125 protein-coding genes and 1 tRNA gene (1 of these 126 running past the window's edge) are annotated in these 110,367 nt (G+C 54.3%); 85 read left to right on the forward strand and 41 right to left on the reverse strand.

The annotated features are described in order from the left end of the window. Positions 1 to 1,641 carry the 5' portion of an acyl-CoA dehydrogenase family protein gene (locus FHS72_RS01400; protein ID WP_183524430.1) on the reverse strand. It extends 45 nt beyond the left edge of the window, so 1,641 of the gene's 1,686 nt are visible here — the first part of the coding sequence; it begins with the start codon at positions 1,639 to 1,641; its stop codon lies beyond the left edge, outside the window. Between the two features lie 145 nt (positions 1,642 to 1,786). Between FHS72_RS01400 and FHS72_RS01405 the strand changes: the two genes are divergently transcribed. Then, a complete protein-coding gene (locus FHS72_RS01405) occupies positions 1,787 to 2,560 on the forward strand; it encodes a sulfite exporter TauE/SafE family protein (protein ID WP_183524432.1) in 774 nt (257 codons plus the stop codon). Here the strand turns inward: FHS72_RS01405 and FHS72_RS01410 are convergent. After that, entirely contained in the window at positions 2,557 to 3,186 is a 630-nt protein-coding gene (locus FHS72_RS01410; RefSeq protein ID WP_343042625.1) for a DUF3859 domain-containing protein, read from the reverse strand. The genes FHS72_RS01405 and FHS72_RS01410 overlap by 4 nt on opposite strands. Positions 3,187 to 3,245: 59 nt before the next feature. Next, the gene (locus tag FHS72_RS01415) at positions 3,246 to 4,844 is read right to left on the reverse strand and encodes a phosphoenolpyruvate carboxykinase (protein WP_183524435.1); all 1,599 of its coding nucleotides are present in this window, start codon (positions 4,842 to 4,844) and stop codon (positions 3,246 to 3,248) included. A 302-nt stretch (positions 4,845 to 5,146) separates the two neighbouring features. Between FHS72_RS01415 and FHS72_RS01420 the strand changes: the two genes are divergently transcribed. From FHS72_RS01420 to FHS72_RS01450, 7 genes are read left to right on the forward strand one after another with little or no spacing between them, the layout of a single operon-like run. After that, a complete protein-coding gene (locus FHS72_RS01420; protein WP_183524438.1) occupies positions 5,147 to 5,848 on the forward strand; it encodes a response regulator transcription factor in 702 nt (233 codons plus the stop codon). A gap of 11 nt (positions 5,849 to 5,859) precedes the next feature. Then, positions 5,860 to 7,602, forward strand: a complete 1,743-nt coding sequence (locus tag FHS72_RS01425) for a sensor histidine kinase (RefSeq protein ID WP_183524441.1) — start codon at positions 5,860 to 5,862, stop codon at positions 7,600 to 7,602. Positions 7,603 to 7,619: 17 nt separating this feature from the next. Further along, on the forward strand, positions 7,620 to 8,039 hold the full coding sequence (locus tag FHS72_RS01430) for an HPr kinase/phosphorylase (RefSeq protein WP_183524444.1): 420 nt from the start codon (positions 7,620 to 7,622) through the stop codon (positions 8,037 to 8,039). Next, on the forward strand, positions 8,036 to 8,956 hold the full coding sequence (gene rapZ, locus FHS72_RS01435) for an RNase adapter RapZ (protein WP_183524448.1): 921 nt from the start codon (positions 8,036 to 8,038) through the stop codon (positions 8,954 to 8,956). The genes FHS72_RS01430 and rapZ overlap by 4 nt, the downstream gene beginning before the upstream one ends. Continuing rightward, entirely contained in the window at positions 8,953 to 9,345 is a 393-nt protein-coding gene (locus FHS72_RS01440; RefSeq protein ID WP_183524451.1) for a PTS sugar transporter subunit IIA domain-containing protein, read from the forward strand. The genes rapZ and FHS72_RS01440 overlap by 4 nt, the downstream gene beginning before the upstream one ends. 2 nt (positions 9,346 to 9,347) lie before the next feature. Beyond that, positions 9,348 to 9,617 carry an HPr family phosphocarrier protein gene (locus FHS72_RS01445; protein WP_183524454.1) on the forward strand — a complete coding sequence of 90 codons (270 nt, stop codon included), beginning with the start codon at positions 9,348 to 9,350 and terminating at the stop codon, positions 9,615 to 9,617. 31 nt (positions 9,618 to 9,648) lie between these two features. Next, positions 9,649 to 10,527 carry a lysophospholipid acyltransferase family protein gene (locus tag FHS72_RS01450; RefSeq protein WP_183524457.1) on the forward strand — a complete coding sequence of 293 codons (879 nt, stop codon included), beginning with the start codon at positions 9,649 to 9,651 and terminating at the stop codon, positions 10,525 to 10,527. Positions 10,528 to 10,529: 2 nt separating this feature from the next. Here the strand turns inward: FHS72_RS01450 and FHS72_RS01455 are convergent, their stop codons facing one another. After that, entirely contained in the window at positions 10,530 to 11,405 is an 876-nt protein-coding gene (locus FHS72_RS01455) for a 3-hydroxybutyryl-CoA dehydrogenase (RefSeq protein ID WP_183524460.1), read from the reverse strand. 160 nt (positions 11,406 to 11,565) lie between these two features. Between FHS72_RS01455 and FHS72_RS01460 the strand changes: the two genes are divergently transcribed. Beyond that, on the forward strand, positions 11,566 to 12,420 hold the full coding sequence (locus tag FHS72_RS01460; protein WP_183524463.1) for a DUF6473 family protein: 855 nt from the start codon (positions 11,566 to 11,568) through the stop codon (positions 12,418 to 12,420). Positions 12,421 to 12,486: 66 nt separating this feature from the next. On the opposite strand, the gene FHS72_RS01465 is transcribed toward FHS72_RS01460, so the two are convergent. From FHS72_RS01465 to FHS72_RS18595, 6 genes are all read right to left on the reverse strand, one after another. After that, positions 12,487 to 13,416 (reverse strand): electron transfer flavoprotein subunit alpha/FixB family protein, encoded by a 930-nt coding sequence (locus FHS72_RS01465; protein WP_183524465.1) that lies wholly within the window; start codon positions 13,414 to 13,416, stop codon positions 12,487 to 12,489. A gap of 1 nt (position 13,417) precedes the next feature. Then, positions 13,418 to 14,176, reverse strand: coding sequence for an electron transfer flavoprotein subunit beta/FixA family protein (locus FHS72_RS01470; protein WP_183524468.1), 759 nt, complete (start codon positions 14,174 to 14,176; stop codon positions 13,418 to 13,420). Positions 14,177 to 14,322: 146 nt separating this feature from the next. Further along, the gene (locus FHS72_RS01475) at positions 14,323 to 14,895 is read right to left on the reverse strand and encodes a cob(I)yrinic acid a,c-diamide adenosyltransferase (protein WP_183524471.1); all 573 of its coding nucleotides are present in this window, start codon (positions 14,893 to 14,895) and stop codon (positions 14,323 to 14,325) included. 4 nt (positions 14,896 to 14,899) lie between these two features. Continuing rightward, positions 14,900 to 15,106, reverse strand: coding sequence for a twin transmembrane helix small protein (locus tag FHS72_RS01480; RefSeq protein ID WP_183524474.1), 207 nt, complete (start codon positions 15,104 to 15,106; stop codon positions 14,900 to 14,902). Between the two features lie 71 nt (positions 15,107 to 15,177). Next, entirely contained in the window at positions 15,178 to 16,005 is an 828-nt protein-coding gene (locus FHS72_RS01485) for an SDR family NAD(P)-dependent oxidoreductase (RefSeq protein WP_183524477.1), read from the reverse strand. Between the two features lie 45 nt (positions 16,006 to 16,050). Further along, positions 16,051 to 16,503, reverse strand: coding sequence for an SH3 domain-containing protein (locus FHS72_RS18595; RefSeq protein ID WP_183524480.1), 453 nt, complete (start codon positions 16,501 to 16,503; stop codon positions 16,051 to 16,053). Between the two features lie 138 nt (positions 16,504 to 16,641). Between FHS72_RS18595 and FHS72_RS01495 the strand changes: the two genes are divergently transcribed. Together FHS72_RS01495 and FHS72_RS01500 are read left to right on the forward strand one after the other, a co-directional pair. Beyond that, on the forward strand, positions 16,642 to 18,960 hold the full coding sequence (locus FHS72_RS01495) for a DNA topoisomerase IV subunit A (protein ID WP_183524483.1): 2,319 nt from the start codon (positions 16,642 to 16,644) through the stop codon (positions 18,958 to 18,960). A 102-nt stretch (positions 18,961 to 19,062) separates the two neighbouring features. Next, positions 19,063 to 20,958 carry a PhoX family protein gene (locus tag FHS72_RS01500; protein ID WP_183524486.1) on the forward strand — a complete coding sequence of 632 codons (1,896 nt, stop codon included), beginning with the start codon at positions 19,063 to 19,065 and terminating at the stop codon, positions 20,956 to 20,958. 39 nt (positions 20,959 to 20,997) lie between these two features. On the opposite strand, the gene FHS72_RS01505 is transcribed toward FHS72_RS01500, so the two are convergent. Then, a complete protein-coding gene (locus FHS72_RS01505) occupies positions 20,998 to 21,369 on the reverse strand; it encodes a VOC family protein (protein WP_183524489.1) in 372 nt (123 codons plus the stop codon). Between the two features lie 231 nt (positions 21,370 to 21,600). Between FHS72_RS01505 and tuf (FHS72_RS01510) the strand changes: the two genes are divergently transcribed. After that, on the forward strand, positions 21,601 to 22,776 hold the full coding sequence (tuf, locus tag FHS72_RS01510; protein ID WP_183524492.1) for an elongation factor Tu: 1,176 nt from the start codon (positions 21,601 to 21,603) through the stop codon (positions 22,774 to 22,776). A gap of 167 nt (positions 22,777 to 22,943) precedes the next feature. Then, positions 22,944 to 23,189, forward strand: coding sequence for a hypothetical protein (locus FHS72_RS01515; RefSeq protein ID WP_183524495.1), 246 nt, complete (start codon positions 22,944 to 22,946; stop codon positions 23,187 to 23,189). Between the two features lie 83 nt (positions 23,190 to 23,272). Here FHS72_RS01515 and FHS72_RS01520 read toward each other — a convergent pair whose 3' ends face one another. After that, complete coding sequence (locus FHS72_RS01520) at positions 23,273 to 23,767, reverse strand: ferritin-like domain-containing protein (protein ID WP_183524498.1); 495 nt, start codon at positions 23,765 to 23,767, stop codon at positions 23,273 to 23,275. Positions 23,768 to 23,782: 15 nt separating this feature from the next. Between FHS72_RS01520 and FHS72_RS01525 the strand changes: the two genes are divergently transcribed. From FHS72_RS01525 to FHS72_RS01535, 3 genes are read left to right on the forward strand one after another with little or no spacing between them, the layout of a single operon-like run. Further along, positions 23,783 to 24,580 (forward strand): DUF1007 family protein, encoded by a 798-nt coding sequence (locus FHS72_RS01525; RefSeq protein ID WP_246414416.1) that lies wholly within the window; start codon positions 23,783 to 23,785, stop codon positions 24,578 to 24,580. Then, positions 24,562 to 25,476, forward strand: a complete 915-nt coding sequence (locus FHS72_RS01530) for a nickel/cobalt transporter (RefSeq protein WP_183524500.1) — start codon at positions 24,562 to 24,564, stop codon at positions 25,474 to 25,476. The genes FHS72_RS01525 and FHS72_RS01530 overlap by 19 nt, the downstream gene beginning before the upstream one ends. 19 nt (positions 25,477 to 25,495) lie before the next feature. After that, positions 25,496 to 26,134 (forward strand): CatB-related O-acetyltransferase, encoded by a 639-nt coding sequence (locus tag FHS72_RS01535; RefSeq protein ID WP_183524503.1) that lies wholly within the window; start codon positions 25,496 to 25,498, stop codon positions 26,132 to 26,134. Here FHS72_RS01535 and FHS72_RS01540 read toward each other — a convergent pair. Next, positions 26,120 to 26,803, reverse strand: coding sequence for a lysophospholipid acyltransferase family protein (locus tag FHS72_RS01540; RefSeq protein ID WP_183524504.1), 684 nt, complete (start codon positions 26,801 to 26,803; stop codon positions 26,120 to 26,122). The two genes, FHS72_RS01535 and FHS72_RS01540, sit on opposite strands and share 15 nt — an antisense overlap. Before the next feature lie 113 nt (positions 26,804 to 26,916). Here FHS72_RS01540 and FHS72_RS01545 point away from each other — a divergent pair. The 13 genes from FHS72_RS01545 to FHS72_RS01605 all read left to right on the forward strand — a co-directional run bounded on the left by FHS72_RS01545 (position 26,917) and on the right by FHS72_RS01605 (position 43,736). Further along, positions 26,917 to 26,992, forward strand: a tRNA-Trp gene (locus tag FHS72_RS01545). A gap of 40 nt (positions 26,993 to 27,032) precedes the next feature. Continuing rightward, on the forward strand, positions 27,033 to 27,920 hold the full coding sequence (locus FHS72_RS01550) for a hypothetical protein (RefSeq protein WP_183524507.1): 888 nt from the start codon (positions 27,033 to 27,035) through the stop codon (positions 27,918 to 27,920). Positions 27,921 to 28,008: 88 nt separating this feature from the next. Next, entirely contained in the window at positions 28,009 to 28,203 is a 195-nt protein-coding gene (gene secE, locus FHS72_RS01555) for a preprotein translocase subunit SecE (protein WP_183524510.1), read from the forward strand. A gap of 331 nt (positions 28,204 to 28,534) precedes the next feature. Beyond that, positions 28,535 to 29,065: a transcription termination/antitermination protein NusG gene (gene nusG / locus FHS72_RS01560; protein WP_183524513.1), complete on the forward strand. Its 531-nt coding sequence runs from the start codon at positions 28,535 to 28,537 to the stop codon at positions 29,063 to 29,065. Between the two features lie 121 nt (positions 29,066 to 29,186). Further along, positions 29,187 to 29,612, forward strand: a complete 426-nt coding sequence (rplK, locus tag FHS72_RS01565) for a 50S ribosomal protein L11 (protein ID WP_183524516.1) — start codon at positions 29,187 to 29,189, stop codon at positions 29,610 to 29,612. Further along, complete coding sequence (gene rplA, locus FHS72_RS01570; protein ID WP_183524519.1) at positions 29,612 to 30,310, forward strand: 50S ribosomal protein L1; 699 nt, start codon at positions 29,612 to 29,614, stop codon at positions 30,308 to 30,310. The genes rplK and rplA overlap by 1 nt, the downstream gene beginning before the upstream one ends. Before the next feature lie 179 nt (positions 30,311 to 30,489). Continuing rightward, on the forward strand, positions 30,490 to 31,281 hold the full coding sequence (locus FHS72_RS01575) for a hypothetical protein (RefSeq protein WP_183524522.1): 792 nt from the start codon (positions 30,490 to 30,492) through the stop codon (positions 31,279 to 31,281). 336 nt (positions 31,282 to 31,617) lie between these two features. Next, complete coding sequence (rplJ, locus tag FHS72_RS01580) at positions 31,618 to 32,130, forward strand: 50S ribosomal protein L10 (protein WP_183524525.1); 513 nt, start codon at positions 31,618 to 31,620, stop codon at positions 32,128 to 32,130. Between the two features lie 69 nt (positions 32,131 to 32,199). Beyond that, positions 32,200 to 32,571 (forward strand): 50S ribosomal protein L7/L12, encoded by a 372-nt coding sequence (rplL, locus tag FHS72_RS01585; protein WP_183524528.1) that lies wholly within the window; start codon positions 32,200 to 32,202, stop codon positions 32,569 to 32,571. Positions 32,572 to 33,059: 488 nt separating this feature from the next. Then, positions 33,060 to 37,199 (forward strand): DNA-directed RNA polymerase subunit beta, encoded by a 4,140-nt coding sequence (rpoB, locus tag FHS72_RS01590; protein WP_183524531.1) that lies wholly within the window; start codon positions 33,060 to 33,062, stop codon positions 37,197 to 37,199. 89 nt (positions 37,200 to 37,288) lie between these two features. Beyond that, positions 37,289 to 41,545, forward strand: coding sequence for a DNA-directed RNA polymerase subunit beta' (rpoC, locus tag FHS72_RS01595; RefSeq protein WP_183524534.1), 4,257 nt, complete (start codon positions 37,289 to 37,291; stop codon positions 41,543 to 41,545). A 264-nt stretch (positions 41,546 to 41,809) separates the two neighbouring features. Beyond that, the gene (locus FHS72_RS01600) at positions 41,810 to 42,796 is read left to right on the forward strand and encodes a fatty acid desaturase (protein WP_183524537.1); all 987 of its coding nucleotides are present in this window, start codon (positions 41,810 to 41,812) and stop codon (positions 42,794 to 42,796) included. Between the two features lie 37 nt (positions 42,797 to 42,833). Beyond that, positions 42,834 to 43,736 carry a DMT family transporter gene (locus tag FHS72_RS01605; protein ID WP_183524540.1) on the forward strand — a complete coding sequence of 301 codons (903 nt, stop codon included), beginning with the start codon at positions 42,834 to 42,836 and terminating at the stop codon, positions 43,734 to 43,736. A 1-nt stretch (position 43,737) separates the two neighbouring features. On the opposite strand, the gene FHS72_RS01610 is transcribed toward FHS72_RS01605, so the two are convergent. Next, positions 43,738 to 44,358 (reverse strand): hypothetical protein, encoded by a 621-nt coding sequence (locus FHS72_RS01610; RefSeq protein WP_183524543.1) that lies wholly within the window; start codon positions 44,356 to 44,358, stop codon positions 43,738 to 43,740. A 136-nt stretch (positions 44,359 to 44,494) separates the two neighbouring features. After that, on the reverse strand, positions 44,495 to 45,151 hold the full coding sequence (locus FHS72_RS01615; RefSeq protein ID WP_183524545.1) for a hypothetical protein: 657 nt from the start codon (positions 45,149 to 45,151) through the stop codon (positions 44,495 to 44,497). Between the two features lie 384 nt (positions 45,152 to 45,535). Between FHS72_RS01615 and rpsL the strand changes: the two genes are divergently transcribed. From rpsL to FHS72_RS01695, 16 genes are all read left to right on the forward strand, one after another. Beyond that, a complete protein-coding gene (gene rpsL / locus FHS72_RS01620; RefSeq protein ID WP_183524548.1) occupies positions 45,536 to 45,907 on the forward strand; it encodes a 30S ribosomal protein S12 in 372 nt (123 codons plus the stop codon). Positions 45,908 to 46,003: 96 nt separating this feature from the next. Continuing rightward, positions 46,004 to 46,474, forward strand: a complete 471-nt coding sequence (gene rpsG / locus FHS72_RS01625; protein ID WP_183524551.1) for a 30S ribosomal protein S7 — start codon at positions 46,004 to 46,006, stop codon at positions 46,472 to 46,474. A 15-nt stretch (positions 46,475 to 46,489) separates the two neighbouring features. Continuing rightward, complete coding sequence (gene fusA / locus FHS72_RS01630; RefSeq protein WP_183524554.1) at positions 46,490 to 48,607, forward strand: elongation factor G; 2,118 nt, start codon at positions 46,490 to 46,492, stop codon at positions 48,605 to 48,607. Between the two features lie 78 nt (positions 48,608 to 48,685). Further along, positions 48,686 to 49,861 carry an elongation factor Tu gene (gene tuf / locus FHS72_RS01635; protein WP_183524492.1) on the forward strand — a complete coding sequence of 392 codons (1,176 nt, stop codon included), beginning with the start codon at positions 48,686 to 48,688 and terminating at the stop codon, positions 49,859 to 49,861. 218 nt (positions 49,862 to 50,079) lie between these two features. Continuing rightward, complete coding sequence (locus FHS72_RS01640) at positions 50,080 to 50,676, forward strand: hypothetical protein (protein ID WP_183524557.1); 597 nt, start codon at positions 50,080 to 50,082, stop codon at positions 50,674 to 50,676. Positions 50,677 to 51,095: 419 nt separating this feature from the next. Continuing rightward, positions 51,096 to 51,407 carry a 30S ribosomal protein S10 gene (rpsJ, locus tag FHS72_RS01645; protein ID WP_183524560.1) on the forward strand — a complete coding sequence of 104 codons (312 nt, stop codon included), beginning with the start codon at positions 51,096 to 51,098 and terminating at the stop codon, positions 51,405 to 51,407. A gap of 13 nt (positions 51,408 to 51,420) precedes the next feature. After that, positions 51,421 to 52,149 (forward strand): 50S ribosomal protein L3, encoded by a 729-nt coding sequence (gene rplC, locus FHS72_RS01650; protein ID WP_183524563.1) that lies wholly within the window; start codon positions 51,421 to 51,423, stop codon positions 52,147 to 52,149. Next, positions 52,139 to 52,759: a 50S ribosomal protein L4 gene (gene rplD / locus FHS72_RS01655; protein WP_183524566.1), complete on the forward strand. Its 621-nt coding sequence runs from the start codon at positions 52,139 to 52,141 to the stop codon at positions 52,757 to 52,759. Before rplC ends, rplD begins: the two co-directional genes overlap by 11 nt. Next, a complete protein-coding gene (locus tag FHS72_RS01660; protein ID WP_183524569.1) occupies positions 52,756 to 53,052 on the forward strand; it encodes a 50S ribosomal protein L23 in 297 nt (98 codons plus the stop codon). The genes rplD and FHS72_RS01660 overlap by 4 nt, the downstream gene beginning before the upstream one ends. 243 nt (positions 53,053 to 53,295) lie before the next feature. Beyond that, a complete protein-coding gene (locus tag FHS72_RS01665) occupies positions 53,296 to 54,225 on the forward strand; it encodes a hypothetical protein (RefSeq protein WP_183524572.1) in 930 nt (309 codons plus the stop codon). 172 nt (positions 54,226 to 54,397) lie between these two features. After that, complete coding sequence (gene rplB, locus FHS72_RS01670) at positions 54,398 to 55,240, forward strand: 50S ribosomal protein L2 (protein ID WP_183524575.1); 843 nt, start codon at positions 54,398 to 54,400, stop codon at positions 55,238 to 55,240. Positions 55,241 to 55,242: 2 nt separating this feature from the next. Next, the gene (rpsS, locus tag FHS72_RS01675) at positions 55,243 to 55,521 is read left to right on the forward strand and encodes a 30S ribosomal protein S19 (protein ID WP_183524578.1); all 279 of its coding nucleotides are present in this window, start codon (positions 55,243 to 55,245) and stop codon (positions 55,519 to 55,521) included. Between the two features lie 3 nt (positions 55,522 to 55,524). After that, on the forward strand, positions 55,525 to 55,905 hold the full coding sequence (gene rplV / locus FHS72_RS01680) for a 50S ribosomal protein L22 (protein WP_183524582.1): 381 nt from the start codon (positions 55,525 to 55,527) through the stop codon (positions 55,903 to 55,905). Next, a complete protein-coding gene (gene rpsC, locus FHS72_RS01685; RefSeq protein WP_183524585.1) occupies positions 55,905 to 56,609 on the forward strand; it encodes a 30S ribosomal protein S3 in 705 nt (234 codons plus the stop codon). The genes rplV and rpsC overlap by 1 nt, the downstream gene beginning before the upstream one ends. 13 nt (positions 56,610 to 56,622) lie before the next feature. After that, positions 56,623 to 57,036 (forward strand): 50S ribosomal protein L16, encoded by a 414-nt coding sequence (gene rplP, locus FHS72_RS01690; protein WP_183524588.1) that lies wholly within the window; start codon positions 56,623 to 56,625, stop codon positions 57,034 to 57,036. 275 nt (positions 57,037 to 57,311) lie between these two features. After that, complete coding sequence (locus FHS72_RS01695) at positions 57,312 to 57,515, forward strand: CsbD family protein (protein WP_183524591.1); 204 nt, start codon at positions 57,312 to 57,314, stop codon at positions 57,513 to 57,515. Positions 57,516 to 57,658: 143 nt separating this feature from the next. Here FHS72_RS01695 and FHS72_RS01700 read toward each other — a convergent pair whose 3' ends face one another. Next, entirely contained in the window at positions 57,659 to 58,033 is a 375-nt protein-coding gene (locus FHS72_RS01700; RefSeq protein ID WP_183524594.1) for a DUF1304 domain-containing protein, read from the reverse strand. Between the two features lie 135 nt (positions 58,034 to 58,168). On the opposite strand from FHS72_RS01700, the gene FHS72_RS01705 reads away from it, so the two are divergent. Continuing rightward, positions 58,169 to 58,348, forward strand: a complete 180-nt coding sequence (locus FHS72_RS01705; protein ID WP_183524596.1) for a hypothetical protein — start codon at positions 58,169 to 58,171, stop codon at positions 58,346 to 58,348. A 101-nt stretch (positions 58,349 to 58,449) separates the two neighbouring features. Beyond that, the gene (locus FHS72_RS01710) at positions 58,450 to 58,983 is read left to right on the forward strand and encodes a hypothetical protein (RefSeq protein WP_183524599.1); all 534 of its coding nucleotides are present in this window, start codon (positions 58,450 to 58,452) and stop codon (positions 58,981 to 58,983) included. Here the strand turns inward: FHS72_RS01710 and FHS72_RS01715 are convergent. Further along, positions 58,980 to 59,597, reverse strand: coding sequence for a TIGR02466 family protein (locus tag FHS72_RS01715; protein ID WP_183524602.1), 618 nt, complete (start codon positions 59,595 to 59,597; stop codon positions 58,980 to 58,982). The genes FHS72_RS01710 and FHS72_RS01715 overlap by 4 nt on opposite strands. A gap of 15 nt (positions 59,598 to 59,612) precedes the next feature. After that, entirely contained in the window at positions 59,613 to 60,107 is a 495-nt protein-coding gene (locus FHS72_RS01720) for a hypothetical protein (RefSeq protein WP_183524605.1), read from the reverse strand. A 259-nt stretch (positions 60,108 to 60,366) separates the two neighbouring features. Between FHS72_RS01720 and rpmC the strand changes: the two genes are divergently transcribed. The 29 genes from rpmC to FHS72_RS01865 all read left to right on the forward strand — a co-directional run bounded on the left by rpmC (position 60,367) and on the right by FHS72_RS01865 (position 80,021). Beyond that, on the forward strand, positions 60,367 to 60,573 hold the full coding sequence (rpmC, locus tag FHS72_RS01725; protein ID WP_183524608.1) for a 50S ribosomal protein L29: 207 nt from the start codon (positions 60,367 to 60,369) through the stop codon (positions 60,571 to 60,573). Positions 60,574 to 60,576: 3 nt separating this feature from the next. Further along, positions 60,577 to 60,807, forward strand: coding sequence for a 30S ribosomal protein S17 (rpsQ, locus tag FHS72_RS01730; protein ID WP_183524611.1), 231 nt, complete (start codon positions 60,577 to 60,579; stop codon positions 60,805 to 60,807). Positions 60,808 to 60,886: 79 nt separating this feature from the next. After that, positions 60,887 to 61,255 (forward strand): 50S ribosomal protein L14, encoded by a 369-nt coding sequence (gene rplN / locus FHS72_RS01735; protein WP_183524614.1) that lies wholly within the window; start codon positions 60,887 to 60,889, stop codon positions 61,253 to 61,255. 2 nt (positions 61,256 to 61,257) lie between these two features. Beyond that, entirely contained in the window at positions 61,258 to 61,563 is a 306-nt protein-coding gene (rplX, locus tag FHS72_RS01740; RefSeq protein ID WP_183524617.1) for a 50S ribosomal protein L24, read from the forward strand. Next, entirely contained in the window at positions 61,563 to 62,126 is a 564-nt protein-coding gene (gene rplE, locus FHS72_RS01745) for a 50S ribosomal protein L5 (protein ID WP_183524620.1), read from the forward strand. The genes rplX and rplE overlap by 1 nt, the downstream gene beginning before the upstream one ends. Before the next feature lie 20 nt (positions 62,127 to 62,146). Continuing rightward, positions 62,147 to 62,452, forward strand: a complete 306-nt coding sequence (rpsN, locus tag FHS72_RS01750; RefSeq protein ID WP_183524623.1) for a 30S ribosomal protein S14 — start codon at positions 62,147 to 62,149, stop codon at positions 62,450 to 62,452. A gap of 13 nt (positions 62,453 to 62,465) precedes the next feature. Continuing rightward, positions 62,466 to 62,858, forward strand: a complete 393-nt coding sequence (rpsH, locus tag FHS72_RS01755; RefSeq protein ID WP_183524626.1) for a 30S ribosomal protein S8 — start codon at positions 62,466 to 62,468, stop codon at positions 62,856 to 62,858. A 10-nt stretch (positions 62,859 to 62,868) separates the two neighbouring features. Continuing rightward, a complete protein-coding gene (gene rplF / locus FHS72_RS01760) occupies positions 62,869 to 63,402 on the forward strand; it encodes a 50S ribosomal protein L6 (protein ID WP_183524629.1) in 534 nt (177 codons plus the stop codon). An 11-nt stretch (positions 63,403 to 63,413) separates the two neighbouring features. Continuing rightward, positions 63,414 to 63,779, forward strand: a complete 366-nt coding sequence (gene rplR / locus FHS72_RS01765) for a 50S ribosomal protein L18 (RefSeq protein ID WP_183524632.1) — start codon at positions 63,414 to 63,416, stop codon at positions 63,777 to 63,779. A gap of 122 nt (positions 63,780 to 63,901) precedes the next feature. Next, positions 63,902 to 64,483: a 30S ribosomal protein S5 gene (rpsE, locus tag FHS72_RS01770; RefSeq protein WP_183524635.1), complete on the forward strand. Its 582-nt coding sequence runs from the start codon at positions 63,902 to 63,904 to the stop codon at positions 64,481 to 64,483. 3 nt (positions 64,484 to 64,486) lie between these two features. Then, positions 64,487 to 64,675, forward strand: a complete 189-nt coding sequence (gene rpmD / locus FHS72_RS01775) for a 50S ribosomal protein L30 (protein ID WP_183524638.1) — start codon at positions 64,487 to 64,489, stop codon at positions 64,673 to 64,675. Positions 64,676 to 64,871: 196 nt separating this feature from the next. Then, positions 64,872 to 65,141 (forward strand): BrnT family toxin, encoded by a 270-nt coding sequence (locus FHS72_RS01780; RefSeq protein WP_183524641.1) that lies wholly within the window; start codon positions 64,872 to 64,874, stop codon positions 65,139 to 65,141. Continuing rightward, positions 65,113 to 65,388 carry a BrnA antitoxin family protein gene (locus tag FHS72_RS01785; protein ID WP_183524643.1) on the forward strand — a complete coding sequence of 92 codons (276 nt, stop codon included), beginning with the start codon at positions 65,113 to 65,115 and terminating at the stop codon, positions 65,386 to 65,388. Before FHS72_RS01780 ends, FHS72_RS01785 begins: the two co-directional genes overlap by 29 nt. A 352-nt stretch (positions 65,389 to 65,740) precedes the next feature. After that, positions 65,741 to 66,223: a 50S ribosomal protein L15 gene (gene rplO / locus FHS72_RS01790; protein ID WP_183524646.1), complete on the forward strand. Its 483-nt coding sequence runs from the start codon at positions 65,741 to 65,743 to the stop codon at positions 66,221 to 66,223. A 125-nt stretch (positions 66,224 to 66,348) separates the two neighbouring features. Further along, the gene (gene secY / locus FHS72_RS01795) at positions 66,349 to 67,689 is read left to right on the forward strand and encodes a preprotein translocase subunit SecY (RefSeq protein ID WP_183525299.1); all 1,341 of its coding nucleotides are present in this window, start codon (positions 66,349 to 66,351) and stop codon (positions 67,687 to 67,689) included. Further along, positions 67,686 to 68,330: an adenylate kinase gene (locus tag FHS72_RS01800; protein ID WP_183524649.1), complete on the forward strand. Its 645-nt coding sequence runs from the start codon at positions 67,686 to 67,688 to the stop codon at positions 68,328 to 68,330. Before secY ends, FHS72_RS01800 begins: the two co-directional genes overlap by 4 nt. 274 nt (positions 68,331 to 68,604) lie before the next feature. Continuing rightward, positions 68,605 to 68,973, forward strand: coding sequence for a 30S ribosomal protein S13 (gene rpsM, locus FHS72_RS01805; protein WP_183524652.1), 369 nt, complete (start codon positions 68,605 to 68,607; stop codon positions 68,971 to 68,973). 15 nt (positions 68,974 to 68,988) lie between these two features. Beyond that, positions 68,989 to 69,378 carry a 30S ribosomal protein S11 gene (rpsK, locus tag FHS72_RS01810; protein ID WP_183524655.1) on the forward strand — a complete coding sequence of 130 codons (390 nt, stop codon included), beginning with the start codon at positions 68,989 to 68,991 and terminating at the stop codon, positions 69,376 to 69,378. 110 nt (positions 69,379 to 69,488) lie between these two features. After that, positions 69,489 to 70,505, forward strand: a complete 1,017-nt coding sequence (locus tag FHS72_RS01815) for a DNA-directed RNA polymerase subunit alpha (RefSeq protein ID WP_183524658.1) — start codon at positions 69,489 to 69,491, stop codon at positions 70,503 to 70,505. Positions 70,506 to 70,641: 136 nt separating this feature from the next. Further along, positions 70,642 to 71,055 (forward strand): 50S ribosomal protein L17, encoded by a 414-nt coding sequence (rplQ, locus tag FHS72_RS01820; RefSeq protein WP_183524661.1) that lies wholly within the window; start codon positions 70,642 to 70,644, stop codon positions 71,053 to 71,055. Positions 71,056 to 71,145: 90 nt separating this feature from the next. After that, complete coding sequence (locus FHS72_RS01825) at positions 71,146 to 72,456, forward strand: replication-associated recombination protein A (RefSeq protein WP_183524663.1); 1,311 nt, start codon at positions 71,146 to 71,148, stop codon at positions 72,454 to 72,456. Beyond that, positions 72,453 to 72,803, forward strand: coding sequence for a fluoride efflux transporter CrcB (gene crcB / locus FHS72_RS01830; RefSeq protein WP_183524666.1), 351 nt, complete (start codon positions 72,453 to 72,455; stop codon positions 72,801 to 72,803). Before FHS72_RS01825 ends, crcB begins: the two co-directional genes overlap by 4 nt. Continuing rightward, a complete protein-coding gene (locus tag FHS72_RS01835; protein WP_183524669.1) occupies positions 72,800 to 73,849 on the forward strand; it encodes an RluA family pseudouridine synthase in 1,050 nt (349 codons plus the stop codon). Before crcB ends, FHS72_RS01835 begins: the two co-directional genes overlap by 4 nt. After that, positions 73,849 to 74,526 carry an HAD-IA family hydrolase gene (locus FHS72_RS01840; protein ID WP_183524671.1) on the forward strand — a complete coding sequence of 226 codons (678 nt, stop codon included), beginning with the start codon at positions 73,849 to 73,851 and terminating at the stop codon, positions 74,524 to 74,526. Before FHS72_RS01835 ends, FHS72_RS01840 begins: the two co-directional genes overlap by 1 nt. Further along, the gene (locus FHS72_RS01845; RefSeq protein WP_183524674.1) at positions 74,523 to 75,233 is read left to right on the forward strand and encodes an ATP12 family chaperone protein; all 711 of its coding nucleotides are present in this window, start codon (positions 74,523 to 74,525) and stop codon (positions 75,231 to 75,233) included. Before FHS72_RS01840 ends, FHS72_RS01845 begins: the two co-directional genes overlap by 4 nt. Positions 75,234 to 75,455: 222 nt before the next feature. Further along, entirely contained in the window at positions 75,456 to 76,475 is a 1,020-nt protein-coding gene (locus FHS72_RS01850; RefSeq protein ID WP_183524677.1) for an amino acid ABC transporter substrate-binding protein, read from the forward strand. A 147-nt stretch (positions 76,476 to 76,622) separates the two neighbouring features. Further along, on the forward strand, positions 76,623 to 77,900 hold the full coding sequence (locus tag FHS72_RS01855; protein ID WP_183524680.1) for an amino acid ABC transporter permease: 1,278 nt from the start codon (positions 76,623 to 76,625) through the stop codon (positions 77,898 to 77,900). A gap of 1 nt (position 77,901) precedes the next feature. Then, entirely contained in the window at positions 77,902 to 79,218 is a 1,317-nt protein-coding gene (locus FHS72_RS01860; RefSeq protein ID WP_183524683.1) for an amino acid ABC transporter permease, read from the forward strand. Positions 79,219 to 79,229: 11 nt separating this feature from the next. Beyond that, positions 79,230 to 80,021 (forward strand): amino acid ABC transporter ATP-binding protein, encoded by a 792-nt coding sequence (locus tag FHS72_RS01865; RefSeq protein WP_183524686.1) that lies wholly within the window; start codon positions 79,230 to 79,232, stop codon positions 80,019 to 80,021. 126 nt (positions 80,022 to 80,147) lie between these two features. Here FHS72_RS01865 and FHS72_RS01870 read toward each other — a convergent pair whose 3' ends face one another. The 6 genes from FHS72_RS01870 to ttcA form a co-directional block, all read right to left on the reverse strand. Next, positions 80,148 to 80,642, reverse strand: a complete 495-nt coding sequence (locus FHS72_RS01870) for a SixA phosphatase family protein (RefSeq protein WP_183524689.1) — start codon at positions 80,640 to 80,642, stop codon at positions 80,148 to 80,150. Positions 80,643 to 80,709: 67 nt separating this feature from the next. Continuing rightward, on the reverse strand, positions 80,710 to 81,216 hold the full coding sequence (locus FHS72_RS01875) for a hypothetical protein (protein WP_221235306.1): 507 nt from the start codon (positions 81,214 to 81,216) through the stop codon (positions 80,710 to 80,712). Positions 81,217 to 81,276: 60 nt separating this feature from the next. Next, positions 81,277 to 82,128: an acetylglutamate kinase gene (argB, locus tag FHS72_RS01880; RefSeq protein WP_183524695.1), complete on the reverse strand. Its 852-nt coding sequence runs from the start codon at positions 82,126 to 82,128 to the stop codon at positions 81,277 to 81,279. A gap of 16 nt (positions 82,129 to 82,144) precedes the next feature. Next, positions 82,145 to 82,792 carry a ribosome biogenesis GTP-binding protein YihA/YsxC gene (yihA, locus tag FHS72_RS01885; RefSeq protein WP_183524698.1) on the reverse strand — a complete coding sequence of 216 codons (648 nt, stop codon included), beginning with the start codon at positions 82,790 to 82,792 and terminating at the stop codon, positions 82,145 to 82,147. A gap of 64 nt (positions 82,793 to 82,856) precedes the next feature. Continuing rightward, on the reverse strand, positions 82,857 to 84,677 hold the full coding sequence (yidC, locus tag FHS72_RS01890) for a membrane protein insertase YidC (RefSeq protein ID WP_183524701.1): 1,821 nt from the start codon (positions 84,675 to 84,677) through the stop codon (positions 82,857 to 82,859). Between the two features lie 219 nt (positions 84,678 to 84,896). Next, the gene (gene ttcA, locus FHS72_RS01895; protein ID WP_183525303.1) at positions 84,897 to 85,751 is read right to left on the reverse strand and encodes a tRNA 2-thiocytidine(32) synthetase TtcA; all 855 of its coding nucleotides are present in this window, start codon (positions 85,749 to 85,751) and stop codon (positions 84,897 to 84,899) included. 144 nt (positions 85,752 to 85,895) lie between these two features. On the opposite strand from ttcA, the gene FHS72_RS01900 reads away from it, so the two are divergent. Beyond that, the gene (locus tag FHS72_RS01900; RefSeq protein WP_183524704.1) at positions 85,896 to 86,810 is read left to right on the forward strand and encodes an alpha/beta fold hydrolase; all 915 of its coding nucleotides are present in this window, start codon (positions 85,896 to 85,898) and stop codon (positions 86,808 to 86,810) included. Here the strand turns inward: FHS72_RS01900 and yidD are convergent. From yidD to rpmH, 3 genes are read right to left on the reverse strand one after another with little or no spacing between them, the layout of a single operon-like run. After that, on the reverse strand, positions 86,807 to 87,028 hold the full coding sequence (gene yidD / locus FHS72_RS01905; protein WP_183524706.1) for a membrane protein insertion efficiency factor YidD: 222 nt from the start codon (positions 87,026 to 87,028) through the stop codon (positions 86,807 to 86,809). The genes FHS72_RS01900 and yidD overlap by 4 nt on opposite strands. Further along, entirely contained in the window at positions 87,025 to 87,420 is a 396-nt protein-coding gene (gene rnpA, locus FHS72_RS01910) for a ribonuclease P protein component (protein ID WP_183524709.1), read from the reverse strand. The genes yidD and rnpA overlap by 4 nt, the downstream gene beginning before the upstream one ends. A 43-nt stretch (positions 87,421 to 87,463) precedes the next feature. After that, entirely contained in the window at positions 87,464 to 87,598 is a 135-nt protein-coding gene (rpmH, locus tag FHS72_RS01915; RefSeq protein ID WP_008231458.1) for a 50S ribosomal protein L34, read from the reverse strand. A 313-nt stretch (positions 87,599 to 87,911) separates the two neighbouring features. On the opposite strand from rpmH, the gene FHS72_RS01920 reads away from it, so the two are divergent. The 3 genes from FHS72_RS01920 to FHS72_RS01930 are packed head-to-tail and all read left to right on the forward strand — an operon-like array spanning position 87,912 to position 91,511. Continuing rightward, positions 87,912 to 88,658 carry a TVP38/TMEM64 family protein gene (locus FHS72_RS01920; protein WP_183524711.1) on the forward strand — a complete coding sequence of 249 codons (747 nt, stop codon included), beginning with the start codon at positions 87,912 to 87,914 and terminating at the stop codon, positions 88,656 to 88,658. A 3-nt stretch (positions 88,659 to 88,661) separates the two neighbouring features. Beyond that, complete coding sequence (locus FHS72_RS01925; RefSeq protein ID WP_183524713.1) at positions 88,662 to 90,080, forward strand: dihydrolipoyl dehydrogenase family protein; 1,419 nt, start codon at positions 88,662 to 88,664, stop codon at positions 90,078 to 90,080. Between the two features lie 21 nt (positions 90,081 to 90,101). Further along, complete coding sequence (locus tag FHS72_RS01930) at positions 90,102 to 91,511, forward strand: sensor histidine kinase (protein WP_183524715.1); 1,410 nt, start codon at positions 90,102 to 90,104, stop codon at positions 91,509 to 91,511. Positions 91,512 to 91,526: 15 nt separating this feature from the next. Here FHS72_RS01930 and FHS72_RS01935 read toward each other — a convergent pair whose 3' ends face one another. The 3 genes from FHS72_RS01935 to FHS72_RS01945 all read right to left on the reverse strand — a co-directional run bounded on the left by FHS72_RS01935 (position 91,527) and on the right by FHS72_RS01945 (position 94,969). Then, positions 91,527 to 92,957, reverse strand: coding sequence for a DUF6880 family protein (locus tag FHS72_RS01935; protein ID WP_183524717.1), 1,431 nt, complete (start codon positions 92,955 to 92,957; stop codon positions 91,527 to 91,529). A 113-nt stretch (positions 92,958 to 93,070) separates the two neighbouring features. Next, positions 93,071 to 93,853: an alpha/beta fold hydrolase gene (locus FHS72_RS01940; protein ID WP_183524719.1), complete on the reverse strand. Its 783-nt coding sequence runs from the start codon at positions 93,851 to 93,853 to the stop codon at positions 93,071 to 93,073. 198 nt (positions 93,854 to 94,051) lie between these two features. Then, entirely contained in the window at positions 94,052 to 94,969 is a 918-nt protein-coding gene (locus tag FHS72_RS01945; RefSeq protein ID WP_183524721.1) for a LysR family transcriptional regulator, read from the reverse strand. Positions 94,970 to 95,110: 141 nt separating this feature from the next. Here FHS72_RS01945 and FHS72_RS01950 point away from each other — a divergent pair, with 141 nt between their 5' ends. Then, entirely contained in the window at positions 95,111 to 95,884 is a 774-nt protein-coding gene (locus tag FHS72_RS01950) for a beta-keto acid cleavage family enzyme (RefSeq protein WP_183524724.1), read from the forward strand. Between the two features lie 81 nt (positions 95,885 to 95,965). Here the strand turns inward: FHS72_RS01950 and FHS72_RS01955 are convergent, their stop codons facing one another. The 3 genes from FHS72_RS01955 to FHS72_RS01965 form a co-directional block, all read right to left on the reverse strand. Beyond that, positions 95,966 to 96,901, reverse strand: a complete 936-nt coding sequence (locus tag FHS72_RS01955) for a p-hydroxyphenylacetate 3-hydroxylase reductase component (RefSeq protein ID WP_183524727.1) — start codon at positions 96,899 to 96,901, stop codon at positions 95,966 to 95,968. A 73-nt stretch (positions 96,902 to 96,974) separates the two neighbouring features. After that, a complete protein-coding gene (locus FHS72_RS01960; RefSeq protein WP_183524729.1) occupies positions 96,975 to 98,087 on the reverse strand; it encodes an LLM class flavin-dependent oxidoreductase in 1,113 nt (370 codons plus the stop codon). Positions 98,088 to 98,276: 189 nt separating this feature from the next. After that, positions 98,277 to 98,915 (reverse strand): glutathione S-transferase family protein, encoded by a 639-nt coding sequence (locus FHS72_RS01965; RefSeq protein WP_183524732.1) that lies wholly within the window; start codon positions 98,913 to 98,915, stop codon positions 98,277 to 98,279. A gap of 252 nt (positions 98,916 to 99,167) precedes the next feature. On the opposite strand from FHS72_RS01965, the gene FHS72_RS01970 reads away from it, so the two are divergent. Genes FHS72_RS01970 through FHS72_RS01980 form a run of 3 tightly spaced genes read left to right on the forward strand, consistent with a single transcriptional unit; the run spans position 99,168 to position 101,743 of the window. After that, positions 99,168 to 100,337 carry a zinc-dependent alcohol dehydrogenase gene (locus FHS72_RS01970; RefSeq protein WP_183524735.1) on the forward strand — a complete coding sequence of 390 codons (1,170 nt, stop codon included), beginning with the start codon at positions 99,168 to 99,170 and terminating at the stop codon, positions 100,335 to 100,337. A gap of 21 nt (positions 100,338 to 100,358) precedes the next feature. Further along, the gene (locus FHS72_RS01975) at positions 100,359 to 101,285 is read left to right on the forward strand and encodes a dihydrodipicolinate synthase family protein (RefSeq protein ID WP_183524738.1); all 927 of its coding nucleotides are present in this window, start codon (positions 100,359 to 100,361) and stop codon (positions 101,283 to 101,285) included. A 2-nt stretch (positions 101,286 to 101,287) separates the two neighbouring features. Then, positions 101,288 to 101,743 carry a cupin domain-containing protein gene (locus FHS72_RS01980; protein ID WP_183524741.1) on the forward strand — a complete coding sequence of 152 codons (456 nt, stop codon included), beginning with the start codon at positions 101,288 to 101,290 and terminating at the stop codon, positions 101,741 to 101,743. Here FHS72_RS01980 and FHS72_RS01985 read toward each other — a convergent pair. From FHS72_RS01985 to FHS72_RS02000, 4 genes are all read right to left on the reverse strand, one after another. Continuing rightward, positions 101,740 to 102,600: an NAD(P)-dependent oxidoreductase gene (locus FHS72_RS01985; RefSeq protein ID WP_183524744.1), complete on the reverse strand. Its 861-nt coding sequence runs from the start codon at positions 102,598 to 102,600 to the stop codon at positions 101,740 to 101,742. The two genes, FHS72_RS01980 and FHS72_RS01985, sit on opposite strands and share 4 nt — an antisense overlap. Before the next feature lie 54 nt (positions 102,601 to 102,654). Continuing rightward, positions 102,655 to 103,737, reverse strand: a complete 1,083-nt coding sequence (locus FHS72_RS01990) for a Gfo/Idh/MocA family protein (protein ID WP_183524747.1) — start codon at positions 103,735 to 103,737, stop codon at positions 102,655 to 102,657. Between the two features lie 101 nt (positions 103,738 to 103,838). After that, a complete protein-coding gene (locus FHS72_RS01995) occupies positions 103,839 to 104,531 on the reverse strand; it encodes a FadR/GntR family transcriptional regulator (protein ID WP_183524750.1) in 693 nt (230 codons plus the stop codon). Between the two features lie 157 nt (positions 104,532 to 104,688). After that, positions 104,689 to 105,093 carry a cupin domain-containing protein gene (locus tag FHS72_RS02000; RefSeq protein WP_221235307.1) on the reverse strand — a complete coding sequence of 135 codons (405 nt, stop codon included), beginning with the start codon at positions 105,091 to 105,093 and terminating at the stop codon, positions 104,689 to 104,691. Positions 105,094 to 105,152: 59 nt separating this feature from the next. On the opposite strand from FHS72_RS02000, the gene FHS72_RS02005 reads away from it, so the two are divergent. Beyond that, complete coding sequence (locus tag FHS72_RS02005) at positions 105,153 to 106,196, forward strand: Ldh family oxidoreductase (RefSeq protein WP_183524757.1); 1,044 nt, start codon at positions 105,153 to 105,155, stop codon at positions 106,194 to 106,196. A 52-nt stretch (positions 106,197 to 106,248) separates the two neighbouring features. On the opposite strand, the gene FHS72_RS02010 is transcribed toward FHS72_RS02005, so the two are convergent. From FHS72_RS02010 to FHS72_RS02025, 4 genes are all read right to left on the reverse strand, one after another. Beyond that, positions 106,249 to 107,157, reverse strand: a complete 909-nt coding sequence (locus tag FHS72_RS02010; protein ID WP_183524759.1) for a tripartite tricarboxylate transporter substrate binding protein — start codon at positions 107,155 to 107,157, stop codon at positions 106,249 to 106,251. Positions 107,158 to 107,290: 133 nt separating this feature from the next. Further along, complete coding sequence (locus tag FHS72_RS02015) at positions 107,291 to 108,775, reverse strand: tripartite tricarboxylate transporter permease (protein ID WP_183524762.1); 1,485 nt, start codon at positions 108,773 to 108,775, stop codon at positions 107,291 to 107,293. Between the two features lie 33 nt (positions 108,776 to 108,808). Beyond that, positions 108,809 to 109,327 carry a tripartite tricarboxylate transporter TctB family protein gene (locus tag FHS72_RS02020; RefSeq protein WP_183524765.1) on the reverse strand — a complete coding sequence of 173 codons (519 nt, stop codon included), beginning with the start codon at positions 109,325 to 109,327 and terminating at the stop codon, positions 108,809 to 108,811. A gap of 92 nt (positions 109,328 to 109,419) precedes the next feature. Beyond that, positions 109,420 to 110,361: a TRAP transporter substrate-binding protein gene (locus tag FHS72_RS02025; RefSeq protein ID WP_183524768.1), complete on the reverse strand. Its 942-nt coding sequence runs from the start codon at positions 110,359 to 110,361 to the stop codon at positions 109,420 to 109,422. Between the last annotated feature and the right edge of the window lie 6 nt (positions 110,362 to 110,367).

A 110,367-nucleotide genomic window follows, 5' to 3' on the forward strand; every position in this document is an offset into this window, starting at 1 on the left:
GGCACCTTCAAAGATGTTCAGGATACGAGCGTCGCACAGGATGCGGCTGACCTTGTATTCTAGCGCGAAACCGTTGCCTCCGTGGATTTGTAGCGCGTTGTCCGCACAGGCCCATGCCACCCGCGCACCCAGTAGTTTTGCCATGCCTGCCTCTAAGTCACAGCGACGGTCAGCATCTTTTTCGGCGGCAGAAAAGTAGGTTAACTGACGCGCGATCATGATTTCGACGGCCATCATGGCGAGTTTGCCGGATACCCGTGGAAAGTCGATCAGCGCCTTGCTAAATTGTTTGCGGTCTTGTGCATATTGCATCCCGACGTCCAAGGCGGATTGTGCAACGCCGATGGCGCGGGCTGCTGTTTGGATGCGGGCGGATTCGAACGTTTGCATCAACTGTTTGAAACCGTTGCCTGTTTCGCCGCCCAACAGGTTCTCGCCTTTTACGGCAAAGCCGTCGAACGCAAGCTCATATTCTTTCATGCCACGGTAGCCGAGAACTTCGATCTCGCCGCCAGTCATGCCGGGTGTCGGGAATGGCTCGTCCACCGTGCCGGGTGTTTTTTCGGCGAGGAACATCGACAGACCTTTGTAGTTGGTCGTGTCGGGGTCGGTCCGTGCAAGCAGTGTCATGATCTGCGTGCGGGCCGCGTGGGTGATCCACGTTTTGTTGCCTGTGATTTCCCAGTCATCGCCCTTTTTCGTCGCGCGGGTGCGCAACGATCCCAGGTCGGAGCCCGTGTTTGGTTCTGTGAACACCGCTGTTGGCAGGGTTTCGGCACTGGCCAATCGCGGTAGCCACTTTTGTTTCTGCTCTTCCGTGCCGCCGCAGAGGATCAATTCGGCAGCAATTTCGGAGCGCGTACCAAGTGACCCTACGCCGATATACCCACGCGAGAGTTCTTCGGACACAACGCACATCGATGATTTCGATAGTCCAAAGCCGCCGTATTCCTCGGGGATCGTCAGGCCAAAGACGCCCATTTCGGCCAGTTCGTTGATGACTTCGATTGGGATCAATTCGTCTTTGAGGTGCCAGTCATGCGCAAAGGGCTCGACCTTCTCGACAGCATAGCGGCGAAATTGCTCGCGGATCATTTCGAGTTCTTCATCAAGGCCGGATGCCCCGACTGTCACATTGGCCGAATGTTCCTGCATCAAATCCACAAGGCGGGTGCGGGCAGACTGCGTGTTCGCACGGCGCATCAGCGCAGCAACCGCATCGGTCACAAACGCGGCCTGATCGGTGGCACCAACGCCCATGTCATTCAGGCGGACCATTTCGCCTTGGTTCATTTGGATGCCGCCATGGATCTGCGACAGGTATTCGCCAAAGGCGATCTGGTGGATCAATTGCTCAATCTCGCCGAATTTACCATCCGCGACCAACCGGTCGGCCCACGCCTGCATTTGCCGCAGGGATTGGTCATATGTCGCAAGCCAAGCAAAGCCATGCGCGGCGGTTTGGTGCGTTTCGATCAGTGCGCCCGAAATCCGGTCGCCGTCGGTGGTCAGCGCGGTCACGCTGGATTTTGCGGCGGCAACGATGGTCGCGACGGCGGGCAAGGATGCGGCAGTCAGAGCCAATAGTTCGGGCAGGATCGGTGTGACGGTCTCTGTCATGTGTTGTCCATCATGGGCCATGTGCGACTCTCCTGTTTATGCAGGTGCAGAGATAATACGTTTGCAGTCGCAGCGCAATAATCAATCTCAAATGGCGGTGTATTTGAACGAAAGTGTCGCGTTCGTTTTTGGGTGCGAGCGCTGAAAGGGCACGCTAAGAGACTGTATGGAATTGATTCTTGGCATAACGATACCGCTTGATGCGACCGCTTTGGCCTTTGCCTTGGCCGTTGGATTTATCGCAGGATTGGTCAAAGGGGTCGTGGGCTTTGGGATGCCGATGATCCTGATTTCCGGCCTGTCCAGCGTCGTGTCGCCGGAACTTGCGCTGGCTGGATTGATCTTGCCGACCTTGGCGACCAACGGCATCCAAGCGTTACGGCAGGGCTGGTCCGCTGCATGGGCCTCGACACGGCGATTCCAGCTATTTCTGATCGCTGGCTTCATATCGCTGATGATCGCCGCGCAGTTTGTGCGTGTCTTGCCGCAGTCGGTGATGTTCCTGATTATCGGCACACCGATTATCGTCTTTGTCGTGGTCCAGTTGACGGGTAGGGAATTGCGCCTGCCTGCCGCGTCACAGCGGATCGAAGTCGGCGTCGGGTTGTTCGCGGGGTTTATGGGTGGTTTGTCTGGGATTTGGGGGCCACCGACGGTCGCATATTTGACCGCGACGAACACGCCCAAAGCTGACCAAATGCGGGTGCAGGGCGTGATTTACGGGTTGGGTGCAGTCGCGCTGACCTTTGCGCATATCCAATCTGGTGTATTCCGCTGGGAAACTGCACCGCTGTCTGTCGTTATGATATTTCCTTCGTTGATCGGCATGGCGATTGGCGATGCTGTGCAGTCGCGGATCGACCAAGTGATGTTCCGCAAGGCGACTTTGTGGGTGCTGCTGATCGTCGGTCTGAACCTCGTGCGGCGCGGATTTCTTTAGGAAAACAAGTCCACGTAGCCGCAGATTTCCGCAAGCTCGGGAACCTGCTCGGCGGGTAGGACTTCGAACGTTGTCCGGTATAGAGTTTCGCCGTTTGACGATGCTTCGATCTGCCAGATGCCGGGCAAGAGTTCGTAATCAAAATCGAATTGGTAGAACGTCAGCGAAGGGTCTGTGCCACGGATCGTCGATGGAAATGTCTGCACCGTTTGCCCTGACGCGCCCATTGGTGGGTGTGTCACGGTCATTTTCACGCCTTCGATCCCGTCTAGATCGGCGGCTTGCGATTTGATCCCGAATCCGATGCCTAGCACGGCTGGCACGCGACGGGTGGCAGCGACAAAGGGCGGTTCTTCGTTGATGACATGCGTTGTGCCTGCGACGGTGCCGGGGGCGAGCCTTTCGCCAAGGCTAACGGGTGCGCAGATCACGCCAGCTTGCAAGGTGGCGATGGCGGGCGCGGTCAAATCGGGCAGCGGCGCTTGGGCAAAGGCTGCGATTGGCGCGATCAAGAGGCAGGCGAGGACGTGTTTCATGGCCAAGATGTAGCCTATGTTCAGACGTTCAGCCAAGCATTGATCCAGTAAGGTTTCGGTAATCGGCAGGGATCGGTCATTGATACCCACGAAAAAGGGCCAGACGCGTGGCCTGACCCTGATTGATCGTCTGCATATCCTGCGCAGTTTTAGCCGATAGCGGCTGCTTTGACGTCCGCGTCGATGTACGGCACGTATTTTTCAAAGTTATCGCTGAACATGCCGACAAGTTTTGTGGCCTGCGCGTCGTATGCGTCTTTGTCGGCCCATGTGTCGCGTGGGTTGAGCAAGGTTGCGTCAACACCGTCGCATGTCATTGGTACTTCAAAGCCAAAGTTGGCGTCTTTGCGGAATTGGTTTTCGACCAGTGATCCGTCAAGGGCGGCGGCGAGCAAGGCGCGTGTCGCTTTGATCGGCATCCGTGAGCCGGTGCCGTAAGCGCCGCCAGTCCAGCCTGTGTTGACCAACCAGCACGTCGCACCATGTGTTGCGATCTTTTGTTGCAGCAGTTTGCCGTAAGCTTCTGGGCGACGTGGCATGAATGGCGCGCCGAAGCAGGTCGAGAATGTTGGCTCTGGCTCTGTCACGCCGCGCTCTGTGCCGGCAACTTTGGATGTGAAACCGGACAAGAAGTGGTACATCGCTTGTGCTGGTGTCAGGCGTGAAATCGGAGGCAGGACGCCGAACGCATCACATGTTAGCATGATGATGTTTTTCGGGTGGCCACCAAGTGCCGTTTCAGATGCGTTGCCGATGTAGTTCAGCGGGTAAGCGCAGCGCATGTTTGCGGTCAGGCTGTCGTCGTTGAAATCCAGCTCTTTGGTCTCTGGATCGAACACCATGTTCTCGATAACCGTGTGCGGCATAGAACATGTGGCGTAGATTTCTGGCTCTGCTTCGGGATCAAGGCCGATGGTCTTGGCGTAGCAGCCGCCTTCAAAGTTGAATGTACCACGATCAGACCAGCCATGTTCGTCATCTCCGATCAACACGCGGGTTGGATCAGCGGACAGCGTGGTTTTGCCCGTGCCGGACAAGCCAAAGAAGACAGCCGTATCAACAGGGTTATTCGGCGCATGGTTGGCAGAGCAGTGCATCGGCATGATGCCTTTTTCTGGCAACAGGTAGTTCAGCAGTGTAAAGACGGATTTCTTGTTCTCGCCCGCGTATTCTGTACCGCCGATCAAGATGACCTTCTTTTCAAAGTTCAGCGCGATCACCGTTTCAGAACGGCAACCATGCTTTTCGGGGTCCGCTTTGAATGTCGGGCAGTTGATGATCGTGAAATCAGGCGCGAATGTCGCAAGTTCTGACGCTTCAGGGCGACGCAGCAGGTGGCGGATGAACAGCGCATGCCAGCTCAACTCGGTTATCACGCGCACGTCGAGACGGTGAGCGGGGTCGGCGCCGCCGAACAAATCCTGCACGTCAACACGGCCACCTTTCATGTGCTCCAGCATATCAGCGTAAAGCACATCAAATTTGGCAACATCCATCGGCGGGTTATTTTCCCACCAGATCGTGTCTTCAACAGACGGCGTGCGGACAACAAATTTGTCTTTCGGGGACCGACCTGTGTGCTTGCCAGTTGTGACAAGAAACGTCCCGCCTTGGCCTTCGACACCTTCGCCTGCGGCGATAGCGGCGGCCTGTAGGTCAGCCTCGTTGCGGTTGTAATACACATAACCCAGCCCAGTGATGCCTTGATCTTCAAGTTTCATCTGCGGGTTGACCGTACCTTGGTCCATGGGTTCGCTCCTTTTGGCGTTCAGGGTCATCTTGACCTAAAACTGTCATAACAGTGGATTATGCTTGGACTAGCCCCCTTGCGCTAACGTTAGCGCTACCAATTTTATGTTAGCGCAAGCACATTGCTGTTAGCGCTAACCTTCGCTCGGAGGTTAATCAGACCGTAACCGGAATTGAGGCAAATAAGGCACGACTTTGTCACTGATTCGTTGAATGGCTTGATTCGTTGGGTCAAACAGGTGAAAGATTCCTGACAGAAGTGGGCAAAACCAACAAATAGAGCAGTAAGGGGCAAATCCCAATGTCAAGAATCGCCTTGGTCGATGATGACCGTAATATCCTGACCTCCGTCTCGATGACGCTCGAAGCTGAAGGCTTTGAAGTTGAGACATACAACGACGGTCAATCCGCACTGGATGGATTTAACAAGCGTATGCCAGATATGGCTGTGCTGGATATCAAAATGCCACGCATGGACGGGATGGATCTACTCCAACGTCTGCGTCAGAAAACATCGATGCCGGTCATTTTCCTAACCTCCAAAGACGACGAAATCGACGAAGTTCTTGGCCTGCGTATGGGTGCGGATGACTACGTTAAGAAACCATTCTCGCAGCGTCTGTTGGTTGCACGTATTCGCGCGTTGTTGCGTCGTCAGGATGCAATTTCCGGCGAAGAAGTCGAGGAAACCGAAGACACCAAAGTCATGGTGCGCGGCGAATTGTCGATGGACCCGCTACGTCACGCGGTAACATGGAAGGGCCAAGACGTGTCCCTGACAGTGACCGAATTCCTGCTGCTGCAAGCACTCGCACAGCGTCCTGGTTTCGTGAAATCACGCGATCAGTTGATGGATGTAGCCTACGACGATCAGGTTTACGTGGATGACCGGACAATCGACAGCCACATCAAACGCCTGCGGAAAAAGATGCGCAACACCGATGATACGTTCTCAGCGATTGAGACGCTCTACGGTATCGGGTATCGTTACAACGAAGAATAAAGTTGTCCGTTATGACTGCGACTACCCATGAGATTGATGTCAGAGATTTAGAGTCCGTGCGCCGCGCCGCGCGGGCCCCTGATCTTGTGATTGGTGATGATTGGGTAGCACCACAAGCCATTGGCGAAAACGAATTGTCAGAACGGCGCCGTTCGCGTGGGCTTTTGACATTGCTGCGCAGCTCTCCGATTGCACGCAAGATTATCACGATCAATTTGATCGCGGTGATGATGCTGATTGCAGGGATTCTATACCTAAATTCCTCACGCGATAGTTTGATCTTCCAGCGGGTGAATAGCCTTGTGAAAGAGGCCGAACTTGTCGCGGACGTCCTAGAAGCGAACCTGCCTGATACGGGATCGGTTGATCTGACAACATCTGCGGGCACCAGCATGATTGCTGGCCTGTCGAAGGTCACATTACGCGACCGCAGTCAGGTGATGGTGTTTGACACGACCGCGAAATTCATCGCTGCCGCCGAAGGCACTGGCGATATCGCCGATACGCGCGGTCTAAACGATATTTCCGGCGATACCGTGATTTTGGACGCGCTGTCCTTTGTTTGGGATCGCATGTCCGGTTTTCTGGGCACGACTGTAAAGCCAGCCAGCACCAATGCGGAGTTGGTTCAATTTACCAGTCAGCAAGTCGCTGGCGCGTTGGCGTCCGGCACCCAGTTTCATTCTTTTGGCGCTGAAGGCAGCACGACCTTTATCGTCACAACCCCGCTTTTCCTGAATGGCCAACCGATAGGCGTCGCCGCACTCGCGTCTGCTGCGGGTGAAATCGACCGTCTGGTTGCGCAAGAGCACGAGCAGGTCTTGAGGTTGTTCATCGTTGGTATCGCGATTTCGATTGGGCTAAGCCTTGTTCTGGCGTCTACGATCGCGAACCCCTTGGCAGATCTGGCCACAGCTGCCGAACTGGGGCGTGACAAGAACGCGCGTAAAATGTCGCCTACAAAAATTCGCATTCCGGACCTCACTGCCCGCCCTGACGAGATCGGTCGCCTGTCGGGTGCGCTGCGCGGTATGGTCGAAGCCTTGTACGAACGTATCGAAGGCAATGAACAATTTGCGGCTGATGTGGCCCACGAGATCAAAAACCCACTTGCGTCACTCCGGTCCGCTGTTGGCACAATGCGCGTAGCAAAACGTGAAGATCAGCGCGAGAAAATGCTAGAGATTATCGAGCATGATGTGCGCCGCTTGGACCGTTTGGTCAGTGATATTTCGAATGCGTCCCGTCTGGATAGCGAACTGGTCAAGGAAGAAGAAGAAACCTTTGACCTGCTGCATATGCTCGGAAATTTGAACGAATTTCTTGGCAAAGAGGCCGAGGCGAAGGGCATTGATTATATCGACGATCTGCCAACGCAACCGATCATGGTGCAGGGTCTCGAAGGGCGTCTGGCGCAGGTGTTTGTGAACCTGATTACCAACGCGATTTCGTTCTGCGAAGACGGCGATGCGATCCGTGTTTGGGCGCGGCGTCGTGAAAACCGCATCTTGGTTGTCGTCGAAGACACCGGACCGGGTATCCCGAACGAAGCCATCCACAAAGTATTCCAACGGTTTTATTCGGAACGTCCCGAGGGGCAGTTCGGCAATAACTCTGGTCTCGGTCTTGCGATTTCCAAGCAGATCGTCGAGGCGCATGGCGGTGTGATCTGGGCCGAAAATATCCGCCCAACCGAGGCTGATTTGACGTCCGAACCACTGGGTGCGCGTTTTGTTGTGGGCCTGCCTGTCTAGCAAAAAAGGGTCGTGCTATGTCGTTGACCATTCATGCGACTGCGATTGCGCTAAATGGCCAAGGCGTTGTGATTATTGGTCCTTCTGGAAGCGGTAAGTCGGCACTCGCGCTGCAACTGATGGCGTTTGGAGCGCAGTTGATTGCTGACGATCAGGTGGTTTTAGCCTCAGACGGCCCCGACCTTATCGCCGCTTGCCCTAGTCACATCACCGGATTGATCGAAGCCCGCCATGTCGGCATCCTAAACGCAGACCCTGCACCGCCAACGCGTGTTGTCATTGCGGTTGACCTAGGGCAAACGGAGCCTGACCGCGTACCAGAGCACAAAACTGTGACGTGGCTTAACCATAAGGTCCCCTTGCTTTGGGGCGAAAAAAATCCAAATTTTGCTGTAGCGTTGTTGCAGATGCTAAAAGTAGGCCGGAGCCTGAGATGACAAGCGATGCCCCTCTAAACCCGCCAGCGACCCCCGTTGTCATTGTGACCGGACCATCTGGTGCGGGCCGATCAACAGCTGTGAATGCGCTAGAGGATCTTGGGTTCGAGGTGATTGACAACCTGCCGTTGTCACTGCTGCCGCGTCTGCTGGATGGGCCGCAAGGCGGGCGTCCGTTGGCCTTGGGCGTCGATGTGCGCAACCGCGACTTTGCCCCGAATGTCCTGCGCGACATTATCGAAGACTTGCATGGCCGCGACGATGTGAACGGGCAGGTTCTGTATCTGGATGCGTCTGAGGACGTGCTGGTGCGACGATATTCCGAGACACGGCGCAGGCATCCATTGTCGCCAGACGGCACGCCGTTAACTGGCATTGACCACGAAATTAAGATGCTTAGCTCGATCAGGGCTCTTGCCGACATTCTGGTCGATACGACAGATCTGTCCCCGCACGACCTAAAGGCCGACATCGAACGTCACTTTGCTGTCGATGGCGGCCCGTTTCTGGGTGTGACTTTGCATTCCTTCTCTTACAAACGCGGCTTGCCGCGCGGTCTGGATATTGTGATGGATTGCCGGTTCCTGCGAAACCCGCATTGGGACCCCGCATTGCGCGCCAAAGACGGGCGTGATGCCCAAGTTTATCAGTACGTGGCGGCCGACGACAGATTCGGCGAATTCTTTACCAAGATGCAGGATTTGGTGATGATGTTGCTGCCCGCCTACAAGGATGAAGGCAAATCGCACCTTTCCATCGGGTTTGGGTGTACCGGCGGGCAACACCGGTCGGTTGCCGTTACGGAAAAGCTTGCTGCGGCTCTTGAAATGGCTGGCTGGCCTGTATCTATACGTCACAGAGAATTGGAACGACGCGAAGGCACGTCGGTAACTTTAGCATCAAGGCACACTGCGTGATTGGAATTGTCATCGTAGCCCATGGACGTCTGGCCGAAGAATATCGGGCTGCGATGGAACATGTTGTCGGCCCCCAAACTGGGGTCCGCACGATTGCGATCGAAGCAGAAGACGACCGTAGTGACAAGCAAACCGAAATCTGTGACGCGGCTGACGCCGTTGATGCAGGGGCAGGGGTTGTTGTGGTTGTCGATATGTTTGGCGGATCGCCGTCGAACCTGTCGATCAAAGCCTGCAATCCCGAGAACCGCCGCATCATGTATGGTGCAAATTTGCCGATGTTAATCAAGTTGGCGAAGTCGCGGCACCGTCCGGTCCCAGATGCGGTTGACGCCTCGCTGACTGCTGCCCACAAGTATATAAATAGTATGAGAGTTGGGGCCTCCTGATTATGCCGACCCAGACGATGGAAATTACAAATATTAAAGGCCTGCACGCGCGGGCCTCTGCAAAGTTCGCAGAAGTTTGCGAAGCACATGACGCGACTGCCACTGTCCGCAAGGACGGGATGGATGCAGGCGGCGATAGCATCATGGGCCTTTTAATGTTGGCAGCTTCTATCGGAACCTTTATTGAGGTTGAAACCAGCGGTCCGGACGCAGATGCCCTTTTGGTGGCACTTTCCGCGCTTGTTGTTGATAAGTTTGGCGAAGGCGACTAGTCCCGCCCGGGGCTTTTTGAAGGAACCCGCTTTGACGGAAACTACCCAGAAACTGGCGCAAGATACTGGTGCGGAACCGATAGTGAAGCCTCACTATGATCGCAGCGCGCTGAGCTATGCGGGGTCGTTTGATAGCCCTGGCCAACGTGCGTTTATTCGCACAATCGAATTGTTGACCGGCAAGATCAAAATTGGCCGTCTTGTGCGCAAATTTGAACGTCAAGGCACACCGCGCGGACAAGAAGTGTTCACGCGTGTCCTTTCTACGATGGGGATCGAGCTGCAAACGCCCGAAGAAGAACTCGCGCGTATCCCGAAAACGGGTCCGGTGATCTTAGTCGCGAACCACCCGCATGGGTTGGTAGATGGGATCGTGTTTGCGGAACTTGTTGGCCGTATTCGTCCTGACTACCGCATTCTGACGCGCTCTTTGCTGACAGGCTTGGACGAAGAAGCGACGAATTACCTGATCCCCGTGCCGTTCCCGCATCAACCTGATGCGCAGGAACAGATGGTCGAGATGCGTAAAAAAGCGATGAAGTTTCTGGCCGAAGACGGGCTGGTCGCGTTGTTCCCGTCTGGTGTCGTGGCATCGTCGGACACGATGTTTGGCCCCGCTGTTGAGGCCCCGTGGAATGCGTTTACCGCGAAAATGATCCGTAAATCGGGTGCGACCGTGGTGCCGATGCATTTCCTCGGCAGCAATTCCCGCGCTTACCAAATCGCAAACCAAGTATCAGCAACGCTACGCCAAGGCCTGTTGATCCACGAAATTGCGCGATCTGTGAACAAGCCGATGTCGCCGGTTGTCGGTCACCCGATCCCTAGCGCGGAAATCGACGCACGGATCGGCGATACCCGCAACTTTATGGCGTGGTTGCGCGAGCAGACACTGGCGCTAAGCCGTTAAGCTTAGCGTGTTGGTGTCGGGACTTCCGTGGTGTAATCGTAGAAGCCGCGCTTTGTTTTGCGACCCAACCAGCCCGCTTCGACGTATTTTGTCAGCAGTGGGCACGGGCGGTATTTTGTGTCGGCCAAGCCGTCGTGCAACACGTTCATAATCGCAAGACAGGTATCCAATCCGATGAAGTCGGCCAATTCAAGCGGCCCCATCGGATGGTTCGCGCCCAATTTTAATGACGTGTCGATGGATTTCACTGATCCGACGCCCTCGTACAGCGTGTAGATCGCTTCGTTGATCATCGGCATCAGGATGCGATTCACGATAAAGGCGGGAAAATCCTCGGACGCGGTGGATGTCTTGCCAAGGTGGGCCACAACGTCTTCGCAGGCTTTGAATGTCGGTTCGTCAGTGGCGATTCCGCGAATCAATTCGACCAACTGCATGACCGGAACGGGGTTCATAAAGTGGAAGCCCATGAATTTTTCTGGCCGATCAGTACGGGCAGCAAGTCGCGTAATCGAAATCGACGACGTATTTGACGTAAGAATCGTATCCGGTTTCAGGTGCGGAACGAGATCTTCAAAGATCGCGGATTTGATGGTTTCACGCTCTGTCGCAGCCTCGATGATCAGGTCGGTTTGACCAAGGTCGGTCAGCGTCGTCGTTGTGTTGATCAAACGCAGTGCTTCGTCCTTGGCATCAGCGCTGATCGCGTCGCGGCTAACCTGGCGATCCATATTCTTATCAATGCGTTGCACGGCGGCAGTCAGGGCATCTGCATTGATGTCGTTCATCAAAACTTCGTAGCCAGCAAGCGCAAAAACATGCGCAATACCATTGCCCATCTGACCTGCACCAATAATCCCTACGCGCTGAATTGTCATACTGTCGCCTCTTACATGATTATGCACACCTTATGCCGCAGTGGCGCGTCGCTTCAAGCGGGGTCAGTAGGTAAAAAGAAGATCAATTTAGTTCTTTAGCAATTTCCCAACGTTTTTCGGCGAATCTACACGTCTATCGAAGTAACGAAGTGTGGGAACAATGAAACATGACATCATCGAAGGCGGGGGCCTATCCTACGCGCCGTGTCGGTATGGGATGTCCCGGATATTCTTCCGGGGACCCAAACGCGATCTCGAAACGCCATACCTTGCCTTTCTCGGCGGGACAGAGACGTTTGGAAAGTTTATCGACCGCCCGTTTCCAGCGCTTGTTGAACGGGAAATGGGGCGAACTTGCGTGAATTTTGGCTGCGTGAATGGTGGGGTCGATGCGTTTGTGAACGACCCCACGATTATGGCCGCGTGTCACGACGCCGATGTGACGATTGTGCAGGTTATGGGCGCGAATTACCTGTCGAACAGGTTCTATTCCGTGCATCCGCGCCGCAATGACCGTTTTCTGCGAGCATCAACCGTCCTGCAGGCGATCTATGACGAGGTCGATTTTTCCGAATTTACCTTCATTCGCCACATGCTGGGCGCATTGTACGACAGATCACCAGATCGGTTTGATATCGTGGTGTCGGAATTGCGTGCAGCGTGGTCAGCGCGTATGCGGAATATGCTAGGCCAGATCGGCAAACGGTCTATTTTATTGTGGTTCTCGCGCGAGGAATTGACCGACGAGCCTTGGCAAAGCCGCGATAAACCACTGTCGGCAGACCCGTTGTTTATCACGAGATCCATGGTTGAAGGGTTAAGCGACCTTGTTTCTAGCACCGTGATCGCGCGCCCGTCCGACATCGCGTTGTCGCAAGGCACAACAGGGATGTATTTCCCATCACTTGAAGCAAAAGCCGCCGCAGATATGTTGAGCGTTAATTCTCACATCGAAGCCAGCGCAAAACTGATCCCGAAAATCAAAGAAAGCTTCGTGTCTTCAATGATTATTTGAAACAAAGCAATAAAAACGCAAAAGGCCCGCCTGATAGCGGGCCTTTCGAAATTGTTTACTGGCGACTTAGCCCAGTTTTTCAGTCAATTCAGGGACTGCTGTGAACAAATCCGCAACCAGACCGTAGTCTGCCACTTGGAAAATTGGTGCTTCTTCGTCTTTGTTGATCGCCACGATGATCTTGGAATCTTTCATCCCAGCAAGGTGCTGGATCGCGCCGGAAATACCAACTGCGACATAAAGATCAGGTGCAACAACTTTGCCCGTTTGACCAACCTGCCAATCGTTTGGGGCATAACCGGAATCAACCGCAGCGCGGGACGCACCCACAGCAGCGTTCAATTTGTCAGCCAAGGCTTCGATCAGTTTGAAGTCATCTTCAGATCCAACACCACGACCACCAGACACAACCACACCCGCAGACGTAAGTTCTGGACGATCAGATGCTGCAACTTTGTCCTCTACCCAATCGGACAAGCCGGGGTTCGCAGTCGCCGCAATTTTTTCAACAGGAGCAGAGCCACCATCGCCAGCCGCATCAAAGCCAGCAGTCCGGATCGTCATAACCTTTTTCGCGTCAGACGATTTAACAGTCTGAATCGCGTTGCCGGCATAGATCGGACGCTCGAATGTGTCGGCATCAACGACAGCCGTCACTTCGGAAATGATCATCGCATCCAGCAACGCTGCAACGCGCGGCAGGATGTTCTTAGATGCAGCCGTAGAAGGCGCAGCGATATGATCATAATCGCCAGCCAGCGACACAATCAAATCTGCAACTGGTTCCGCCAAATCGTGACCATATGCATCATCAGACACACACAACACCTTAGAAACGCCAGCCAATTTCGCGGCTTCGTCCGCAGCACCTTCGCAACCGGAAGACGCGCACAGAACAGTCACATCGCCAAGCGATGCAACAGCAGACAATGCTTTACCCGTTGCATCAGCGTTCAATACGCCGCCCGCAACTTCAGCAATCAGAAGTACAGCCATATTACACAGCCCCCGCTTCTTTAAGTTTCTCGATCAGTTCGTCGACAGACCCGACAATGATACCCGCTTTGCGTGTTTCTGGCTCAGTCGTGCCGACGACCGCCAAACGTGGGGTCACGTCGACGCCGTAATCCGCTGGTGTTTTCTCATCCAAAGGCTTTTTCTTGGCCTTCATGATGTTTGGCAACGACGCATAACGTGGCTCGTTCAAGCGCAGATCAACGGTCACAATCGTTGGCATCTTCACTTTGATGGTTTGCAATCCGCCATCAACTTCGCGGGTGACGGTGGCATGATCGCCGTCCACATCCACCTCGGACGCGAAAGTCGCTTGGGACCAGCCGAGCAGGGCAGACAACATCTGGCCTGTCGCATTCATGTCGTTATCAATCGCTTGTTTACCAGCGAGAACCAGACCTGGCTCTTCTTCTTTCACGACAGCGGCGAGCAATTTGGCAACAGCCAAAGGTTCGATATCTGTGTGAACATCGTCGGCAGCCACGATCAGGATCGCGCGATCAGCACCCATCGCAAGTGCTGTGCGCAGCGTTTCTTGAGACTGTTTTACGCCGATCGAAACGGCCACGACTTCAGTCGCTTTACCAGCTTCGCGCAGGCGGATCGCTTCTTCGACGGCAATTTCGTCGAACGGGTTCATGGACATTTTGACGTTGGCGAGATCGACACCGGAACCGTCCGCTTTGACACGAACCTTCACGTTATAATCAATCACGCGTTTGACTGGTACAAGGACCTTCATCGGCGGTTTTCTCCCTTTAGAATCAAGCGCAATAAAATTGCTCTATGGGGTGTTACCGCGAAGAACGCGGTGAAAACAGTGTAAAATCGACGCGGTAGGGTGCTGTGACGCCATGTCTCAAACTCTTGTTCAGCTTTGCCAACGCCTTAGCGGTTCGCGCCCGGCACCCAGAGCACGTCGTCTGCGCCGTTATTGTTGGCGATGCGGCTGGCTTGAAAGAACCAATCTGACAGGCGATTCAAGTATTTCACGGCTGCTGGATTGACGGTTTCGAGACCGGATAGTTCGACAGTCAGGCGTTCTGCGCGGCGTGAAACGGTACGGCAAAGGTGCAGATGCGCGGCAAGGGGCGAACCGCCCGGCAAGATAAAGCTTTTGAGCGGTTGCACAGCTTTGGTCATCGCGTCGATTTGCGTTTCAAGCCGTTCGACTTGTGCGTCCGTGATCCGCAGTGGCGCGTATTCAGCGTCGGCGTCTTTTTCCATGTCGGGACGGCACAGGTCCGCGCCGAGATCGAACAGGTCGTTCTGGATCATCGCCAATTGGCCGTCGATGTCGCCCGTCGCGTGCAAGCGGGCCATGCCGACGGTCGCATTCGTCTCGTCCACCGTGCCGTAGGAATTCACGCGCACGGAATGTTTCGCGACGCGGTCGCCATTGCCAAGTGCCGTTTCACCCGCGTCGCCGGTGCGTGTGTAAATTTTGTTCAACGTCACCATGGTGTTACCCTCCCTGACGGCGCAAGAATACATAAAGCAAGATCAGTAGGACGGCCACAAACTGTGCCCCGATCCGGTAGCGCATGATCTTGTTGGCGTATTTGCGGTTGAATTCGCCGCCCTTGCCAAAGGTGCCAACGCCGACCAAGAGGATCGCAAGCACGATCAAAACGGCAATCACAACAAGTATAAATAGCGGATCGTTCAGCATGGTATGTCCTTTGTTTCTCACATCAGGACTTAGCAGGGCGAGCGCAGAAAGAAAGAGGCCCGATTGCCGCGTCAGCCCTTTTGGATGATCCAGTCTAGGGCGCGTGTCGGCAAAATGCGTCGCAATGCGCCCATCATATGCGTCGGCAAGGTCACGTAGTACCGTGCCTTTGGTCGTTTGCTTTCCAATGCGCGGATGATTTTTTTGGTCGTCGCAGAGGCGGGCAGTTCGAATTTATCTGGGCCGCGATCTTTGTACAGCCGCTGACGCAACTCGCCGTATTGTTCGCTGCGGGCGGAGTTTTCGTGATCGACCCATTGTTCGAAATGCGGGATCGAATTGACCCGAATTTTCGAGGTGATCGGGCCGGGTTCCAGCAGAATGATCTTAATCGGCGTGTCGGCCATTTCGAGGCGCAGAACATCCGTCAGCCCTTCAATCGCGAATTTTGTGGACACATACGCGCCGCGCCATTTCATCGCGACAAGGCCTAGCACTGACGAACAGTTGATAATCCGGCCATGCCCTTGGTTTCGCATCACCGGAATCACGCTTTGGGTCAATTCGTGAACACCAAAGACGTTCGTCTCGAATATCTCGCGCAAGGCGCCGCGCGGCAGGTCTTCGACAGCGCCGGGGCAGGCGAAAGCACCGTTGTTATATAGCGCATCCAACGTGCCGCCCGTCGCCTCTAGTACTTCGGCCAGTCCGTTGTAGATCGTGTCTGTGTCGGCGTAATCGATCAGCGGGGATTCGAACCCTTCTTCGATTAAACGTGCGCAATCATGGGCTTGGCGGCAGGACGCAAAGACGCGCCAGCCTTTTGCCCGCAAACCATGCGCTGCGTCGTAGCCAATGCCGCTAGAGCAGCCAGTTATTAGGATGGATTTTTGTGTCATAATGCCTTGTGCGGCTAAGCTGGGTGTTGCGCAAGTCCGGTTGGATCAGCCGTCGGTCAAAAGCCGCTCGGCCATCCAGCCGATTTGTCCAGTGGTCACGACTTCGACGCGGGCCCAACCTTCTGCGTTGATTTCCAACACTTGGGTTTGCGTGCCACGATCAAGCGTGTTGACGACATCAAACGACGTGCTTGGTCCTTGGCGCATGTTCACGCGGGCACCTGCAACAGCGCGAATGTCCAGCACAGCAGGGGGCGCGACGGGAATGGTCGTGGCGGGCGTTGTGCTGAGCGAAACAGGTGTCACAGTCGGGTTCAACGCGATCAAAGATGCGGCGTTGCTACGTGACACGGCCACATCCCTCGTTAATTCAACAGGCTGCACGCCCGCGGCATCCGCGACGCCAACACGGCTTTCGGGCACGAAATCAGCCCCGCCAGAAAATTCATAAAACGCAAAGCCAAGTGCAAAAAATGAAACGATAATAAATTTACCCACAATGTCCCCCAGACGAATCGATAAGCGGTATTTCGCTGGTATAACACACAAGGGCGTGAATAGTTTCATGGGGAAAACTTTTAACCTCGCGTCGTAACCCCGCTTTACGGCAAATCGGTTGGCGGCTAAACGGATCGCATGAGCAATGACACATCCGACACCGATCCAATCCCGCAATCGTCCGACGTGACAGAACCGCTGCGCCGTGCGCTAGGCGAACGGTATCTGACTTATGCGCTGTCGACGATCATGAACAGGGCGCTGCCCGATGCCCGTGACGGTTTGAAACCGGTGCACCGTCGGATCTTGTTTGCGATGCGCGAACTCAAACTGAACTCGACGGGGGGCTTCCGTAAGTCCGCCAAGATTTCAGGCGACGTGATGGGGAACTATCACCCGCATGGTGACGCCGCGATCTACGATGCGATGGCGCGTTTGGCCCAAGACTTTAACGTCCGGTATCCGCTGGTTGATGGCCAAGGGAACTTTGGTAACATCGACGGGGATAACCCCGCTGCCGCGCGATATACCGAAGCACGGATGACCGCCGCCGCCGAAGCGCTGATGGAAGGCTTGACTGAAAACGCAGTCGATTACCGTCCGAACTATGACGGCACGCTCGAAGAACCTGTTGTTTTTCCAGCCGCGTTCCCGAATTTGCTCGCCAACGGGTCCTCTGGGATTGCTGTTGGTATGGCCACGAATATCCCGCCGCATAACCTGCACGAATTGATCGACGCTTGTTTGCATCTGATCAAAACGCCTGACGCGCGTGACGAAACTTTGCTCAACTACATCCCCGGACCGGATTTTCCGACAGGTGGCGTGATCGTCGAGCCAAAGGAAAACATCGCCGAAGCATACCGGACGGGACGTGGGTCATTCCGCCTGCGCTCGAAATGGGAGATCGAAGATCTGGGTCGCGGCCAGTGGCAGATTGTTGTCACTGAAATCCCGTATCAGGTGCAGAAATCCAAGCTGATCGAAAAGTTGGCCGAGATTATTCAGATCAAAAAGGTGCCGTTGCTGGCTGATGTACGCGACGAATCTGCTGAAGACATCCGCGTTGTGCTAGAGCCACGCGCGAAAACCGTCGACCCAGAGGTCTTGATGGGCATGTTGTTCCGCAATTCGGACCTCGAGACGCGCTTTAGCTTGAACATGAACGTGTTGATCGACGGGCTCGTGCCCAAGGTCTGTTCGATCAAAGAGGTGCTGCGCGCCTTCCTTGATCACCGCCAGCAGGTTTTGATCCGCCGCACACAGCACCGCGTTGAAAAGATCGACCACCGTCTTGAGGTGCTCGATGGTTTCATTATTGCGTTCCTGCATCTGGACCGCGTGATTGATATTATTCGCTACGACGACACGCCAAAACCTGCGCTGACCACCGAAGACTGGGCACTGGATCATGTCCGCGCCACGTCTGACAAAGACTACGTATCGCCAATTGGTGTCATCACCGACGCCGAAATCGCGCTGACCGAAGTCCAAGCCGAAGCGATTCTGAACATGCGCTTGCGGTCCTTGCGCCGCCTCGAAGAGCTTGAATTGATCGCTGAACGTGACGCCCTGCGGGCCGAACGTGCTGGCTTGATCGAAATACTTGGCTCTGTTGAATTGCAGTGGGACAAGATCGCAGAGCAGTTGCGCGAGACCCGCAAACAGTTCGGTCGCAGCAGTCCTGGCGGTGCGCGTCGCACGCAGTTCGCCGAAGCTGGCGAAATCGTCGAAGTGCCGTTTGAAGCGATGATCGAAAAAGAACCGATCACTGTTGTTTGTTCCAAAATGGGCTGGGTGCGGGCCATGACAGGCCACATCGACCTGACCCGCGAATTGAAATTCAAAGACGGTGACGAAGCCCGATTTGTGTTCCACGCAGAAACCACAGACCGTCTGTTGGTCTTTGGCGCGAACGGGCGGTTCTACACTGTCACTGCTGCCAATCTGCCGGGTGGCCGCGGCATGGGCGAACCGCTGCGCCTGATGATCGACCTGCCAAACGACGTCGAAATTCTGGACATCATTATCCACAAACCGGGGATGCGTCTGCTTGTGGCATCAACCGAAGGTAACGGATTTATCGTGCCGGAAGACGACGTGCTGGCACAAACACGGACTGGTAAACAGGTGCTGAATGTCGGCTCTGCACGTGCCTTGGTTTGCAAGCGCGTGAACGGCGATAGCATGGCTGTTGTTGGTGAAAACCGTAAGGTGCTTGTGTTCTCTCTTGATGAATTGCCCGAAATGGCGCGCGGTAAAGGTGTTCGCTTGCAGCGTTACAAAGACGGTGGTTTATCGGATGCGATCACGTTCCAGCTTGCGGACGGGTTGTCGTGGCTTGATCCAGCAGGGCGGACGCGCACGCAAACCGACTTGGATGAATGGATCGGTAAACGCGCCTCTGCGGGCCGCATGGCCCCACGTGGTTTCCCGCGCGACAACAAATTCACCTGATCCGGCATCTGTCACAAAACTGCATCGCAACCGTCACATAACTGAGATTTATCGCCCCTAAGGTGCCCCCATATTGAGCCACCAATCTGGGGAGCCACGGTGATGAGCGATGACAATACTTACGATCTTTCTTGGGACGAATGGGACGAACTACAGCGCCCAGCCGCAGCGACAACTGACTTTGACGCTGTCGTTGAAACCGCAATTTCGCGTCGCGGATTTCTTAGCGGCATCGTAGCTTTCGGGTCCGGTGCGGCCGTGATGGGCGCGGGCACATTGCTGTCCAGCACATCCGTCGAAGCGCAGGCTGCTGGCCGCTTTGGGTTCGACCCGATTGCGATCCAGACTGACAACACAATCCACGTGCCAACAGGCTATTCATGGTCGCCCGTTGCGAAATGGGGCGAGCCGCTGTTTTCCGACGCCGAAGACCTGAGCCAGGATTTTGGTGTGGGCGTGGCCAGCTCTGACCGCGTGTTTGGTGAAAACACCGACGGGATGGAAACATTCGTTGTTGATGGTCGCCAAGTGATCGCCGTGAACCATGAATATGTGAACACGAAAATCAACCTGCCACAAAACGCCGATGGCGCTGTGCTAAGCGCGGACGACGTGCTGACACTGCAAAACATGCAGGGCGTGACCGTGATGGAAGTCGCGGAAAGCGCAGATGGTTGGGGTATTGTCGTGGATAGCGATTTGAACCGCCGTATCACGCAGTTGACACCAATGGCGATTTCCGGTCCTGCGGCTGGTCACGACTTGATGAAAACGGACGCTGATCCTGATGGCATGACCATCTTGGGGACGATGAATAACTGTGGTGCTGGCAAGACGCCTTGGGGCACGTATCTGACCTGTGAAGAGAACTTTAACGGGTATTTCGGCTCCACCGATGCTGATTTCGTAGCGCCAGACGGCTACGCGCGTTATGGCATCGGCGCTGAAGGCCGCTATGCCTACGAAAAGTTCGACGCCCGTTTCGACACATCCAAGAACCCGAACGAGCCGAACCGTTTCGGCTATGTCGTGGAAATCGACCCAAGCGACCCAACTGCGATGCCTGTGAAGCACACCGCCTTGGGCCGGTTTAAACACGAAAACGCAGCCGTGGTTATCGCACCTGATGGCCGTGTTGTTGTCTATCTGGGTGACGATGAGCGGGGCGAATTCCTGTACAAATACGTGTCCACCGGCGTCTACACACCGGGCGGCCCAACAGACACATTGCTCAGCGACGGGCAACTTTACGCAGCCAAGTTCGACACAAACATGACTGGCGAATGGCTCGCGTTGACGCCAGAAGCCACAGGCATGGACGCTGCTGAAATCGCGATCTTCACACGGACGGCTGCGTCGGCGGTTGGTGCCACGACGATGGATCGTCCTGAATGGGTGGCCGTGAACCCCGTTGCGGTCGAAGCTTACTGCGCCTTGACCAACAACTCGCGCCGCGGTCCTGATTTCACCAACGCGGGCGGTGATCCTGCCGTTGCAATCGAAGGGTCGCCAAACCCACGCGATGCCAACAACTATGGTCAAATCGTGCGTTGGCGTCCGGAAAACGACGATCACGCTGCGATTGATTTCACATGGGATCTCTATGTGATGGCAGGCAACCCGACTGTGCATGACGATCTGAACGCAGGCTCTGACAACATCAACGAAGGCAACTTGTTCAACTCGCCTGACGGGATGATGTTCGACAGCACGGGCATGTTGTGGATCCAAACCGATGGGGACGACAGCAACGAAGAAGGCTACGCTGGCATGGGCAACAACCAGATGCTTGCGGGTGATCCTGCAACGGGTCAGATCGAACGCTTTATGACAGGGCCAAACGGGTCCGAAGTCACGGGCCTCGCGTGGTCAGCAGACAAACGCACTATGTTCGTCGGTATCCAGCACCCATCAGCACCGTTCCCGGATGGTGACGGTATGCTGGCGCGATCTTCCATCGTGGCAATCAAGCGGGACGATAATGCGCTTGTAGGTTAACGAGTGCATGGGCGGGCCAAGCGCGGCCCGCCCACTTTCCTACCGATGCTGGTCTATCAGGATCGGGTTATCATCAGGGTCCAGCAGCATAATATGCGCAGGGCCAGTGGTGGCAGGATCGCAGGTCGCTTCCAGCTTGAAGCCCGCGTCTTGCAGGCGTTTTTGTATATCGCGCACATCCTCAAAGCCATCGGTCGGCTGCGCGTTATGATCCCAACCCGGATTAAACGTGAGCGTGTTCGCGGGGATATGCCCCTGAAAAAGCCCCAGCAGCGTGTCCCCATCCTTGAGAATCGCGTAGTTATGTTCGCTATTATCGTGGAATGTCTCGAATCCCAGCGTTTTGTAGAACGCAATAGAGGCGGCAAGGTCTTTGACGTTCAGGCTGGTTGAAAATGCACCAAGCGACATGATGGTCCTCCTGTGACGAATGTCGTGGGATCATAGCTTATGCGGGTTGAAATACAAAATCAGGCCTGCGCGACGCCCTGAAATTCCGCCGAAATCACCCGCCTTCAAAAACTTTTTTGACCATCGCCTGAAGTGACGCAACCTGACGCTTGATTTCCGGTGCGATTCCCAATAAATCGCGGGCAAAGTTGAACCGGGCCGGTTGGCCCCCGCATCAAAGGGCTTTGGCATATGGCTAAGGAAAAGTTTGAACGTAATAAACCGCACGTCAACATCGGCACAATCGGCCACGTTGACCACGGTAAAACGACACTGACAGCGGCGATCACAAAGTACTTTGGTGATTTCCAAGCGTATGACTCGATCGACGGCGCGCCAGAAGAAAAAGCACGTGGTATCACGATCTCTACTGCGCACGTTGAGTACGAGACTGAAACACGTCACTACGCGCACGTTGACTGCCCAGGTCACGCTGACTACGTCAAAAACATGATCACTGGTGCTGCCCAAATGGACGGCGCGATCTTGGTTGTGAACGCAGCAGACGGCCCAATGCCTCAGACACGCGAGCACATCCTGCTCGGCCGTCAGGTTGGCATCCCGTACATGGTTGTTTACATGAACAAAGTTGACCAAGTAGACGACGATGAGTTGCTCGAACTGGTTGAAATGGAAATCCGTGAGTTGCTGTCTTCTTACGAATATCCTGGCGACGACATCCCAGTCATCCCTGGTTCTGCTCTGGCAGCCATGGAAGGCCGCGATGACAACATCGGTGCTGACTCAATCAAAGCGCTGATGGCTGCTGTTGACGAGTACATCCCAACACCTGCACGTGCAGTTGACATGCCGTTCCTGCTGCCAGTTGAGGACGTGTTCTCGATCTCTGGTCGTGGTACAGTTGTAACTGGCCGTATCGAGCGCGGTGTTGTGAACGTGGGTGACGAATTGTCCATCGTGGGCATCAAAGACACACAGAAAACAACATGTACTGGCGTTGAAATGTTCCGCAAACTGCTTGATCGCGGTGAAGCAGGCGACAACGTAGGCGTTCTGTTGCGCGGCATCGACCGTGAAGCTGTTGAGCGTGGTCAGGTTCTGTGTAAGCCAGGTTCCGTGAACCCACACACAAAGTTCGAAGCAGAAGCCTATATTCTGACAAAAGAAGAAGGCGGTCGTCACACACCATTCTTCGCGAACTACCGTCCACAGTTCTACTTCCGTACAACTGACGTGACAGGCACTGTTGTCCTTCCAGAAGGCACAGAAATGGTCATGCCGGGCGACAACTTGAAGTTCAACGTTGAACTGATCGCACCAATCGCCATGGAAGACGGCCTCCGCTTCGCGATCCGCGAAGGCGGCCGTACTGTTGGCGCTGGTGTCGTTTCAAAGATTGTTGAGTAACAATCATTGAAACAGCGGGTGGCAGGGACTTTCCTCTTGGGGAAAGTGCCCGAGAACCCGCCTCGTTAAAGTTTATCGAAAAGGCCGCCCCAGAAATGGAGCGGCCTTTTTGTTTGCCCACGACCATGACACCATGGGGCATCCGTAAACTTTACTGTGAGACGACGATGACAAAGACCCTACCTGCAGTGTTCTTAATTCTTCTAACCGCTGCCTGCACAGGCTCAGGCAATCCCGACCGGCTGACCTCGGACCGGAATGGCAATGTCGTGACCGGTGTTGTGGGCGCGAATTGGGCCGATAACGAGCTTGATGTGACCTGTAACCCTGGCGAGACGCTCACCAACGTATCTGTCCAGCGCGATGCGTCCGGTACGGGGCCATTTTCCGGCATTTGCGCCGCTGCGTTGTAAGCCAAGCCCCCTTACACAAAAAAGCCGCACCTCGATTGAGGTACGGCTTATCGCATGGGAGTGCGAGGGGTCGTCGGGTGGTGTTATGCCGCTTCGGCATTCACGCCATTGGTAGCGATCTCGGTCATTGTCCGGTCGCCGTTGTAGGTGTGGTCAAGGCAGTCCTGCAGGATCGCAGCATCACCGTCTTCACCGATCCGGTTGGCAAACGCGACAAGGCAGCCGTAACCAGCCAGCGCATAGTGCACCATCCGCTGATATTGCGTGATGATCATCGCGTCGCGTGTGGCGGCATTGCCGAATTCTGAGTCGAGCGCATGGGCCTTCGCTTCTTTCACGAGACCTTCCATGCCTTTGCAGTGCTCACCATTTGGCTTCAAATCGTGCTTGTTGCAAAGCTCTGCAATCTTTTCGATTCCGTCGCTGACACCGTTAGCACCCGCGATCAGCGCTTCTGACAATGCTTTGTCGTCGGCGGCGCGGCCCAATTCAACGATGACATCCAAGGATTGCTTGTTCGCGCTCCAGATATCTTGCAGTTGATCGTGGTAGACGTCGTGCAGGGAATTAAGTGACATGATAATTTCCTTTCATTGCGTTTCGGTTACCCAGACAACACGGCGCGTCAGCAAACGTTCCACCTGAGTTTGAAAGAATCCCTGCGCCGCACGATCATGGGCGTCTACCTGCTGACATCAGTTGCGCTGGTCGCGCGGCTCTCATACAAAACGCCCATGCGTCATCTCATCATTCCAGCCCTTCTCGCGACTGTCCTGCCAACCACCATGGCGCAAGCACATCCGCATATTTTTGTCTCAGTCGAGGTAAGTGTTGTCTTTGAGGACGACGCACCTGCGGCTGTGAACCTTGCGTGGATTTACGACGATTACTTTTCACTGTTGATCACGGCTGATCTGGGCATTGATCTAGACGGTGATATGGTTCTGACGGAAGACGAAAAAGCCACGCTCGCCGCATCGGTCACGGAATGGCCTGCAGATTTCAAAGGTGATCTTGAGGTCATGCAGGGTACCGACGTCATCGCGCTGGCCGGGCGCACCGATCACACAATGACGTTCGAGAACGGTATCATGCGCGAAATGCACAGCCGTCCGATAGAAGCGCTGTCTGATCCCGACGCTCCGCTCACGATCCGCGTCTATGACCCGTTCTACTATGTCGCCTACGAACTGGTCGGCGATGTCACAATCGAAGGCCGCGATGATTGCAAAGCGACGGTGACGCCCGCGAATTTGGACGCGGCGTACACGATGGTCGAGGAATTGCTCTACGGACGTCCCGCGTCTGATGTGGGGCCGGACGAAGAATTCCCCGAAGTTGGCGTCGCCTTTGCAGATACGATTGAGATCACATGCGCAACATCGCGTTAATCCTGCTTTGCGCCATCGTCGCCGTGATCGTTTGGCTGTGGGGCTTTGGCGGCGCTGATGTTGTCAGCAGGTGGGCCACAACCACGCAGCGCGATGTGCAAAACAGTATGGCGGCAAGCCTGCGCGCGTTGAAAGCTGGACAACCAGGCGCGTTGCTGGGGTTGTGGGGGCTATGCTTTACCTACGGATTTGTTCATGCCGCAGGGCCGGGTCACGGCAAGCTGGTGATTGGTGGATACGGCGTCGGGGCACGGGTCGCAGCAACGCGGCTCGCGGGCTTGGCTGTGCTGTCGTCGTTGGCCCAAGCGGCATCGGCCGTTATTATGGTTTACGTGGCAATCTGGGCTTTGGGCTGGGGCCGCGAACAAATGACTGCTGCCGCCGATAAATTCTTTGCCCCGCTTAGCTACGCATTGATTGCTGCGGTTGGTGTCTGGCTGATCCTGCGCGGGGTGCGCCACTACATGCAGACCCGAAAGCAATCGCAAGGCCATGATCATCACCACCACGACCACGCCGACGACGGTGTTTGCAATCACTGCGGTCACGCGCATGGCCCCACGCCAGAGCAAGCCGCGAATGTACGCTCGATCCGCGATGCCTTGGCCGTCATTGTCTCTATCGCGATTCGTCCCTGTACGGGGGCGGTGTTCCTGCTGATCCTGACCCATGCGCTGGGCGTGTCGTGGGCTGGCATTATCGGCGCGTTTGTGATGGGCGTCGGCACCGCGCTCTTCACAGGCGTCATAGCCTTTGCGGCTGTTGGGTTGCGCGAAAGCGCGCTGGCGCAGATCGCGGGCGGCACCCGCACAGCGGTTGTTTTGGCTGCCGTGCAGATGCTCGCAGGGGCCACGATTGCGATGGTTGCGATCCAGCTGCTATTACGGGCCATCTGATCCGCTCAAGGAAAATGCCATGTCTGGACCAATCGCTGACCCACAAACGTTGCATCCTGTGATTTTACCGGACGGCACGCCGCATGAAGGCACGGTATTTCTGGCGCCGGCCGTAGCACATCACACCAAGTTCACAGTCGGCGAATACACCTACGCCAGCGCTCACACAGCGCCCGCCGATTGGGCGTTTCACCTCGCGCCATATCTCTATGATTTCTCACCAGAGGCCCTGACCATCGGCAAATTCTGCCAGATCGCGGACGGGGTCACGTTCATCACCGCCTCGGCCAATCACCGCTACGACGGCTTCTCTAGCTATCCGTTCATGATCTTTGGCGGCAGTGCGGCGTCGATGCCGAAGGCTGGTCCAGACACGACCATCGGCAATGACGTTTGGATCGGGCAGGGGGCAACGATCCTTCCGGGCGCGCAGATCGGCAATGGCGTGATTATCGCAGCGAAATCCGTGGTGCGTGGCAATATCCCAGACTACGCCATCGTCGGCGGCAATCCGGCAAAAATTTTGCGGATGCGGTTCGACGAGCCCACGATTGCCGCGCTGCTGGACATCGCGTGGTGGAATTGGCCCATCGCCAGAATCCAAGCCGCTGACGCCGCGATTGTTGGCGCTGACCTCGCCGCGTTACGTGACGCCTGACATCTGATCCGCCAGCGCGGTGACGCGGTTCAACTCTGTCGTCATCGCATTGCGTCCCGCTTCGATCTGGTCATCAGTCGCCTTGCGTGGGACCGCCACGTCAAGCCGATCAAACACAATCGCGCCGCGGGTAAAGGGCAGAGGGACTATCATACTGTCCCACGTTTTCAAAATCCGGTGCCGCTTGGTCGCAAACGCATAACCGTAAATCGGGCGCTGCATGATCCGCGCCCATTCAAGCGGCGCGTCTTTCACCGCAAACCCCGGACCCGTTGGCCCATCTGCGGTGATGCCGATACTGACACCTTCTTTGGCGCGTTTCATCACCACCCGCGACGCGGATACATTCGACCGTCTCGCGGACATCTCAATCGGTTGCAGCCCGAAATACGCCTGCAACGCACCCGCGGCCCGTCCAATCGGGGCGGTGTCATGCAAACAAGACAGCGACCCTGCGCGGCGCGGCCAATGCGGCGCGATCATCAGCAACCGACCATGCCACAGCGCACAGAGAACCGGACCATCCGCCAGTTCTTCCTCTAACGCATCAACGCCGTGCACGTCCCATTTCGACGTCGCAATACACAGCCGCAGATACCAGCCGATCAACGTCGCAATGACACGCGCCAAGGCTGGCGATTTTTCAAGACGGCGGCGGAAATTGGACATCGAGCGGCTCTGATTTGGAAAGACTTTCCTTTGATGCGCTTTTTTATCGCGCAAAGGCAAGGCGGGGCTTGAATATCAAATAAACTGCGGGTAGATCGACACTTGGTCAAAGTAGGGGCGTAGCTCAGTTGGTAGAGCGCCGGTCTCCAAAACCGAAGGTCGTGAGTTCGAGTCTCTCCGCCCCTGCCAGACCACCGATTCTGCCCGCGCAAGTGGAGGCACCATTCACATGACATCCCAAACATTGCCGACCACGATTGTGCTGCATCTTGGCGCACATAAAACGGCCAGCACGCATTTACAGCACGCGATTACGGCAGCATTGCCGATTGACGGCGTGACCTTTGCGGGACCGCAGGCATTGCGCGGGGTGGGCAAAAGCCTGCCAGAACTGTTCGGCTTTCCGTTCGATCCCGACAGTGCGACGGCCTCTGACCTGCCGCCGCAAGCGGCGTTGATGGCGCTGGCGGATGGTGCGGATCGTCTTGTGCTATCCGAAGAAACCTTTGCCGGAAAACTGCAACGCGGGTGGGGGCGCATCCCGACGCCGCTTTATTTCACAGCGCCTGGTCGTGTCGTACAACTGGCGCGTGCTTTCGCAGAGGCGGGTGGTCCAGCGATTGATCTGTGTCTCGGGATACGGAACCCGACGGGTTATCTCGGGTCGGCCTACAGCCAGATCCTAAGCGGCAACAGGGCCGTGTTGCCTGACAAATTCAAAGAGCATAATCCGTTCACCGTGGTGGATTGGGCCGACTACGTGCAGCGGTTGCGTGCGTGCAAAGGCGTGCGGTCACTGACGGTTTGGCGCTATGAGGACTACGCTGACCTGTTCCCGGCGATCTGTACTGCGATGGTAGGCACGCCTGACGTCACGCCACTCGATGAACGCATTCAACCGCGCTTGTCAGAGCAAGCCGTGGATACGATTCTACTGGCAAAGCAATGGACCGGCGCTGCGTTCAAGCGCGAAGCGGCAGAGGCGTTGCCGACTACCGCGAGCAACCCGCCCTACGACCTCTACGACGCGCAAACGCATACCGCATCGCGGGCCTTTTATGCCGATCAATGCCGCGCGATTGCAGCGATGCCCGATGTGACGTTTTTGCAGAAATAATGCCGATCAACGCAAGCGGCGCGTGACCGCTTGAAAACCCTGCACAGACTGCGTATGTGACCCGAACAGAAGTAAAGGACCGCGACCCATGGCCAATCCAGTCAGATTCATCAACGAGACCCGCGCAGAAGTTGCCAAGGTTGTCTGGCCGTCCCGTCGCGAGGTCGTCATGACCACGATTATGGTCTTCATCATGGCGACATTGACCGCGATCTTCTTCTTCCTCGTCGACCTTTTGATCCGCAGCGGCCTGCAAGGCGTGCTGAGCTACTTCGGTAGCTAAAGCCACGCATTCACGCCGTTATGAACGGGCTACGGCCCGCGCTTCGGACGTAATGACCTGTACTCACATCGACGCGCCCACCGCTGGCATCCCATTTTGACGCCCTAACGTCCGCTCCGCGTTGTAACCACGCAGCCGATATACGTCGGAAATCTCACGTCACCCCCTTGAAAACATTGGTCTGGGGCGGTACGACGCCTCAACTTTCGGGAAAGGCGTGCGGCGAATCAAGTTGCGCGCCGCTTTTTATTGACCCGCGCAAACGGTGTAACCGCTTGTGATAATTGGAACTTTGCGGCTCTGTCCGCAATCGGCAAAGGTGCTTTTTCATATGGCCAAACGTTGGTATTCTGTAAGCGTCCTCTCGAACTTTGAGAAAAAGATCGCAGAGACCATTCGCCAAAAAGCGGAAGAGCAAGGTTTGGCTGACCAAATCGAAGAAGTGCTGGTTCCCACCGAGGAAGTGATCGAAGTCCGTCGCAACAAAAAAGTGACAGCCGAACGTCGCTTTATGCCGGGCTACGTTTTGGTCCGCATGGATATGTCCGACGAGGGCTACCACCTGATCAACTCGATCAACCGCGTCACAGGTTTCTTGGGCCCGCAAGGTCGCCCGATGCCAATGCGCGATGCTGAAGTAAAAGCGATCCTTGGTCGCGTTGAAGAAGGCCAGGAGGCCCCACGCACGCTGATCAGCTTTGAGATTGGCGAGAAAGTTAAAGTTTCGGACGGTCCGTTCGAAGATTTCGACGGTATGGTGGAAGAAGTGGACGAAGAGAACCAGCGCCTCAAGGTGACTGTGTCTATCTTTGGCCGCGCGACACCCGTCGAATTGGAATACACGCAGGTTGTGAAACAATAATCTGCGCGTTCAGACGTGGGAGAAACGGTCTACGGACCACTTCGAACCACGGCAAACCGCCTCACTTAGGTGAGGCATTGTAGGGCAAGCAATCGCTTGTCGCTGAAAAAGGAGAGGCCACATGGCCAAGAAAGTAGTCGGGACGCTTAAGCTGCAAGTGCCAGCTGGTAAAGCAAACCCATCCCCACCTGTAGGCCCAGCACTGGGTCAACGCGGTATCAACATCATGGAATTCTGTAAGGCCTTCAACGCGAAGACCCAAGAGATGGAAGCTGGCGCACCTTGCCCGACTGTCATCACTTACTACGCAGACAAATCCTTCTCGATGGAAATCAAGACGCCACCAGCGTCCCATTACATCAAGAAAGCCGCTAAACTGACATCCGGTTCGAAAACACCGGGCCGCGCAGTTGCAGGTTCCATCACTGGTAAGCAGGTTCGTGAGATCGCTGAAGCCAAGATGAAAGACTTGAACGCGACGTCCATCGAAGGCGCAATGCTGATCATCGCGGGCTCTGCTCGCTCTATGGGCATCGAGGTGAAGTAATGGCTAAATTTGGTAAGCGCACAACTGCAGCGCGCGCAGCATTTGCAGGCAAAGCAGACGTCACCGTTTCCGAGGCTGTTGCCTTGATGAAGGACAACGCAAAAGCGAAGTTCGACGAAACAATCGAAATCTCCCTCCAGTTGGGTGTTGATCCACGTCACGCAGACCAAATGGTTCGCGGGACTGTATCTTTGCCAAACGGCACAGGTAAAACAGTACGCGTTGCTGTGTTTGCACGTGGCGAAAAAGCTGAAGAAGCAAAAGCAGCTGGTGCGGACATCGTTGGTGCAGAAGACCTGATGGAAACAGTTCAGGGCGGCACAATCGAATTTGATCGTTGCATCGCGACACCTGACATGATGGGCGTTGTTGGCCGTTTGGGTAAGGTCCTTGGACCACGTAACCTGATGCCAAACCCACGCGTTGGTACTGTGACTATGGACGTTAAAGCTGCTGTTGAAGCGGCTAAAGGCGGCGAAGTTCAGTTCAAAGCGGAAAAAGCCGGCGTTGTTCACGCTGGTATCGGCAAAGCGTCCTTCACAGCGGCTCAGCTTGAAGAAAACGTTAAGGCATTTGTTGACGCGGTTCAGAAGGCACGTCCTTCCGGCGCAAAAGGCACATACATGAAGAAGATCGCAGTATCTTCGACAATGGGCCCAGGCGTGACATTGTCCATCGCAAACGCGACTGGCAACTAAGCCTGCTGTAGGCTTCGTCCTACGTTTGAAATGAAGAAGCGGCCCTTCGCGTGCGAGGGGCCGTTTTTTTGTGTGGGGGGGGCTGCTGTGCGGACAAAGCTACAACACACAGTTTGCTGCATGTGAAAATTGCGCACAATAATTGCGAGCTGATTATCAGGAATTTGGGAGAGGTGAATTTGAGTGAAATTTTTGAGAAACGGTTTGTCGTCTTTATTGACATATTGGGGTTCGGGGCAATGGTCAGCGCTGCATCGAAGGATCCAGACGGCAAGATCGCGAAGCGCGTTGATCAGGCGTTATCAATCATACACAAGATGAGCCTGCTTGAAGTAGACGTTGTTGACACGACGGGCAGCATTAATGGCTTTCATAGCCACATATTCTCTGACTGTATTGTGATGTCCGTCAAGCCAGAGTCATTTGCGGTGTCAAAACTTTTCATTGAGTTGGCCAGATTGACAGTGGACTTAATGTCCATTGGTGTTTGGATCAGGGGAGGAATGTCCCATGGTTTGATTTCAAAAAGAAGATCAACACCTTGGGGGCCTTCGGTGGTCGAGGCGTATAACGTTGAAAGTCAGTTGGCGGTCAATCCTCGCATCGCGCTCAGCAAAACAGCGCATGATTTTGTTGTGACCCAGATGGACCGAAAACAAGAAGAAAGCCTCATTGTCCGTGATGAAGATGGCATCTGGTCGTTGGCTCCATTCGTTTGGGCTCTAAGGAGCAGCTACGAGCAGAATGAAATTCTTACGGAGGAAAAAGGGAACTCGATTAAGAAACACCTTGAAGTTGCGCATAGAGACACTGTCGATAATCCAAAGGTGTTCAAAAAAATCGACTGGCTTTCGTGGCAATGGGATACTCACGTTAAACCAAGGAATGGTCATCCAAGGTTTGATTGCAGAACTCACTTTGGAAAAAGTCGCGACCTTGTTGACGTATACGCGAGAGCAAGAGACAGTTAGGGCTCGAATCGGACATTAGCCGCATTTGCCTCTATGCTACGATTGTCCAAACACCACGCTGTAGCAATTCTTCCACAAACCCTTGGCAAATCCCCCACCCCCCGTTAAAGCATCCTCAGGGGCTGAACGATTGATTCGTGCAGTCCTATATTCGTCCGAGACGGTGGGTTGGCCCATAAGCCATTAATTCCTGCCTGAGACGGGATAGACCAGAATTTTCGAGGCTCAACCTCGGTCCTGATGGCTCCCCCGTATATGTGGACCTAGACTGTTGGATGGCTTGCCATTCAGCAAAATTGAGCCGGAGGGGATACCCTCCAAACTTGGAGTGAAACTGTGGATAGAGCACAAAAAGAACAGCTGGTCGATGAACTCGGCCAAGTCTTTGAAAGCTCTGGCGTTGTAGTGGTTGCCCGCTACGAAGGCATGACAGTTGCCGAAATGCAGGACCTGCGCGCACAAATGCGTGACGTTGATGGGTCCGTACGCGTTGCCAAGAACAAGCTCGCCAAAATCGCCCTCGAGGGCAAGCCATGCGCAAGCATCGGTGAATTCCTCGAAGGTATGACTGTTCTCGCCTATTCCGAAGATCCTGTCGCTGCGGCGAAGATCATGGATGGCTATGCTAAGACAAACGATAAACTCGTTATTCTTGGCGGTGCTATGGGTGAGACTGCTCTGGACGTAGCTGGTGTGAAAGCCGTTGCCGCGATGCCTTCCCGCGAGGAGCTTATTGCTTCTATCGTTGGTTGTATCGGTGCACCTGCAAGCAACATCGCTGGGGCCATTGGCGCGCCTGCTTCGAACATCGCAAGCATTCTCTCTACGATCGAAGAGAAAGCTGCATAAAGCAACTTGGATTGACTTAGGGGCATCTGCCCTGACGTTGGAACACACTATTTAGAAATGGAAAAGCAAATGGCTGATCTGAAGAAACTTGCTGAAGAGATCGTTGGTCTGACCCTTCTCGAAGCACAAGAACTGAAAACCATCCTCAAAGACGAGTATGGCATCGAACCAGCAGCCGGTGGCGCTGTTATGATGGCTGGCCCTGCTGATGGCGGTGCTGCTGCAGAAGAGAAGACTGAATTTGACGTCATTCTCAAAAATGCTGGCGCATCTAAAATCAACGTCATCAAAGAAGTTCGCGGCATCACAGGTCTTGGCCTGAAAGAAGCTAAAGACCTCGTTGAAGCTGGCGGCAAAATCAAAGAAGGCGTTCCTGCTGCTGAGGCTGAAGAAGTCAAAGCTAAGCTGGAAGCAGCTGGCGCGGAAGTTGAAGTGGCCTAAGCCATCTTCGATTGAAGTAATGAACCCGGTCTGCAGCAATGCAGGCCGGGTTTTTCTTTTGGGGCAGGGCGCATTGGTATCGGCGGACTTGTTAACCAATTGCAATTTTAGCATTGCGTAACAGGCCATCGCGGCGTCATACTGTACATCATCGCGCCGAATGCGTGATTGATCCTGAACTGACGTTGCGCCACGACTCGTTCGCCGCACATATAAAATGTGTTGATTTTTGGGATTGACCTTGAACTCTATCCGAATCTCTCTTACTTGGGCGGTTCGTTCGGCAACTATGGCATCGCTAAAAAATTAAAATCTAAACATGCTTATCTTTCAAAGCGCCACTTTAGCGCGTTTTGACAGGTAAGTTTGGTCGTTTCGGGAGAGATGTTTGGGAAACATCTCGGGTATTGAAACGGTCCTGCCGCAAATCGGACGCATTCTGGTCGCCCAGCCAAGATGCGTTCTGACATTATGGAGACCCGGCTGATATGGCTCAATCCTTCCTCGGTCAGAAGCGCCTGCGTAAATACTACGGTAAAATCCGCGAAGTTCTGGAAATGCCGAACCTTATTGAGGTTCAAAAATCGTCATACGACCTGTTCCTGCGTTCCGGCGACAGCGACACCCCGCTAGACGGCGAAGGCATCAAGGGCGTTTTTCAGTCGGTTTTCCCGATCAAAGACTTCAACGAGACTGCCGTTCTTGAATTCGTAAAATACGAGCTTGAGAAACCAAAATACGACGTCGAAGAATGCCAGCAGCGCGATATGACGTATTCAGCCCCGCTGAAAGTCACATTGCGCCTGATCGTATTTGATGTGGACGAAGATACTGGTGCGAAGTCAGTAAAAGACATCAAAGAACAAGACGTATTCATGGGCGACATGCCTTTGATGACGCCAAACGGCACTTTCGTTGTCAACGGCACAGAGCGTGTTATCGTTTCCCAGATGCACCGTTCGCCGGGCGTGTTCTTTGATCACGACAAAGGTAAAACTCACTCTTCAGGTAAGCTCTTGTTCGCATGCCGGATCATTCCTTATCGTGGTTCATGGCTCGACTTTGAATTCGACGCCAAAGACCTCGTGTTCTGCCGGATCGACCGTCGTCGTAAATTGCCTGTCACAACTTTGCTGTACGCACTTGGTTACGACCAAGAAGGCATCATGGACGCCTACTACAACACAGTTGATTACAAGCTGGATGCGAAAAGCCAGTCTTGGACAACGAAATTCTTCCCAGAGCGCGTGCGCGGCACACGTCCTGCGCATGATTTGGTTGACGCGGCAACTGGCGAAGTCATCGCTAAAGCTGGCGAAAAAGTTACACCACGGTCCGTTAAGAAACTGATCGACGAAGCTAAAGTCTCTGATCTTTTGGTTCCGTTCAACCAGATCGTTGGCAAATTCGTTGCACGTGACATCATTAACGAAGAAACCGGCGCAATCTACGTTGAAGCTGGCGACGAGCTGGTTCTCGAAATGGACAAAGCTGGCGACGTGATCGGCGGTACGCTGAAAGACCTCGTTGATGCGGGCATCACAGAGATCCCTGTTCTGGACATCGACAACATCAACGTGGGCGCATACATGCGCAACACGATGGCGGCTGATAAAAACCTGAACCGCGAAACTGCGCTGATGGATATCTACCGCGTGATGCGCCCAGGCGAGCCACCAACCGTTGATGCGGCCTCTGCGCTGTTTGACACATTGTTCTTCGATTCCGAGCGTTACGACCTGTCCGCTGTTGGTCGCGTGAAGATGAACATGCGTCTCGATCTGGATGCCGACGACACAATGCGCACACTGCGCAAGGACGACATCGTTGCTTGTATCAAAGCGCTTGTTGAACTGCGTGATGGCAAAGGCGACGTGGACGATATCGACCACCTCGGCAACCGTCGTGTGCGTTCTGTTGGCGAATTGATGGAAAACCAGTACCGTGTTGGCCTGCTTCGTATGGAGCGCGCGATCAAGGAACGTATGTCTTCTGTTGAAATCGACACAGTCATGCCACAAGACCTGATCAACGCGAAACCTGCTGCGGCAGCTGTGCGTGAATTCTTCGGGTCTTCCCAGCTGTCCCAGTTCATGGACCAAACCAACCCGCTCTCGGAAGTCACGCACAAGCGTCGTCTGTCCGCGCTTGGACCCGGTGGTTTGACACGTGAACGTGCTGGCTTTGAAGTACGTGACGTTCACCCAACACACTACGGCCGTATGTGTCCGATTGAGACACCGGAAGGGCCGAACATTGGTCTGATCAACTCACTCGCGACATTTGCGCGTGTGAACAAATACGGCTTCATCGAAACACCATACCGCAAGGTTGTAGACGGCAAGGTCACAGACGATGTGTCCTACATGTCCGCAACCGAAGAGATGCGTCACACTGTAGCTCAGGCCAACGCTGGCTTGACCGACGAAGGCGTGATCATCAACGATCTGGTGTCGACACGGAAAAACGGCGACTACACACTGAGCCCACGTGAAAATGTTGACTTGATCGACGTTTCGCCAAAGCAGTTGGTTTCTGTTGCTGCGTCCTTGATCCCATTCCTTGAAAACGACGATGCGAACCGGGCCCTGATGGGATCCAACATGCAACGTCAGGCGGTTCCATTGCTTCAGGCAGAGGCACCACTGGTCGGGACTGGTATCGAAGAAGTTGTAGCACGCGATTCCGGTGCGGCTTACATGGCGAAACGTGCGGGTATCATCGACCAAGTTGATGCGCAGCGTATCGTTATTCGTGCCACCGAAGACCTCGGTCTGGGTGATGCGGGCGTCGACATCTACCGTATGCGTAAATTCCAGCGGTCCAACCAAAACACCTGCATCAACCAGCGTCCGCTGGTGAAAGTGGGCGAAAAGGTCACCAAAGGTCAGGTTATCGCTGACGGTCCATCCACAGATATGGGTGAATTGGCTCTGGGTAAAAACGTGATCGTCGCGTTTATGCCTTGGAACGGCTACAACTACGAAGACTCCATTCTGATCTCCGAGCGTGTGACACGCGACGACGTCTTCACTTCGATCCACATCGAAGAATTTGAAGTCGCGGCACGTGACACGAAACTTGGGCCTGAAGAAATCACACGCGATATTCCAAACGTAGGTGAAGAAGCGCTGCGCAACCTTGATGAAGCCGGTATCGTGTATATCGGTGCTGAAGTTGGGCCTGCAGACATTCTGGTTGGTAAGATCACACCAAAAGGCGAAAGCCCGATGACACCGGAAGAAAAACTTCTGCGTGCCATCTTTGGTGAAAAAGCATCCGACGTGCGTGACACGTCCTTGCGTCTGCCACCGGGTGACTACGGTACGATCGTTGAAGTGCGTGTGTTTAACCGCCACGGCATCGAAAAAGACGAACGTGCGTTGCAGATCGAGCGTGAAGAAGTTGAACGCCTTGCGCGCGACCGTGACGATGAGCTGGTCATCCTTGACCGGAACATCTACGCGCGTCTGCACTCGATGATCATCGGCAAAACTGCTGTCAAAGGTCCAAAAGGGTTCAAATCGAACTCTGTTGTGACTGAAGAAGCATTGGCCGAATTTGGTCGCGGTGCGTGGTGGCAATTCGCCCTAGAGGCCGAAGGCGATGCACAAGTCGTCGAAGCCCTGAACGAGCAGTACGAAGCGCAAAAGCGCATGATGGATGCCCGTTTTGAAGACAAAGTCGAAAAAGTCCGTCGTGGTGACGATTTGCCACCGGGCGTGATGAAGATGGTCAAAGTCTTCGTTGCGGTGAAGCGTAAGCTGCAGCCGGGCGATAAGATGGCTGGTCGTCACGGCAACAAAGGTGTTATTTCCAAGGTTGTACCAATGGAAGACATGCCATTCCTCGCGGATGGGACACCTGTCGACTTCTGTCTGAACCCACTCGGCGTGCCTTCACGTATGAACGTTGGTCAGATTTTGGAAACACACATGGGCTGGGCCGCACGCGGTCTGGGTATCCAAGTGGACGAAGCATTGGGTGAATACCGCCGCTCTGGCGACATGACACCAGTGCGTGAAGCTATGCGCATCGCTTACGGCGATGATGTCTATGCGGAAGGTCTGGAAGGCATGGAGCAGGACGATTTGCTCGAAGTCGCAGGCAACGTCACACGCGGTGTTCCAATCGCCACACCAGTCTTCGATGGTGCCAAAGAAGCAGACGTCAACGACGCGCTGACACGGGCTGGTTTCAGCACGTCAGGCCAGTCGGTTCTGTTTGATGGCCGCACAGGTGAGCAGTTTAGCCGTAAGGTGACTGTGGGTGTGAAATACCTGCTGAAACTGCACCACTTGGTCGATGATAAGATCCACGCACGGTCCACAGGACCATACTCGCTCGTCACGCAACAGCCGCTGGGTGGTAAAGCCCAGTTCGGTGGTCAGCGCTTCGGTGAGATGGAAGTTTGGGCATTGGAAGCATACGGCGCGGCATACACGCTGCAAGAGATGCTCACAGTCAAGTCGGATGACGTTGCTGGCCGTACCAAAGTGTACGAGTCGATCGTCAAAGGCGAAGACAACTTTGAAGCTGGCGTGCCAGAATCCTTCAACGTGCTCGTGAAAGAAGTCCGGGGTCTCGGCCTCAACATGGAACTCCTGGATTCGGAGGATGAGGAATAAGAATTTTCCTGAAAATTCTTGGGGATCGATTTTTCTAGAAAAATCGGTTCCCGACCTCTCCCCTTCGCGCCCTATTCAAGGAATTGAAAATGAACCAGGAACTGACAAACAACCCGTTTAACCCGATCACACCGGCGAAAACGTTTGACGAAATCAAGGTCTCTTTGGCCTCACCAGAACGGATCCTGTCATGGTCCTTCGGTGAGATCAAAAAGCCGGAAACCATCAACTACCGTACCTTCAAACCAGAGCGGGACGGCCTGTTCTGTGCGCGTATCTTTGGCCCGATCAAAGATTACGAATGCCTGTGTGGTAAATATAAGCGCATGAAGTATCGCGGCGTTGTCTGCGAGAAATGTGGTGTTGAAGTTACGCTTCAAAAAGTACGTCGCGAACGTATGGGCCACATCGAACTGGCTGCACCTGTTGCGCACATCTGGTTCCTCAAGTCGCTTCCATCCCGGATCGGCCTGATGCTGGATATGACGCTGCGCGATCTTGAGCGTATTTTGTACTTTGAAAACTACGTTGTCATCGAACCGGGTCTGACAGAGCTGACCTATGGTCAGTTGATGACCGAAGAAGAATTCAACGACGCCCAAGACATCTATGGCATGGATGCGTTCCAAGCCAACATCGGTGCCGAAGCGATCCGCGAAATGCTGTCCCAGATCGACCTTGAAGGCGAAGCAGAGCAGTTGCGTGCTGACCTGAAAGAAGCCACTGGCGAATTGAAGCCGAAGAAGATCATCAAACGTTTGAAGATCGTCGAAAGCTTTATCGAATCTGGCAACCGTCCCGAGTGGATGGTTCTGACAGTGATCCCTGTGATTCCGCCAGAATTGCGCCCACTGGTGCCTCTGGATGGTGGCCGTTTTGCGACGTCCGATTTGAACGACCTTTACCGTCGTGTGATCAACCGGAACAACCGTCTGAAGCGACTGATCGAGCTGCGCGCGCCTGACATCATCGTTCGTAACGAAAAGCGGATGTTGCAGGAATCTGTCGATGCGTTGTTCGACAACGGTCGTCGTGGTCGCGTCATCACAGGTGCGAACAAACGTCCATTGAAATCCCTCAGCGATATGCTGAAGGGTAAGCAAGGTCGCTTCCGTCAAAACCTTTTGGGTAAGCGCGTCGACTTCTCTGGCCGTTCGGTCATTGTGACGGGTCCTGAATTGAAACTGCACCAGTGTGGTCTTCCCAAGAAGATGGCGCTCGAGCTGTTCAAACCGTTCATCTACTCGCGTCTTGAGGCCAAAGGTCTGTCTTCCACTGTGAAGCAAGCCAAGAAATTGGTCGAAAAAGAGCGTCCAGAAGTCTGGGATATCCTCGACGAGGTTATCCGCGAGCACCCAGTCATGCTGAACCGTGCGCCGACATTGCACCGTCTTGGCATTCAGGCGTTCGAACCAGTTCTGATCGAAGGTAAAGCCATCCAGCTTCACCCGCTTGTGTGTTCTGCGTTTAACGCTGACTTTGACGGCGACCAAATGGCGGTTCACGTCCCACTGTCCTTGGAAGCACAGCTTGAAGCACGTGTTTTGATGATGTCCACGAACAACGTTCTGTCACCGTCCAACGGTGCGCCGATTATTGTTCCGTCACAGGATATGATCTTGGGCTTGTACTACACCACAATCATGCGGAACGGCATGGTCGGTGAAGGTATGATGTTCTCTGACATCGAAGAAGTAGAGCACGCTTTGACCGCTGGTGAAGTTCACCTGCACGCCAAAATCCAAGCGCGTATGCCGCAGATCGACGACGAAGGTAACGAAGTGATGGTTCGCTTTGAAACGACACCGGGTCGTCTGCGTCTGGGTGCATTGCTGCCACTGAACACAAAGGCACCGTTTGCCCTTGTGAACCGTCTTCTGCGGAAGAAAGAAGTGCAGCAGATCATTGATACGGTCTACCGCTACTGTGGTCAGAAAGAATCCGTGATTTTCTGTGACCAGATCATGACAATGGGCTTCCGCGAAGCGTTCAAGGCAGGCATCTCGTTTGGTAAAGACGACATGGTTGTTCCTGAAACAAAGTGGCCGCTGGTTGGCGAGACACGCGATCAGGTGAAAGACTTTGAACAACAGTACATGGACGGCCTGATTACTCAGGGTGAAAAGTACAACAAAGTTGTCGATGCATGGTCAAAATGTAACGACAAAGTCACTGACGCGATGATGGCAACGATTGGTACAACACCAATCATGGAAAACGGCTCTGAAGGTGAACCAAACTCGGTTTACATGATGGCTCACTCCGGTGCCCGTGGTTCGGTTACACAGATGAAACAGCTGGGCGGGATGCGCGGCTTGATGGCTAAGCCAAACGGCGAAATCATCGAGACACCAATCATCTCGAACTTTAAAGAAGGTCTGACCGTTCTCGAGTACTTCAACTCGACACACGGTGCTCGTAAGGGTCTGTCAGATACGGCTTTGAAAACAGCGAACTCTGGTTACCTGACACGTCGTCTTGTTGACGTCGCTCAAGACTGCATCGTCCGTGAGGTCGATTGTGGAACTGAGATGGCGATTACTGCTGAACCAGCAGTGAACGATGGCGAAGTGATTGCGACACTTGCTGAACGTGTTCTTGGTCGTGTGTCCGCGGATGACGTTATCCGTCCAGGCACTGACGAAGTGATCGTTGCAGCAGGCGAGTTGATCGACGAGCGGACATCTGATCTGATCGACGTTGCGGGCATTTCCAAAATGCGCATCCGTTCACCACTGACATGTGAGGCCGACGACGGCGTCTGTGCGATGTGCTACGGTCGTGACCTTGCCCGTGGTACTCGCGTCAACATCGGTGAGGCCGTCGGCATCATCGCGGCGCAGTCCATTGGTGAGCCTGGTACACAGTTGACGATGCGGACATTCCACATCGGCGGCGTTGCACAAGGTGGTCAGCAGTCCTTCCAAGAGGCATCGCAGCCCGGTAAAATCCGTTTCGACAACGCAAGCTTGCTGGAAAATACAGCTGGTGAGAATGTCGTCATGGGCCGGAACATGGTGCTCTCGATCGAAGACAGCGAAGGCACTGAGTTGTCCAAGCACAAAGTCGGCTACGGTTCCAAAGTCTTCGTCAAAGAAGGTCAGGACATCCTGCGCGGCGACAAACTGTTCGAATGGGATCCGTTTACGCTTCCTATCATCGCTGAGAAATCAGGTACTGCGCGCCACGTTGACCTCGTCAACGGTATCGCTGTGCGTGAAGAAACCGATGACGCGACAGGCATGACACAGAAGATCGTGACTGACTGGCGTGCAGCACCAAAAGGCAATGAACTTGCACCGAAGATCATTGTTGTCGGCGCTGACGGCGAGCCTGCTCTGAAAGACGACGGTAACCCAGTATCCTACGGCATGTCCGTTGATGCGGTTCTGTCTGTCGAAGACGGTCAGGAAATCTCTGCTGGTGACGTTCTTGCGCGTATTCCGCGTGAGGGTGCCAAGACCAAGGACATTACCGGTGGTTTGCCACGGGTTGCGGAATTGTTCGAAGCACGTCGTCCAAAAGATCACGCGATCATCGCCGAAATCGATGGTTACGTGCGCTTTGGCAAAGACTACAAAAACAAGCGTCGCATCGCGATTGAATCTGCTGATGATGCAGACATCAAAGTCGAATACATGGTGCCTAAGGGTAAGCACATTCCAGTTGTGGAAGGTGACTTTGTCCAAAAGGGCGATTACATCATGGACGGCAACCCTGCTCCGCACGATATTCTTGCGGTTATGGGCGTCGAAGCTTTGGCTGACTACATGATCGACGAAGTTCAGGACGTTTACCGTCTGCAGGGCGTTAAGATCAACGATAAGCACATCGAAGTCATCGTGCGTCAGATGCTCCAGAAATGGGAAATCCAAGACAGCGGCGACACAGTTCTGCTCAAGGGCGAAACTGTCGATAAAGCTGAATTCGATGAAGCCAACGCCAAAGCGCTGAAGCGTGGCGACCGCGTTGCAACAGGCGAGCCGATCCTCTTGGGGATCACCAAAGCGTCATTGCAAACACGTTCGTTCATCTCTGCGGCGTCGTTCCAGGAAACCACGCGGGTTCTGACAGAGTCTTCTGTTCAGGGTAAGCGCGACAAACTGGTCGGCCTCAAAGAGAACGTCATCGTGGGTCGTCTGATCCCTGCGGGTACAGGTGGGGCAACCCAGCGTGTGCGCAAGATCGCGACTGATCGTGATAACGTCGTTGTTGAAGCACGCCGTGATGAGGCCGAACAAGCCGCAGCACTCGCCGCACCAACACCGTCGGACATGAACGATGATGTTGTTGGCGCAGACGTTTTCGACACAATCGTCGAGGAAACGCCGGATAGCCGCGATTAATCTGACCCGTCAGATCTAAGACTTCAAAAGGCCCCCGCAGTTCGCTGCGGGGGCCTTTTTCTTTGCCAGCACGGTCATTTTCAGTCGTGGCGCAACCGCAGTTTGCAGCGCCCAGGTCACGTGCAATCCATTGGTGTAGCACGGTTAAAGTTTAACCACTTGGTCAGGTTCTCCCGACTTGATCGGTTAATAGCGCTGCCCTAGCGTCAACTGTATGCACGCAATTTTCGTGCGTGACGACACGCCCACTGGAAAGAAATAATCATGTCCATTCGCAAACTGGCGCATCCCTTTGCTGCACCGCAAAATGGGGTGGCCGTCATTAACTTGATCGTAACGACCGTGATGTACTTTGGCGCAATCGCCATAGGGGCCGTCTATTTTGGCAACTATCCCGTCATGGCGCTCGCGATCATTGTCTTCGCTGGCGGTGGCATCCGCTTTTTCGGGGCGCAGCACGACTGTGGCCACGCCGCACATTTCAGCAATCGCAAGGTTAACACCATCGTCGGCATCGTCCTCGGCGCCTTCACTGCGCATCCGTTCTACGCGATGCGCTACAATCACAACCTGCACCACCGTCACATTGGCAACCTCGATGAACGCGAAGCCCACGAAGTCCTGACATGGACCGTCGCAGAATACCACGCAGCGGGTTTCTGGGGCAGGGCGTTCTACCGCACCTACCGCTCGATCCCCGTAATCTATTTCTTCGGGCCGATCTTCATCTTCTTCCTACGTTACCGAATCCCCAAGAACGTCAGCAAAACAGGCTGGCTGGATGTCATCATGCAAAACGGGCTGATGTTCGGACTTTGGTATGCGATCTACACCATCGGCGGCAGCACAGCCTTCGCGTTCTTCATGATCGCCAACGTCTTTGCCGCGTGTTTCGGCACCTTCATGGTCTACGCGGGCCACAACTTTGAAGAGGCGTATTGGGAACACGAAAACGCAGTCGATTTCGAAGAGGCATCGCTGCAAGGCTCTAGCGTTCTGGATTTTGGTCCGATCTTCCACTTCCTGACCTACAACTTCGCCTACCACGATCTGCACCACCTCTACGTCAAAATTCCGGCCTACCGTCTCAAGGCATGTCACGACGCATTGGCCCATGTTCTCGAACCCACAAAAATGGGCTGGGGCGAGGCAATCGCCTGCGTGAAATGGAAACTCTGGGACGAAGACAGCAAACGCATGGTTCGGTTTTCTGACGTGAAAGAACCCGTCGCCCTGCAGCTCGCCGAATAATCTGGCGCAGCCATTAGGCCGCTGCTACGGATGAGCCATGGCGATCTTGACAGACAACATGCGCGGCGCGCTCTTTATGGTGGGGGCGATGACGGCCTTCACGGTGAACGATGCGTTCATGAAAACCGTGTCAGCTGACCTGTCGCTGATGCAGTCGATTTTCCTGCGCGGCGCAATCGTGATGCCGCTGCTGTTTGCGTTGTGTAAATTGATGGGGCAGCTACGTTTCGACCTGAGCAAGCGTGACTGGATGCTCGTGGCAATCCGCACAACCGCTGAAGCAATCAGCGCGTTTTTGTTCATCACAGCCCTGTTTAACATGCCGCTCGCCAACGTCAGCGCGATCCTTCAGGCGCTTCCGCTCACGGTCAGCTTGGCTGCGGCGTTGTTTTTCAAAGAACCGCTTGGTTGGCGTCGTATCACCGCGATTATCTTCGGGTTTACGGGTGTGCTGCTGATCGTCCGTCCCGGTGGCGAAGATTTCAACGTCTTTTCACTCTACGCAATCGCCGCTGTACTGCTCGTGACCGTGCGCGATCTGGCCGCGCGGCGCATGTCCCGCAATGTGCCATCCACGCTGGCCGCCGCCATCGCCGCATCCGGTGTCACGCTCATGGCCGCACTTGGATTGCCGTTCGACACATGGGCACCGGTCGAGCTGCATCATCTCGCCCTACTTGGCGGCGCTGCGGTGTTTGTAATCGGGGGATATGTGTTTTCGGTCGCCGCGATGCGGGTCGGTGAAATCGGTTTTGTCGCACCGTTCCGCTACACAAGCCTGCTGGTCGCATTGGTGCTCGGCTACATCGTATTCGGAGAAATCCCCAAGCTGTTAACCTTCATCGGGGCAGGGATTGTGGTCGCGATGGGGATGTTCACGCTCTACCGCGAGCAACGTGTCAAAAGGCGGCTGGCCCGTCTCGCAGGCCAGCCACGATGAGTTAGTCGCGCTCTGCGTAGAAGCGACCGCCACCCTGTAACTGAATGTTGTAATCGTCGGTCGTGCCGTCGGTTCCGCCATAGATAGTACCGGTTGCAACTTCGGCGTCGTCATCGCGAAGGTTGCCTTCCAACGTCAGATCCCAGCCGTTTGAGTCGCGGCTTACGTCGTCTGAAAGTACGCCCTTAAGAACACCGTCGGCGCGTGCATCAATTTGCCCTCCAACAACGCGGCCTGATACTGTTAGATTTCCGCTAAAAGCTTGATCCTCGAAGCCCTTATCGTTGTTGTCTAGAAGGTTCACTTCTGAGATTGATCCTCGTACGTCTCCTGAACCAGCTGTGGTAGACGTATCTGAAATATCGATTGTAAGGTCGAGCAGGCCCAATACGAGATAATCGTCTTCGCCGTTCAGCGTCGCTTCGCTTCTGATGTGGCCTTCATAAGTCGCCTTACCAGTAGGAATATCGCCTGCGGGCGTTATGGAAAGCCTATCGCGTGCATACTCATCATCAGCCGCAAACGCGCGGTAATCCGCGCGGTTCAGTGTTAGGTCCTCGGGTTGTTCGCATGCCGCAAGGCCGGCAACCGCGATGAGAGTAAATGCAATTTTGTAAGTCATGGAGTCTAAGTCCTATATGTGAACAAGCAGTACTTTATAAACCACTGTTGGTGGGTACTGCGGGTATGATAGGCAATATCACTGCACGCACAATAGCCGCGGCGACGGTGCTAAAGCGGTATTCTGCCGTATCGGTTCAGTTTGCGTAAAAGCGTCCGTTTCCGGTCAACTCTACGTTGTAGTCGTCGCGACTGCCGCCTGTCGTACCGCCCGACGCGGCCCCAGTGACGGTGTCGGCGGTGGTGAAATCATCGCGGAACGATCCGTCTAGGTCAATTGCCCAGCGGGCCGTGTCGTTGGTGTTGCTGCGTGTCAAATCGCCAATCGCCGTCGCTTCGATCAATCCCGAGGTGCTATCGCCGCGAATGTCCAAACGTCCCTCAAGCGGGATCAGGCGGTTGCGCGCCTGACGGTCAATTACGGTCATATCCGTAATCGACCCCGTGATCGGGTTGCGACCGGCAAAGGTGCTGCGACTGTTGATATCTACGTCCAACGCGAGATCGCCGATCACATCATAGCCAGCTTGGTTTTCGATGATGGCACTGCTGCGCACATGGCCGTCATAGCTGGCATTGCCGTATGGGATGCGGCTGACAGATGTCTCCGGCAACCCAAAGGCGCGTTTGTCGTCCGCAACTGCCGCATTGAAATCCGCGACATTGTAGGCGGGGCTGGGCGCAGGTGGATTGTAATCGACAGGTTTGCGCGATGTCGTCTGGCCGCCACAGGCGGCGGTCGACACCAGAGCGAGGATCAGTAGGGCAGGGCGAGCGGATGGGGGACGCGACATAGGGCAGCTCCTTTAAGATGGGGTTGCGCCGATCTGGGGGATACGCCACGCGATATTCAATAACAGGCCAGTGATATCCGGTACGACCCGCCTGTTCTTACAGCGCGGGCTGGCATGTGCTGGCGGGCTGTTGACACCTTAGCCGACTCTGCATATACGCCCGTTCATCCGGGTAAGGGGCATTGCGCCTTTTGACCTGATATCAAGATAAAAGTGGTCAAGAACCGGTCTAATGCTGACTTGTTCCTCTGTAGCCCGCCGCACCAAACCTCCGGTAAGGGTTTGACTGCGGAATTTTTGTGCTGGTCTTTCGGGATTGGCTATTACCACCGAACCCGTGCCAGCAATGGTGCATAATTTGTGAATAGATGGGAACATCAAACGATGCCAACGATTCAGCAGCTGATCCGCAAGCCGCGCCAGCCAAAAGTCACTAAGTCCAAGTCACAGCACTTGGAATCGTGCCCTCAAAAACGTGGTGTTTGCACACGCGTTTATACAACGACACCAAAGAAACCAAACTCCGCGATGCGGAAAGTTGCCAAGGTTCGCCTGACCAACGGTTTCGAAGTGATTTCCTACATTGGTGGTGAATCACACAACCTTCAGGAGCACTCTGTGGTTCTGATCCGTGGCGGTCGTGTAAAAGACCTTCCGGGTGTCCGTTACCACGTCGTTCGCGGTGTGTTGGATACCCAAGGTGTTAAAGATCGTAAGCAGCGCCGCTCCAAATATGGTGCTAAGCGTCCTAAGTAATCGCGGAACGGCGGACATTATTATGTCCGCCCTACCCACCATCCGTAGGGCGGGGCTATTCCCCGCCGTTGCCCGAAACGAGAGAGAGACCGACACATGTCACGTCGTCACGCCGCTGAAAAACGCGAAGTCCTACCAGACGCCAAATATGGCGATAAGGTTCTGACAAAATTCATGAACAACCTGATGATCGACGGCAAAAAAGCCGTTGCTGAACGGATTGTTTACAACGCATTTGACCGCGTTGAAGATAAACTGAAGAAATCACCAGTGGAAGTGTTCCACGAGTGCCTCGACAACATCAAACCAAACCTCGAAGTGCGTTCGCGCCGTGTTGGTGGTGCGACGTATCAGGTGCCTGTTGAAGTACGTCCAGAGCGCCGCGAAGCGCTTGCAATCCGTTGGTTGATCGCTGCTGCTCAGAAGCGCAACGAAAACACCATGGAAGAGCGTCTTGCAGGCGAGCTGATGGATGCGATCAACGGTCGCGGCACAGCCGTTAAGAAACGTGAAGACACGCACAAAATGGCCGATGCTAACAAAGCATTCAGCCACTACCGCTGGTAATAGGAAACATCTGATATGGCACGCGAGTATCCACTCGAACTATACCGGAACTTTGGTATTATTGCGCACATTGATGCGGGTAAAACCACGGTTTCCGAACGTATCCTGTTCTATACAGGTAAGAACCACACCATGGGCGAAACCCATGATGGTGCGGGTACAATGGACTGGATGGAGCAAGAGCAGGAACGGGGTATCACTATTACTTCGGCTGCGACCACCACGTTCTGGGAACGCACTGAAACAGGCACAGAGCCTGATTCAGCGAAGCACCGCATGAACATCATCGACACACCAGGCCACGTTGACTTCACAATCGAAGTTGAGCGTTCCTTGGCTGTTCTCGATGGTGCTGTTGTTGTTCTCGACGGCAACGCCGGTGTTGAGCCACAAACAGAAACTGTTTGGCGTCAGGCTGACCGCTACAAAGTTCCGCGGATGGTTTTCGTCAACAAAATGGACAAAATCGGCGCTGACTTCTACAAATGCGTTGAGATGGTCGAAGACCGTACCGGTGCGCGTGCGATCCCTATCGCGCTGCCAATTGGTGCTGAGACAGAGCTCGAAGGTCTGATCGACCTCGTAACCATGGAAGAATGGTTGTGGCAGGGTGAAGATCTTGGTGCGTCTTGGATCAAAGCTCCGATCCGTGACAGCCTTGCTGATCAAGCTGCTGAATGGCGCGAAAAGCTGCTCGAAGCTGCTGTTGAGCAAGACGACGACGCAATGGAAGCCTACCTCGAAGGCACAGAGCCAACAGTTGCAAAACTGCGCGAAATGATCCGTAAGGCTTGTTTGAGCGTTTCTTTTGTTCCTGTTCTTGGTGGTTCTGCGTTCAAAAACATCGGCGTACAGCCGTTGCTGAACGCTGTTGTGGACTACTTGCCTAGCCCGCTCGACGTCATCGACTACATGGGCTTTAAGCCTGGCGATGAAACAGAAACACGTAACATCCCACGTCGCGCTGACGATGAGATGGCGTTCTCTGCGCTTGCGTTTAAAATCATGAACGACCCATTCGTTGGGACCCTGACATTTACACGGATCTATTCCGGTACATTGTCTAAGGGTGACAACATGCTCAACTCTACCAAGGGTAACAAAGAGCGCGTTGGTCGTATGATGATGATGCACTCCAACGACCGTGAAGAAATCAGCGAAGCATTCGCTGGTGACATCATCGCGTTGGGTGGCCTGAAGAACACGACAACAGGTGATACCATCTGTTCGCCGTCCGAACCTGTTGTTCTTGAAACAATGACGTTCCCAGATCCTGTGATCGAGATCGCTATTGAGCCAAAAACAAAAGGCGACCAAGAAAAGATGAGCCTCGCACTTCAGCGTCTGTCTGCTGAAGATCCATCCTTCCGTGTGGAAACTGACATCGAATCTGGTCAGACCATCATGAAGGGCATGGGCGAACTTCACCTCGACATCCTCGTTGACCGCATGAAGCGCGAATTCAAGGTTGAGGCGAACATCGGTGCACCTCAGGTTGCTTACCGCGAGACTATTGGTCACGCTGTTGAGCACACCTATACTCACAAGAAACAATCTGGTGGGTCTGGTCAGTTCGGCGAAGTGAAATTGTCCATCATGCCAACAGAGCCGGGCGAAGGTTACTCTTTCGACTCGAAAATTGTTGGTGGGTCTGTTCCTAAGGAATACATCCCAGGCGTCGAAAAAGGCATCCTGTCCGTTATGGACAACGGTCCTTTGGCTGGCTTCCCTGTGATCGACTTCAAAGTGGAACTGCTTGACGGTAAATTCCACGATGTTGACTCCTCAATCATGGCGTTTGAGATCGCTGCTCGTATGTGTATGCGTGAAGGCATGCGCAAAGCGGGTGCGAAATTGCTCGAGCCAATCATGAAAGTCGAAGTGATCACACCTGACGAATACACAGGTGGTATCATCGGCGATCTGACTTCCCGTCGGGGTCAGGTTCAGGGGCAGGACACACGCGGTAACGCTATTGCTATCGAAGCAATGGTGCCACTGGCGAACATGTTCGGCTACATCAACACATTGCGCTCTATGTCTTCTGGCCGTGCGCAGTTCTCGATGCAGTTCGACCACTACGAACCGGTTCCGTCGAACATCTCTGAAGAGATCCAAGCGAAGTTTGCATAAACGACGCATTTGAATAATCGGGGGCGGGCTTTCGGCCCGCCGCCATTCCAAGACAATCGACTACCTAAGGAGGCCATCATGGCTAAGGAAAAGTTTGAACGTAATAAACCGCACGTCAACATCGGCACAATCGGCCACGTTGACCACGGTAAAACGACACTGACAGCGGCGATCACAAAGTACTTTGGTGATTTCCAAGCGTATGACTCGATCGACGGCGCGCCAGAAGAAAAAGCACGTGGTATCACGATCTCTACTGCGCACGTTGAGTACGAGACTGAAACACGTCACTACGCGCACGTTGACTGCCCAGGTCACGCTGACTACGTGAAAAACATGATCACTGGTGCTGCCCAAATGGACGGCGCGATCCTGGTTGTGAACGCAGCAGACGGCCCAATGCCACAGACACGCGAGCACATCCTGCTCGGCCGTCAGGTTGGCATCCCGTACATGGTTGTTTACATGAACAAAGTTGACCAAGTAGACGACGATGAGTTGTTGGAACTGGTTGAAATGGAAATCCGTGAGTTGCTGTCTTCTTACGAATATCCTGGCGACGACATCCCAGTCATTCCTGGTTCTGCTCTGGCAGCCATGGAAGGCCGCGATGACAACATCGGTGCTGATTCAATCAAAGCACTGATGGCTGCTGTTGACGAATACATCCCAACACCTGCACGTGCGGTTGACATGCCGTTCTTGCTGCCAGTTGAGGACGTGTTCTCGATCTCTGGTCGTGGTACAGTTGTGACTGGCCGTATTGAGCGCGGTGTTGTGAACGTGGGTGACGAATTGTCCATCGTGGGCATCAAAGACACACAGAAAACAACATGTACTGGCGTTGAAATGTTCCGCAAACTGCTTGATCGCGGTGAAGCAGGCGACAACGTTGGCGTTCTGTTGCGCGGCATCGACCGTGAAGCTGTTGAGCGTGGTCAGGTTCTGTGTAAGCCAGGTTCCGTGAACCCACACACAAAGTTCGAAGCAGAAGCCTATATTCTGACAAAAGAAGAAGGCGGTCGTCACACACCATTCTTCGCGAACTACCGTCCACAGTTCTACTTCCGTACAACTGACGTGACAGGCACTGTTGTCCTTCCAGAAGGCACAGAAATGGTCATGCCGGGCGACAACTTGAAGTTCAACGTTGAACTGATCGCGCCAATCGCCATGGAAGACGGCCTCCGCTTCGCGATCCGCGAAGGCGGCCGGACTGTTGGCGCTGGTGTTGTGTCTAAGATTGTTGAGTAACTTTGCTTAGGCAAAGTTACCGGTGGGTGGCAGTGCCTTTTTGCCCTTGAGCAAAAAGGTCACGAGAACCCACTCCGGTAGCGATAATATCTAAAGAAGGCCGCCCCAGAAATGGAGCGGCCTTTTTGTTTGGGGGATATCTGGGTACTGGTATCGCTACAAAATTCAAAAAAGAAATGTGCTCGATTTGGGCGGCCTTTTAGCTGATAGGTAGGGAAATGGCAGAACGATGGTTAAGGCTAAATGAAACCGAAGATGTTTTTATTTCTTTAGAGGAGGTTGCGCGACAAATTGTGCGCACGAATGAAAATTTTGATGCATGGAAGTGGGGAACGATTGCATTGATCAGCGCCACGAGCAGTGCATTGGTGGCGAACTTGTCAGGGACAACGAATGTAGGCGCCCTTGAGAAGCAAAATGCGAAAGATGCACTCGCGGCTCTGCAGCATGACTCGCAGCATGTAATGACGGATCCATTTTTGGCCGATCCACTAGGAATGTTGAAGCTTGCTCAACGCCCTAAGGAAAACCGAAAAGAGAGAGCAGGTTCGCCTATTCAAGTGGACGATGAGTGGGTCGGCAGCTTCAAAACTTTAGTTCGTTTCAGAAATGGCTTTATGCATTTCAAGCCAATGTCGTGGTCAATCGAAGTCTCAGATTTTCCGACACATTTTTTGAATGTTCTTGGCATTGTTGAGGCGACATTTGGTGACGGTTGGTCTTACCGCCACATGAAGCCGCGACGCTATGAAGAATTGTTGAAGCTTTCGTGCGATCTAAGAAACAAGCTTGTGCACCTATATGAAATTACTTAACATTTATAGAAATGAGCTAGGTTTAGTTGTTTCGCCCGGAATCAAGCGCGTAGCGCGCCGGGCAGCGCCTGACCGCCCCATGGGCGGGCGCTTTTGCAGCGTTCGCCTCAGTCGGCACCCGCGCAGTCATGCTGCACCATAAAGTGGCACGAATATCTGCTCCGATGCCCACCCGCGGTCAGGCGCAGCCCTCTGCTGCGAGACGAATACCCAATTTCGCATGGAAAAGGTGTTGCGCGACACCCCGACTCCCCCTATAGCACCCCAATCCGACGAGGGTACGCCATGCGTGCCCTCTTTCCGTTGGATACCAAGTACCAAAAGATGAACGCATCTTTGGTACCACAAGGCGCGATGAGGGTAGTGGATGAGCCGCTGTCTTCCTCTCCGTTCTAGACCCTAATCTAGGGGTGATGAACATGGCAGCTAGCCAGAACATCCGTATTCGCCTGAAGGCGTTTGATTACCGGGTACTTGATGCAAGTACACAGGAAATCGTTTCCACTGCAAAGCGTACAGGGGCGTCCGTTCGCGGCCCGATCCCGCTTCCGAATAAAATCGAGAAGTTCACTGTTTTGCGCGGCCCGCACATCGACAAAAAATCCCGCGATCAGTTTGAGATCCGCACGCACAAGCGTCTTCTCGACATCGTAGACCCAACACCACAGACAGTAGACGCGCTGATGAAGCTCGACCTGGCTGCGGGCGTTGACGTCCAGATTTCCGTATAAGGAGTAGAATACTATGCTCCGTTCCGGAATTATCGCAAAGAAACTGGGCATGACCCGGTTGTTTATGGAAGATGGTCAGCAGATCCCTGTGACTGTGCTGTCCCTCGAAAACCTGCAAGTTGTTGCACAGCGTACTGTCGAGCGTGACGGTTACGTCGCTGTTCAGCTGGGTGCCGGCAATGCAAAAGCAAAGCGTACATCCCAAGCGATGCGCGGTCACTTCGCTGCTGCCAAAGTAGAACCAAAGCGCAAAGTTGCTGAGTTCCGCATTGCAGAAGAGAACATGATCCCAGTCGGTGAAGAAATCGCTGCAAACCACTACTTCGACGGCCAGTTCGTTGACGTATCCGGTATTTCTATCGGTAAAGGTTTTGCTGGTGCGATGAAGCGTCACAACTTTGGGGGTCTGCGGGCTACTCACGGTGTGTCTGTTTCCCACCGTTCGCACGGGTCTACAGGCCAGTGTCAAGATCCAGGTAAAGTCTTCAAAGGTAAGAAGATGGCTGGCCACATGGGCGCTGCCCGCGTGACTACACAAAACCTGCAAGTCGTGCGCACTGACGTTGATCGTGGCCTTGTCATGATCAAAGGCGCTGTTCCCGGCTCCAAAGGTGGTTGGGTGACTGTTAAGGATGCGGTTAAGAAGCCAACTCCTGAGAACACAGTATACCCTGCTGGTTTGAAATCTGCGGCTGCTCCTGCGGCTGCTGCTGAAGTGGAGGCCGAAAACAATGAAGGCTGATGCAATCAATCTTGACGGTGGTGCGGCCGGGTCTGTTGACCTGAACGAAGCCATCTTCGGTCTGGAACCACGCAAGGACATTCTCCACCGCGTCGTTCGCTGGCAGCGCAACAAGGCAATGGCAGGCACACACGACGTGTTGGGCCGGTCAGAGGTTTCCTTTTCTACAAAGAAAATCTATCGCCAAAAAGGCACCGGTGGCGCTCGTCACGGTTCCCGTGGCGCGCCGATCTTCCGCGGTGGTGGTACGTACAAAGGGCCGACACCACGGTCCCACGCACACGACCTGCCAAAGAAGTTCCGCAAGCTGGGTCTTAAGCACGCGCTGTCCGCTAAGGTCGCCGCTGGTGAACTCGTCGTTGTTGAAAACATCGACATCAAAGACGCGAAAACATCCGCTGTAGCCAAGCAAGTTGGCGCATTGGGTTGGAAACGTGCCTTGATCATCGACGGTGCAACTGTGAACGCCGCGTTCGCACAAGCTGCGCGTAACATCGAAACACTGGACATCCTGCCATCGCAGGGCGCGAACGTGTATGACATCCTGCGTTCTGATACGCTCGTCATCACCAAAGCAGGTCTTGAAGCACTGGAGGCTCGCCTATCATGAGCACTAAGGCAGAACTGTACGACGTGATCCGCAAGCCGATCATCACTGAAAAAGCCACAACTGCGTCTGAAAACAACGCAGTGGTTTTCGAAGTTGCGATCGACAGCAACAAACCACAGATCAAAGAAGCTGTTGAAGCGCTCTTTGGTGTGAAGGTCAAAGCGGTCAACACAACGATCACTAAAGGTAAAGTAAAGCGTTTCCGTGGCCAGCTTGGCACACGTAAAGACGTGAAAAAAGCCTATGTGACGCTGGTTGAAGGCAACACAATCGACGTATCCACTGGTCTGTAAAGACTAGACGTCGTTGAAATTGAGGAGGCCCTCGCAGTGATGCGGGGGCTTTTTTCATTGAGAGCAAAAATGCTCACGCGCATCTTTACAGTAATTTTATGAGGCGACTGACTATGTGCTAGCGTGTTAGGTCTGACGTTAGCATTGAAAAAATTCAGCGCCTACTTGGCACAAAATACTTGCAATTGATAACTCGTACGGATTGTTTTGCTTTATTTAAGAACAACTGTGTAGTGTGGTGGAATGACAAGTAGATTTATCAACAAGCTTCAACGCGAGATATTTGAGATGACCGGTGGCTATATTGCTACTTGGCTACCGGATTTTTCTCCCTTTCTCGGTGACTACGGTACTTTAGCAAGAGGACGATTGCTGACAGAAGGCAACTTGGAAGAGCTGGATTACGTCAGTATAGGTGATAACGCTGGGATGGCTGCAATGACTTCATTCAAATTTAGTCATGATGTCACAATCTCAGCGGACGCAGGCGCCGAAAGTTTAGGAGCAGGATTTTCGGTTGCCTTTAATAGCGAAGGTTCCTTTTTGTATCACTTTCAAAACGCAAAGATGCACAGAATAAAAAACAAAGGGCAATTCTTTCAGGAATTGGCGACCAAAATTCTAACGGGTGAAATTCCTTGGGATGACTCTTTCGTGGTCGTAGATGAAGTTGTTCTCGCAGAGCAATCGACAATCTTGGTTTCGAAAACATCAGGAAGCAACGTACGCGTTTCAGCGAGCGGCTCCTCTAACGCTAAAGTGAACTTTGCAGACCCCTCGTTAAATCTGGCCTTTGCGACGTCCAAGGGGACTATATTCGATTATTCGGGACATGTTGATAGTAGGCCGCTGTATCACGCAGTTAAACCCACGATAAAGCCGAGAGGTGCAGTTGAGTCGGACGGTCCGCCGCGACGACCAACGGGGCCAACGTTCGGCCAGATTTATAAAGGGGCCAAAAAACTCCTTAGTGGGCGAGAATTAGAACCTCATGAAATTGAAATTGAAGTTTTAGAGAAGAATCTGGTTGATGCAAAGCTGCTTTTGAATGGACGCGTTGCGAGATTCAATATCGCTTTTGAAGAAGTGACACCAAATCAGGTTCTTGCTGACTACATCAAAGATGATGAAGCGGCGCTTCCGATTGAGCAATTCCTTGTAATGGAAACTTAGGTTATCAGTTCACAAAAGCCGTCTTGCGCTTCACTTGGCCCCCTGCTACATCCCCGCTACTCAATGGCCTCGGATTCGTTCCGGGGCCGTTGTGTTATGACTATTCTGGCACCTACGGGGGCCTTCACATCAGGTCTCTTCGGGGACCGCCAAGCAAACGGAAGAAGCTAACATGGCATTAAAGTCGTATAAGCCGACGACGCCAGGCCAGCGCGGGCTGGTGCTGATCGACCGTTCGGAGCTTTGGAAAGGACGTCCAGTTAAGGCCCTCACACAGGGTTTGACTAAATCGGGCGGCCGGAACAACACCGGACGAATCACAATGCGTCGTATTGGTGGGGGTGCTAAGCGCCTTTACCGTATCGTTGATTTCAAGCGTAACAAGCTGGACATGTCCGCTGTTGTAGCTAGAATCGAATATGACCCGAACCGGACAGCATTTATTGCTCTGATCCAGTACGAAGATGGCACACAGAACTACATTCTGGCCCCTCAGCGTCTGGCAATCGGTGACAAGGTGATCGCGTCTGCAAAGGCCGACATCAAGCCAGGTAACGCTATGCCGTTCTCAGGCATGCCTATCGGTACAATCGTACACAACATCGAATTGAAAGCCGGTAAGGGCGGTCAGATCGCTCGTGCAGCTGGTACATACGCCCAATTCGTTGGTCGTGATGGTGGCTACGCGCAGATCCGTCTGTCTTCCGGTGAATTGCGCCTCGTTCGTCAAGAATGCATGGCGACAATCGGTGCCGTGTCCAACCCTGACAACTCCAACCAGAACTACGGTAAAGCCGGTCGTATGCGCCACAAAGGTGTGCGTCCGTCTGTTCGTGGTGTCGCGATGAACCCGATCGATCACCCACACGGTGGTGGTGAAGGCCGCACATCTGGTGGACGTCACCCGGTTACGCCTTGGGGCAAACCGACAAAGGGTATGCGTACACGTAACAAAAACAAAGCGTCGCAAAAGCTTATTATTCGCTCGCGTCACGCCAAGAAGAAGGGTCGTTAAGTATGGCTCGTTCCGTCTGGAAAGGCCCATTTGTGGACTCATATGTCCTCAAAAAGGCCGAAGCGACCCGCGAAAGCGGCCGCAACGAAGTGATCAAGATCTGGTCACGTCGTTCTACAATCCTGCCTCAGTTCGTTGGTCTCACCTTTGGTGTGTACAACGGCAAGAAGCACATCCCTGTGAACATCTCTGAAGACATGATTGGTCAGAAGTTCGGTGAGTATTCACCAACTCGGACCTACTACGGTCACGCAGCAGATAAAAAAGCGAAGCGGAAATAAGCCATGAGCAAGGATAAGAATCCCCGCCGCGTGGCCGACAATGAAGCACGTGCAAAACTGCGCATGTTGAAAACGTCCCCGCAGAAACTGAACCTCGTTGCTGGCCTGATCCGCGGCAAGAAAGTCGAGCGCGCTCTTACAGAGCTGACTTTCTCGAAAAAGCGGATTTCGGATGACGTGAAGAAATGCCTTCAGTCAGCCATCGCCAACGCTGAGAACAACCACAACCTTGACGTTGATGAGTTGGTTGTTGCCGAAGCTTACGTCGGCAAAAACTTGATCATGAAGCGCGGTCGTCCTCGGGCACGTGGCCGTTTCGGCAAGATCATCAAGCCGTTCTCAGAAATCACCATCGTGGTGCGTCAAGTCGAGGAGCAAGCGTAATGGGTAACAAAGTAAACCCAATCGGCATGCGTCTTCAGGTCAACCGTACCTGGGACAGCCGTTGGTATGCAGATACCAAAGACTACGGTGACCTTCTTCTTGAAGATCTCGCCATCAAGGCGTTCATCAAGAAAGAATGCGCTCAATCCGGCGTCAGCCGCGTGATCATTGAACGTCCGCACAAAAAGTGCCGCGTCACAATCCACGCTGCACGTCCTGGTGTGATCATCGGCAAGAAAGGTGCGGACATCGAAGGTCTGCGTCAGAAGCTGGCGAAACTCACTGCGTCTGAATTGCACCTCAACATCGTTGAAGTTCGCAAGCCAGAGCTCGATGCAGCACTCGTTGCTGAGAACATCGGTCAGCAGCTTGAGCGTCGTGTGTCTTTCCGTCGCGCTATGAAACGTTCTGTTCAGAACTCCATGCGTATGGGTGCCCTTGGTATCCGTATCAACCTCGCCGGTCGTCTTGGCGGTGCTGAAATCGCGCGGACTGAATGGTACCGTGAGGGCCGCGTGCCGCTTCACACATTGCGTGCAGACATCGACTATGCGCACTACGAAGCACAAACAGCTTATGGTATCATCGGTATCAAGGTGTTCATCTACAAAGGTGACATCATGGAACACGATCCATCCGCACATGACCGCAAACACGCTGAGCTCCAAGAGGGTGCTATCCCTCGTGGCGCCGGTCGTCGCTAAGGAGATATGAACAATGCTTCAGCCAAAGCGTACAAAACACCGCAAGCTTCATAAAGGCCGCATCCGCGGTGAAGCTAAAGGCGGCTCTGACATGAACTTTGGTTCGTTTGGTCTTAAGGCCATCGAACCAGAGCGCATCACAGCTCGTCAAATCGAAGCTGCACGTCGTGCAATGACGCGTCACATGAAGCGTCAAGGCCGTGTGTGGATCCGTATCTTCCCAGACACACCAGTGACGTCTAAGCCCGTCGAAGTGCGTATGGGTAAAGGTAAAGGTTCCATTGATTTTTGGGCATGCAAGGTCAAACCAGGCCGCGTTATGTTCGAAATCGATGGCGTGTCCGAAGCCGTTGCACGTGAGGCGCTTCGCCTTGCTGCAATGAAATTGCCTATCAAAACACGTACAATCGTACGCGAAGACTGGTAAATTCGACGGTCACTTCGGTGATTTACTGAAAAGAATAAAAAGCCCCCGCTGTTAATTCAGTGGGGGCTTTTTCTGTCGGAACTTGCTGTGTTGGACAGGGCATAAGCCAATAAGCGATGGATTGGAGTAGGGGAGACATTACGTGAAGTGACGTTCAAAATGACCGCACATATCCTCCCCACATCTTGAATGTTCGACAAACCAAAATATATCCTAGTCGTGGGGCGAGAGGTTTTGCCCCATTTGTACATAACGTTAACTATGAGGTTCGTTCTATGAATTGGGATATAATTGAAGGCAAATGGAGCCAGCTTACCGGTAAAGTCAAAGAAACTTGGGGTGATCTCACCGACGACGAGATTACGCAGGCCGAGGGCAAAAAAGACAAACTGGTCGGCGTCATCCAAGCCAAATATGGTATAGCTAAAGAAGAAGCCGAGAAGCGCGTTGATGAGTTCAGCGCAGCTCTTGAGGACTAAAACCTCTACCTAATCACGCCGCGAGCGCCGAGAGTTTTCTCGGCGCTTTTTTGTTGGCCTGTCGGTCTAGGCTCTGACAAATCGGATGTTGGACCCGCAAATTCGCGAACGTCCAGTTCCGGTTCGCTCACAAGTGCAACCCTCTACAGCGTTCGACGTCCCATCCAAACCAAAACCAGCGCCACGACAGCCGGCACCGTCTGAATAATCAGCGTCTTAGACGTAACGGTCGCAGCGCCAAACAGCCCAGCCACAGCGATAAAGATCAAAAAGCACGCAGCCACATTTGCCTGCCATTTCCGGTCCCGAATAAAGAACGACCAGATCAGACCTGCCGCCAAAAACGCGTTATAAATCCCTTGGTTCGCAGCCATGTTGATGGTCTGTGCAAACAGCTCTGGTGGGAAGGTCGTGAAAATACTGGGGCCGCGGCTTGTCCACGCGAAAATCTCGAACCACGCGATATACAGGTGAAGCAGGGCGATCAGCCCGATTAAGGCCAGTGATAGGCTACGCATGTGACATTCCCTTTTTGCCGCAACATTAACCGCAGCCCTACAGCGCGTCCACCGTTGGGGCGTTTTCAACTAGCGCTGTTCTTCCATGCGCCGCGCAGTTAGCATCACCGCATAATGCAGCGCGAGGCAAAGACCATGAAACACGTCCCCAAGCCCACCACCGACGACGATCTCATCAAGCAGTTCCTCGAAAACGGCGGCAAAGTCACCAAAGGCAAGACGAAACCGATGCCCGATGACCTTGGCCTGTCCAACAACGTCTGGGGTAATAAGCTGACCAAAGACGAGAAAGCGGCGAAGAACAACAAATCCTAGGCAGCCTAAATCTGATTGCCCAAATTTGACCGAACCTGCGGCGCAATTCTGTCTTGCCGTCGTCGGATACCCATCCTGTCATCTACTGCGGGAATGGGCTCATGAAATTTCACCAATCACTTTTTGTGGCTGCAATCACAATACTGCCGACCACTGCTAGCGCGTGGGAATTCGGTCGCAAGGTGCGCGGTCCTGATTACCTAGACCCATACCTCTATTTCTTTGGATTTCTAACGGCAGTGTCGTTCATCGCCGTGGCCCTGACAAAACCCGCATCCGTTCCGTTTAACCAGATGTACCGCGCCAAAGACCTGCCGATCCTGTGCAAAACCTATCACCGGATGTTCAGTCTCGTCGCACTGCCGTTTCTGGCGATATTACTGACCGGACCGGGGATTTTGATCTACGAACGCGATTTCAAAGCCCAGCCCACCGAAGAGGTCGCAGCATTACCGCCCACCACGCTGACAGGCATCGTCGCAACGTCGCTTGCCGCCCAGACACCTGAGCCCGAACCGACGCTGCCAGAGCCGCCATCAGCACCAATCGCCGCAGAAGATAGCGCCGCACCCGTCAGGACAGGTGCAAGCGGCGCAAAATTCATCTCGGCACGCAGGTTCGACGAGCAGGATTAACCCCAGCTATAGTTGAACGACACGGTTATCCGTTCTTCTTCGGCCATGTTCATCGGCACCTCGTGACGCAGCCAGCTTTCCCACAGCAGCACATCGCCGACTTCAGGCTTCACATAGACAAACTGTTTCAACCGCTCCGGTGCCGATTTCAGACGTCCGGGGGCCGCCATCATCATGGCGAGGCGCGGATCTTCGAATTTGATCGCACTCGTGCCTTCAGGCATCGCGACATAGGTCGTGCCGGAAATCACCGAATGCGGGTGGATGTGCGCGGTGTGAATGCCGCCTTCAGGTAGGATATTGATCCACAAATCTTCGAGTTTGAGTTCCTTATCCCCCAGATCAAAATGACATTCTTTCGCGAACGCGGCCACATGCTTGTCCAATGCTGCCACCAATTCCTTAAAAATTGGAAAACGCCATGGCAAATCGGTCAGCGACGCATAAGACGTGTAGCCGGGGAATTCGTTCGCCTCGCACCAATCCTGTCCAGCTTCATCATCGTTGGCGATCACATCGCAGGACGTGGCGAGTTCTGCTTGATCTATCGTGCCAAGGTCGGACAAGGCCGCGCGGTAGAGTGGGGTGGTGAACAGATTGGTGACGATGGCCATAACGGATCCTTTTGATTACAGCCCGGTCAGAGGCATGACGTCGATTGAGTAGACGATCGACAGAAACAAATACAGCGCCCCGAGCGAAATCATCAGAATTAAGATGCCGACGATAGGCGAGGTGACTTCGAACTTACCGTCCCCGAACGAAAGTTTCGATGTCGTGTCATGCGCGAGCGGTGTGGCGTCGGTCTCGTCAGCACGCTTTAGACGAACCTGTGTTTGGCGTCTCATCGTGTGCCAGAGCTGGAATCCCGCGAACAACACACCCGCGGCGGTCAGCAGCATCACCATGGTCAGGATGCGATCCGAAGTCCGAAGTTGCCATTGCAGGACGGCGATTGCGTGCATTTCTAATTCGGTGATGAATTGGTCGCTGTGATCGCCAGTTGGCGCAAAAACCACAATCGGTTCATCCGCGACGAAGTCAGTAGCCGCATGCTGATCGGCATTTGCGCTGGTAGCGAGCAAAGCAAAAATAAGTCCAAAGAGGGGGGCGAGGCGCTGCATAATGGTGTCTCCTTTAAAATCGTTTGGAAATTTAGGAAAATTATGACCCAAGCATGCAGGGGCTCGCGTATCGGTGCTAGTCTCGATAACCATACCTAACGCTGCCGGTCCCACCTTGCGAAAACCTTTAAAACAAAGGGGCTTTAGGGGTTGCGAGACTCAGGTATCCCCCCTATACGGCCAACTTCTACCCAATCCACTGGATTCGTGGTGACGCAATTTGCGCGGCCGCCCAGTGTTTGAAACAAAGGAAAATGGCATGAAAGCCAACGAGTTACGGGAAAAGACCCCGGATCAGCTCCGTGATGAGCTGTCGAATCTGAAAAAAGAATCATTCAACCTGCGCTTCCAGCAGGCCACTGGCCAAATGGAAAACACATCAGGTATCCGCGCTGCACGTCGCAACGCGGCTAAAGTAAAAACAATTCTGAACGAAAAAGCAGCAGCCGCTGCGTCGGAGGCTTAATCAATGCCTAAGCGTATCCTTACTGGGGTTGTGACAAGCAACCAGAACGAACAGACCGTAACTGTGTCTGTTGAGCGTCGTTATAAGCACCCGTTGCTTCAGAAAACTATTCGTAAGTCCAAGAAATACCGGGCCCACGATGAGCAGAATACCTTTAACGTAGGTGATCAAGTTCGCATTCAAGAATGTGCGCCTAAGTCAAAAACGAAACGCTGGGAAGTCATCGCTTCTTAAGCGGTAACCAACAGTATTAACGAAACCCTGGGCCCCCGGACGGAAATCGGGACTACGCCCATAGGTCGGAGAGAATCTAATGATCCAGATGCAAACCAACCTAGATGTGGCTGACAACAGCGGCGCCCGCCGTGTTCAGTGCATTAAGGTTCTGGGTGGTTCCCATCGTCGTTACGCGAGTGTCGGTGACATTATCGTCGTATCGGTGAAGGAAGCCATTCCACGCGGTCGCGTAAAGAAAGGTGACGTGCGTAAAGCCGTCGTCGTACGTACCGCCAAAGAAGTTCGTCGCGCAGACGGCACAGCAATCCGTTTTGATAAAAACGCTGCTGTGATCCTGAACAACAACAATGAGCCAGTAGGTACACGTATCTTTGGACCAGTTGTTCGCGAATTGCGTGCGAAAAACTTTATGAAAATCATCTCACTCGCTCCGGAGGTGCTGTAACTATGGCTGCTAAACTCCGTAAGGGTGACAGCGTCGTCGTATTGACTGGCAAAGATAAAGGGTCAAAGGGGACTATCTCCTCTATCGATCCAAAGTCTGGCAAAGCAATTGTAGACGGTGTGAACATCTCTATTCGCCACACAAAACAATCCCAGAACGCTCAGGGCGGCAAAATTGCGAAAGCAATGCCAATCCAGTTGAGCAACTTGGCTATTGTTGATGCAAATGGCAAAGCAACCCGTGTTGGCTTCCGTATGGATGGCGACAGCAAGGTGCGCTTCGCGAAAACAACAGGGGATGCGATCTAATGCTTGATACCGCAAACTACACCCCGCGCTTGAAAACAGCTTACTTCGACACCGTCCGTGCGACGATGAAAGAAGAATTCGGCTACAAAAACGACATGCAGATCCCACGTTTGGACAAAATTGTTCTGAACATCGGCTGCGGTGCAGAAGCTGTCCGTGACAGCAAGAAAGCAAAGTCGGCTCAAGAAGATCTGTCTACAATCGCCGGTCAAAAAGCGATGACAACGAAAGCCAAGAAATCCATCGCTGGTTTCCGCGTTCGTGAAGACATGCCTCTTGGTGCAAAGGTGACCCTTCGTGGTGACAAAATGTACGAATTCCTTGATCGTCTGATCACAGTTGCAATGCCACGTATCCGCGACTTCCGCGGCGTATCCGGCAAATCTTTTGACGGTCGCGGCAACTACGCCACTGGCCTGAAAGAGCACATTGTGTTCCCGGAAATCAACTTTGATAAAGTTGACGAAAACTGGGGCATGGACATCGTAATCTGCACGACCGCCGATAGCGACGCTGAAGCAAAAGCATTGTTGAAAGCTTTCAACATGCCTTTCAACAGCTAAGCGGTAGGGAGAATTTAGATATGGCTAAGAAATCCATGATCGCGCGTGAAGTAAAACGCGAGAAGCTGGTCAAGCAGTATGCTGAAAAGCGTGCCGGTTTGAAAGCAATCATCAACGACAAAGAGAAGCCAGTAGAAGAACGGTTCAAGGCAACACTTGAACTCGCGAAACTGCCACGCAACTCGTCCGCTGTTCGCCTGCACAACCGGTGCCAGCTGACAGGTCGTCCACACGCTTACTACCGTAAGCTCAAGATCAGCCGGATCGCACTGCGGAACCTTGGTTCCAATGGCGAAATTCCCGGCATGGTCAAGTCAAGCTGGTAAGGGAGCATAATAGATGAACGATCCTATCGGTGATATGCTCACACGTATCCGCAACAGCCAACTTCGTGGAAAGTCCACGGTTGAATCACCTGCTTCTAAAGCACGCGTTTCAGTCCTGAACGTTCTTGCAGATGAAGGCTACATTCGCGGCTATGAGCTGACGACTGGCAAAGATGGCCACCCGGCTATCGAGATCAGCCTGAAATACTACGAAGGCGAAGCCGTCATTCGCGAAGTGAAACGGGTTTCAAAACCTGGTCGTCGCGTTTACGTCAGCGTCAATGACATCCCATCCGTCCGTCAGGGCTTGGGTGTGTCGATTGTCTCCACCTCTAAGGGTGTGATGACGGATGCAAGCGCACGGGCGGCCAACATTGGCGGCGAAGTGCTCTGCACCGTATTCTAAGGAGAATTCGATGTCTCGTATTGGTAAGAAAGTGGTTGAACTGGCATCCGGCGTTTCGGCGTCCGTGTCTGGTCAAACCATTGAAGTAAAAGGCCCTAAGGGTACTCGTAGCTTCAAAGCAACAGACGACGTGACGATCACAGTAGACGGCCAGACCGTTTCCGTGACCCCACGTGGTAAATCCAAGCGCGCGCGCCAGCAGTGGGGCATGACCCGCACTATGGTTGCGAACTTGGCCACCGGCGTTACCGAAGGTTTCAAGAAACAACTTGAAATCAACGGTGTTGGTTATCGTGCAACAATGCAGGGCAACACCCTGAAATTGGCGCTCGGCTATAGCCACGACGTTAACTTTGAAGTGCCAGAAGGGGTCACAGTCACTGCACCTAAGCAGACTGAGATCACCGTGGAAGGTATCGACCAACAACTTGTAGGTCAGGTCGCGGCGAATATCCGCGCTTGGCGTAAGCCCGAGCCATATAAAGGCAAGGGTATCAAGTACAAGGACGAATACATCTTCCGCAAAGAAGGCAAGAAGAAGTAAGGACGTAGACAATGGCAAACTCGAAAAGAACTCTGTTCTTGAAGCGCCGCTTGCGCGTTCGGAACAAACTGCGGAAAGTTACTGCCAACCAGGGTCGTCCCCGGTTGTCCGTGCACCGCTCCAACAAGAACATCAGCGTCCAGCTGATCGACGATGTAAACGGCGTAACACTCGCGTCCGCTTCCACGCTCGAAAAGACTCTGGGCGTTGTTGGGAAAAACAACCTCGAAGCAGCGAAAATTGTGGGCGCGGCTATTGCCGAGCGTGCTAAAAAAGCTGGCGTCGAAGTCTGTTTCTTCGACCGTGGTGGTTTCCTCTTCCACGGTAAGATCAAAGCACTGGCCGATGCGGCCCGTGAAGGCGGTCTGAAGATCTAAACGAAAAGTAGGCGGCTTGGGGGTTCCTCAGGCCGCCTCGATAATCGGGGATAGGTCCGCCTATCACTGCGATTGACACTTAATTGGCGCCAAACCGCGCCACCTGAATAAGGACTGCATCTATGGCAGAACGTGATAACAACCGGGGCGGCAACCGTCGCAACCGTGAAGAGCAAGCACCTGAATTTGCTGACCGCTTGGTCGCAATCAACCGTGTGTCCAAGACCGTTAAGGGTGGTAAGCGTTTTGGCTTCGCCGCACTTGTCGTTGTTGGCGACCAAAAAGGCCGCGTCGGCTTTGGCAAAGGTAAAGCGAAGGAAGTTCCTGAAGCGATCCGTAAAGCCACTGAGCAAGCAAAGCGTCAGATGATCCGCGTTGCGCTCAAAGACGGCCGTACATTGCACCACGACACCAAAGGCCGTCACGGCGCTGGTAAAGTTGTCATGCGGACAGCGCCAGTTGGTACAGGCATCATCGCCGGTGGTCCAATGCGTGCTGTATTCGAAATGTTGGGTGTTCAGGACGTTGTGTCCAAATCCATCGGGTCGCAAAACCCTTACAACATGATCCGCGCGACCATTGATGGTCTCAAAGCAGAGCAATCCCCACGCAACGTCGCACAGCGCCGTGGCAAAAAGGTTGCCGACATCCTGCCAAAGCGTGACGACGCACCAGCGGCTGCCGCTGAAACCGAGGAGGCCTAAATCATGGCTAAAACAATCGTTGTAAAACAGATTGGTTCTCCAATCCGTCGTCCAGCTAAACAGCGTGCTACGCTGATCGGCTTGGGCTTGAACAAAATGAACCGTGTAAAAGAATTGGAAGACACACCTTCCGTTCGCGGCATGGTAAACAAGATTTCTCACATGGTAGAAATCATCGAAGAAAAAGGCTAAGGCCCAACGCTTCGATCGGGCAGGGGGACCTTGCCACCGAAATAAAGAACGCCTCGCAGCAAACTGCGGGGCGTTTTTTATTGACTTTCTCGGATGTATATACATATTGAGTGTACGCGCTATAAGCGACGGACAGTTCTACTGGGGAGGCGGTCAGATGTATTAGAGAACACCAATCTTTCGTTACGGAGAAAAGATGTTCGAATTCGATACCTACAAACGGCGCCTGAACAACGAGAAACACGGCGTTGATTTACTCTACGCGGCCCTCATCTTTGATGGGCCAGTACTTACAAGGCAAGACAATCGTCAAAGCTATGGCGAGGTTAGGTTAATCTCGCTTGGTTTAGTCGATGAGGCGCCATTCATCGTCGTCCACACCCAAAGAGGCGAAGCAACGCGTTTGATATCTGCGTGGCAAGGAGGCCGCAAAGACTATGTCCGATACAAAACGAATTTCCCTTGAAGAACTTCAGGCGCTTAAGGCCAGCGGCGATATTACTGGGCCAAAAACACATGCGGGGGGCGAAGACCTGCCTGATGACTTTTGGGATGATGCCGAACTTGTCATGCCCAAGGCAAAAACCGCGGTCAGTATGCGCGTCGACCCAGACGTCCTCGACTTCTTCAAAGAGCAAGGTAGCGGCCACCTGACCCGTATGCATGCGGTGCTGCGTGCATATGTCGATGCGCAAAAGCGTATACAGAATTAATCAGTGCCACTGCCCAACAAGCCGCCCGACGCCTTCCCAAGATCAGGGTCGCCCCTTGGGTGTCTCAGTCGCCGTACATGCAACGCACGCCCCGTTAACCACACAATCCCTGAAAGACTCGTCCAGCCCAGTGCACCTGTTGTGCACACCTTGTGCACACGAGTCACATCTCAAAAACCACCACCTCGGGCCAAATTAACCTAATTTTCACCGCAGCCCGCGCATACACTTGATCCACGCACCGCTCCCGTCTATACGCGCCCAGTCGGACCTCGTAATCCGACTCATTTGAAACGCCGTGTGCCCCATTTCCGTCGCTGGACGGGGTCCTCCGGCAATAGGAGAAGCGACAATGTTTAAGTTGAACGAACTGTCTGACAACCCAGGCGCAACAAAATCCCGCAAGCGCGTTGCACGTGGTCCAGGTTCTGGCAAAGGTAAGATGGGTGGCCGTGGTATTAAAGGTCAAAAATCCCGTTCCGGTGTAGCCATCAAAGGCTTCGAAGGCGGTCAGATGCCTATTTACCAACGTCTTCCAAAGCGTGGTTTCAACAACATCAACGCCAAGACATACTCTGTTGTGAACCTTGGTTTGATCCAGAAATTCATCGACGCTGGCAAAATCGACGCCAAAGCAGAGATCACAGAAGACGCACTGATCGCATCCGGTCTGGTACGTCGTCTCAAGGACGGTATCCGCGTTCTTGCTAAAGGTGAGTTCACTGCAAAAGCCAACATCTCTGTTCACGGGGCCTCAAAAGGCGCTGTTGAAGCAGTCGAAAAGGCTGGCGGCAAGCTGACAACAACTGCTCCTGCGAAAGTAGTAGCCGAGTAAGCCTTGTGAGCGGCCAATTGGTCGCTTACATACCAAACTCAAGTTTTCCCAAACGCCGCCACCCGGGAAACCGTTGGCGGCGTTTTTCATGAGAAGAGACCCATATGGCATCCGCAGCAGAGCAAATGGCATCCAACATGAGCTGGGGGGCGTTCGGTAAAGCAACAGAGTTGCGCCAACGTATCCTGTTCACACTTGGCCTTTTGATTGTATACCGACTTGGCACATTCATTCCCGTACCGGGGATCGATGGTGCTGCCCTTCGTAGTTTTATGGAGGACGCTCAGGCTGGGATCGGTGGCATTCTGTCGATGTTCACCGGTGGTGCGCTGTCCCGCATGGGTATTTTTGCCCTTGGGATTATGCCGTACATCTCTGCGTCCATTGTGATCCAGCTGCTGTCCACGATGTGGGAGCCGCTGAAGAACCTCAAAAAAGAGGGTGAGCAGGGGCGTCGCAAGATTAACCAATACACACGTTATTTGACGGTGATCGTGGCGACGGCACAGGCGTTTGGCCTCGCGGCATCGCTAGAGGCTGGTGGCCTTGCATCCGATCCGGGCATCTTCTTCCAAGCGTCTTGCATCATCACGATCGTTGGCGGCACCATGTTCCTGATGTGGCTTGGTGAGCAGATCACAGCACGCGGTATCGGTAACGGTATCTCCTTGATCATCTTCGTTGGTATCATCGCCGAAGTGCCATCAGCGCTCGCGCAGTTCCTGTCGCAAGGTCGGTCCGGTGCGATCAGCCCTGTGGTGATCATTGGCGTTATCCTAATGGTGATCGCTGTTCTGACGTTCGTAGTGTTCATGGAACGCAGCCTGCGGAAAATCCACATTCAGTACCCACGCCAACAGCGCGGTATGAAGGTTTACGACAGCTCGTCTTCACACCTGCCGATCAAGGTGAACCCAGCCGGTGTTATGCCCGCGATCTTCGCATCCGCATTGCTGTTGTTGCCAACAACGATCAGCACATTCTCTGGTGGGTCCACAAACCCCGTGATGTCCACGATCCTTGCGTACTTTGGCCCCGGCCAGCCGCTGTATCTGATCTTTTTCACGGCGATGATCATCTTCTTCACCTACTTCTACACCAAAGAAGTGGCGTTTAAGACCGAAGAAGTCGCAGACAACCTCAAGAACCAGAACGGTTTTGTGCCGGGCATCCGTCCAGGCAAAAAGACCGCTGATTACCTTGATTACGTTGTGAACCGCATTCTGGTGCTTGGCTCTGGCTACCTTGCCTTGGTTGCACTGATGCCGGAAATCATCCGCTCGCAACTGTCTATCCCGTTCTACTTTGGCGGCACGTCGATCCTGATTATCGTGTCCGTCGGGATGGATACGATTCAGCAAATCCAATCGCATCTGCTTGCTCATCAGTACGAAGGTCTGATTGAAAAATCGCAACTCCGTGGTAAACGCGGCGGAGCAAAACGCAAAGGACCATCTCGCCGATGAATATTATTCTGCTTGGACCGCCGGGGGCGGGTAAAGGAACACAGGCCCGTAAACTGGTCGAAGAGCGGAATATGGTTCAGCTGAGCACGGGTGACATGCTGCGCGCGGCAAAGTCATCCGGCACAGAGATGGGCAAGAAAGTCGCGGCTGTGATGGACGCAGGCAATCTTGTCACCGACGAGATCGTGATCGGATTGATCCGCGAACAGCTAGAGGCGGACAACGGGGCTGACGGCTATATTTTTGACGGCTTCCCACGCACGCTGCCGCAGGCTGATGCGCTGGGTGAATTGCTGGTAGAGATGGGCGAGACCCTAGACCGCGTGATCGAAATGCAAGTTGATGACGAAGCACTGGTTGCCCGCATCACCGCGCGTTCCACATGCGGTGGCTGCGGTGAGGTCTACAACGACAACACCAAGCCAATCCCTGCGGATGGCAAATGCAGCAACTGCGGCGCGTCCGATTTCCAACGCCGTGCGGATGATAACGAGGACAGTCTCAAGACGCGCTTGCTGGCCTACTACAAGCAGACGTCGCCGCTGGTAGGGTACTACTATGCAAAGGGCGATCTGTCCTCTGTAAACGGCTTGGCTTCGATGGACGAAGTCGCTGGCAGCATTAAAGCCGCACTCGCATAGTCTGGCCCCCTAGAATGAAGTAAAAGCCGTCTGAATAATCAGGCGGCTTTCTGCTTTTGCAGAGGGTGGAACGGGCGGCGGATAAGGGGTCTTGACCCCCCGCGCGAACACTCCTAAACACCCCCATCTCTTATGAGAATCATTTTGTGTATGTCGGGTCGCACCTGACAATCACAGCTACCTCGATATGACGCAGCCCGGCGCCTTTAGGTCCGGGCTTCCGTTGTGAAAAAAGGGTCTGGTATCACGGACCCGCAACGTAAAGGAAATGCACGTGGCACGTATTGCTGGCGTAAACATCCCAACAGGAAAGCGCGTTCCAATCGCTCTGACCTACATTACCGGTATCGGTAGTGCAAAAGCTGAAGAAATCTGCGAAGCCGTAGGCATCGAGCGGACACGTCGTGTGAACGAACTGTCTGACGCAGAAGTTCTGAAAGTTCGTGAATACATCGACGAAAACCTGATGGTTGAAGGTGACCTGCGTCGTGAGACACAGATGAACATCAAACGCCTGATGGATCTTGGTTGCTACCGTGGCCTGCGTCACCGTCGGAACCTTCCTGTGCGCGGTCAGCGTACATCAACTAACGCACGTACTCGCAAAGGCCCTGCAAAGGCCATTGCTGGTAAGAAGAAATAAGGGAGGGCTGATATCATGGCACGCGAAGCTAAACGCACCAAGAAGAAGGTCTCCAAGAACATCGCCGCTGGCGTTGCTCACGTGAACTCTTCGTTCAACAACACAAAAATCCTGATCTCTGACGTACAGGGCAACGCGATCGCATGGTCGTCTGCTGGTACGATGGGTTTCAAAGGGTCCCGGAAATCCACACCTTACGCGGCTCAGATGGCTGCAGAAGATGCTGGCAAAAAAGCACAAGACCACGGCGTGAAAACGCTTGAAGTTGAAGTGCAAGGTCCGGGTTCCGGTCGCGAGTCCGCATTGCGCGCACTTGCTGCTATCGGTTTCAACATCACATCGATCCGTGACGTGACACCAATGGCACACAACGGCTGCCGCCCACCAAAGCGTCGCCGCGTCTAAGCGAATTACCCGTGATGGGGCTGTGCAATTTGCACGGCCCCATTCCGTCATTTTGAAACCTCGGGCGTTTGCCTTTTGATCATGAAAGGCAGACTGGAATGGAGGGACACATGATCCACAAGAACTGGGCTGAATTAATTAAGCCAACACAGCTGGAAGTGAAGCCGGGTAATGACCCAGCTCGCCAAGCCACTGTAATCGCCGAACCGCTAGAGCGCGGCTTTGGTCTGACACTGGGCAACGCCCTGCGTCGTATTTTGATGTCATCGCTGCAAGGTGCTGCCATCACTGCTGTTCAGATCGACAACGTTCTGCACGAATTCAGCTCTGTGTCTGGTGTACGTGAAGACGTTACAGATATCGTTCTGAACCTCAAAGGCGTCGCTATCCGTATGGATGTCGAAGGTCCAAAGCGTTTGAGCGTGCAAGCCAAAGGTCCAGGTGTTGTTACTGCTGGTGACATCTCTGAAACCAACGGCATCGAAGTGCTGAACAAAGATCACATCATCTGTCACCTCGACGATGGCGCCGATCTTTACATGGAACTGACCGTGAATACCGGTAAGGGCTATGTCGCTGCTGAGAAAAACAAACCAGAAGACGCGCCAATCGGCATGATCTCAATCGACGCGATCTACTCGCCGGTTAAGAAAGTGTCCTATGACGTGCAGCCGACCCGTGAAGGTCAGGTTCTGGACTATGACAAACTGACGATGAAAGTCGAAACAGACGGGTCTTTGACACCTGACGATGCAGTTGCTTACGCGGCCCGCATTTTGCAGGATCAACTGTCGATCTTCGTCAACTTCGACGAGCCTGAATCAGCAACTGCTGGTGCAGACGATGACGGTCTTGAATTCAACCCGCTGCTTCTTAAGAAAGTAGACGAGTTGGAACTGTCTGTTCGTTCCGCGAACTGCCTCAAGAACGACAACATCGTGTACATCGGTGATCTGATCCAGAAAACCGAAGCTGAAATGCTGCGCACGCCTAACTTTGGCCGGAAGTCTTTGAACGAAATCAAAGAAGTCCTGTCCGGTATGGGGCTGCACCTCGGCATGGACGTTGAGGACTGGCCACCAGACAACATCGAAGATCTTGCGAAGAAATTCGAAGATCAGTTCTAAGTTTTTGGGTGGGCCTTCGGGCCCATCCGCACAAATGCCGGCGTTAGATCGGGAACATCTGGGCAATTCTGCCCCAATAGAGTGGGGGACACGCATCCCTTGCCAGACAAAGCATAAAGCACTTTAGGAGAATAAAATGCGCCACGGACATGGTTACCGTAAACTAAACCGCACACACGAGCACCGCAAAGCGATGTTCGCGAACATGGCTGGCTCTTTGATCGAGCACGAGCAGATCAAAACGACGCTGCCAAAAGCCAAAGAATTGAAGCGCGTGATCGAGAAACTCGTCACACTCGCAAAACGCGGCGACTTGCACGCACGTCGTCAAGCAAACGCACAGCTGAAGCAAGAAATGCACACAGCACGTTTGTTCGAAATCCTCGGCCCACGTTACAAAGACCGCCAAGGTGGCTACGTCCGCGTAATGAAAGCTGGCTTCCGCTACGGCGACATGGCGCCAATGGCGATCATCGAATTCGTTGACCGCGACGTAGACGCGAAAGGCGCTGCTGACAAAGTACGCCTTGCAGCGGCAGACGCAGAGTAAGCCAATCGGCTAAGTATTCGGAAGAGCCCCGTGCATCACGCGCGGGGCTTTTTCTTTGTCTCCCTCAAATTTAGCGCGTAGGTTGCGGATATGTCTGATCTTTTTGGAACCTCTGCTGCCGCTCCTGTCGCTGGTCCGCGCCCCTTGGCCGACCGTTTGCGTCCGCAGGTGTTGGGCGACGTGATCGGTCAGGAACAGGTGCTAGGCCCCGATGCGCCGCTTGGCACGATGTTGTCGTCAGGGTCGCTATCGTCGCTGATTTTCTGGGGACCGCCCGGCGTTGGTAAAACGACAATCGCACGGTTGCTGGCAAACGAATCCGACCTGCATTTCGTCCAGATTTCCGCGATTTTCACTGGCATGCCTGATCTGCGCAAAGTCTTTGATGCCGCGAAAATCCGTCGTCAAAACGGCAAGGGTACGCTGCTGTTTGTGGACGAAATCCACCGTTTCAACAAAGCGCAGCAAGATGGATTCCTGCCCTATATGGAAGACGGCACGATCCTTTTGGTTGGGGCCACGACTGAGAATCCGTCGTTCGAATTGAACGCCGCGGTGCTGTCGCGCTCTCAGGTGCTGATTCTCACGCGCTTGAACACCGATGATCTGGAACGCCTTGCGCAACGGGCCGAGGCAGAACTGGATCGCAAGCTGCCGCTTGATCCGGCCGCTCGGATCGCCTTGATCGATATGGCTGATGGTGACGGGCGCGGATTGTTGAACTTGATCGAACAGATCGCGGCTTGGAAGATTGACGGGCAGTTGGGCGTTGATGCGCTGACGAAGCGTCTGATGAAGCGCGCTGCGAAATACGACAAATCCGGCGAAGAGCACTATAACCTGATCAGCGCCTTGCATAAATCGGTGCGCGGCTCTGATCCTGACGCCGCGCTTTACTGGTTCGCGCGGATGCTGACGGGTGGCGAAGACCCGCGTTACTTGGCCCGCCGCATCACGCGGATGGCGGTTGAGGACATCGCGTTAGCTGACCCGCAAGCGCACCGCGTGTGTCTGGATGCGTGGGAAACTTATGAACGGCTTGGCTCGCCTGAAGGTGAATTGGCATTGGCGGGGGCTGTGACGTATCTTGCGCTCGCGCCAAAATCGAACGCTGTCTATGTGGCGTATAAGGCCGCAATGAATGCTGCAAAGAAGCATGGTTCAGAGCCGCCGCCCGCGCATATTCTCAACGCGCCGACGACGTTGATGAAAGAGCAGGGGTTTGGTGCGGGCTATGCCTATGACCACGATGCGGAAGACGGATTTAGCGGTCAAAACTACTTCCCCGAAACCATGAAACGTGGTGAATATTACCTGCCTGTTGATCGCGGATTTGAGCGTGATTTGAAAAAGCGGGTAGATTATTTCGCGGGCCTTCGGGCAAAAAGGAACAGGTCATGACGCTGATCTCTGTGGCCGTGGGCGGTGCGTTGGGCGCGGTTTTGCGCTACCTTGTGGGCCTTGCCGTAATGTTCCCGCTGGGCACGTTAACCGTGAATACGGTGGGGTCACTAGCCATCGGAGCGATCTGGGCATTGGTCCACGCAAAGGGGCTGCACGCATGGTTGCCGTTCCTGATGACCGGTTTTTTGGGCGGATTCACTACTTTTTCGGCTTTTTCTCTCGATACGTTACGATTGGTTGAGGCGGGAAGGCTGGCGGCGGCTGGTGGATATGTTATGGCATCCGTTCTGTTATCGCTGGCGGCCTGTGCTGTCGGCCTTTGGATTTTTAGGGGCATCGCATGAGCGGCGTACAAACACGGGTCGTTGGACCAGATGAAGGTGATCAACGGCTGGACCGCTACATGCGGCGTTTGTTCCCGCATGTGACCCAAGGGCGCATGGAAAAGATGTGCCGTAAAGGCGAGGTCCGTGTGAATGGCGGCCGCGTCAAATCAAACAGCCGTGTTGAGGTGGGCGATAAGGTCCGCATTCCGCCGCTGCCGACTGAAGCGGAAGCCGCAGAAGCGTCGAAGCTGGCGAAGCATGGTGTGACCAAGGCAGATGCAAAGCTGATCCAGTCCTGCGTGATCTACCGCGACGACCACATGATCGTGATTAACAAACCGGCAGGTCTTGCGACCCAAGGCGGCACGAACACCACGCGCCACGTTGACGGTCTGTCCGAAGCGTTGATGTTTGATTACGACGAAAAGCCACGGCTTGTGCACCGCTTGGATAAGGACACGTCGGGCGTTCTGGTTCTGGCGCGGACCCGTATGGCGGCGCGTTTGCTCACCGAGAATATGAAGCACCGTGAGACCCGTAAAATCTACTGGGCCGCGATTGCTGGCGTACCACATCCGCGTGCGGCGACGATCAAATATGGTCTCGTGAAATCCGGTGGCGGTCGAGGCGGCGAGAACGAAAAGATGCATTGCGTGCATCCTGCCGAAGTTGCCAACACCGAAGGCGCGAAACGTGCGACGTCCGACTACGCCGTGATGGATACGCTTGGATCGCGTGCGTCGTGGTGCGCACTTGTGCCAATCACAGGCCGGACCCACCAGTTGCGCGCGCATATGGCCGAGATTGGTCATCCGATTGTCGGCGACGGCAAATACGGCGGGTCCGAGCAAGAGAACCTTGGCGACGGTTGGGGCTCTGGTATGGGCAGTGAAATTGGTCGCAAGATGCACCTGCATGCCCGTAGCCTCAAGATCGAACACCCGATGACAGGCGCGATCATGGATTTCATCGCGCCATTGCCGGATCACATGCAAAAGACGTGGGATTTTGTGGGCTGGCACGTGAGCCATGCGCCTGCTGATCCGTTCAATATGCCTGACTGATGTCGGAACCGCGGCTTGTTATTTTTGACGTCGATGGGACCTTGGTTGATAGCCAAGAGATGATCGTGGCCGCGTTTTCCTATGCCTACAATGGCTTGGACCTGCCTGTGCCGCCGCGGGGTCAGCTGCTAAGCTATGTCGGGCGGTCGCTAGAACTGATCTTTCCAGAGTTGTCGCCAGAGTTGGATAGCACCACGCATCTGACGCTGACCCAAGCCTACCGCGACGCCTATGTTCACTTGCGCCAAGAGCGCGGCAGTAACGCGACATCGCCGATGTTTGATGGTGCGCGTGCGGCGTTGGATGTGCTGAAGGCGCAGGATTGGACTGTGCTGGCTGTCGCTACTGGCAAGTCGAAACGCGGTCTGGATAAGCTGATCGAAGGCTACGGGCTTGAGGGCTATTTCATGAGCCAACAGGTCGCGGATTTCCATCCGTCAAAGCCGCACCCGTCGATGGTGCAGGCGTGTTTGGCGGAAACGGGTGTTGATGCTGCGCGGACTGTGATGATTGGCGACACCACTTTTGACATTGATATGGGCCGTGCTGCTGGCGTGAAAACGATTGGCGTCTCGTGGGGGTATCACCCGGTCGAGACCTTGCAGGCCGACACAATCATCCATAATTTCGACGCCCTGATGGGGGCGATTGACGATCTGATAGGACCACACGAATGAGCGACTGGGCAGCGAAACGCTTTTGGAAATCCACAGCAGCGGTAGAAACCGAAGGTGGGTACAAGATCGAGTTGGACGGGCGTCCTGTCAAAACACCCGCCAAGGTGCTGCTGGTATTGCCAACGGCTGAAATGGCGGCGGCGGTGGCGTCTGAATGGGACGCGCAGGTCGATCTGATCGACCCGTTGACGATGCCTGTGACACGCGGCGCAAATGCGGCAGTTGACAAGGTATCCGTGCAAAAGGACGAAGTCGTCGAAATGCTGGCAGCTTACGGCGATAGCGATCTGTTGTGCTATCGGGCGGTTGGTCCAGAAGAGTTAATTGCGCGGCAAGCGGACGTCTGGGATCCGCTGCTTTCTTGGGCGAAGACGCGGTTTGACGTGACGCTCACGTCGGCTGAGGGCGTGACGCACGTCCCGCAAAATCCGGAAAATCTGGCGCGACTTCACGCTGAGCTGGACCGCATGACGCCTTATCAAATTGCAGCTGCCCACGATTTAATCAGTCTTTCCGGCTCTCTAATCATCGCTTTGGCTGTGATTGATGGGTTTTTGAGCGCCGAACAGGGCTGGGATGTGTCCCGTGTCGACGAAAACTGGCAGTTCGAACAATGGGGCGAAGATGAAGACGCACGCGCCCTCGAATCTATCAAACGACAAGCTTTTCATGATGCTGCAAAATTCTACAAAATGGCGGCGACGTAAGGGCAGCTAACGCTAGACGGGTATGCCTTGGTGATTCTTACACGCGTAACAGCCTTTTGAAGTCATTTTGTCCGGTCAGACCCTTGACGATTCTGTTGCTTTCCTCCCACTCTGAGACAGTTATAGGCGGGTTCCCCCGTCTGGAGCTTTATAACAGTCCCTAAGGGACGGAACTAAACCGCCCGAACGGGAGTAAGGGCGGAAACTCAGGAAGAGGTAAACATGAACAAAACCGTATTTCTCGGCGCACTCACTGTCGCTGGCTTGGTTGCAGCATCTGCATCCGCCGCAACACTGGACGACGTCAAAGAGCGCGGCACGCTGAACTGTGGCGTTGTCACAGGTCTGGCGGGCTTTGGTGCGCCTGATGCAAATGGTGTTTGGACTGGTTTCGACGTGGCGATGTGCCGCGCAGTTGCCGCAGCCGTACTTGGTGACAAAGACGCTGTAGAATTCGTTCCGACAACTGGTCAGACACGCTTTACTGCGTTGGCGTCCGGCGAAATTGATTTGCTGGCACGTAACACGACATGGACGTTCTCACGCGACACCGACCTGAAATTTGATTTCATCGGCGTGAACTACTACGACGGTCAAGGCTTCTTGATCCCGAAAGAGTTGGGCGTAGCATCTGCAAAAGACTTGGACGGCGCGACTGTATGTATCCAAACTGGTACAACAACAGAGCTGAACCTTGCTGACTTCTTCCGCATCAACAACATCTCTTACGAGCCGGTGCCGATTGAAACAAACGCAGAAGGCCAGCAGCAGTATCTTGCGGGCGCATGTGACGTGTACACGACTGACGCATCCGGCTTGGCTGCGACACGTGCCACATTCGAAGCACCTGGCGACCACGTTCTGCTGCCAGAAATCATCTCCAAAGAGCCACTTGGTCCGCTCGTTCGCCACGGCGACAGCGAATGGGCTGACATCGCTCGTTGGACATTGAACGCATTGATTTCAGCAGAAGAGCTGGGCATTTCGTCATCTAACGTTGCTGAATTGTCTGCTGCACCAACTGACAACCCAGAAGTGAACCGTTTGCTCGGCACTGAAGGTGAATTGGGCGCGATGATCGGTCTTGACGCTGGTTGGGCTGTTGCTGCGATTAGCGCTGGCGGCAACTACGGCGAGATCTTTGAAAAGAACATTGGTGAGAACACACCAATTGGTCTGGCACGTGGTCTGAACGCACAGTGGACCGACGGCGGTCTGCTGTATTCCCCACCATTCCGCTAAATCCGGAATAACGAAGGGCCCGGCGATGTCCGGGCCCTTTGACTTTATGGCCATCGCGCCATTGCGAACAACAGCATCTCGCGCCTCGATAGACCTGCAAAAGTAGGCAAGGGGCGATAAAAACAACGAGAAGCACGGGAGATTATTATGTCAGCTATGACAGACCCGCCGAAACCTGCGTTTCGGCTCAGTCAACTTATTTACGACACGCGTTATCGATCCATCACCATCCAAGTTGTGGCGTTTGCCCTCATTGCCTATGGTATTTGGGCGTTGGTCAGCAATACGATCGGCAACCTTGCTGACTTGGGCAAGGACTTTGACTTTGGCTTCCTTGGTCAATCTGCAGGTTATGATATTAACCAAATGCTTATCCCCTATGACAACCAAGACACGCACGGACGTGCGGCGTTGGTTGGCATCGCGAACACGCTGTTGGTGGCCGTTATGGGCTGTGTCACGGCGCTGGTGATTGGCGTTTTGGCTGGCGTTGCCCGCCTTTCCAAGAACTGGGTCGTCGCCAAATTGATGGCCGTTTACGTCGAAGGGTTCCGGAACATCCCGCTGTTGCTGTGGATTTTGTTGATCCATGCTGTTGTCAGCGAAGCGCTTCCGCAGCCTAATGCATTTCGTGGCGCTGATCCGTCAGCGAGCATGTTGCTTGGGGATAGCGTGGCCTTAACGGGGCGTGGTTTCTATTTCCCACGCATCGGATTTACCAATTCACTGAGCGGGACCGAAGCGGTTGCGCCGCGGGAAGGTTATACCGCTGTCGCCTCTGGTGGCATGGACTGGTTGGTGATCTTGGGCGTGTTGGCCGTTAGCCTTGTGGGCATCAAACTGATCCGCAACCGCGCGTCTCGTATCCAAGAATCGACCGGTGTTCGGCCGACGACATGGTATACGCAGCTGGGTCTGCTGATTATTCCCACTGGTATCGTTCTGACGGTGTTGGGTGCGACGATTGTCACGCCATACCTCAAGGGCTTTAACTTTACCGAAGGCATGTTCCTGCGTTCTGCGTTGGTTTCGCTATGGGTCGCGCTATCGCTTTATACCGGTGCGTTTATTGCGGAAACCGTGCGGGCGGGCATCTTGTCTGTCTCGAAAGGTCAATCCGAGGCCGCCGCCGCGTTGGGAATGCAACCGGGCCGGACGATGAGTCTGGTGATCTTGCCCCAAGCGATGCGGGTGATTATTCCGCCGCTGATTTCGCAGTTCCTGAACTTGACGAAGAACTCGTCGCTGGCACTTGCGGTGGGCTACATGGATGTGCGCGCCACGTTGGGCGGGATTACGATTGCCCAAACAGGTCGCGAATTGGAAGGCATGTTGCTGCTGGGGGCGTTCTACTTGACGCTGTCGCTGGTGATTTCCGGTGCGATGAACATCTACAACAACTCAACTAAACTGATGGAGCGGTAGAATGTCTGATACACACGCACAAACCGTCTCTTATGTCCGCGATACGATGTTGCCGGAAACGTCACCACCATCGTCGCAAGTCGGTGCCGTCCGCTGGCTGCGCGAGAACTTGTTCTCAAGCGTCACCAACGCGCTGCTCACACTGATCTCGATCTACGTTGTCTACTATGTGATCAGTCACATCGGACCTTGGATGGTCGGTGGGATTTGGGACGCAGGGTCACTGGCCGAATGTCGTGAAATCCGCAATGCGACCTTGGGAACAGATGCGTCTGTCGCCTGTTGGGCCGTGTTGGGCGATCGCTGGCACCAGTTGTTGTTCGGGTTCTACCCAAGCGACCTGTACTGGCGTCCGATCTTAGCATTGATCGTATTTGGTGGCGGTATCGCCCCGATCATGTTCGACAAGGTTCCGCGCAAAACGCTGATCCTGTCAGCGCTTGCACCCTTTGTCTGCTTCTGGCTGCTCTGGGGCGGGTCGATCTGGTTGCCAATTTCCGCGGCTTTGGGGTTTGTCGTTGGCTACATTGCCTACGGTTTGATCTCGAAAAGCCTTGGGTCTTTGGCGGGGATGATTGCCGCGATCGTGCTGCCGCTGATCTACTGGCTCATGATTTCAGGACCGCTGTATGGCGCATTGCACAATGCGGCACCCATCGGGATCGAGTTCGTGGAATCCCGCGCCTTTGGTGGCTTTATGCTATCCGTGGTCATCGGGTTGTCAGCCATCGTGCTGTCCTTGCCGTTGGGCATTCTGTTAGCGCTCGCCCGTCAGTCGGACCTGTTCATCATCAAGACATCCGCCGTGGTGTTTATTGAGGTGATCCGCGGCGTGCCATTAATCGTGTGGTTGTTCACAGCGCAGTTGCTGCTGAACTACTTTTTGCCACCCGGTACGAACTTTGACCTGACACTGCGGGTGATCATCATGGTGACGCTGTTTGCGTCCGCCTATATCGCTGAAGTTGTACGCGGTGGTTTGGCTGCATTGCCCAAAGGGCAGTACGAGGGGGCCGATAGTTTGGGCCTGTCGTATTGGCAGTCGATGCAGTTGATCGTTCTACCGCAGGCATTGAAAATCTCGATCCCCGGTATCGTGAACACCTTTATCGGGTTGTTCAAAGACACGACGCTTGTGGTCTTTATTGGACTTGCCGACCCGATTGGCTTCAGTAACCTGATCCGCGCCAGCACTGACTGGAACGGTATCTACTGGGAGCTATTCATCTTTATTGGCGCTATGTTCTTCCTGTTTTGCTTTAGCATGGGCCGTTACTCACTCTACCTGGAGAACAAACTCCAGCGTGAAAACCGATAGGAGGGTTTGATATGTCAGACCTCGCAACTGATCGCGCAATCGACCGTTCCAAGCTTCAAGTGACGGACGAAGTTGCTATTGAAATCAACAACATGAACAAGTGGTACGGCACGTTCCACGTGCTGCGCGACATCAACCTGACCGTTAATCGGGGCGAACGGATTGTGATCTGTGGCCCGTCCGGGTCCGGTAAATCGACGCTGATCCGCTGCATTAACCGTCTGGAAGAGCACCAGAAGGGGCAGATCATCGTTGATGGGACCGAACTGTCGTCGGATCTGAAAAACATCGACAAGATCCGGTCGGAAGTCGGGATGTGTTTCCAGCACTTTAACTTGTTCCCGCACCTGACGATCCTTGAAAACTGCACGCTGGCCCCGATTTGGGTGCGTAAAACGCCCAAGAAGGAAGCCGAAGAAATCGCGATGCATTTTCTTGAGAAGGTGAAAATCCCTGATCAGGCGCTGAAATATCCGGGCCAATTGTCCGGTGGTCAGCAGCAGCGTGTGGCAATTGCTCGGTCGCTTTGTATGAAGCCACGGATCATGTTGTTTGACGAACCTACATCGGCGCTGGACCCTGAGATGATTAAAGAAGTCTTGGACACAATGATCGAGTTGGCCGAAGAAGGTATGACCATGTTGTGTGTGACCCACGAGATGGGTTTTGCGCAGGCTGTGGCGAACCGCGTGATCTTTATGGACCAAGGTCAAATCGTTGAACAAAACGAGCCAAAAGAGTTCTTTAACAACCCGCAATCAGAGCGGACGCAACTGTTCCTGAGCCAGATCTTGGGTCACTAACACGGGCGTCCGGAGGGCGATTTTTCCAGAAAAATCGGACAAATTTTCGCGAAGATTTGGGTGCCTCCGGCGGGAGTTGTTAAGGCGAAATGAAGGGAGGGCTGCGCATTTGCGTGGCCCTTTTCGTTAGAGATCGCGTGGTACAGTAAAATCCACAACGGTGCCTTTGCCGGGTTTGAGCCAATCGTCGTCTGCGAAGTCGATGACGGTTGTCGCGCATGTCGGGTAATCGTCAAAGCGGTGGTGGTTAGGTGCGTAGGTTACGAGCAGGTGTGCGGCCATGGCAATGCCGGGGTTATGTCCAACGATGGCAATGGTTTGGCCAGCCGTTTTACTGGCGATTTCGCGGATCGTGTCGGGGGCAGCGTGGTAGAGCAGGGCGATTTCGCGGGTATCGATCTGTTTCCCGATGCCTTGTTTCATTAAGGCGGTGGTCTGCAGTGTCCGCATCGCGTCGGACGTCGCGATGACCTCGGGCGTGTAGTTATTTGTGGAAAGCCAGCGGCCGATCGCGATTGCTGCCGTTTCCCCACGATCCGTTAGGGTGCGCCCATGGTCGTCTGCAAAGGCGTTGTCCCAGCCGGATTTGGCGTGACGCATGAGAATTAGGCGTTTGGTCATCGAGGCGGCTTTCGTGTGATGTGCTGCGTGAAGCTGCACCTATGTCAGCTTAGGCGCGTTCCTGAACTTAATCGAGCCGTGTCCATGTCGGCGGGATTTTTGGTGCAGCGCTGCTTGTCTGAAAAGTAAGGTTTGTTCCGGCACAGGTATATGTGCCGTCACCGCTGCCAAACATGCCTGTCGCTGCGCTGAACGGAATTTCCATCCGCGTGCCCATGATGTCCGCCGCGCCAACCAAGTTGTAATCGGTAGAGGTCGCTGTCCACGCATTACCTTCGGCCCGCATCGTGCCCGTGCTGTAGCCGGTCACAGTGACGTTCATTTCAGGCGCATTGGGGACTTTTACACGTATAGCCATGTCGTCGACGTCGATTCGAACGGTGTTTGTTGGGGTGATTTGCATGATGACCATGCCGCCGACAGGCGTCGCTGTGCCTTGCATTTGCGTGGCCATGATCGCGGCCAGCTCGCTTAGGTCGGCCTGCCATGTTCCGACGACACAAGGATCAACCTCGGCTGTGGCGGAGCCCGCCAAGACGGTTAATATCGCTGCGATCCGCATAGTGGACATCATATTTCTCCTGAACTGGTTACAGGGCAGGGTAACATGATGCGGGGAAATCGCGAAGCGCGATCAATCGTTGCGAATGATCGACCCTGCGCCATGTTCTGTGAACAATTCCAACAGGCTAGCATTGGGCAGGGTGCCGTCTAAGATCACAACCGCACGCACGCCGTCTTCGAGGGCTTTCAACGCTGTTTCCGTCTTTGGAATCATGCCGCCTGCGATCACGCCGCTTTTGATCATGTCGCGGACCTGCGTCGCGGACAATTGGGTCATAACCTGACCGTTTTCGTCTTTCACACCCGGTACATCCGTCAGCAGTAAAAGTCGGTCCGCTTTGAGGGCGGCGGCAATCGCGCCAGCGGCCGTATCGCCGTTCACGTTGAATGTTTCGCCGATGCCGGTGCCTGACGCGACAGGGGCCACAACGGGGATGATCCCAGCGGCGTTCAAGTCATGCAGCACTTGGACATTCATCTCGGCAGGCTTGCCGACGAAACCCAATTCTGGATCGTCCTGTTCAGCTACCATCAAGTCGTCATCTTTGCCCGATAGACCGACGGCGCGGCCTCCTTCGTCCATGATCGCTTGGACAATGCGTTTGTTAACGAGACCGGTCAGGACCATCTCGACGACTTCGACGGTTGCCTGATCTGTGACGCGTTTGCCGCGTACAAAGGTCGATTCGATGCCGAGTTTTCCGAGCATTTCATTGATCATAGGGCCGCCGCCATGCACGACGACTGGGTTCAGGCCAACCTGTTTCATCAGCACGATATCACGGGCAAATTCGGCCATCGCGTCTTGATCGCCCATGGCGTTACCGCCAAATTTCACCACGACAATCGCGCCTGCGTAGCGTTGTAAATAGGGCAGAGCCTGTGAAAGTGTCTGTGCTGTTCCGATCCAGTCGCGGGTCATGTCTTGGGCCTTCAATTTAGTCGATCCCGGCGATAATTGCGCGGAGTGTCTCGATGCCATCACCCTTCTCGGATGACGTCAAGATGAGCTCTGGGAATGCAGCGGGGTGTTTCACGAGCGCTGCGCGTGTTTTGTCGAGGGATTGTTGCAGCGCGTCGCCACGCAGTTTGTCCACCTTCGTCATAACGACCTGAAACGTCACGGCGGCGCTGTCGAGCAGGCTCATGATTTCGTCATCGACCGCTTTTGCGCCATGGCGCGCATCGATTAACACGAAGACACGGCGCAAGGTCTGGCGTCCACGCAGGTAGTTTTTCAGAAGACGCTGCCATTTTTCGACGACGGGCAGGGGGGCATTTGCAAAACCGTAGCCGGGCAAATCGACCACATACAAATCACCCGCAGTGAAGTAGTTAATTTCCTGCGTTCGGCCTGGTGTGTTTGATGCGCGGGCGAGGCCCTTGCGGCCTGTTAACGCATTGATCAACGACGACTTCCCGACGTTTGACCGACCTGCGAAACAGACTTCGATCCGGTCTGCTGGGGGCAGGCCGTCCATTGCAACAACGCCTTTTAGAAAGTCAGTCTCGCCCGCAAACAGCAAACGACCTGCTTCGCGTTCGGCATCTTCGGGTGGCTGAACCTCTGGGAACCGCATTTCCATTTTGGTGCTCAATCTTTGGCTCGGGGAGTAGGAAAAGCCGCCACGATAACGTGGCGGCTTGCGTTTATTTGTCTTTTGACTTTGCGTCAGACGCAGCAGCCGATTTTTTGAAACCGGATGTCATGTTGCCGAACAAGTCAGGCTTTGATCCGTGGCTGCGCATAATGGTGTACTGCTGGATGAACGTGATGATGTTGTTCGTGATCCAGTACAGTACAAGTCCGCTTGCGAAGCTGCCGAGCATGAACATAAAGACCCACGGCATATAGGCAAAAATCATTTTTTGCGTTGGATCGGACGGGGCCGGATTCAGCTTTTGCTGCAGCCACATAGAGATACCCAACACAATTGGCATGATGCCGATCGCGACCAATGCGACGATGCTACCGGGCTCAGGTGTGCCCCATGGCAATAGACCAAACAAGTTAATGATTGATGACGTATCTGGCGCTGAAAGGTCTTTGATCCAGCCAATCCAAGGTGCGTGACGCAATTCGATCGTTACAAAAATCACTTTGTAGAGTGAGAAGAAGATCGGAATTTGCAACAGGATCGGCACACAACCGGCTGCTGGGTTAACCTTGTTGTCCTTGTAAAGCTTCATCATGCCTTGCTGCAAAGCCTGCTTGTCATCGCCAGAACGCTCTTTCAACGCTTCCATTTCTGGCTGAAGTTCTTTCATTTTCGCCATGGAAACGAAGGATTTATATGCCAGAGGAAGAACGAGTGCCTTTAGGATGAAGGTCAGCGCGATGATCGACCAGCCCATGTTGCCAATGATGACGTTCAGGTTGTGCAAAAGCCAGAAGATCGGCTTCGTTAAGAAAAAGAACCAGCCCCAGTCGATGCTATCAAGGAAGCCTGTGACGCCTTCTTCGTTTTCGTAATTGCGGATTGCTTCCCATTCTTTTGCACCAGCATAAAGGCGCGTTGTCACGACGGTGAGCTCGCCGGGTGCGACTGTTTCCAGTGGCATAACGGCTTCTGCTTGGTACAAGTCGCGGCTGTCAAAATATTTAGACGTTGAGCGGAATGGGCGGCCTTGTTCTGGAATCAGTGTCGTCATCCAGAAATGGTCGGTATAGCCGATCCAGCCGTTTTCTGACGCTTCAAGACGTTCGGCTTGTGTGCCTTCGCTCGGGTCAACGCTGTAATCGACGACTTTGCTGTATTTGGTTTCTTCGAGTTCACCATCTGTCATGCGCACAAGGCCCTCGTGCAGAATGAAGAAGTTCTTCAGGTCTGCCGGAATTCCGTGGCGCCGGATTAGGCCGTAAGGACGAAGGGTGATGTCAGAGGTGCCTGTGTTTTCAACGCTTTGTGCGTAGTCGAACATGAAATCAGAATCGACAGAGATTTCTGTGCGGAAGATTTGGCCCGCGCCATTGTCCCAGCGCAGTGTCACTGGCGTCTCAGGTGTCAGCACGTCGCCGGTCTCTAGCGACCAGATAGTGTCAGGGCCGGGGACCTGATCAGCACTTAGGCCGTCGGCGGATGCCCAACCGAACGTTGCAAAATAGGCTTCGGCGTCACCAACTGGCTTAAGCAAGCGAACGATTGGCGAATCCTCAGCGAGTTCTTCGCGGTATTGGGTCAACGACAAGTCGTCGATGCGTGCGCCTTGAAGCGAGAGCGACCCTTTAAATTCGGGTGTTTCGATGGCGATACGTGCAACTTCAACATCTGTTTCAGATGCGTCGGGTGTCGTCGTCGTCAGCGCGGTCACGTCATTGGCGGCCGTCGGTGTCGTCGCATCTAGCGATTCTGCTACTGGTGGCAGGTCGGTGATGGGAGCTTCTTCTGGCGGAAACAGCCAAAACCAAGTCATCACGACAAGGAAACTCAACACTGTTGCGAGAATCAGATTTTTGTTTTGGTCGTCCATGCGTATGCCGCCTGTTTCGAAAGAAATGGTTCCGCTGGTTCAACCCCTCAAGCCCCCAAAGGTCAAGCGGTTTTGCCTTATTTTTTTGATATTTCGGCGGTGTGGCGGGTCTAATTCCGATCCTTTCTCGCCGAACGAATGGAAACATCGGTCGCACGGCGGTGTTGCGTTCAAGGTTGTGCACACGAGGATTGATAAGGCCGAAACGCTAAATTTGGATTAATCCAAATCGGAATTGGTCTGGAGCCCCAAAAAGTCGAACAAATTTGGGTCTAGCAGGTGCGATGGTCGCGTGTTTGTCAGGGCGCGAAACATCTTTTGTCGGCGTCCGGCGTGATTTTTTTCCCAGCCGTCAATCATTTGTTTAACTTGTTGGCGTTGTAATCCGTCTTGGGACCCGCACAAATCACACGGAATGATTGGATATTTCATCGCATTAGAAAACGCTTCGCAATCCGCTTCGGCCACATGGGCGAGCGGGCGGTAGAGGAATAAATCGCCTTCTTCGTTCACCAGTTTTGGTGGCATCGTCGCAAGGCGACCACCGTGGAATAAATTCATCAGAAAGGTCTCAAGAATGTCGTCACGATGATGGCCGAGGACAACAGCGCTACAGCCTTCTTCGCGGGCAATCCGGTAAAGATTTCCGCGTCTTAAGCGCGAGCACAACGCGCAAAAGGTCCGTCCAGCAGGCACCTTGTCCATGACGATGGAATAGGTGTCCTGATATTCGATGCGGTGTGGAACTTCCATCTTTTCGAGGAACGCAGGCAAGACGGTCGCGGGGAAATTGGGTTGCCCCTGATCAAGATTGCAGGCCAGCAATTCAACGGGCAAAAGCCCGCGCCACTTTAGTTCATGGAGGACAGCAAGCAGCGTATAGCTATCTTTTCCGCCAGACAGGCAGATCAACCACTTCGGAAGTTTTCCGTCGCGGGGCGGTGGGGCAATCATGCCGTATTGCTCTATCGCTTCGCGGGTATTGCGCACGATCCGCTTGCGTAGTTTTTTAAACTCCGTCGTCGTAGGTGCGCCATTAAAGAGCGGATGAATGTCGGTTTTTTCGTCTAGCATGAGTAAGCAGTATAACGCAGGCGCGATGCCGCCAAGTGGTTTCATCACCGATCGCTGCGTGTTGCGATCACGTCTGGAAAACCTGACTAAGTGACTTTAGGTAAAGACTGTAGGCTCACCGTTATATTTAACGGGGGAATTGTCATGAATTATTTTTACAGTCGTCGCGCATTCAATAGCCAGACGGGTTATTTCACCAACCATTGTGCCTCGAGCACCAGTTATGTGGGGCTTGGTCCGTCTGATGGGACCGTTTCAAGGGGCGGTTTACTGACGGCGAAAAAGTGGGCAGAGGCGGTGCTGGGGCAAAGTGGCAATGGCCATGTTGTGATTTATGTCCATGGTTTTAATACCAAACAGGCGGCGATGCTGAGTACGTTGAATGCGTTGAAAACCGGCCTTGCTGGGGCGGGATTTGGCGCTGCAGTTGCCGCGTTTGATTGGCCTAGTGACGGTGTTATGTCGTCAAGCGCGTACACGCGTGACCGTAGGGACGCGGAAACTGTGGCGGCGCATATGGTTCTTGATGGTGTTAAATTACTGCAGGAACACGCGCCGCGCACGAAGGTTCACATCGTTGCGCATTCGATGGGGGCTTACACGACGGTTCACGGCTGGGGCACGGTTGGTCATCGGTATTATCCGGCTAAGGTCGATCAGGCGGTGTTTGTTGCGTCAGATGTTGATCAGAACCGGATGTTGAAGCACGCGATTGGCGGGCAGGTGATGCAGCAGCGCTGCAATCGGTTAACCCATTATTATTCTTCCGAGGATATGATTCTGGATATGTCGGGTAAGTACCTTAACTCTGGAACAAAGCGATCAGGTCGACATGGACTTGGCCCGTGGCCTGCGCCAACATTTAAGGACGTATCTTGTGTGGACCGTTACCTAAGCGCCAATCCGAAGCGGACGCGTACAGAATCGCATTCGCATAGCTGGTATTTTAAGGATGATCGTTTCTACGAGGATTTGGCCAAAACGCTTGCCGGCGACTCTGATAAAACATTGTCCACACGCGAACGGATGGAAAATGGTGATCAGCGGCTAGTGCCTTAATCAGGAACGTTATCGATACCTGATCCGCCCCATGGGTGGCAGCGCGCGATGCGGCGGACAGTCAAATACGCGCCTTTGATACCGCCGTGCTTTTCGAAGGCTTCGAGTGAATATGCCGAGCATGTGGGGTGAAAACGGCAGCCGTGTCCGACCCATGGGCTTAAAAAGAGGCGGTATGCTTTAACGGGAATCGCAAGGATATAGGCGAGGGGGGTCATTTATGGACCCGTTCCATCGCCCTGATCATATCGCTTTGAAGTTGGGTAAAGGGCAGACTGGCAGTTGTCCCGGCCCGTCCGACGAGAACATAATCCCAGCCATCGCGTCCGTACTGCGGCAGTACGATCCGCGCGATTTCGCGGAGTCGCCGTTTGGCGCGGTTTCGTGCGACCGCGTTTCCAACCTTTTTAGAACTGGTGAATCCGACGCGGATACCGTTCACAGGCTCGTCGTCGCGGCGTTTGCGCGCTTGCAGGTGGATGCCTGCCGTGCCGTGCCGTTTCGCATTGGAGCAGCGCACGAAATCGGCCCGCTTTGTCAAAACGCTAAGCGTTGGACGCGCAAAAACCGCCTGTGGGCCGTCCATTTGGCTGACCGTTTGGTCTGCCATGGGTGCCACGGGCGGCTTCAATGCAATAACCGTAAGTGGGCGCTTACGCGCTCAACTTCGCGCGGCCTTTGGCGCGACGGTTGTTCAGGATCTTGCGACCAGCCTTAGTGGCCATGCGTGCGCGGAATCCGTGGCGGTTCTTACGAACCCGGTTAGATGGCTGGAACGTGCGCTTCATCGCGAGTCCTCCGGTTAATGGGCCAAACCCCTGCGGGGGATTCGAAGCCGATTGAATTCAGACTTGTCCTTTAGAGCGGGTCTGGCGTCCTGTCAACGCAGTGCACGTCAGAAAACTGCAACAATTTCGCAGGCGAAGCGACGTCAAATGTTTCAATCACGGGCCGGACACCCCTGTTATATCGCAAAGTGCTAACAACAGATCAACCACCCGTGATCGGGGTATCCCAAACGGGGCTTTCCCGTCATCTAAGCCGCAACGAATTTGAAACCAATCGCCACGATGTTGCCGCGAGATGAGATAGGACGATCAGATGACCGAAGCCCCGACGACAGGTAAGACAGAGAAGCAAGGCAATGCCTTTGCCCGTCGTCTACCCCTTATTATTATCGTGATTGTTGCGATACTTGGCGCGATTTTCCTGCGCGATTACCTGACATTTGATGCGTTAAGCGAGAATCGTGAGGCATTGCTTGGTTTTCGGGATGCCAACTATTTGTTAACCGTGCTTCTATTCATCGGCGCTTATGTCGTGATCGTCGGCTTTTCGTTGCCGGGGGCGACGGTCGCCACGCTGACTGGCGGCTTTTTGTTCGCGACCTTCCCCGGTGCGTTGTTCAATGTCACGGGCGCTACTCTCGGCGCGACGGCGATTTTCCTCGCCGCCCGCTGGGGGTTTGGGGCGAAGCTGGGCGAAAAGCTGGAAGGCTCTGAAGGAATCGTTAAGAAAATCAAAGACGGTATCGACGAGAATCAATGGTCCATGTTGTTCCTGATCCGCCTCGTGCCAGCCGTTCCGTTCTTTATGGCGAACCTGATCCCCTCATTCCTAGAGGTCCCGACGCGCCGTTTTGTGATCTCGACCTTCTTTGGAATCATCCCCGGCACTGTGGTTTACACATCCGTCGGCGCGGGTCTTGGCGAAGTCTTTGCACGCGGCGAAACACCTAATTTGGGCATAATCTTTGAACCCTTCATCATTGGCCCTATCATTGGGTTATGCGTGTTGGCCGCCCTTCCTATTATTATTAAGGCCGTGCGCGGCAAGAAAGGTCTTTGAGCTATGAACCGGATTAAAACTGATATTTGTATCATTGGCGGCGGTTCTGGCGGATTGTCCGTTGCTGCGGGTGCAGTCCAAATGGGCGCAAAAGTTGTCCTACTCGAAGGTCATAAGATGGGCGGCGATTGCCTGAATTATGGTTGTGTCCCGTCTAAGGCGCTGATCGCGTCGGCCAAGCAGGCCTACGCCATGTCACACGGATCGGCGTTGGGCATCGCGGACGAGCAAGCGCAGGTCGATTTCGCCGCCGCAAAGGATCACGTCGCGGATGTGATTGCGACAATCGCCCCAGTCGATTCGGTTGAGCGGTTCGAGGGCTTAGGTGTCCAAGTCATTCAGGAATTCGGTGCGTTTATTTCCGAAACGGAAGTACAGGCTGGCGATACGATCATTGAGGCGCGGCGTTTCATCGTGGCTACTGGCTCTGGTCCGTTTGTACCGCCGATCGACGGTCTGGCCGACGTGACCTACTACACAAACGAAAACATCTTTGATCTGCGCGAAAAGCCAAAGCATCTGATTGTTATCGGCGGCGGCCCCATCGGCATGGAAATGGCCCAAGCACATAGTCGTCTTGGCTGCGAAGTGACTGTGATTGAGGGCGCGAAAGCCTTTGGTAACGACGATCCCGAGATGGCCGCGATTGTGCTGAATAAAATGCGCGACGAAGGCATCACGATTGTCGAGGAGGCGCAAGCGCAGAAGATTTCTGGCGCGGGCGACGAGATCACGGTTCATACACCAAAGGGCGATTATACTGGGTCGCATCTGCTGATCGCTGTTGGCCGCAAGGTGAATATGGACAAGCTGGACCTCGACAAAGCCAATGTCGCCCATGATCGGCGTGGCCTGAAAGTCGGCGCTGATCTGCGGTCCGAAACCAACAAAAAGGTCTATGCGGCGGGTGACGTCGCGGGCGGTCTGCAATTCACGCATGTCGCGGGCTATCATGCTGGCGTTTTGATCCGCTCTTTGCTGTTCGCGCTGCCGTCAAAGATGAAAACGGCGCATATTCCGTGGGCGACTTACACCGATCCTGAGTTGTCCCAAGTTGGCCTGACCGAAGCCCAAGCGCGTGAAAAGCATGGCGATGCCCTAGAGGTTGTTCGCTTTGAATATCACCACAACGACCGCGCGATTGCAGAGCGTAAAACCACCGGTCTGATCAAGGTCATGGTTGTCAAAGGCCGGCCAGTCGGTGCATCTATCGCAGGACATTTGGCGGGCGAGCTGATCTCGATGTGGGCGATGGCCATTGCAAACAACATGAAAATGTCAGCAATAGCGAATACGGTTTTGCCGTACCCGACCATCAGCGAGATCAATAAACGGGCAGCCGGTGCGTACTTTAGCCCGCGTTTGTTCGAAAGCACGATGGTGAAACGGGTTGTGAGATTTGTGCAGCGTTGGATTCCCTAACGCGGGCAAGGCGGAGATTTGATGTTTAATAGCCTCTCTGGGCGGTTCTTGGTTCTCACGATTGTGTTCGTGATGTTGGCCGAAGTTTTTATCTTTGTGCCATCAATCGCGCGGTTTCGTGAGGATTACCTACTTGAGCGCCTAGAGCGGGCGCAGCTGGCGTCGTTGGCGCTGGAAACGGACGCCTTTATTGAACCTGAACTCGTCACCGAGTTGTTGAAGAACGCCGAAGTTTACAACGTCGTTTTACGCCGGAACGAGGTGCGGCAGCTTGTGCTGTCGTCGCCGATTCCATTCCCTGTGATGGCGACCTATGACATGCGCGATACGTCATCGTGGGAATTGATCCGCGACGCGATGGCCACGTTGGTTGCCAAGGATCAACAAGTCATCCGTGTGATCGGGACGCCTGTTCAGGGCGGGGGGCTGTTGATCGAAATTACAACGCCGCAGATGCCTTTGCGCGCTGCAATGCTAGAGTACGGGCGCAATGTTCTATGGCTGTCGCTGGTGATTTCGGTCATCACGGCGGCCCTGTTATTTTTTGCTGTGCGCTTCTTGCTGGTGCGGCCGATCAAGCGGTTGGTCGATCAGATGGACCGCTACGCCGCTGCCCCTGAAGATGCCCGCAAGATCATCGAGCCTACGTCGAAAGTGCGCGAATTATACGTGGCTGAACTGGCGTTGCAGAAAATGGAAAGCCAGCTGACAGGTGCGTTGCGTCAGAAAGACAGGCTTGCACAATTGGGTGGAGCCGTTGCCAAAGTGAGCCACGATTTGCGCAATATCCTGACCTCTGCGCAGTTGTTTACCGACCGGATTGAAGGGTCAGAAGATCCGCTTGTAAAACGCATGGCGCCAAAACTGGTCGGATCGATTTCGCGCGCGGTGAACTTGTGCGAAACGACGCTGGCCTTTGGACGTGTGGAAGAACCGCAGCCGACTTTGGCGCGATTGCCGTTGTCTGGATTGGTTGATGAACTGCTTGAGGGCGAACGGCTTGCCAGTGGCGAAGCCGAGGTGAGTTTTGTCGACGAGGTGCCAGCAGACATGATCGTGCGGGCCGATGGCGAGCAAATCTTCCGCGTGTTGTCGAACCTTTTGCGCAACGCACGTCAGGCGATCATGGCGACACGCCAACCCGGAACGGTTACGATTCGTGGGTACGAAGACGACACCGCGTGGTGGATTGAAGTCGCTGACACAGGGCCGGGGTTGCCGAAACGTGCGCGGGAAAACCTGTTCAAACCGTTTGAAGGTGGGGCGCGCAAGGGTGGTAGCGGGCTAGGTCTGGTGATTGCGGGCGATCTTATTCGCGGGCATGGTGGTCGTTTGGAATTGGGTAAAACCGATGAGACGGGGACGACGTTTGTGATCCATCTGCCCAAAGCTGATCTGGCGTTGCAGCCTATTGAAGCCGCCAAAGCCTAGGGTGCGTCAAAGGCGTTAACCAGCCGTTTTTGCCCAGAACGACGTTTTGCGATCATGGCGATTGCGGAGGGCCTGTAGGTAGTGCGCGTGGTCGGGAAATCCGTGGTAGTCGGTGATTTCCGCGTCGCATAACCCGCAGTCTGACAGGTTGTCTGCGGCGTGCGCGTAGCGCGTTGAGCGGCCTTGCCCTAGTGCGTAGTCGATCATGCGTCGCCACAGCAGGACTGCGGATAGTGGATGTTTCTCGCGCAGGACGTCTGCTGCTGGTGTCAACAGCGCGTAGTGGTCGCCGTTGATTTCATCGGCGCGAGCGAGGACCAAGTCAGCTGCAGCGCGTAGGTTTGGCCAGTTGATGAAAAACGCCAATGCCGTTGAAAAGTCTGGGTAATCTGCAGCGAATGCGAGTGCTTCGGTTTCGGCATCGACGTCTTCGAAGTCTGGTAGAACCTTGAGGTAGTCGCGTAAATGCTGCGCATCTAGGCTGGATTCAAAGCAGGCCCAGCGGTGATCTTGGGCATCTGCGAGACGGTCGAGTGCGATTAATGCGGCAATGTAGGCTGTGTCCCACGCGGCGCGGCCAAAGTCGCGTCCGTCTTGGTGGGCGTCTAACAGCAGGTCGAGTGCGGCGGTGGGATCGTCGTCGTCGAGCAGTAGCTGGGCTACTTCGGCGGCGATGTCTTTGCGTTTGAGATCGGCATCAGAATATTGCGCGATGTAAGCTTGGGTGTCGCCTGCGGCGGCTGCGATTTCTTGCATGCAGGATTTGACGAACCGCGCTTTGCGGCTGGCCGTGTAATCGGTGTCGCCGCGCAATTGGCGTAGGAATTGAATGGCTGCGTGGTCATCCGGATCGGGTTTTTGGGGGGCGTCGGCATAGGCTTGAACATTGGCCTTGAGGTGCGCCAAACCTGTGGCCCCAAGTGTCGGTGCCAGCAGTGCGCTTATGCCGTCCCACTCGCCAAAGCCGTTGTCTTGGATCGCGGTCCAGACTTTGTCGGCAAGGGTTTCTGGATCGATCAGGGCACGCGGCGCAATATCGGCAAAGTGCAAAAGGGCAGCGCGAAAGACGTCGCCAACATCGCCGCGACTGTCGTCAACACGCCCGTAGATAAAGGGCGCGATCTCGATAAAGTCCCAGAGCAGATCAAAGGCGATTGTCGGGTCTTCGGGTGCGATTTTATCGGTGATCATATTGGCTTGGGTGGTGAGGTCTTTGACCAGCGCCTTGCGCTTGCGCCACCCGATAAAGCTAGTGGATTTACGCAGCGATGCCAACCGTTTACGCACATCTCGCGCGAGTTCCGACGCGCCTAGGTGATGGCTCAGCTCTAGGCGTAACCTACGTTTGATGTCGGCGCTGCCAGTGCTGACTTCCATCAAGAGATCAGCGAGTTGTTCTGCGCCTAAGGCTGCGAGATTGGCTTTGTTCAGGGTCTTTTTTGACATGAGGTATTTGACATCTCATGGCGCGGCGGCACAAGCGGGATTTCTTGTCTCAAGAATGATCGACGCCCCAAATTAACTGCGTAAATCGGGGCGTTGATGTGTCGTGGGGAGGGTTAATCGACTGCTAAGTTAAGGAAGCCTGCGACGGCGAGGTAGAATGCTTCGGGTTTGTCCACGTTGATGACGTGCCGTGCGCCGGGGACTTCGGTGTAGTCGGAACCGGGGCAGGCGGCGGCCATGGCGCGCATTGCGTCAGGTGATGCCGCGACGTCGTTTTCGCCTGCAATGAACAGCGTTGGCACGGTCATTTTACCGAGATCTTTGAGGTAATCCAAACGTTTCAACGCTTCGGCGCAGCCGCGATAGCCTACGGGCGTGGTGGCGGTAAAAGCATCGCGCAACTGCGTTTCGCGGTCGGGGTGATTGCTGCGGGTGTCATCGCTGAGCCATTTATCAACGGTGCCGTCCCACACTTTGCCGATGCCGCCGTCGTCAAGAATGGCGAGCCGATCAACCCAGTTTAGCACGAAAGGCGGCGGCGCGTCAGCACGCGCAGCACAGCAGACGATTTTTTCGATGCGATCGGGTGCGTTCAGACCGAGGCCAAGCGCGGTCATACCGCCAAGCGACAGGCCCATAACGGTGGCGCGATCCGCGCCGTGGGCGTCAAGCACGCTAAGCGCATCGGCTTCAAGATCAGCAAAGCTGTAAGGCGCGGCAGGCGATGGGCTGCGTCCGTGGCCGCGTGCGTCAAACGTGATCGTGCGGTAGTGCTGTTGCAGCACGTTAAGTTGTGGTTCCCACATGTCGCTGGTGGCCCCAAGGCTGTTGAGAAGCAAAAGGAATGGCGCGCCCTCGGGGCCACCGACAGTTGAATAAAGCGGTTGCGTTGTCATCGAATTGATCTCTCTTTTTCGCGGCGCTGGGCACCGTTTCACGTGGTCGCGGCGGGGGCCGTGACAATGGGTGCGATGACGTCGGGCTGTTTGGCCCGAGACATCGTTAACCCAGATACTAGCGATGAACAGGCTGCCTGATGAAATGATAATATTCGGTGAATGCCATCTGTTTTCGTGATGGCGCCCGCCGCTGGATTACCGTTCGCTGACCAGTGGAATTTCAAGCGTCGAGTTCAGCTCTTCTTGCAGGATATTCGCAAAAGCTTGGGCCGCTTGGGACAATGGTTCGGACCGCGGTTCGATGCGCAGATAATCCACGTAGAGCGGCGGATCAGCCAGCGGAAGAATGCGCCGTTTGCTGCCGTCGAGGTCAGGCACGCACATGATACCGGGCAGGATCGTGATCCAATCAGAGCGCGAAACCAGATCAATCGTTCCGTACATTGTATCAATTTCAAGGGTTTCGCGGACTTTTATGCCGTTTTCGGTCAGGTAGTTTTCGATCCGCGTTCGCCGTGTATTGGCCCAGCTAGGCAACACAAGGCGCTGCGGTGGTAGGTCTTTTAAATGTGCGGTTTCGCCCAGCGTTAGGTGGGTTCCGGCGGCACAGACGAAACATTCCTGATCGCGGCCCATTGGCGTTCCGGCTAGAAAATGGTTCTGCACAAAGCTTGGCACGACCGCGAAATCGAGTTTGCCCGCAGAGACGTCTTCTGCCAATTTGCCAGAGAATGCTTCGGAAATCGTGACCCGTACCTCTTTATACTCTTCGGAAAATCGCAGTAGCACATTCGTTAACACGGACCGCGTGAATGTTGGCATCAGGCCGACGCGGATGTGCCCGACGACGGCCTTTGACAGGTCGCGCAAACGTTCTTCGGCGCGGCTGGTGACAGCGAGGACTTTTACCGCTTCTTCATACAGTGAATGGCCGGTTTCAGTGGGGGTGACGCCGGACGAACTACGTGAAAACAACACTACGTCGTAGCGTTTTTCCATCTGGCTGACATGCATCGACAGCCCCGATTGCGTGGCGTTGACACGCGCGGCGGCGGCTGAAAAAGAGCCTTCTTCATACACGGCGACAAAATAGCGAAGTTGTTGAAGTTTCATGGTGACCTATCACGTTTCCTTCTTGCCAGTATGCTTTAATATGAGTTGATTTGAACCCCGAACGCGAAATATTTATTCTTGATGTATTGCCCGATTTTGCTGGGGAATACCCCCGTAGCCCTAATCTGATTGGACAAAACCATGACACCGCTTCCGAAAATAATGGTCGCCCCCAATGGCGCACGGCGCAGTAAATTGGACCATCCCGCGTTGCCCGTGACTGACGCGGAAATTGTCGCTGCTGCAGTCGCCTGTGAGCAGGCTGGTGCGGACGGTATCCATGTGCATATTCGCGATGCGGACGGGTTGCATGAAATTGATGCAGGCCACTACCGCGCTGTTCTCGATCAGTTGCGCGAGGCGGTGCCTGATATGTATTTGCAGGTCACGTCCGAATCGGCGGACCGCTATACAGGCGATGAACAGCGCCGGATAATGCGCGCGCTTGCGCCGGATCATGTGTCGGTTGCGATGCGTGAAATGGTGCGCAAACCTGCGGACTGGGATGCGGCGCAGGATTTCTACGCCTGGGCACGTGATACAGGTGTTGATGTTCAGCATATTTTGTATTCACCACAAGAAGTTAGAACCTTTTGTCAGGCGTTGGATGAGGGACGAATTACTGGGGATCATCACCTTATTCAGCTTGTGCAGGGGACCTATGCCAATGGATCGCAGGGCAAGGCCGCACTTGCGGATTATCTAGCAGAAATGACGGCCACGGATGGCCGGATGTTTGACTGGATGCTCTGTGCATTCGGGGCAGAAGAAACTGATAGTCTGGTCGCGGCTGCCAAAGCTGGAGGAAAAGCGCGGGTCGGATTTGAAAATTCGCTTTGGAATAAGGACGGCAGCTTGGCTACAGACAATGCCATGCGCGTGGCCGAAGTTTTCGCGGCGATGCGTCAGATTTGATCGCTGCACCCATTTGAAATGCAATAAACCCCGCCTGTGTAAAATAGGCGGGGTTTGTTTTTGTCGTGAGTGAGTGGTGGTTTAAACCAGCTTGCGCAGGATCGTGGTGAATGTGTCCATCTGGTCTTGGCTGAATTCGCTAAACGCTTCTTCGGCATGTGCATCGGCGAGCGCCCAACACTGGTCCGCCTTGGAAGCACCCGCATCGGTTAGGATGTATTTGTCGCCGTTTTTCGCGATCATGTCTCGTCCAGTGAGATTAGCGAGCGCTGCTTTGACCTCGACCATGGGAGAGTTGAGCGGAGCGAGCAATTCGTCGGCCGTCATGGCGTCAGAGGCCGCGAGAACGAGCAAAGCGCGGGCCTCGATCAGGTTCAGGTCGAGTGTTTGCAGTTTGGGCTGATAGCGGTCTTGGTAGCCTTGCACTGCCTGCAACATCAGGAAGAATTTATGGTTACCCATGCGGCCTGCGTGTGCCGGTTTTCCAGCGTTTTCTGTGGGCTTTTTAGTTGCACCTGGGTGGCTGAAGGTCATCGCGTATGACCCCTGATGGAAGCACAATGGCGAACGTCCGAAGTCGTCAAAGGCGACGACTTTACCGACGAAAATCCAGTGATCGCCGCCGTCTAGTTTGTCATAGGTTTCGCACTGAAAACGGCCTGCGCAATTGGGGAAAAGTGGTGCGCCGCCGATGCCTTCTTGCCAGTCCATGCCTGCAAACTTGTCTTCTTGCTGGCGGGCAAAGTGGTTCGACATATCCATTTGATCTGACGCCAAAATATTGACTGCAAAATGCGTGGCGGTTTCAAAGATTTCGCAACTGCGGGCTGTTTTCATGCTGCTCCATAGAACCAGTGGCGGGTCCATGGACAGCGAGTTAAAGCTGCTGGCCGTAACGCCCACTTTTTCGCCATTCTCGCCTACGGCGGTGATGATCGTCACGCCTGTTGCAAAGTTACCAAGCGCGCGGCGAAACGCCTTTGGGTCGAAGTTGGTTTCAGGTGTTGGATCGGTCATTTTCGGCTCCTCCGCTGTGCTGACGACCGTTGCGCATGGTGTCCCCCCTTGCGCAGCGGCCATCATTTTGGCGTTAAACTTCGGTGTAAGCTGGTTCTGATTTGGTGGCTTCGGTCAGGATTGGCATCACTTTTTCAGCCATCAAGGTCATGCCTTCGCGGCCCAAATCGTAGTCGGTCCAATCGTGGCCCGCGTAAACGAGGTGTTTGAACGGACCTGTTGTTTCGCGTAGCTCAAGAACCTGATCTGCGACGGATTCGGGGTCGCCGTGGATCACAAGGCGGTCCATGACGTAGTCCAATGTCACGTCTTCGTCTGGCATGTTCTGGTCGTCTTTGAATAGGTTCAGCCGTCCACCTGAGCGTAGTTTTGTCAGCAATTGGCTGTAGTACAAAACGTAGGGGCTGCCCGGATCGCGCGCGTAGGCGCGTGCGGTTTCTTGATCCTTGGCGACGCAGATGTTTTTGGCGACGCGCCAGTCGTCGTAGGATGCGACGTTGCCAGCCTGCTTGCAGCCTTCGGCGTAGTTCGGCCAGTGGGTTGCGGCCCATTTCGGCAGTAAGAAGTTCGCAGAGATCGGTTGCCAGCCGCGCGCGGCCATGGCTGTGACGCCTTTCGAGAACGGCGCAACCACGGTGCCAATGATTGGCGGATGCGGGTCGTTTTGGTAGGGCTTCATGATGTCGCCCTGACCAATTTCGCGCATCATAGTGCGTTCGGTCGAAACCTCGAAGTAATCACCTTTGAGGTTATACGGCGCCTCGCCAGCCCAGATATCCAGCACCATGTTGATGCATTCGATGAACATCGCGTTGCGATCTTTGTCCATCGTGCCAAAGACTTCGGCGTCGGACATCAACCCGCCGGGCGAGATGCCAAAATTCAACCGCCCTTCGAGCATGTGATCCAGCATCGCAACTTCGGCAGCGACGCGGGCAGGGTGCGAATTAGGCAGGTTGACGGTTCCGGTGCCAAGCCTGATGTTCTTGGTCTCGTAGGCCAAGCTGGCCAGAAACGCGACGGTAGAGGTGATAATTTCGGCTTGATCGGTGGTGTGTTCGCCGCAGTATGCCTCTGCAAAACCCAGTTGGTCGGCCAAAATGAAGGCCTCGCGATCTTCAGCGAGGCTTTTGGAATATGGCTTTCCGAGCGGGTGGATGGGCATCGTAAAAAATGACAGTTTCATGAGAAGCTCCTTGGCTGTTCATGCAGACTGCCGGAGTCTTCATTATAGTAAAACTGATAGTTTGTGATGATGTCTATCTTGTTTCATGATGGCTCGGGTGCGATTGCGATTGGACGCAATATCGTTAGGGGCGCAGCCATGGCCGCGCCCCCGTAACTGAATCCACTGGTCCGAAATTTGCGCGCGATATCAGGCTTTTGGAATGTCGCTGACGTATTTGGGAACATCATAGCCGCGTTGCACCGCAGGGCGGCTCGCGATGCGGGTGTACCAGTCGCGTACATTCGGGAAGTCGGCTAGATTGATGCCCTGCCAGTCGTGACGGGATATCCATGGCCAGGTGGCCATGTCTGCGATTGTGTAGACGCCTGTGCCTTCGCCGACCACATAATCGCGGCCTTCAAGGCGGGTATTCAGGACTTTGTAAAGCCGCTGCGCCTCTTTGCTGTAACGCTCTTCGGCGTATTCGGATTTGCCGGGATTATACTTAACAAAGTGGTGGACCTGACCCAGCATTGGTCCCAGCCCGCCCATCTGCCACATCAGCCATTCGACCATGCGCCAGTGCTCATCGCCCGTCACCTGAAAGCGGTCATATTTCTGCGCGAGGTACAGCATGATTGCGCCCGTTTCCATCAGATGGACGCCCGTTTCGTGGTCCACAATCGCGGGAATCCGGTTGTTCGGGGCGATCTTAAGAAAGTCCGGCGCAAATTGTTCATCTTTTGAAATGTCGATGGGTTTGGCGGTGTAAGGCACCCCGAGTTCTTCAAGAAGGATGGAAACCTTGCGACCATTCGGCGTGGTCCAAGTGTAAAGATCAATCATCTGCGGTCCTATTGTGCTGGTTCGGTTGAAGCGAAAGCTAGCGGCATTTTCGGATTTTGGAAAGCTACAAATGATTTGATATTTTGTTGATTGGTTGCCCAATTATACGTGTTTTGCATGCGTCCTCCATCAGTATGCTTGATTGGCGGTGCAATAAAATATGTATTGCCTGTTCTTAGGTTCGATCCTACCACTATGGTAATGTGTCGATCAATTTATTTGGTCAACCAATTTTAAGGGGAGTTACAGGTGATGACAAAAGAGGCATCTCACATAGTCAAGGGTAATGCAGCGTCGTTAGCTGCGTTGCCGGACATGATGAAGGCGTGGGTTTTGGGCGATCCGGGGGAGTTGACGTTAACCGAAAAACCATTGCCTGTTCCCGACCGTGCAGAGGTGTTGGTGCGGATCGACGCGGTTGCGATCTGTGCAACGGACCTTGAAATCCTGCAGTATGGCACGCCCGCGATGATCGAAGGCGGCGCACCCTTTAACAAAAACTACACACCTGGTCATGAATATATGGGCACGGTTGCGGCACTTGGGCCGGGTGTCGATGAATTTGCTGTCGGTGATCGTGTCACGGTCGAAATTCATGCCGGATGTGGGCAGTGCAAGCGTTGCCGGATGGGCATGTATACGTCGTGTCATAACTACGGGCTGAATTACGGTGACAAAAACAAGGGGCATCGGGCGAACGGGTTCACCACGGACGGTGGCTTTGCCGAATATGCTGTCAACAATATCAACACGTTAATACACGTTCCCGACGATATGTCGGACGAGGACGCGACCTTGGTCGTGACGGCTGGCACGTCGATGTACGGGCTTACGGAATTGGGCGGATTGGTTGCTGGCGAAAGCGTCGTGGTGATCGGACCGGGCCCGATCGGGTTGCTGGCGGTGGCCGTGGCAAAGGCGCTGGGCGCATCGCCTGTGATCTTGGTCGGAACGCGCGATAGCCGCAATGAGATCGGCCGCAAGTTGGGCGCGGATTACGTGATAAACCCGCGAGAGGAAGATCCCGTCGCGCGCGTGAAGGAATTGACCGGCAAGGGCGCTGATTATGTCGTTGATTGCGCGGGCACGGAAACAACTGTCAATCAATCGGTTCATATGACGAATAGAGGCGGGCGCATTTGCCTTGCAGCGTTCCCGAAATCCGCGGTCTCGTTTGATTTGGGCGCGTTGGCAGTGAACAACATTTACCTTTACGGCATCCGCGGTGAAGGACGATCCGCGACGCACCGTGCGATGGCGTTTATGGCAGAAAAGCGATTCGATGCGGGGCTGATTCACACGCATACTTTTCCACTCGCAGAGCTTCCAACAGCCTTGAAATACGCAAAAGAGCGGATCGATGACGCGATCAAAGTGGTCGTATCCACGCGGCCAGATGCGCCAAGTGGTGCAAAGAAATGATGCTGGGATAAGGAATTTACCATGACCAAAGCGAGACGCGGCATCTATGCTGCTGCCATTTCACCTTTTGATGCCAACGGTGCATTGGATCACGCAAAACTACTGGGCTATTGTCAGCATTTGCTCAGCGACGGAGGTTGCGACGGCGTGGCCCCGACCGGCACGACGGGCGAGGGGACATCGGTTGCGATGGTCGACCGTCTGGCGTTGCCTGAAGTTTTTGCCAACGCGGGCATCGAACGTGATCGCGTGATTTTCGGCACCGGTGCGCCGTCTGCGGGCGATTGCGTGGCATTGACGCAGGCCGCCGTAGATGCGGGGTTCGTGAACGTGCTGGTGCTGCCGCCGTACTATTACAAAAATCCGTCCGATGACGGGCTGTTCCGGTATTATGCGAACCTTGTCGAAAAGATCGGGCATGATGATCTGCGGATCTATTTGTACCACTTCCCGCAGATGTCGCAGGTGCCTTTGTCAACTGATCTGGTCTTGCGGTTGCGCGATGCCTTTGGCCCGATCATTGCGGGTCTCAAAGACAGCAGCGGCGACTTTGCTCAATCACGTGCCTTTGTTGAGGCGACGGGCGGCGTTGAGGCGGATTTTGATATTTACCCGTCTTCAGAAGCCTTTTTGTGGGATGGTTTGTCGATTGGTACAGCTGGGATCATTTCCGGATCGACCAATATCACGGCGAATTTGGTGCAAACTGCACGTCATGCGCCAGAAGGTGCTGAGCGCGATTCCGCGATGGACGTTGTCTGTGCCGCGCGGGCAATGGTTGGAAAGTATCCAATGATGGCCGCAATGAAAACGGCTGAAAGTTTCCGCAGTGGCGACGATGGTTGGCTAAATATGGCGCCGCCATTGATGCCATTGTCTGATGATCAAAAGGCCGCGTTGAAGGCTGATATCGACGCGCTCGGTGCGTCCACAAAAGCAGGAGCATAATGATGAGTAACCAAATCAAACATGGTCCCGACCACGTGGAAATGAGCCACGATCCCGCCGATTTCGCGCATTGGCCCGACGGTCTGCATGATGAAATGCTGGGTGATTTAGAGAACGGCTGTGTCGGATCAACGCTGGTGTCCGAGACGGACACGATGCGCGTTTGGCATCTGCGCATTGCACCGGGCAAGCGGTGTCGGTTTCATCGTCATGTGAACCGTTATTTCTGGACGGCATTGGTCGGTGGGCACGCGCGGGGCTATTTCTCAACGGGCGAAATCTGTGATGTCGAGCATTATCAGGGCGAAACCAAGCATTTCGACTACGGCGACGGCGACGAGATGGTGCATTCTGTTGAGAACATCGGCGACACCGAATTGGTGTTTGCGACGGTGGAATTCATCGACGGGCCGAATTCGCCATTGCCGGTGCCGGATAGCGTGCGGTTATCGGTTTAAGGCGCGTCTGTTTTTGACCGCGCGATGGGAAGTAGCACGGCGGAGTTGTCCAAATCCGCTTCGCCGTGGTCCAGCGCGTCTTGCATCATCGCGAGGTAGGTCTGCGTGAACGGAAGCAGCTGGCCCGCGTCCGCTGCCTTTTGCGAGATCAATGCGAAATCCTTGTTTGACTGCACGATCCGACCTTGTGGCGCAAAGTTGCGGTCCGCCATTAACGCGCCCTTGCCGTCCATGACAGACGAATAGGCGGCGGATGCTTTGGCCAAGGATAGGAAATCATGGGGCGTGATGCCCAAGGTTTCTGCAAAAACCATGCCTTCGGCGAGGGCCGCGCGGTTCAAGCCAAGAACAAGGTTAATTGCTAGCTTTGCGCGGTTGCCATTGCCGTGATCGCCGACGTGAATATGGGCGCGAGACAGGGCGTCAAAAACGGGTGCCAAGGTGGCCGCCGAGTTTTTGTCGCCAGCAATCAAAAGCAATACATCACCCGCTGCCAGTGATCGGCTGGTGCCGGAAATTGGAGCTTCGATCAAGGTAATGCCTTTTCGCGCGGCGAGGGTGCCGAGATGCGCCATGCGGTCAGGATCGCACGTGCTGACCGAGATCAGCGTGGCTGTTGTGTTGGGCGCGTCGGTGATTAACGTTTCCAGCTGATCGGTGTCAAATACGCAGGAAAAAACGCACCCAGTTTCCCAGATGCGTTCTGCAGTTTGTGCGGTGCCGCCGAGCGTGACTAACTGGTCGCGACGGGTGCTGTGGGGGTCATAACCGCTGACGGTAAAACCCTTGTCGATCAAGCGTGTCGCAATCGCAGAGCCGATCAGCCCAAGTCCGAAAATACCGATATTTTGTTGCATCTCAAAGGGTCCTTGTGGGTCATGGATGTGTTGAAATATCGGGTGTCCGCTACGCTATTCCGATGCCTGCGCTGCCTTCATATCGGCCAGTTTTGCCAGCGAATGGTTTGACAGCGGTAGGCTGATTGGGTCGCCGCATTCCGCGGAAATATCTGCCGCAAGATAGCTTTCCATGACCATGCGGGCGTGTTCAGGCTTGGTTAATGGTGGGCGGTCCAGCAGGACGGATTCGAGGAAATGAAGCGTTTCCGGCCCCATTTGTCCGGCATACATGTGATCCAGATCTTCGCCCGGCATGGTGGACATCGGGAATTGCGTGTTATCTTTGACCGTGTTCAACCAGTTATCGCGGGATGTGTCATCTAGGATCAGAGCGCCTTCGGTGCCAGTGATTTCGATCCATGTGCTGCAATAGTTCGGGAAACTCGGTGGTAAATTCCAGCCGCCGCCAACCACAACCAACGTGCCGTCGGACATGGTGACAGTGCTCCACATGCAGTCATACGAGCCGTTCAGTTCTTTCATGTGGCCGTATGCGCCTTGGGAATAGACCTTGACCGGTTTGGCGGGTTCCAGAAGCCAGAACACGAAGTCCAGATCGTGGGTGGATTCCATCGCGGCGGGCGACAGTTTCACGCGGTTCGCGATCCGTGCGCCTAGGCTGCGCGACAGGTGGCGACTGACCATGACGTTGACGACTTTGCCTAATTTACCTTCGGCGACCGACTTTTTCGCATAAGCGATCTTTGGGTTAAAGCGTTGCGAGTAACCAATTGTAAACTTCACGCCTTTCGCATGTGAAATGGCGATCAAATCGTCCGCTTCGGCAAGGTCCATCGCGATTGGTTTTTCTAACAGCACATGTTTACCAGCCATCAAGCAGTCGCGGGCAATCGGGTAATGCGTGGGCTCTGGCGTGGTCGAGATGTAAACCACTTCGATATCGGGATTTTTGATGATGTCCTGATAATCGGTTGTGGCGCTGGCTGGATTTGTTTCAGCTTTCACCTCGGCCAGCCGTTCTGGGTTGATTTCGCAGATGTGCAATTTATCGACCAAAGCCGATTTTGACAGTGTTACGGCGCGCATTCCGCCGCACCATCCTGTGCCGATAACGGCGACTTCAACTTGTCTCATTTTTCTCTCCCATTTGGCCGAGGCCATCGATGAAATCTACGTTTTTTTTGGTGTGATGCGCCAACAAAGATTGCTGATATGCACTAGTCGATTTGTTGAATTTAGACGTCGCTGTCGTGGTGCGGTGCCGTCATCGCAGCCAATGTGCTGTCCAAATGGGCCTGCATAGCGGCAGCGGCATCGCCACCTTTGCGGCGTTCTAATGCGTCAACAATTGCATCGTGTTCGGCGAACGAATGGTAGCCTGCAGTGGGGCCGGGGGCGGTGGTGTCGATTTTGCGCCAAACGACGACGAGCCGGACGCGGTTGATGATTTTATGCACCGCCTGAAGAAGCGTGTTGCCCGCCGCGTCAGCGATCATTTCGTGGAATGCGCCGTCTAGTTCCTCGTATCGCGCCCACGTTGATGCGTCGCGCATTTGCGCGGTCAATCGGCGTAGCTCTTGCAGGTGTTTGGGCGTCGCGTGCATCGCCGCGAGCCGCGCGATTTGCGGCTCGACGACAAGGCGGGCGTTCATGGCTTCGAACGGGCTGGTGCTTTCGGCGAGAGCGACAATCGTGTCGTCGATCCGCCCGCCCTTGTTTGATTTCGGAGCCTTGGAAAGAAAGGTGCCGCGTCCGACGTGACGGGTGACGTGACCTTCGGCCTCTAGCACCAACAGCGCTTTGCGCAACTCGGTGCGATTCACACCAAGTTCTGCGCAAAGCGTGCGCTCTGGTGGCAATCTGGCACCGTCGGTTAAACCACAATTGGTAATCCAATTTCGCATACGCGTTAAAATTTGGTCGCTCATTTTCTGCTCACTTGGGCGTGGAAAAATGAAAAGAAAGTCTTATGAATTCTTTTAATTTTGCCCGTTCCTGCCTATCATTCGATGTGACGGCAGTTTCGCGCAGCAAGATAGAATGGTCAACCAATTTTGTCTCGTGCTTTCGCCAAGCCGATTGCGCTTAAACCTGATCTTGAGGCGACATATGCGGCACCGTTTCCCCTGTTTCCGAGAACGTTCTGGTCACATCGCGCGCACCGTAAATCCACAGTATCGTCAGTGGTCCGTCACCTGTGTTCTTAAAGTAATGCGGCACGTTAGGTGGCACAAAGGTCGTGTCCATCGCGCCCAAGGACATCAATTCATCGCCGATCAAGGCTTCGGCTTGACCGCTGAGGATTGTCACTTGTTCTGCGCAATTATGCGAATGCAGCGGGGCCGCGCAATTGGCTGGAAACACGGTAGTGCCTGTCGTGAAGGGCGCGGTTTCATCCGTATGTTTACCAACCATCAGGCGCGTCTCGACCTTGTTGCCGCGCAAAAACGGTTTGATCTCAGTGTAGCGTATCACAGTGCCGTTCGTCATCATTTGTACCTTTGTGTTTGCGTTTTAGCGTTTCATTTTAATTCGAAGAGGGAAGTCACATGACCAATATTTCACACAGCGACCTTGCCGCATTTATCGCGCGGTGCCTTGGGGCGTGCGGGATGCCAGCCGCTGACGCGGATCGGGTTGGGGGCATGATGGCCCGCGCTGATCTGATGGGCCAAGAGGGGCACGGCGTGTTCCGGTTGCCGATGTATATCCAGCGCATTCGGGCGGGTGGCATGAACATGTCGCCGGAGTTCAAAGTCGTCTCGGATCGGACTGCGACGGCGTTGATCGATGGCGACAACGGCATGGGTCATTTGGTGATGCACCACGCGACGGAACTGGCAATGGAAAAGGCGCGCAATGCTGGCGTGGCTTGGGTTGGGGCGCGGCATTCGAACCACGCTGGCCCCGCGTCGTTGTATGCGATGATGCCTGCGCAAGAAGATATGATCGGGATTTATATGGCGGTGGCGAGCGCCAATCACATGCCGCCTTGGGGCGGGACCGAGATGTTGTTGGGCACAAATCCGATTGCGATTGCTTTGCCGTCCGACAAATTTCCGCCCATCGTCTTGGATATGGCGACGACCGTGGCGGCCTATGGTAAGGTGAAAACCGCCGCGTTGAAGGGCGAGCAGATGCCCGAAGGCTGGATGGTGGATCGCAACGGCGCACCGCTGACCGATCCGACAAAATCTGCTGACGGGTTTCTGCTGCCGATTGGTGGGCCCAAGGGCTACGGCTTGTCTCTGATCTTTGGTATTTTGGCGGGTGTTTTGAATGGCGCTGCCTTTGGTCGCGACGTGGTCGATTTCAACGCGGATGCAGTGTCGACGACAAATACGGGTCATATGATCCTCGCGTTGGATATAAAGGCGTTCACTGATCCTGACACATTCCGCGCTGATATTGATGCGGTCTGGACCCAGATGAAATCAAGCGAAACGCTCAGCGGTGTCGATGAAGTCCGGTTGCCGGGTGAACGGATGCACAGTGTGACGCAAACACGATTGAAAGACGGGATACCTTTGCCAGAGGCACTGCGCGAAAAGCTGGGGTTGATGGCCGATGATTTGGGTGTAGCGCCGTTATAAATAAGAACGGCCCCGACGGTATCGGGGCCGTTTGCGTGATATGACCTTGCGATTATTCCGTGGTCAGCGCGTCGACCAATTCCTTGTAGGTCACGGACTGCTGCTCGCGCAGGACTTGGTATTCCTCGCCACTCATTGGATCAATGCTTTCGCCAAGTGTTCCCATCAGACGAATGAAAGTTTCATCAACGACGAGTTCGGCAAATGCGGCTTGCAGCGTTTCGACGACTTCTGGCGGTGTGCCAGTAGGCGCCAGAACAAAGCGGTGCATATATCCAATGTCACCTTCGATGCCGAGTTCGGTAAGAGTCGGAACGTCGTCGAAAATACGTTCTTCGCTTGCGCTAGCCAGAATGCGGACGTCACCAGCCTTTAGCAATTCACCCAAAGATGATGGAAACGCCATTGTGAAATCTGAATCGCCTGACAGCAAGGCTTGCATTGCTGGTCCACCACCCGGATATGGGATCAGGTTAAGATTCAGGTCAAGCTCGCGCATGATTTGCGCAGCAGGCACAAAGAAAGCGCCCCAGTTGCCTGAATGACCCAGGTCCAACTCGCCGGGTCGTGCCCGTGCATCTGCTACCAAATCTTCAAATGTTTCATACGGGCTGTCCGCACGGACAACAATTGACGCTGGCGCATAGTTGATCCGAGCGATTGGAATGAAGTCTGCCATTGGGTCGTACGGCAGGTCGTCCACGTATTGTTGCAGCATGTCCATGTAGTTGTGCGAGAACAACAGTGTATACCCGTCGGCCGGAGAACGTGCGACTTCTTGCGTTCCTTTTTGCCCGCCCGCACCCGGTGTCAGGCGCACAATCATGGCTTGGTTCAGGTACTGCGGAATGACGGACGTGATGATCCGTGCGTTCAAGTCATGTGATCCGCCTGCGCCCAATGGAATGACCATCGTGACTGGTTTTTCTGGATATTCCGCTAGAACCGGTGCGGAAGACATTGCAAATGCCCCTCCCGATACTGCAAGAACTGCCAACGTTTTTTTGATCATTGTCGAAATCATCGTTTCTCTCTCCCTAGTTGATATCTTGTGATGTGCCGTGCGGCCGAGATCAGCCGCACGGCGTTTTATCTTATATGGTGCGGGCTGCGCCGTAGAGGCGTCTCCACAGCATGAAGCCGATGATTGGTGCTGCGATCAGGACGCCAAGTGCGCCGAACCGTTCGGTGACAAAGAAGCCCATGGCGTTGCCGCCCGACATCGCCATGGTCTGGCCAAAGGCGTATTCCATCGATGGCCCGAGGATAAAGCCCATGACCAAGGGCATAACGTCGAACCGTCCGGCCTTGGCGATGATCCCGAAGATACCAAATGCAACCAGCATCAGCAGGTCAACGGGGTCGGAACGGTAGACGTAAGTACCTGCAAAAGCGAACATGATAACCAATGGGATCAGAATGGACGTCTTGACCGTGACCAGTTTTGAAAAGAACGGCACGGACAAGTAGCCGATGACCAAGAACAGCAGGTTGGCGATGACCATTGCGACCAAGATTGCGAAAACCGTAGCACCTTGCTCTTCGAATAATTGCGGACCAGGGCGCAAGCCTTGGGCCACAAACGCGCCGAGCAAGATCGCTGTAACGTTGTCGCCTGGGATGCCAAGTGTCAGTAGCGGCACCATTGTTGGTCCGTTCACCGCGTTGTTTGCGGCTTCAGCGGCAGCAACGCCTTCGATTTCGCCTTCGCCGAATGTTTCTGGGTGGTCTGATGCGTTCTTTGCAGCAGAGTAGCCCATCATCGCAGCAACGATCTGGCCCAAGCCTGGCACGATGCCGACCATTGTCCCGATCACGGTCGAACGGCAGATCGTTTTAAAGCAGCGCCGGAACTCTGCGAACTTGAGGCGTTCGCCAACAAGTGCGGACAGTTTGCGTGCCCCATCGTTGCGGATCACAACAGAGGCTACTTCTGGCAGCGCGAACAGGCCGATGAGCATTGGCAGTAGTGGGATGCCTGACTTCAGCTCGAAAAGACCAAATGTGAACCGCTCTGAGCCGCCCAGCGGGTCTGTTCCGATAAAGGACAACCATAGGCCAAGCGCCATCATAATCAGGCTTTTCAGCGGATTAGCACCCGACGTCGCTGCGATAATGATCAAGCTCATCAACAGGACTGCGAACAATTCCGGTGGGCCGAACTGCATAACCAAGAAGGCAATTGGAAAGATCATCATGATCGTGAAGATGTCGCTGCATGTATCACCAAAGACGGATGAAAAGAGCGCCATATCAAGAGCTTTGCGTGACTTGCCTTTTTGGGTCAGTTTGTACCCGTCTCGCGATGTGGCCACGGCCGCACCAGTTCCCGGCATCGAAAGCAGGATCGCGGGAACACTCCCGCCGAAAATGCCGCCTTTGTAGATGCCCAGCAGGAACGGGATGCCGACAAGTGGATCAAGGAAAAATGAGATGGGCAGCAGGATTGCCATCGCCATCAATGTTGTGAAGCCCGGCAATGACCCGACAAGCATACCAGCGAAAAGCCCGATGCTCATCATCACCATGGTATCTAGCCGCATGGCCATGCCGAAACCTTCTATGAACTGTTCAATCATGGGTGCCTCTTAGTGTTTTGTGTTTCATGGGTTTCAAAGGTTGAACAAGCGAGCGTAAGCAAATTCGATCGCGTTCAGTTCCGGCAGTGACACGGCAAGCAGACGTGTGGCCGCGAGATAGAGCGAGGTGGGCCCTATCAAGGCGACCGCGCCGATTTGCAGGACAGAGCGCGAACCCAGTTGGAGTGAGATGATTGTGATGACGAGGGCCGTTGAGATCAGGAAACCAAATGGGACCATCGTCAGCCCGTATAGGATCAAGACGCCAAAGAAGAAAAATGCGCGACCCCACTGTGAATTAGATAGCTTTTCGACGTTTTCATCGACCTGCGTGGTTGTGAACATCAGCAATGTGATGGCGCAGAACAGTGCAAGAATGACCAGCACGATGCTCGGAAAGAGCGCAGGCGAGATCGCCGATAGCGATTGGCCGAACAGTGCTTTGGGTCGAGCGATGAGGGCGTTCAAGAAGATAAGCGACAACACAGCTGCCACCATGAGGGTGCCTATCGTGATCGTCTCGGCTGAAAGGGTGAAGCGTTTCGAATTCATGGATAACCTCCGTTATGTCGTCGCGGGCGTTGTCGCCCGGTTTTTTGCATGACCAAGTGGTGTGTACGGCAAAGAGAAACGGGCGATTACGGTCATGATGCGGCCCCCGTTTCAACATTGAATAATTTGAGTAGGGCGGGGCTGATGTCGCTTGCGATACGCGACACTGCGGGCTGGACTGCGGCCTTGAAAGCCAGTCGCTGTGCCCGTGTCAGTTCAACCATTTGGACGCCGTCGTTTAGCATTGCGGCTTTGGATTGGGCTTCGTCGGCTTGCGCGCGTGCTCGCTGTGCGGTTGTCGCCTCGTCCACGGCTTGGGTGATCCATGCACGGATGTGGTCTGGCCAAGACGCGAATTTCTCGCGATTGAACAGAACCAGCGAGATGCCCATCAGGTGACCTGACAAGGTGACGACACGCTGGGATTTGGACAGGCCCATGTTGTAGGTGTTGGTCAGTGGGTTTTCCTGCGCATCCACGTCGCCATTGTTGACGGCGGCGGTGACTTCTTTGACGTCGATGACGCGGGGGTGGAAACCCAAGGACTGGAAAATCTGGTTGTGATTGTCGTTTGGCAAGATGCGCAGGCTAAGCCCATCACAATCGGCGGGCGTATAGAGCGGACGGTCAGCTGTTGTCATATGACGCAATCCGTTGTCCCAATATCCGAGCGTGATGAAGCCGGTGTGTGCCGTGACCTCATCAGCGAGCATTTTGCCTGCTTCACCGTCGAGCAGGGCGAACGCCTTGGCCTTGTCAGGCACCGCAAAGTGAAGATCGAACAACGTCAGCGCCGACACACGTGGTGCCAGATAGCTGGATGAAAAGTAGCAGCCGTCAAATGTGCCACCTTCGGTCAGTCCCAAAAGATCGGCTGCATTGCGTCCGGTGTCAGTGATATCGGGGTGAAAACTGATCTCGACCGCATCACCAGCAAGGCGACGCATCGCTGCGCAGAAGGCTTCGACCCCGTAAGTATGAACCGAATTTGGCCCTTGGTAGCCACCGAGGCTTATCTTGATTGGGTCTGCCATTAGATG

The organism is Yoonia ponticola, from assembly GCF_014199395.1.
In the GTDB taxonomy this organism is placed as follows: Bacteria; Pseudomonadota; Alphaproteobacteria; order Rhodobacterales; family Rhodobacteraceae; genus Yoonia; species Yoonia ponticola.

Excerpts from the sequence above, each read along its gene's own strand:
- FHS72_RS01835 (WP_183524669.1), top strand. The coding sequence starts at position 72,800 with ATGAGCGGCGTACAAACACGGGTCGTTGGACCAGATGAAGGTGATCAA.
- rpsJ (WP_183524560.1), top strand. The coding sequence starts at position 51,096 with ATGGCAGCTAGCCAGAACATCCGTATTCGCCTGAAGGCGTTTGATTAC.
- FHS72_RS01855 (WP_183524680.1), top strand. The coding sequence starts at position 76,623 with ATGTCAGCTATGACAGACCCGCCGAAACCTGCGTTTCGGCTCAGTCAA.
- FHS72_RS01985 (WP_183524744.1), bottom strand. The coding sequence starts at position 102,600 with ATGCAACAAAATATCGGTATTTTCGGACTTGGGCTGATCGGCTCTGCG.
- FHS72_RS01825 (WP_183524663.1), top strand. The coding sequence starts at position 71,146 with ATGTCTGATCTTTTTGGAACCTCTGCTGCCGCTCCTGTCGCTGGTCCG.
- FHS72_RS01605 (WP_183524540.1), top strand. The coding sequence starts at position 42,834 with ATGGCGATCTTGACAGACAACATGCGCGGCGCGCTCTTTATGGTGGGG.
- rplP (WP_183524588.1), top strand. The coding sequence starts at position 56,623 with ATGCTTCAGCCAAAGCGTACAAAACACCGCAAGCTTCATAAAGGCCGC.
- rplD (WP_183524566.1), top strand. The coding sequence starts at position 52,139 with ATGAAGGCTGATGCAATCAATCTTGACGGTGGTGCGGCCGGGTCTGTT.
- secE (WP_183524510.1), top strand. The coding sequence starts at position 28,009 with ATGGCCAATCCAGTCAGATTCATCAACGAGACCCGCGCAGAAGTTGCC.
- rplA (WP_183524519.1), top strand. The coding sequence starts at position 29,612 with ATGGCTAAATTTGGTAAGCGCACAACTGCAGCGCGCGCAGCATTTGCA.
- FHS72_RS01705 (WP_183524596.1), top strand. The coding sequence starts at position 58,169 with ATGAAACACGTCCCCAAGCCCACCACCGACGACGATCTCATCAAGCAG.
- FHS72_RS01535 (WP_183524503.1), top strand. The coding sequence starts at position 25,496 with ATGTCTGGACCAATCGCTGACCCACAAACGTTGCATCCTGTGATTTTA.
- FHS72_RS01785 (WP_183524643.1), top strand. The coding sequence starts at position 65,113 with ATGTCCGATACAAAACGAATTTCCCTTGAAGAACTTCAGGCGCTTAAG.
- FHS72_RS01445 (WP_183524454.1), top strand. The coding sequence starts at position 9,348 with ATGCCGACCCAGACGATGGAAATTACAAATATTAAAGGCCTGCACGCG.
- FHS72_RS01550 (WP_183524507.1), top strand. The coding sequence starts at position 27,033 with ATGACATCCCAAACATTGCCGACCACGATTGTGCTGCATCTTGGCGCA.
- FHS72_RS01995 (WP_183524750.1), bottom strand. The coding sequence starts at position 104,531 with ATGAGCGACCAAATTTTAACGCGTATGCGAAATTGGATTACCAATTGT.
- rpsN (WP_183524623.1), top strand. The coding sequence starts at position 62,147 with ATGGCTAAGAAATCCATGATCGCGCGTGAAGTAAAACGCGAGAAGCTG.
- rplF (WP_183524629.1), top strand. The coding sequence starts at position 62,869 with ATGTCTCGTATTGGTAAGAAAGTGGTTGAACTGGCATCCGGCGTTTCG.
- FHS72_RS01470 (WP_183524468.1), bottom strand. The coding sequence starts at position 14,176 with ATGAAGGTCCTTGTACCAGTCAAACGCGTGATTGATTATAACGTGAAG.
- FHS72_RS01930 (WP_183524715.1), top strand. The coding sequence starts at position 90,102 with ATGTTTAATAGCCTCTCTGGGCGGTTCTTGGTTCTCACGATTGTGTTC.
- FHS72_RS01610 (WP_183524543.1), bottom strand. The coding sequence starts at position 44,358 with ATGACTTACAAAATTGCATTTACTCTCATCGCGGTTGCCGGCCTTGCG.
- FHS72_RS01990 (WP_183524747.1), bottom strand. The coding sequence starts at position 103,737 with ATGAGACAAGTTGAAGTCGCCGTTATCGGCACAGGATGGTGCGGCGGA.
- rnpA (WP_183524709.1), bottom strand. The coding sequence starts at position 87,420 with ATGGCAGACCAAACGGTCAGCCAAATGGACGGCCCACAGGCGGTTTTT.
- yidD (WP_183524706.1), bottom strand. The coding sequence starts at position 87,028 with ATGACCCCCCTCGCCTATATCCTTGCGATTCCCGTTAAAGCATACCGC.
- argB (WP_183524695.1), bottom strand. The coding sequence starts at position 82,128 with ATGACCCGCGACTGGATCGGAACAGCACAGACACTTTCACAGGCTCTG.
- FHS72_RS01695 (WP_183524591.1), top strand. The coding sequence starts at position 57,312 with ATGAATTGGGATATAATTGAAGGCAAATGGAGCCAGCTTACCGGTAAA.
- FHS72_RS01720 (WP_183524605.1), bottom strand. The coding sequence starts at position 60,107 with ATGCAGCGCCTCGCCCCCCTCTTTGGACTTATTTTTGCTTTGCTCGCT.
- FHS72_RS01600 (WP_183524537.1), top strand. The coding sequence starts at position 41,810 with ATGTCCATTCGCAAACTGGCGCATCCCTTTGCTGCACCGCAAAATGGG.
- rpsG (WP_183524551.1), top strand. The coding sequence starts at position 46,004 with ATGTCACGTCGTCACGCCGCTGAAAAACGCGAAGTCCTACCAGACGCC.
- FHS72_RS01700 (WP_183524594.1), bottom strand. The coding sequence starts at position 58,033 with ATGCGTAGCCTATCACTGGCCTTAATCGGGCTGATCGCCCTGCTTCAC.
- FHS72_RS01860 (WP_183524683.1), top strand. The coding sequence starts at position 77,902 with ATGTCTGATACACACGCACAAACCGTCTCTTATGTCCGCGATACGATG.
- FHS72_RS01640 (WP_183524557.1), top strand. The coding sequence starts at position 50,080 with ATGGCAGAACGATGGTTAAGGCTAAATGAAACCGAAGATGTTTTTATT.
- FHS72_RS01530 (WP_183524500.1), top strand. The coding sequence starts at position 24,562 with ATGCGCAACATCGCGTTAATCCTGCTTTGCGCCATCGTCGCCGTGATC.
- secY (WP_183525299.1), top strand. The coding sequence starts at position 66,349 with ATGGCATCCAACATGAGCTGGGGGGCGTTCGGTAAAGCAACAGAGTTG.
- FHS72_RS01975 (WP_183524738.1), top strand. The coding sequence starts at position 100,359 with ATGACCAAAGCGAGACGCGGCATCTATGCTGCTGCCATTTCACCTTTT.
- FHS72_RS01940 (WP_183524719.1), bottom strand. The coding sequence starts at position 93,853 with ATGACAACGCAACCGCTTTATTCAACTGTCGGTGGCCCCGAGGGCGCG.
- FHS72_RS01780 (WP_183524641.1), top strand. The coding sequence starts at position 64,872 with ATGTTCGAATTCGATACCTACAAACGGCGCCTGAACAACGAGAAACAC.
- FHS72_RS02025 (WP_183524768.1), bottom strand. The coding sequence starts at position 110,361 with ATGGCAGACCCAATCAAGATAAGCCTCGGTGGCTACCAAGGGCCAAAT.
- rplK (WP_183524516.1), top strand. The coding sequence starts at position 29,187 with ATGGCCAAGAAAGTAGTCGGGACGCTTAAGCTGCAAGTGCCAGCTGGT.
- rpsC (WP_183524585.1), top strand. The coding sequence starts at position 55,905 with ATGGGTAACAAAGTAAACCCAATCGGCATGCGTCTTCAGGTCAACCGT.
- tuf (WP_183524492.1), top strand. The coding sequence starts at position 21,601 with ATGGCTAAGGAAAAGTTTGAACGTAATAAACCGCACGTCAACATCGGC.
- rplL (WP_183524528.1), top strand. The coding sequence starts at position 32,200 with ATGGCTGATCTGAAGAAACTTGCTGAAGAGATCGTTGGTCTGACCCTT.
- FHS72_RS01920 (WP_183524711.1), top strand. The coding sequence starts at position 87,912 with ATGACCGAAGCCCCGACGACAGGTAAGACAGAGAAGCAAGGCAATGCC.
- FHS72_RS01615 (WP_183524545.1), bottom strand. The coding sequence starts at position 45,151 with ATGTCGCGTCCCCCATCCGCTCGCCCTGCCCTACTGATCCTCGCTCTG.
- FHS72_RS01465 (WP_183524465.1), bottom strand. The coding sequence starts at position 13,416 with ATGGCTGTACTTCTGATTGCTGAAGTTGCGGGCGGCGTATTGAACGCT.
- FHS72_RS01415 (WP_183524435.1), bottom strand. The coding sequence starts at position 4,844 with ATGGACCAAGGTACGGTCAACCCGCAGATGAAACTTGAAGATCAAGGC.
- FHS72_RS01850 (WP_183524677.1), top strand. The coding sequence starts at position 75,456 with ATGAACAAAACCGTATTTCTCGGCGCACTCACTGTCGCTGGCTTGGTT.
- rplN (WP_183524614.1), top strand. The coding sequence starts at position 60,887 with ATGATCCAGATGCAAACCAACCTAGATGTGGCTGACAACAGCGGCGCC.
- rplV (WP_183524582.1), top strand. The coding sequence starts at position 55,525 with ATGAGCAAGGATAAGAATCCCCGCCGCGTGGCCGACAATGAAGCACGT.
- FHS72_RS01950 (WP_183524724.1), top strand. The coding sequence starts at position 95,111 with ATGACACCGCTTCCGAAAATAATGGTCGCCCCCAATGGCGCACGGCGC.
- FHS72_RS01520 (WP_183524498.1), bottom strand. The coding sequence starts at position 23,767 with ATGTCACTTAATTCCCTGCACGACGTCTACCACGATCAACTGCAAGAT.
- rplB (WP_183524575.1), top strand. The coding sequence starts at position 54,398 with ATGGCATTAAAGTCGTATAAGCCGACGACGCCAGGCCAGCGCGGGCTG.
- FHS72_RS01425 (WP_183524441.1), top strand. The coding sequence starts at position 5,860 with ATGACTGCGACTACCCATGAGATTGATGTCAGAGATTTAGAGTCCGTG.
- FHS72_RS01955 (WP_183524727.1), bottom strand. The coding sequence starts at position 96,901 with ATGACCGATCCAACACCTGAAACCAACTTCGACCCAAAGGCGTTTCGC.
- FHS72_RS01405 (WP_183524432.1), top strand. The coding sequence starts at position 1,787 with ATGGAATTGATTCTTGGCATAACGATACCGCTTGATGCGACCGCTTTG.
- rplC (WP_183524563.1), top strand. The coding sequence starts at position 51,421 with ATGCTCCGTTCCGGAATTATCGCAAAGAAACTGGGCATGACCCGGTTG.
- FHS72_RS01660 (WP_183524569.1), top strand. The coding sequence starts at position 52,756 with ATGAGCACTAAGGCAGAACTGTACGACGTGATCCGCAAGCCGATCATC.
- FHS72_RS01495 (WP_183524483.1), top strand. The coding sequence starts at position 16,642 with ATGAGCAATGACACATCCGACACCGATCCAATCCCGCAATCGTCCGAC.
- yidC (WP_183524701.1), bottom strand. The coding sequence starts at position 84,677 with ATGGACGACCAAAACAAAAATCTGATTCTCGCAACAGTGTTGAGTTTC.
- FHS72_RS01485 (WP_183524477.1), bottom strand. The coding sequence starts at position 16,005 with ATGACACAAAAATCCATCCTAATAACTGGCTGCTCTAGCGGCATTGGC.
- fusA (WP_183524554.1), top strand. The coding sequence starts at position 46,490 with ATGGCACGCGAGTATCCACTCGAACTATACCGGAACTTTGGTATTATT.
- FHS72_RS01965 (WP_183524732.1), bottom strand. The coding sequence starts at position 98,915 with ATGATTGATCTTTACACTTGGACCACGCCGAATGGTCGCAAGGTTTCC.
- FHS72_RS01960 (WP_183524729.1), bottom strand. The coding sequence starts at position 98,087 with ATGAAACTGTCATTTTTTACGATGCCCATCCACCCGCTCGGAAAGCCA.
- rplO (WP_183524646.1), top strand. The coding sequence starts at position 65,741 with ATGTTTAAGTTGAACGAACTGTCTGACAACCCAGGCGCAACAAAATCC.
- FHS72_RS01945 (WP_183524721.1), bottom strand. The coding sequence starts at position 94,969 with ATGAAACTTCAACAACTTCGCTATTTTGTCGCCGTGTATGAAGAAGGC.
- FHS72_RS01480 (WP_183524474.1), bottom strand. The coding sequence starts at position 15,106 with ATGCTGAACGATCCGCTATTTATACTTGTTGTGATTGCCGTTTTGATC.
- FHS72_RS01430 (WP_183524444.1), top strand. The coding sequence starts at position 7,620 with ATGTCGTTGACCATTCATGCGACTGCGATTGCGCTAAATGGCCAAGGC.
- rpsQ (WP_183524611.1), top strand. The coding sequence starts at position 60,577 with ATGCCTAAGCGTATCCTTACTGGGGTTGTGACAAGCAACCAGAACGAA.
- rpmD (WP_183524638.1), top strand. The coding sequence starts at position 64,487 with ATGGCTAAAACAATCGTTGTAAAACAGATTGGTTCTCCAATCCGTCGT.
- rpsL (WP_183524548.1), top strand. The coding sequence starts at position 45,536 with ATGCCAACGATTCAGCAGCTGATCCGCAAGCCGCGCCAGCCAAAAGTC.
- FHS72_RS02015 (WP_183524762.1), bottom strand. The coding sequence starts at position 108,775 with ATGATTGAACAGTTCATAGAAGGTTTCGGCATGGCCATGCGGCTAGAT.
- FHS72_RS01925 (WP_183524713.1), top strand. The coding sequence starts at position 88,662 with ATGAACCGGATTAAAACTGATATTTGTATCATTGGCGGCGGTTCTGGC.
- FHS72_RS01505 (WP_183524489.1), bottom strand. The coding sequence starts at position 21,369 with ATGTCGCTTGGTGCATTTTCAACCAGCCTGAACGTCAAAGACCTTGCC.
- FHS72_RS01665 (WP_183524572.1), top strand. The coding sequence starts at position 53,296 with ATGACAAGTAGATTTATCAACAAGCTTCAACGCGAGATATTTGAGATG.
- rpmH (WP_008231458.1), bottom strand. The coding sequence starts at position 87,598 with ATGAAGCGCACGTTCCAGCCATCTAACCGGGTTCGTAAGAACCGCCAC.
- rplE (WP_183524620.1), top strand. The coding sequence starts at position 61,563 with ATGCTTGATACCGCAAACTACACCCCGCGCTTGAAAACAGCTTACTTC.
- FHS72_RS01845 (WP_183524674.1), top strand. The coding sequence starts at position 74,523 with ATGAGCGACTGGGCAGCGAAACGCTTTTGGAAATCCACAGCAGCGGTA.
- rpsK (WP_183524655.1), top strand. The coding sequence starts at position 68,989 with ATGGCACGCGAAGCTAAACGCACCAAGAAGAAGGTCTCCAAGAACATC.
- FHS72_RS01900 (WP_183524704.1), top strand. The coding sequence starts at position 85,896 with ATGAATTATTTTTACAGTCGTCGCGCATTCAATAGCCAGACGGGTTAT.
- rapZ (WP_183524448.1), top strand. The coding sequence starts at position 8,036 with ATGACAAGCGATGCCCCTCTAAACCCGCCAGCGACCCCCGTTGTCATT.
- FHS72_RS01970 (WP_183524735.1), top strand. The coding sequence starts at position 99,168 with ATGACAAAAGAGGCATCTCACATAGTCAAGGGTAATGCAGCGTCGTTA.
- FHS72_RS01875 (WP_221235306.1), bottom strand. The coding sequence starts at position 81,216 with ATGATGTCCACTATGCGGATCGCAGCGATATTAACCGTCTTGGCGGGC.
- crcB (WP_183524666.1), top strand. The coding sequence starts at position 72,453 with ATGACGCTGATCTCTGTGGCCGTGGGCGGTGCGTTGGGCGCGGTTTTG.
- rpsE (WP_183524635.1), top strand. The coding sequence starts at position 63,902 with ATGGCAGAACGTGATAACAACCGGGGCGGCAACCGTCGCAACCGTGAA.
- FHS72_RS01500 (WP_183524486.1), top strand. The coding sequence starts at position 19,063 with ATGAGCGATGACAATACTTACGATCTTTCTTGGGACGAATGGGACGAA.
- FHS72_RS01515 (WP_183524495.1), top strand. The coding sequence starts at position 22,944 with ATGACAAAGACCCTACCTGCAGTGTTCTTAATTCTTCTAACCGCTGCC.
- FHS72_RS01935 (WP_183524717.1), bottom strand. The coding sequence starts at position 92,957 with ATGTCAAAAAAGACCCTGAACAAAGCCAATCTCGCAGCCTTAGGCGCA.
- FHS72_RS01475 (WP_183524471.1), bottom strand. The coding sequence starts at position 14,895 with ATGGTGACGTTGAACAAAATTTACACACGCACCGGCGACGCGGGTGAA.
- FHS72_RS01715 (WP_183524602.1), bottom strand. The coding sequence starts at position 59,597 with ATGGCCATCGTCACCAATCTGTTCACCACCCCACTCTACCGCGCGGCC.
- rpsS (WP_183524578.1), top strand. The coding sequence starts at position 55,243 with ATGGCTCGTTCCGTCTGGAAAGGCCCATTTGTGGACTCATATGTCCTC.
- FHS72_RS01870 (WP_183524689.1), bottom strand. The coding sequence starts at position 80,642 with ATGACCAAACGCCTAATTCTCATGCGTCACGCCAAATCCGGCTGGGAC.
- rpoC (WP_183524534.1), top strand. The coding sequence starts at position 37,289 with ATGAACCAGGAACTGACAAACAACCCGTTTAACCCGATCACACCGGCG.
- rplQ (WP_183524661.1), top strand. The coding sequence starts at position 70,642 with ATGCGCCACGGACATGGTTACCGTAAACTAAACCGCACACACGAGCAC.
- rpmC (WP_183524608.1), top strand. The coding sequence starts at position 60,367 with ATGAAAGCCAACGAGTTACGGGAAAAGACCCCGGATCAGCTCCGTGAT.
- FHS72_RS01710 (WP_183524599.1), top strand. The coding sequence starts at position 58,450 with ATGAAATTTCACCAATCACTTTTTGTGGCTGCAATCACAATACTGCCG.
- FHS72_RS01420 (WP_183524438.1), top strand. The coding sequence starts at position 5,147 with ATGTCAAGAATCGCCTTGGTCGATGATGACCGTAATATCCTGACCTCC.
- FHS72_RS02020 (WP_183524765.1), bottom strand. The coding sequence starts at position 109,327 with ATGAATTCGAAACGCTTCACCCTTTCAGCCGAGACGATCACGATAGGC.
- rplX (WP_183524617.1), top strand. The coding sequence starts at position 61,258 with ATGGCTGCTAAACTCCGTAAGGGTGACAGCGTCGTCGTATTGACTGGC.
- nusG (WP_183524513.1), top strand. The coding sequence starts at position 28,535 with ATGGCCAAACGTTGGTATTCTGTAAGCGTCCTCTCGAACTTTGAGAAA.
- FHS72_RS01840 (WP_183524671.1), top strand. The coding sequence starts at position 73,849 with ATGTCGGAACCGCGGCTTGTTATTTTTGACGTCGATGGGACCTTGGTT.
- yihA (WP_183524698.1), bottom strand. The coding sequence starts at position 82,792 with ATGGAAATGCGGTTCCCAGAGGTTCAGCCACCCGAAGATGCCGAACGC.
- FHS72_RS02010 (WP_183524759.1), bottom strand. The coding sequence starts at position 107,157 with ATGTCTTCCGCACCGGTTCTAGCGGAATATCCAGAAAAACCAGTCACG.
- FHS72_RS01460 (WP_183524463.1), top strand. The coding sequence starts at position 11,566 with ATGAAACATGACATCATCGAAGGCGGGGGCCTATCCTACGCGCCGTGT.
- FHS72_RS01800 (WP_183524649.1), top strand. The coding sequence starts at position 67,686 with ATGAATATTATTCTGCTTGGACCGCCGGGGGCGGGTAAAGGAACACAG.
- rplR (WP_183524632.1), top strand. The coding sequence starts at position 63,414 with ATGGCAAACTCGAAAAGAACTCTGTTCTTGAAGCGCCGCTTGCGCGTT.
- FHS72_RS01455 (WP_183524460.1), bottom strand. The coding sequence starts at position 11,405 with ATGACAATTCAGCGCGTAGGGATTATTGGTGCAGGTCAGATGGGCAAT.
- FHS72_RS01540 (WP_183524504.1), bottom strand. The coding sequence starts at position 26,803 with ATGTCCAATTTCCGCCGCCGTCTTGAAAAATCGCCAGCCTTGGCGCGT.
- ttcA (WP_183525303.1), bottom strand. The coding sequence starts at position 85,751 with ATGCTAGACGAAAAAACCGACATTCATCCGCTCTTTAATGGCGCACCT.
- FHS72_RS01815 (WP_183524658.1), top strand. The coding sequence starts at position 69,489 with ATGATCCACAAGAACTGGGCTGAATTAATTAAGCCAACACAGCTGGAA.
- FHS72_RS02000 (WP_221235307.1), bottom strand. The coding sequence starts at position 105,093 with ATGACGAACGGCACTGTGATACGCTACACTGAGATCAAACCGTTTTTG.
- tuf (WP_183524492.1), top strand. The coding sequence starts at position 48,686 with ATGGCTAAGGAAAAGTTTGAACGTAATAAACCGCACGTCAACATCGGC.
- rpoB (WP_183524531.1), top strand. The coding sequence starts at position 33,060 with ATGGCTCAATCCTTCCTCGGTCAGAAGCGCCTGCGTAAATACTACGGT.
- FHS72_RS01980 (WP_183524741.1), top strand. The coding sequence starts at position 101,288 with ATGAGTAACCAAATCAAACATGGTCCCGACCACGTGGAAATGAGCCAC.
- rpsH (WP_183524626.1), top strand. The coding sequence starts at position 62,466 with ATGAACGATCCTATCGGTGATATGCTCACACGTATCCGCAACAGCCAA.
- FHS72_RS01865 (WP_183524686.1), top strand. The coding sequence starts at position 79,230 with ATGTCAGACCTCGCAACTGATCGCGCAATCGACCGTTCCAAGCTTCAA.
- FHS72_RS02005 (WP_183524757.1), top strand. The coding sequence starts at position 105,153 with ATGACCAATATTTCACACAGCGACCTTGCCGCATTTATCGCGCGGTGC.